This is a genomic window from Mycolicibacterium fallax, assembly GCF_010726955.1.
Classification (GTDB): domain Bacteria; phylum Actinomycetota; class Actinomycetes; order Mycobacteriales; family Mycobacteriaceae; genus Mycobacterium; species Mycobacterium fallax.
Map to the genome: position 1 here is coordinate 1653138 of NZ_AP022603.1, position 113164 is coordinate 1766301.

A 113164-nucleotide genomic window follows, 5' to 3' on the forward strand; every position below is an offset into this window, starting at 1 on the left:
GGCTTGCCTATCCATATTCCCCGGTGAGCGCCCCAGGAGCCGCGATGACCTCCCCCAGGAAGACCGAAAATGCCAGCGGGACATCCGGGTTTGTGCCGTTCCCGGCCGAGCGGGCGCAGCGTTACCGGGCCGCCGGCCATTGGACCACCGGCACCGTCGACGCACTGCTGCGCGACGCCGTCGCCCGCCGGCCCGACGCCACCGCGGTCATCGACGCGCACGGCGCGCTGAGCTACGCCGAGCTCGCCGCCGCCGCCGACCGCGCCGCGCAGGGTTTCACCGCGCTCGGCATCGGCCCCGGCGACCGGGTGCTGCTGCAGCTGCCCAACCGCAACACCTTCGCCGTCGCACTGTTCGGGCTGCTGCGGGCCCGGGCACTGCCGATCATGTGCCTGCCGGGTCACCGGATCGCCGAGCTGTCGCACTTCACCGAGGTGGCCGGGGCCAGCGCCCTGGTGATCGCCGACACCGCCGGCGGCTTCGACTACCGCGCCATGGCCGGCGAGCTGACCGAACGACACCCGGGCCTGCGCCACGTCGTCGTCGACGGCGAGGCCGGCCCGTTCACCCCGTGGGCGACCGTGGCGGCCGGGTCGCCCAGCCCCGCCGGGCTGGCGCCGGCCGATCCGCACGGCCCGGCGCTGCTGCTGGTCTCCGGCGGCACCACCGCCGCCCCCAAGCTGATCCCCCGCACCCACGCCGACTACCTCTACAACGCCACCGCCTCGGCCGCGCTGTGCGGGCTGACCGGCGATGACGTGCTGATGGTGGCGTTGCCGGCCGGCCACAACTTTCCGCTGGCCTGCCCCGGACTGCTGGGCGCGATCGCCGTCGGGGCAACCACGGTGTTCACCGCCGATCCCAGCCCGGAATCGGCGTTCCCCGCCATCGCCCGCCACCAGGTGACCGTCACGGCGCTGGTTCCGGTGCTGGCCCGGCTGTGGGCCCAGGCCACCGACTGGGAGCCGGTGCTGCCGGACAGCCTGCGGCTGCTGCAGGTCGGCGGCGCCAAGCTCGGCAGCGCGGACGCCGCGCAGATCCGGGAGAAGCTCAACGTCACCGTGCAGCAGGTGTTCGGGATGGCCGAGGGGCTGTTGTGCTACACCCGCCCCGACGATCCGGCCGAGGTGGTCGACCACACCCAGGGCCGGCCGCTGTGCGCCGACGACGAGGTACGCGTGGTCGACGAGGACGGCGCCGAGGTCGCCCCCGGCTGCGACGGCGAATTGCTCACCCGCGGCCCGTACACGATCAACGGCTACTACCGGGCGGCAGCGGCCAACCGGACCGCGTTCACCCCGGACGGGTTCTACCGCACCGGGGACCGGGTGCGTCGCCGCCCGGACGGCAATTTCGAGGTCACCGGGCGGGTCAAGGACGTGATCCTGCGCGGCGGCGAATCCATCTCGGCGCTCGATTTCGAGGCGCACCTGCACGCCCATCCGGCGGTCGACACCGCCGCCGCGGTCGGCCTGCCCGACCAGTACCTCGGCGAGCGGGTCTGCGCGGCAATCGTTTTCAAGGGCGCCCCGCTGTCGGTCAGCCAGATCAACGAGCATCTGCGCGAACGCGGGGCGGCCGCGCACCTGCGGATCGATCTGGTCGCCGCGGTCCCGGCGCTGCCGGTCACTCCGGTGGGCAAGATCGACAAGCGCGCACTGGTGGCCACGCTCACCGCCGGCTGACCGGCTCCGCGGGTTCGACGGCCGCAGCGCCCGGTGTCCCGGCGGCGCACACCGGCTCCCGGGGCACCAGGTAGCGGGCGATGCTGGCGAGCTTCTCGCAGGTCTCCTCGAACTCGCGCTCCGGGGTGGATTCGGCGATGACGCCCGCGCCGGCGCGCAGCCAGGTGCGGTCCCGGTCCTGGTAGACCGCCCGCAGCACCAGCGCGGCGTCCAGCCCGCCGTCGGGGGTCAGCATCGTCACCGCGCCGGAATACAGGCCGCGGGGGTGGCCGTCGAGCCGCAGGATGGCGTCCACCGCGGGCCCCTTGGGCACCCCGGAGGCGGTGATCGCGGGGAACAGTGCGGCCAGCGCATCCATCCGGGTCAACGACGGCCGCAGCCGGCCGGTGACCGTCGAGCCGAGGTGCTGCACGCTGCCGCGCTCCCGCACGGACATGAAGTCGGTCACCGCGACGCTGTCCGGCTCGCCCACCGCGCCGACCTCGGCCACCGCGGCGCGGACCGAAAGTGCGTGTTCGACAATCTCTTTCGGGTCGGATTCCAGATCGTCGCGGGCCGCCCGGTCGAGCACCGGGCCGCGACCGAAGGCCCTGGTGCCGGCCAGCGGCCGGGTACTGAAGGTGCCGTCGGATCCGACGACGGTGACCGGCTCCGGGCTGTAGCCCAGCGCCCGCAGCTCGCCCATCCGCAGCAGGAAGGAGCGCTGGGGGGTGTTGTGCCGCCGGCCCAGGCCGTAGCTCGACGGGAAGTCGACGGCGAACCCGACGTCGCGAGACCGCGACAGGATCACCTTCTGGTATCCCCCGGTGCAGATTTCCTCGGTCGCCCGGCGGACCCGGTCCCGAAAGTCGGTGGGATCGCTTCGGGTGTCCACCGCCGCGGGCACCCGCACCGCGGGGACGGCGCCGGCGAGCGCGTCGGCCACCGCGGCGCGGCGGTTCTGGTCGGCGACGGTGACCCCGGCGGTGGTGATGACCACCTCGGTGTCCGGGACGAACAGCCGAGCCAGCGGCGTTGCCGGTGCGAGCCGATGCTGCTGGCCGAAGCGATAGGTGCCGAATTCGAAGGCGATCCAGCCGAACACCCGATGGATGCCGCCGGCGACTGCGTCGACCGCCTCGGCCAGCACCGTTGCGGGGTCCCCGGACCAGGGTCGTCGCCGCCAGCGGCCATCGCGGTGTATCCGGCACTCGTCGGTGTCCAGTTCCACCGCGGCGATCGTCCCCAGCGCCAGGATCCATTCGCCGCCGCGCTCGTAGACCAGGTAGTCCTCGCCGTCGCGTTCGGCGATCTCGCGGGCCAGCACGCCGGCGGCATCTGCCGGCGACAGCCCAGCCGGCAGCGGGATCGGGGCCCGGGTGTCGGGTTCCGGTGCCCCGGCGGGTCGGCGCATCAGCACGAAGTCGCTCCCGTCCGGCCCGCGGCCTCCGATCGGCTCCGGACGAGCGACGCGAGGCCGCTCACGATGAATCCGAGGCAGTAATTATTTAGGCTAGCCTAGCCAATTACTGCCGGGTGCGGGGGTGCCGATCCCGGCGGGTGCAGACATGAGCGTGCCCCGGCCGCGTTGCTGGGGGAACGACGGCGACCGGGGCAGTACTCACGCTAGGCGGCGTTCCTGACGGTTCGCTGTGCGGAACCTGTCGGCACGCGCCGGATCAGCCGGCGTTGCCGGCCTTCCAGGTCTTCCAATCGATGTTCCAGTCCCCCAGTCCGTCGGTGCCCGGCAGGGTCGAACCGACGGTGTTGACCACGTCGACGATGTCGCCACGCTTGGTGTTCTGGTAAAACCACAGCGCGTTGTCGGTGCTGACGTTCAGGCAGCCGTGGCTGGCGTTGGAGTACCCCTGCGCTCCCACCGACCACGGCGCGGCGTGCACGTAGATCCCGCTGTAGGACATCTGGGTGGCATAGGACACCTCGGTCCGATACCCGTCGGCGGAGTTGGTCGGGACGCCGTAGGTCGACGAGTCCATCACCAGCTTGGAGTGCCGATCGCCGACGATGTAGGTGCCGTTGTCGGTCGGCGTGTTGTCCTTGCCCATCGAGATCGGCATGGTCTTGATGACCTCGCCGTTGCGGCGGACGGTCAGCGTCTTGGTGTTGTCGTCGGCGGTGGCGATGACGGCGTCACCGATGCTGAAGGTCGCCGCGGTGTCGTCCTGACCGACCATGCCGCCACCGAGGTCCACCCCGTAGGTGTCGACCTTCACGGTGACCGTGGTGCCGGGAGCCCAGTAGTGCTCCGGGCGCCACCGGACCTCCTGATTGCTCAACCAGTAGAAGGCCCCCTCGACCGGAGGTTCGGTGGTGACGGTGATGGCCTTCTCGGCCGCCTTGCGGTCCGGGATGCGCTCGTCGAAGCGGATCGCCACCGGCTGCCCGATGCCGACCGTGCTGCCGTCGCCGGGCACCAGGTACGGCATGGTCAGGTTGTCCGGCGAGTAGGTCCGGAACGCCAGCTCTCGGTCGCTGACGCCGGCGAGGCCCTCGGCCCGCGCGTTGATGGTGTAGCGCTCACCGAAGCCCAGCTGCGCGGTGCTCTCCCAGTTGCGGCCGTCGGCGCTGAGCGTGCCGTCGATCTCCTCGCCGTTCTGGCCCTCGACGGTGACCTCGTCGAGGACGCCGTCCTCGACCGACACGGTCAGCGGCCGGTTGACCCGGACCCCGGTGTCGCCGTCGGCCACCGATGCGGTGATCTTCGGGGTCAGCAGGTCGGTGTAGGGCAGGCCCTTGTCGGCCAGGGTCGTCGGGCCCGATTCACTCGCGCAGCCGGTGAGCCCGAAGACCACCGCGGGCACCACCGCCATCGCCGCGAGAACGGACCGGAACCGGCGCGGCCGGGTGACCTGCCACATGACGCTGCACACCTCACTGGATCGGATTAAAGAAACTCTGAGAAACAGTCTATGGGATCCCCGGGAGATGCGCCGAACTCGACAATCGGGCCACACGCAGGCACAACCACCCCGATTTCGTACTTCGCCGCGGTGCTGTTAGTCTTTTCCAGGTTCACGCGCCGTTAGCTCAGTTGGTAGAGCAGCTGACTCTTAATCAGCGGGTCCGGGGTTCGAAACCCTGACGGCGCACCACACCCGAAAACCCTGCTTCGGCAGGGTTTTCGGCGTTTCGGAGGCAGCACCGCAGGTCCGGCGCCGGTGGCGACGGACGACGACACCGGCACCGCAGGCACGGCAGCGACACCTACCGAACCGGAGCGCGGATGTGAGGAGATCGACCCGTCGATCGCGACGGGTCGAGGCCGGATCAGGCCGGATCAGGCCGGGTCAGGCCAGCGGGTTGGCGCCGTTGAGCAGGAACCAGATCCCGACGCCCACCCCGATGCCCAGCAGCAGCGCCAAGAACGAGCCGATGAACGGCCGTCGGGCCCAACCGCGACCGGCGTCGAAGCCGTACCGGCCGGGGCCGGTCAGCACGATGGAAGCGGCCAGCACGATCAGGATCAGCAGGTATTCGTGCCCGGCGGGCAGGAAAAACGCCAGGTTGCGGCCCCCGTCGGAGGCCACCGCGGCCAGCAGCGCGTTGACCAGGTAGGCCAGCGCGGCCGCGGCGGCCAGCGGGGTGAACAGGCCCAGCACCAGCAGCACACCGGCGGTGATCTGGGTGCCCGCCGCCACATAGGTCAGGATGTCGGCGTGCTGGTAGCCCATCTCGGTCAGCGAGTCACGCAGCCCGGACAGGCCGTTCCCGCCCCACCAGCCGAAGATCTTGTGCAGACCGTGCACGATCAGCAGGGCGCCGAAACCGGCTCGCAGCAGCAGCAGGCCCAGGTCCTGGGTGCCGCGGCGCCCGGCCGCGCGTACCCGCTCGTCGTCGATGGGCGGGCCGATCTCCACCGGCCCGGTCGACATGTAGCGGCCGGCGGCCGGTTGCACGTAGGGCAGCGGTTCCGGCTCGTGCAGCAGGTCCATCCCAGAACTCGAGGAGCCGGGCGAGCCCTGGTAGGGCGGAATCGCGGTCGTCTCGAAATCCCCGCCGTAGGTGGCCGACGGCAGGTCGTCTTCAGGGTCCACCAGGCTCGGCGAACCGGGTCGCTGCCAGCGTGGGTCATCCGATGAGCTGGTCACAGCAGCCAGGGTAAGGCCCGGATCCCGGTAATTGGGGATTTGAACCGGCGCTGTGGCGCGTCATTATCAGACTGTTATGCAGGCCCGCGGCGGCGTTTGACCAAAGTGCCGTGGCACGGCTCCGCGCGGCATCCGTAACCTTGCTGGCATGAATGTGCGTGATCGGGGTCGTCGGCGGCTGTCCACGGCGGGTCTGGCCGTCGTCCTCACCGTGGTCACCACCGCGGCGATGACCGGTTGCGCCCGGTTCGACAATGCCCAGTCCGAGCCGTTCACCACCCGCGCCGAGGGTGGCGGCGGCGTCGCGACCACCACCACGCCGCCTCCCCCGCTGCCCGGCAAACCGTTCCCCAAGCAGTGCCCGGCGCCCGGGGTGATGCAGGGCTGCCTGGAGACCACCAGCGGCCTGATCATGGACGAGGCCAAATCCGCGTTGGTCGCCGAACGCACCACCGGCGCGGTCAAGCGGGTGTCCCTCACCGCCGAGCCGACGGTGAAGATGGTCATCCCGGTCGACCCGGCCGGCGACGGCGGGCTGCTCGACATCGTCGCCTCGCCGTCCTACGTTCAGGACCGGCTGACCTTCGCTCTGATCAGCACACCCACCGACAATCGGGTGGTGCGGATCGCCGACGGCGACGTGCCCAAGGACATCCTCACCGGAATCCCCAAGGGTGCCAACGGAAATGCCGGGTCGCTGATCTTCAGCAGCCCGACCACGCTGCTGGTCCAGACCGGCGACGCCGGCGACCCGGGCCTGGCGGGCGATCCGAACTCCAAGGCGGGCAAGATCCTGCGGATCGAGCAGCCGACGACGGTGGACCAGGCGCCGATCACCACCGCGCTGTCCGGCCTGGGCGCCGGCGGCGGCATGTGCATCGACCCCAAGGACGAATCGCTGTATGTCACCGACCGCTCCCCCAGCGGCGACCGGATGCAGCGAATCACCAAGGACTCCAAGGTCTCCACGGTCTGGACCTGGCCGGACAAGCCCGGCGTCGCCGGCTGCGTCGCACTCGACGGGACCGTGGTGGTGAACCTGGTCAACACCAAGGAGACCGTTGCCCTGCACCTGGCCCCCGACACCGGCGCGGTCACCGGCGACCCCGAGGTCATCCGCAAGGACCGGCACGGTCACGCCTGGTCGCTGGCGGTCTCCCCGGACGGCAACATCTGGGGCGCCACGGTCAATCGCGCCTTCGGCGATGCCGGCGAGTTCGACGACGTGGTGTTCCCGTTGTCGACCAGCGGCGGCGGCTTCCCGCGCGCCAACGACGAAAAGACGTAGGCCCCAGGACTGTTCGGCGCCGGGCTACTCGGCGCCAGGCCACTCGACGCCGGGCTACTCGGCGCCAGGCCACTCGACGCCGGGCTACTCGGCGCCGGGCTATTCGGCGCCGCAGGCCGCGAGCACCAACTCGCGGACCCGGGCGGCGTCGGCCTGCCCCTTGGTGGCCTTCATGACCGCGCCGACGATGGCGCCCGCGGCCGCCACCTTGCCACCACGGATCTTCTCGGCGACATCGGGATTGGCCGCCAGCGCCTCGTCGACCGCGGACTGGATCAGCGAGTCGTCACGCACCAGCGCCAGGCCGCGCGCGGTCATCACCGCCTCCGGCTCACCCTCACCGGCCAGCACGCCCTCCACCACCTGGCGGGCGAGCTTGTTGGACAGTTTGCCGTCGGCGATCAACGCGATGACCTCGGCCACCTGCCGCGCCGTGATGGCCAGATCGGCCGCCGCGACGCCGGCCTCGTTGGCCTTCTGGACCAGGAAGTTGCCCCACCAGGCGCGGGCCTGCTCGCTGGGTGCGCCCTCGGCGACCGTCTCGGCGACCAGCTCGACAACACCGTTGTTGACCAGGTCACGCATCACCTCGTCGGAAACACCCCAGTCCTGCTGAATCCGCTGCCGGACCAGCCACGGCAACTCGGGGATGGTCTCGCGCAGCCGCTGCACCAACTCACGGCTGGGGGCCACCGGCTCCAGGTCCGGCTCGGGGAAATAGCGGTAGTCCTCGGCGGTCTCCTTGGCGCGTCCGGGGCTCGTGTAGCCGTCCTCGTGGAAGTGCCGGGTCTCCTGGAACACCTCGCCACCGGAGGTCAGCACGGCGGCCTGCCTGCGCATCTCGTAGGTGACCGCCACCTCGACGCTCTTGAGCGAGTTGACGTTCTTGGTCTCGGTGCGGGTGCCGAATTCGGTTGTCCCCTTGGGCATCAGCGAGACATTCGAGTCGCACCGCATCGAACCCTGGTCCATCCGGACATCGGAGACCCCCAGGGACCGCAGCACCTCACGCAGCGCGGTCACGTAGGCGCGGGCGATCTGCGGCGCGCGATCGCCGGCGCCGACGATCGGCTTCGTGACGATCTCGATCAGCGGCACCCCGGCGCGGTTGTAGTCCAGCAGGGATTCGGTCGCCCCGGCGATCCGGCCGGTCTCGCTGCCCAGGTGCAGCGACTTGCCGGTGTCCTCCTCCATGTGGGCGCGCTCGATGTCGACCCGCCAGGTGCTGCCGTCCTCCAGCGGCACGTCCAGGTAGCCGTTGATGGCGATCGGCTCGTCATACTGGCTGATCTGGTAGTTCTTCGGCATGTCCGGGTAGAAGTAGTTCTTCCGAGCGAACCGGCACCACTCGACGATCTCGCAGTTGAGCGCCAGGCCGATCCGGATGGCGGACTCCACCGCCGCGGCATTCAGGGTGGGCAGCGCGCCGGGCATCCCCAGACACGTCGGGCACACCTGGGTGTTGGGTTCGGCGCCGAAAGTGGTCGCGCAGCCGCAGAACATCTTGGTGGCCGTCGACAGCTCGACGTGCACCTCCATGCCCATCACCGGGTCGTAGGTGGCGAGGACGTCGTCGTAGTCCAGCAGATCGGCAGTCGCGGCAGAACTCATGCGTCGATCCTAATTCGGACCCTCCCGACCCCGGCCGAGGCCTCCGCTGCGCTACGGAGCGGCGCTACGGCTTCGTCACCGGGCCCACCCCACCTGCCCGGCTCCTCCGCCTCCGCTGCGCTACGGCTTCGTCACCGGGCCACACCCGACTTGCCCGGCTCCTCCGCCTCCGCTGCGCTACGGCTTCGTCACCGGGCCACACCCGACTTGCCCGGCTCCTCCGCCTCCGCTGCGCTACGGCTTCGTCACCGGGCCACACCCGACTTGCCCGGCTCCTCCGCCTCCGCTGCGCTACGGCTTCGTCACCGGGCCACACCCGACTTGCCCGGCTCCTCCGCCTCCGCTGCGCTACGGCTTCGTCACCGGGCCACGCGCCGCCTCGTAGGCCGCCCCGACCCGGTACAGCCGATCATCGGCCATCGCGGGCGCCATGATCTGCAACCCGACCGGCAGGTTGTCGTCCGGCGCCAGGCCCGACGGCACCGACATGCCGCAGTGCCCCGCCAGGTTCAGCGGCAGCGTGCACAGGTCGAACAGGTACATGGCCAGCGGATCGTCGACCTTCTCGCCCAGCCGGAACGCGGTGGTCGGGGTGGCCGGCGAAACCAGCACGTCGACAGACTGGTAGGCGCGGTCGAGGTCGTCGGCGATCAGCGTGCGGACCTTCTGCGCCTGGTTGTAGTAGGCGTCGTAGTAGCCCGCCGACAGCGCGTAGGTGCCGATCATGATCCGGCGCTTGACCTCCGGACCGAAGCCGGCCGCGCGGGTCAGCGCCATCACCTCGTCGGCGCTGTGGGTGCCGTCGTCACCAACCCGCAGCCCGTACCGCATGGCGTCGAAGCGGGCCAGGTTCGAGGAAACCTCCGAGGGCAGGATCAGGTAGTAGGCCGCCAGCGCGTGGTCGAAGTGCGGGCAGTCCACCTCGGTGATCTCGGCGCCGAGCGCACGCAGCTGCTCGACGGCGGCGTTGAACGACTCCAGCACGCCCGGCTGATAGCCCTCGCCGCGGTGCAGCTGGGACACCACACCCACCCGCACCCCGCGCAGGTCCCCGGCGGCGCCGGCGCGAGCGGCACCGACCACGTCGGGCACCGCGGCGTGCACCGAGGTCGAATCGCGCGGATCGTGACCGGCGATCACCTCGTGCAGCAGCGCGGTGTCCAGCACGGTGCGCGCGCACGGCCCGCCCTGGTCCAGCGACGACGCGCAGGCGATCAGGCCGTACCGGCTGACCGTGCCGTAGGTGGGCTTGACGCCGACGGTGGCCGTCAGCGCGGCGGGCTGCCGGATCGAGCCGCCGGTGTCGGTGCCGATCGCCAGCGGTGCCTGGTGCGCGGCCAGCGCCGCGGCGCTCCCGCCGCCGGAGCCGCCCGGCACCCGCTCGGTGTCCCACGGGTTTCGGGTCGGGCCGTAGGCGGAGTTCTCCGTGGAACTACCCATGGCGAACTCGTCCATGTTGGTCTTGCCGAGGATCGGGATGCCGGCCGCGCGCAGCCGCGCGGTGACGGTGGCGTCGTACGGCGACATCCACCCCTCCAGGATCTTCGATCCGGCGGTGGTCGGCATGTCGGTCGTGGTGAACACGTCCTTGAGCGCCAGCGGCACCCCGGCCAGCGCCGAGGGCAGCGGCTTTCCGTCGGCAACCAGGGCGTCGACCTCGGCGGCCGCGGACAACGCCTGCTCGGCGCCGACGTGCAGGAACGCGTGATAGGTGTCGTCGGTGGCGGCGATGCGGTCCAGGCACGCCTGGGTCGCCGCGACCGAGGAGATCTCCCCGGCGGCGATCCCGGTGGCCAGCGTGGCCGCGTCGAGCTGGGTCAGGTCGGTGCTGGTCACTGGCTCTCTCCGAGAATCTGCGGCACGGCGAAGCGGCCCTCGGCCGCCCGCGGGGCCTGGTCAAGCGCCTGCTCCTGGGTGAGTCCGGGCAGCACGACGTCCGGGCGGGTGACGTTGACGTCGGTGAGCGGGTTGTCGGTCGCCACCACCCCGGTGACGTCGACGGATTGGATGCGGCCGACGTGATCGATGATCGCGTCGAGCTGGCCGGAGAAGCTGTCCAGCTCGGCGTCGGTCAGCGCCAGCCGGGCCAGCCGCGCCAGGTGGGCGACGTCGTCTCGAGAGATTTGTGACACGGGATAAAAGCCTATCGTCCGACCTCGGGCGGCCACGGGTTGGTCCGCTCCGGGCGCGCGGCCTTCGCACTGCCGGGCGCCCGAGGCTGTGCAAAGCTGGAATTCGTGCCTTCGTATCTACTGCGCGTTCAACTCGCCGATCGCCCCGGCAGCCTCGGCTCCCTGGCGGTCGCCCTCGGGTCGGTCGGGGTCGACATCCTTTCCCTCGACGTCGTCGAGCGCGAAGTCGGCTACGCCGTCGACGACCTGGTGGTCGAACTGCCCTCCGGCGGGATGCCGGACGCCGTGATCACCGCGGCCGAGGCACTCAGCGGCATCCGGGTGCAGAGCATCCGGCCGCACACCGGCCTGCTGGAGGCCAATCGCGAGCTGGAACTGATCGCCCACGTCGCGGCCGGCCAGGGCCGGGGCGCCAAGATGCAGATCCTGGTCGACGAGGCACCGCGGGTGCTGCGGGTGGCCTGGACCAGCATCGTCACCCAGACCGACGGACCGCTGCAGCGGGTGGCCGGCAGCGCGGCCGCCCCCGAGACGCTGTGCCAGACCGTGCCGTGGCTGCCGCTGGAGGCGGCCACCGCGCTCGACGGCACCGCCGACTGGGTTCCTCAGCTGTGGCGAGACCTGGACACCGCGCTGGCGGCCGCGCCGCTGGGCAGCTCGGACACCGCGCTGGTGCTCGGCCGGGTCGGCGGCCCGGAGTTTCTGCCCTCCGAGATCGCCCGGCTGGGCTACCTCAGCGGGATCGTCACCTCACTGCTGCGCTGACCGCCCGGCAAACCCAATCGCCGCGCCGGATCTGTCGATCCGGCGCGGCGATTGGGTTTGCTCGGTTCAGCTGAACAGCACCGTCGGCGGCGAGGTGCTCACGTCGATCTTGCCGTAGACGTAGGCGTTGTCGGAGTCCGTCTTGGTGCCACCCCGGGTGCTCTGGTAGCTCACCGGGAACACCAGCGTCCCGGTGAACCGCACCTCGGTGGAGTAGCTGGACAGGCCCTCGATGGTCAGCGGCGACAGGTCCGGCATGCTCCAGGTGGCGGTGTTGTCGACGGCGTCGTAGGCGTACAGATCCTGCGGGCACCCGGTGGGCTTCAGCGCCGTGGACTGCACGCAGGTGGTCAGCGCCGAGCTCAGGGCGCTCTTGACGGCCTGCGCGCCGGTGTCGCTGAGCTCAAACTTGACGTCGGACATGCTCAAGCTGAAGTAGCTCAGCCCCTTGAGCAGGATCGGCTCGGAGCTGACCTGCAGGTTCTCGTTGGTGGTGCCCCAGTCCTGCCAGCCCGGGAAGACATACACCGTCTCCTTGCCGAACGGGCTGCCGAACAGCGTCAGCGTCTCGGCCGCCTTGTCGTTGCTGACGTAGGACGGCTTCTCGATCTTGACGGCCGCGGCGTCCAGCTTCCAGTCGCTGCCGGACTTCTTCATGGAGATGGTCTCGTCGGACACCTTGTCGCCGAACTTGGCCGACACGTGCACCCGCGACATCCCGTACGAGGAATCGTCGTTGAGGATCTTGATGTCGGTGATCGGCGAGTGCTCGATCTGCTGCTTCAGCACCTCGTCGGTGAGGAACTCCTTGTTGCCGGGCTCGTCGTTGCTGTAGGACAGCGCCTCGGCGGCGTCGCCGGCGGCCAGCGCCTCCAGGTAGCCGCGCATGGCGTCACCCGCCGACCCGCCCTTGCCGCCGCCACCGGAGCTGACGACCACGGCAACCACGATGCCGAGCACCAGCAGCACCACCGCACCAATGGACAGCCCGATGATCAGCGGCTTCTTGTTCGACTTCGGCGGGGTGGTGCCGAGCTCGCCCCACTGCTGCGGGTAGCCGCCCGACGCCGGTGCCTGCGCTGCTCCCGGGTAGGGCTGCCAGCTGGACTGCGGCGGCACCGGGGTGCCCCAGGAACCCGAACTCGGGTAATCGACGGGGCCGCCCGCACCGGACGGGTCTGGGCCGCCGGGCTGTCCTCCGGACCAGTTCGTCAATTCGCCACCTCTAACGGTCGGCCGGCGGGGCACCATAACCCCCCGGCGAGCTTCACGATTGCTAGCAGTCTAAACAGGCCTCGGCTGCCCTCAGCACGCCAGTTTGGTGCGGGATCGGCGCTACTCCTCGGGGCCCGCGTCGAGCAGCCGCCGGAAGCCGTCCTCGTCGAGGATCGGGATGCCGAGCTCGACGGCCTTGTCGTACTTGGATCCGGGCGCATCGCCGGCCACGACGTACGCCGTTTTCTTCGACACCGAGCCGGCGGCCTTGCCGCCGCGGACCAGGATCGCCTCCTTGGCCTGATCACGGGAGAATCCGGCCAGCGAGCCGGTCACCACGATGGACAGCCCGTCCAGGGTGCGGGGCACCGATTCGTCGCGTTCATCGGCCATCCGGACCCCGGCCGCGCGCCATTTCGCCACGATGGCGCGATGCCAGTCCACGGTGAACCAGTCGATGACGGCGGCGGCGATGGTCGGGCCAACACCCTCGACCCCGGCCAGCTGCTCCTCCGAGGCGGCCTCGACGGCCTCCAGCGCGCCGAACTGGCCGGCCAGCGCGCGGGCGGCCGTCGGGCCGACGTGCCGGATAGACAACGCGACCAGCACCCGCCACAGCGCCTGCTCCTTGGCCGTGGCCAGGTTCTCCAGCAGCCGCGACCCGTTGGCCGACAGTTCGCCCTTGTTGGTGACGAAGAACTCGGCGCGCATGAGGTCCTCGGCGGTCAGGTCGAACAGGTCACCCTCGTCGGCGATGACGCCCGACTCCAGCAACGCGGCGGCCGCCTTCTCCCCGAGCGCCTCGATGTCGAAGGCACCCCGGCCGGCCAGGTGGAAGACGCGTTCACGCAGTTGCGCCGGGCAGCTGCGCGAGTTCGGGCAGCGGATGTCGGCGTCGCCCTCCTTGGCCGGGGCCAGCTCGCTGCCGCAGTCCGGGCAGTGCGTCGGCATCACGAAGGCGCGCTCGGAGCCGTCGCGCAGATCGACCACCGGGCCGAGCACCTCGGGGATCACGTCACCGGCCTTGCGGATGACGACGGTGTCGCCGATCAGCACGCCCTTGCGCTTGACCTCGGAGGCGTTGTGCAGGGTGGCCAGCGCCACCGTCGAGCCGGCCACCCGCACCGGTTCCATGTAGGCGAACGGGGTGACCCGCCCGGTGCGCCCGACGTTCACCCGGATGTCGAGCAGCCGGGTCTGGGCCTCCTCCGGCGGGTATTTGTAGGCGATGGCCCACCGGGGTGCCCGGGAGGTGGCGCCAAGGCGCCGCTGCAGCGCCATCTCGTCGACCTTGACCACCACGCCGTCGATCTCGTGCGCGACGTCGTGGCGATGCTCGCCCCAGTACCGGATCCGCTCCTCGACCGCGGCCAACCCCTGGACCCGCTGGGTGTGCTGCGACACCGGCAGCCCCCAGGCCGCCATCGCCAGGTAGGCGTCGTGCAGCGACGACGGGTTGAAGCCCTCGGTGTGGCCCAGCCCATGGCAGATCATCCGCAGCGGACGGCGGGCGGTGACCGCCGGGTTCTTCTGCCGCAGCGAGCCGGCCGCGCTGTTGCGCGGGTTGGCGAACGGCGGTTTGCCCTCCTCCACGAGGCTGGCGTTGAGCGCCGCGAAGTCGGCGACCCGGAAGAACACCTCTCCGCGGACCTCCAGGACGGCCGGGACCGGGTAGGCGTCGGTGCCGGTCAGCCGCTCCGGGATGTCGATGATGGTGCGCGCGTTGAGGGTGACGTCCTCGCCGGTGCGGCCGTCGCCGCGGGTGGCCGCGCGCTCCAGCCTGCCGTCGCGGTAGACCAGCGCCAGGGCGGCACCGTCGATCTTGAGCTCGCACAGGAAGTGCTCGTCGCTGCCGATCTCGGCCTGCAGCCGGGAGGTCCAGGCCGCCAGCTCGTCGGCGTTGAACACGTTGTCCAGGCTGAGCATGCGCTCCAGGTGCTCCGCGGCACCGAACTCGGTGTGGAATCCGGCGCCGCCGACCAGCTGGGTCGGCGAGTCCGGGGTGCGCAGCTCGGGGTGGTCGTCCTCCAGCGCCTGCAGCCGGCGCAGCAGCGCGTCGAAGTCGGCATCGGTGATGATCGGCGCGTCCCGCACGTAGTAGCGGAACTGGTGGTCGCGCACCTCTTCGGCCAGCACCTGCCACTGGTGGCGCAGCTCCGATTCGGCGGCGTCGGCTCCCAGGTCGGCTTCGGTTCCGCTCACGCCGCAAGAGTAGTCGGCGGGGCCACCGGCCCGGGCCGCGCAAGTCGGGCACGCTGCTGCGGTGCACCCGCTGGGCACGGCGGCGAGCCCCGCCGCTGCCCGCCGGCGAGGGGCCGCCCGCCGGGTCTGCACAGATGTCCGCTGGGAGAGCCGCCATGTGGATAATCCACATGGACCCCCCGATTTCACCCCATTTGTGCAGAGCCTCTCACGTGCCCCTGCCGGCATGACCTACGGCGCCGCCGCACCCAGGCTCGCCGAAACCACACCGCTATCGCCGGCCACTTTCGTAACAAGTCCGCCGGGTCCGCACTACCGTGGACAGGGTGCCGCACCCGATCATGTTCTCCGACGACGATCCGGGCCTGGCCGAGCTGCGCCGGATCGCCCTGGACCTGCCCGGCGCCTTCGAGAAGATCAGCCACGGCAGGCCGTCCTTCTGCGTCCCGACGATGTTCGCCATCTACGGCGGAAACATCAAGGTGCCCACCGACGCGCAGCGCCGTTGGGCGGACTCCGCCACCACCCGGACCGGCATGATCACGGTCCCGCACTGCGTGCTGATGAAGGTCGACCCCGCCGAACGCCCCGCGCTGGAACAGGATTCGCGGTTCTTCCACCCCGCCTATGTGGGACCGTTCGGCTGGCTGGGCCTGAACTTCGACGCCGCTCCGGTGGACTGGACCGAGGTCGCCGAGCTCGTCGACGCGTCGTATCGGCTGACTGCGGCCAAGCGGCTGATCAAGCAGCTCGACGATCAATCCTCGACGTAGTCGCGCAGCCGGTCGAGCCGCGCGTCCCAGCGCCGGGACAGCACCCTCAACTGGTCGGCGAGCCCGGTCAGCGATTCCGGGCGTACCGCCCAGATCCGCTCGCGACCGCGCCTGGCGCTGGTCACCACCCCCGCCGCGCTCAGCACCTCCAGGTGCTTGGTGGCGGCCTGCCGGGTCGACGGCAGCATTCGGCTCAGCGCCGAGGTCGGGCTGGGTCCGTCTTCACAGAGCGCAATGACCATCCGCAGCCGGTTCGGGTCACCGAGCGCGCCGAACACCGGTGCGTCGGCGACGCTCAGGCCCACGCCGGATCCGTGACGTAGCGACCCACCAGGTCCAGCTGGATGGTCCAGCCCCGGTCGTTGTCGGTCCAGGACGACCGGCGCGGCCCCGCAGGCAGCGCGTCGAAGCCCGACTCCATGACCGTCAGGCGCACCCCGTCGGCGGTCTCGGACAGGGTGAACTCGACCAGGGTGAACAGCTCGGCGAACTCGTTGCCGGGCAATGGATTCCAGCGAAAGGCCAGCTGCTTCCGTGGCTGCACCGAGACGATCTGCAGCGGGAACGGGCCGTGCGGATGGGCGCACTGCTCGGCGGCCACCGCCTCGTCGATCAGGGTTCCGGTCATCTCGGCGTTGACGACCGATCCGGCGACGAAGGGGCCGTCGACCCGCACGCCGAACCAGCGGCCGAATTCGGTGGCATCAGCGATGGCCCGCCAGACCCGGTCCAGCGGCGCGTGCAGCACGACGCTCTTTTCGATGCGATCAATGTTCGCCATAAAAGCAACCTCCTGGTTGCCTGATGCTAACCGTCGATTTCGCTATAGGCAATCTTTTGGTTGCGCATTTTCAGGCCGCGTCCGGGTCGGCGGCGATGCCGTCGGCCACCCGCTGGCACAGTTCGACCGCGGTCCGGGCCCAGTCCAGCCCGGCCTCGGCCAACCCGCAGGCCGGCGTCACCCCGATCTGCTCGGCCAGCACCGCGCGGGCGAACCCGAGACGGTCGGTCACCGCCGCCGCGGCCGCGGCGACCTGTTCGACCCCCGGGCGCGGGGTGACCGGCCGGCCCGGCAGCACACCGAGTTGCACGGTGCGCCCGGATTCGATGAACTCCCCCACCCCGTCCAGGTCGGCGGCGTCGAGCACCGCGACGTCCACCGACACCGCATCGATCTGACTGCGCTGCAAGACATCCCAGGGAATGTCGGGGGCACAGCAGTGCACCGAGAGCGGCGCCGCTATGCGTGCCGCGCAGCCGTCGAGCAGCTCCACCGCGACCGGACCGTCGATCGGATGCACCGCCGACAACGCGGTGACCCCGCCGAGCCGCCCGGCCAGCGCCGCGGGCAACGACGGTTCGTCGAGTTGCGCGACGACCGTCGTCTCCAACCGCCGGGCCACGTTCGCCAGATGCTCGGCGATCCCCTCGGCCAGCGAGGCGGCCAGGTCGCGCACCGCCCCCGGGTCGGTGATCGCCCGATGCCCGTTGGCCAGCTCCAACTGCGCGGCCAGGGTGACCGGCCCGGGCGCGGCGACCTTGACCGGGCGTCCGCTGCCGCGCAGGCCGGCGTTCTCCCACGCCTCCTCCAGCGCGTCGAGGTCCTCGCCGAGCAGGCTGATCGCCCGGCGGCTCACCGCGCCCGGGCGGGCGACCAGCCGGTAGCCGCGGGTGCTGGTGTCGATGGCGATGTCGACCAGCAGTGCCCCGGCCCGCCCGATCAGGTCCGCCCCCACCCCGCGGGCCGGCAACTCCGTCAGCGGGGTCAGGCTGTGCAGTTCACCGACGACGATCTCGGCGGCCTGCCGGGCGGAGGTTCCCGGCCAGGAGCCGATGCCGGTCGCGGTGGCGAAGATGCTCACCGGACCACCGTATGGGATCACCGCGGCCCGGCGAAAACAACCGCGGCGCGGGTCCCGGCACGGCAGCGCTGATGTCCGGATTCGTGCGGACACCGGCCGGCAGCTACGCCACGCCGGGGCGCGATCTCAGCGCGCGGCGCTGATCGTCGCGCTGGCCAGCACCTCGTCGCCGTCGGGATCGGGGCGGTAGAACACCACGGTCTGGCCGGTGGCCACCCCGCGCAGCGGGGAGCTCAGCCGCACCCGCAGATCGCCGTCGACGAACTCGGCGACCGCGTCGGCGATGCCGCCGTGCGCCCGCACCTGAGCCTGTCCCTGCACCGGGCCGGCCAGCGGGCTGCCCGAGGTGAAAATCGGGTCCCGGCCGGTCAATTCGGTGACCTCCAGATCCTCCAGCCGCCCGACCTGCACCGTCGCGGTGGCCGCGTCGATGCCGGTGACGTAGCGGGGCTGACCGTCCGGGCCGGGCCCGGCAATGCCCAGGCCCTTGCGTTGCCCGATGGTGAAGCCGTGCACCCCGTCGTGCTCGGCGAGCACGGTGCCCGCGGCGTCGACGACGCTGCCGCGGCGCACCCCGATCCGCGCGCCCAGGAACGCCTGGGTGTCCCCGGACGGGATGAAGCAGATGTCGTGACTGTCGGGCTTGCCCGCGGTGATCAGACCGCGCTCGGCGGCCTCGGCGCGGATCGCCGACTTCGGGGTGTCGCCGATCGGGAACAGTGCGCGGCGCAGCTGTCCGGCGGTCAGCACCGCCAGCACGTAGGACTGGTCCTTGTCGGGGTCCACGGCGCGGCGCAGCCTGCCGCCGGCGAGCCGGGCGTAGTGGCCGGTGGCCAGCGCGTCGAAGCCCAGCGCCAGCGCGCGGGCGGCCATGGCGGAGAACTTGATTCGCTCATTGCACCGCACGCAGGGGTTCGGCGTTTCCCCGCGGGCGTACGCGTCGACGAAGTCGTCGATCACCTCGGCCTTGAACTGATCGGCGAAATCCCAGACGTAGAAGGGGATTCCGAGCACGTCGGCGACCCGTCGGGCATCACCGGCGTCCTCCCTGGAGCAGCAGCCGCGCGACCCGGTCCGCAGCGTGCCCGGCGCGCTGGACAGCGCCAGATGCACCCCGACCACGTCGTGGCCGGCATCGACCATTCGGGCGGCGGCGACCGACGAGTCCACCCCACCGCTCATCGCAACCAGTACCCGCATGCTCACCACATCCCGGTGCTGGCCAGCGCGGCCTGCCGGGCCCGCTCGACGACCGCGGGCAGCACCTGCAGCGCCGCGTCGATGTCGGCCTCGGTACTGGTGTGCCCCAGGGTCAGCCGGATCGACCCGCGCGCACTTTGCCGGGTGCGGCCCATGGCCAGCAGCACGTGCGAGGGCTGCGCCACCCCGGCCGTGCAGGCCGAACCGGTGGAGCATTCGATTCCGTTGGCATCCAGCAGCATCAGCAGCGAGTCACCCTCGCAGCCGCCGAAGGTGAAGTGCGCATTGCCGGGCAGCCGGTACTCCCGCGACCCGTTGAGCGTCACGTCGTCGATGCCGGCCAGCACGCCGTCGATAAGCCGGTCCCGCAGCCCGGTCAGCCGGTCGGCGTTGCGTTCCAGCGCGCCGACGGCGATCCGGGCGGCCTCGGCCAGGCCCACCGCGCCGGCGACGTCCGGGGTGCCCGACCGCACGTCGCGCTCCTGCCCACCGCCGTGGGTCAGCGGCATGCACGCGGTGTCGCGGCGCAGCAGCAGCACGCCGGTGCCTACCGGGCCGCCGAACTTGTGCCCGGTGACGCTGGCCGCGGCCAGTCCGCTGGCGGCAAAGTCCACCGGCACCTGGCCGACGGCCTGGACGGCGTCGCTGTGCATCGGCACGCCGAACTCGGCGGCGACGGCGGCCAGCTCGGTGACCGGCAGCAGGGTGCCGACCTCGTTGTTGGCCCACATCGCGGTGACCAGGGCGACGTCGTCGTGCCGACTCAGCGCCGCGCGCAGCGCGGCCGGGCTGACCGACCCGTCCGGTTCGGTCGGCAGCACGGTCAGGGTGGCGCCCTGCTGCTCGGTGAGCCATTGCACCGCGTCGAGCACGGCGTGGTGCTCGACCGCGGTGGTGATGATGCGGCGCCGCGCCGGATCGGCGGCGGTGCGCGCCCAGAAGATGCCCTTGACGGCCAGGTTGTCACTCTCGGTACCGCCGGCGGTGAAGATCACCTCGGAGGGCCGGCAGCCGAGCGCCCCGGCGATGGTCTCCCGGGACTCCTCCATCCGGCGCCGAGCGGCCCGGCCCGCGCTGTGCAGCGACGAGGCGTTGCCGACGGTGCCCAGCAGGCCCGTCATCGCCTCGATGGCGCTCGGGTACATCGGGGTGGTGGCGGCGTGGTCGAGATACACCGGAGGGGCGGGGGTCATGGCCTGTCAAGGATACCGGCAGCGCGGATCCGCGCCCCGATGCCGTCAGGCGGCCAACCGGACCTGCCGGCGCGCGGCCGGCCGGTGCGCGCGCACGCTCACCGCGCCCAGGACCTGCGCCTGGGTCCGGGCCGCCAGTGCTCGCCGGTCGCCGCCGGGCAGTTGTAGGGGCCCGACGTGCACCCGCACCACGGTGCGACGGGCGGTCAGCAGCCGGCGCAGCGACGCGCCAAGGGTGTCCTCGCCGATGTAGGCCGCCGCGGTGGACGGCCGACCGTCGCGCTGTCGGTAGCTGACCCGCAGCGGCTGCACCGGGCGGCCGGCGTCGATGGCCGCCTGGAACAGCGCGGGGGCGAACCGGCCGTGCGCCAGCCCGCACCAGGTGGTGCCCTCCGGGAAGGCCACCACGGTCTTGCCGGCGCGCAACCGCTCGGCGACGACGCCGACGACCGCGGGCAGCCGGCGCAGGTTGCCCCGCTCGATCGGGATGACCTGCAGCCAGCGGGCCAGCCGGCCCAGGGCCGGCCAGCCGACCATCTCGGCCTTGGCGACGAAGGTGCCGGGCGCGACCGCCCCGACCACGAACACGTCGGCCCAGGAGACGTGGTTGCTGGCGATCAACACGCCGCTCAGGTTGCGCACCGGGCCGCCGGTGACCCGGACTCGCACCCCCAGCGCGGCCAGCACCAGCCGGCAGTAGCCGCGCCGCAGTGCCGGGCCGGCCGGGCCAAGCAGCCCCGCCAGGGCCAGCATCGGCAGCCCGGGGACCAGCACGGCCAGCGCCGCCGCCCGGCGGGCCTGCCGCCAGGCGACCGCCAGCCGATGCCCGATCGGGTCGGTGCCTGCGGCCAGGCAGTGCTCGTCGCAGCAGGCCCGGGGCAGCCACGGGTTGGCGTTCATCGGCTGGCCGGCGCCGCGGAGCCGGCCGAGCGCAGCCGGTTCAGGTAGCGCACATCGGCCCGGCGCTTGTCCAGCAGCGCCGGGAAGTCGGCGACGCCGAACTCCGGGTCGTGCGCCGGTTCGCCGCAGACCTGTGCGCCCAGCCGCAGGTAGCCGCGCATCAGCGGCGGGATGGTGGGCCGGGCCGGCGCGGGCAGGTCGTCGAGCCCGCGGCCGTCCAGCCGCACCGGCCGGTGCGGCACGACGGTCAGTTCGGCGGGTGCGGCGTGCCGGCGGGCGACGAAGTCGCGGACCCCGCGGACCTGGCCGCCCGGGGCGCCCTCGCCGTGGATCGGGACCGACACACAGCCGGCCACCAGGTCGTAACCGGACCGGTCCAGGTAGGCCAGGATGCCGGTCCACATCAGCAGCACCACCGCGCCGTTGCGGTGATCGGCGCGCACCACCGCCCGGCCCATCTCGACCAGCGAGGGCCGCAGCGGGTCCCAGGCGCGCAGATCGAACTCGGTGGCGCTGTACAGACCGCCGGCGGCGATGGCGCCCGGGGGCGGCAGCATCCGGTAGCAGCCGACGATCTCGTCGCTGCCGTCGTCGCGGACCAGTAGGTGGTCGCAGTGCTCGTCGAACTCGTCGGCGTCGCGGCCGTCCGCCGCGGCCGGCGGGGCGAAGCCCGGTTCGGTGCTGAACACCCGATGGCGCAGCCGCTGGGCGGCGTCGATCAGCTCCGGGTCCCTCGACAGCAGCAGCGAGTAGCGCGGGGTCGGGCCGGCGGTGCCGGCGGCGGCTTCAGTGGCAGGAATGAGTGGGACGGGAATGCGTGGGACGGGAATGCGTGGGACGGGAATGCGTGGGACGGGAATGCGTGGGGCGGGAATGAGTACGGAAGCGGTGCTCATGCCCGTCAGGTTGGCCGGGCCGCGCGGCCCGCGGGCAAGCGCCGTGTGACGGGTTGTTGAGCATCAGGTGACGATTTCTCCCCCCGGCACGCAAAAACCCCGGCACGCCGAGGGCGCGCCGGGGTTTCTTTGCGAGCGTGATCAGCCCTTGCGAGCCTTGACGGCCTCGGTGAGCTGCGGAGCGACGTTGAACAGGTCGCCCACGATGCCCAGGTCGGCGATCTCGAAGATCGGCGCCTCTTCGTCCTTGTTGACCGCGACGATGGTCTTCGAGGTCTGCATGCCGGCCCGGTGCTGGATGGCACCGGAGATGCCCAGAGCGATGTACAGCTGCGGGGCGACGGTCTTGCCGGTCTGGCCGATCTGGAACTGACCCGGGTAGTACCCGGAGTCCACCGCGGCACGCGAGGCACCGACGGCGGCGCCGAGCGAGTCGGCGAGCTCCTCGACCACGGAGAACTTCTCCGCCGAGCCCACCCCGCGGCCGCCGGCCACGACGACCGACGCCTCGGTCAGCTCCGGACGGTCACCGGCGACGGCCGGCTCCCGCGAGGTGATCTTGGTGGCGTTCTCGGCCTGCGCGGGCACCTCGACGGTGACCTGCTCGCCGGCTCCGGCGACCTCTTCGGCCTCCAGGCCGCCCGGGCGCACCGTGTAGATCGGGGTGTCGGTGTTGACCTTGGCCTCCACCACGAACGCACCACCGAAGATGGAGTGCACGCCAACGCCCTCGGAGTTGATGTCGACGACGTCGACCAGCAGCCCGGAGCCGATCCGCGCGGCCAACCGGCCGGCGGTCTCCTTGCCGTCGGCGGTGGCCGCGAGCAGCACGCCGGCCGGGGTGGCGGACTCGACCAGGGCGGCCAGCACGTCCACGTAGGGGGTGACCAGGAAGTTGGCCACGTCGTCGGACTCGGCGACATAGATCTTCGCGGCGCCGGCGGCCTTGAGGCCGTCGACCAGCGGGGCGGCGGCGCCGGGGACACCCACCACGACCGCAGACGGCTCGCCCAGTCGGCGGGCCGCGGTGATGAGCTCGCTGGTGACCTTCTTCAGTGCACCATCGGCGTGCTCGACGAGCACAAGTACTTCAGCCATGAATTTTCAGCCTTCGTCTCGGTGTGAAAGAGGTCTTAGATGAGCTTCTGGGCGACCAGGTACTCGGCGATCTTGGTGCCGCCCTCGCCCTCGTCGGCGATCTTCTCGCCGGCAGCCTTCGGTGGCTTCGGGGTCGACGACACCACCGAGGAACCGGCGTTGGCCAGGCCGACCTCGTCGGCCTCGACGCCCAGATCGGCCAGGCTCAGCTCGACAACTTCCTTCTTCTTGGCGGCCATGATGCCCTTGAAGGAGGGGAAGCGCGGCTCGTTGATCTTCTCGCCGACGCTCACGATGGCGGGCAGGGTGGCCGACAGGCCGAACACGCCGTCGTCGGTCTCCCGCTCGGCGGTGACGGTGTCGCCGTCGACGGCCAGCTTGCGGACGTGGGTCAGCTGCGGCAGGCCCAGGTACTCGGCCACGATGGCCGGCACGGCGCCGCCGGCACCGTCGGAGGACGCGTTACCGGTGATGACCAGCTCGGCGCCCTCGATCTGCCCCAGCGCGCGGGCCAGCACCCACGCGGTCTGCAGGATGTCGGAGCCGTGGATGGCGTCGTCCTTGACGTGGACGGCCTTGTCCGCGCCCATCGACAGCGCCTTGCGGATCGCCTCGGTGGCCTTTTCCGGGCCGACGGTCAGCACGGTGACGACGGTGTCGTCGGCGTTCCTCTCCTTGATCTGCAGCGCTTCCTCGACGGCGCGCTCATTGATCTCGCAGAGCACCGAGTCGGCGGCTTCACGATCGAGCGTGAAATCGCCATCGGAGAGCTTGCGCTCCGATCCGGTGTCCGGGACCTGTTTGATCAGGACCACGATGTTCGTCATGCTCCGGTTCGTCCTCCTCGACGGGCCTTCGCGACCGCACTCGGCGACCCCGAAGGACATTGGCAACGGCCATGGTTCGCACCACCGCGCAATGTTACCGAGCGGTAACTTATGGTGGTCCGCCTGTCCACAATAGCGGGTGGCCCAGCCGGTTCCGACCGCCCGTACCCCTCGGACGTGCTAGCAACGGACCGCGCGGGTTAGCCTGCCATTAATGAGTGCATTCGTAACCGGCGATCCCGTCGCCGAACCTGGAGACCGCGACAGCGCCGCCGCGCTGCCGCTGACCGGCGAGCGCACGGTGCCCGGACTCGACGTCGAGAACTACTGGTTCCGCCGTCACGAGGTCGCCTACCTGCGGCTTGCCGACCGCTGCGCCGGTCGCCAGGTGCTCGAAGCCGGGTTCGGCGAGGGCTACGGCGCCGACCTGTTGGCCGGCGTCGCGACCACCGTGATCGGCGTGGACTACGACGAATCGGCGGTCGCGCACGCCCGGGCCCGCTACCCGCGGGTGCAGGTCCGGCAGGGCAATCTCGCCGCGCTGCCGCTGCCGGACGCCTCGGTCGACGCGGTGGTCAACTTCCAGGTCATCGAGCACCTGTGGGATCAGTCACAGTTCGTCGCCGAGTGCGCCCGGGTGCTGCGTCCGGGTGGCCTGCTGCTGATGTCCACCCCCAACCGGATCACCTTCACCCCCGACAGCGACACCCCGGTCAACCCGTTCCACACCCGCGAGCTGTCCGCCGCCGAGCTGACCGAACTGCTGACCGACGGCGGATTCGAGATCGAGTCGATGAACGGCGTCTATCACGGCGCCCGGCTGCGCGAGCTGGACGCCAAGTGGGACGGCTCGATCATCGACGCCCAGATCCGCCGCGCGCTGGCCGACGAGCCGTGGCCCGACGAGCTGCTCGCCGACGTCGCCGCGCTGACCGCCGACGACTTCGACCTGCTGCCCGACGATGGCACCGGCCCGGACATCGACACCAGCCTGGACCTGCTCGCGATCGCGGTGCGGCGATGACCGTTTCCACCCGCTCGGCGACCTCGGGGACCCCGGTGCCGGGCATGTTCACCCTGGTGCTGCACACCCACCTGCCCTGGCTGGCCCACCACGGCCGCTGGCCGGTCGGCGAGGAATGGCTCTATCAGTCCTGGTCGGCGTGCTATCTGCCGCTGGTGCGGGTGCTGCGCCGGCTGGCCGCCGAGGACCGCCGCAACCTGATCACCCTGGGCATCACCCCGGTGGTGGCCGCCCAGCTCGACGACCCGTACTGCCTCGACGGCATGGAGCACTGGCTGACCAACTGGCGGCTGCGCGCCGCCGAGGCCGCAGGCACCCGCGACGGCGACGCCGCCCCAGGCACCGCCAGCGCACCCGAGGCGATCCGCGCCTTCGGCGCCCGCGAATACGCCGAGGCGCAAACCGAACTCGACGAATTCGCCGCGCTGTGGCGACACGGCGGCAGCCCGCTGCTGCGCGCGCTGGTCGACGCGGGCACCGTCGAGTTGCTCGGCGGCCCGCTGGCGCACCCGTTCCAGCCGCTGCTCAATCCGCGGCTGCGCGACTTCGCGCTGCGCGAGGGCCTCGCCGACGCCGGCGCCCGGTTCGGCCACACCCCCACCGGCATCTGGGCGCCGGAATGCGCCTACGCCCCCGGCATGGAGCGCGGCTACGCCGCCGCCGGGGTCGGGCACTTCATGGTCGACGGCCCGTCGCTGCACGGCGACACCGCGCTCGGTCGCCCCGTCGGCGACACCGACGTGGTGGCCTTCGGCCGCGACCTGCAGGTCAGCTACCGGGTCTGGTCGCCGAAGTCCGGCTATCCCGGGCACGCCGCCTACCGCGATTTCCACACCTATCACCACGGCACCGGGCTCAAGCCGGCCCGGGTGACCGGGCGCAACGTGCCCTCCGAGGACAAGGCGCCGTATGACCCGGAGCGCGCCGACGCCGCCGTCGACACCCACGTCGCCGATTTCGTCGACATGGTCCGGCGCCGGCTGACCGCCGAATCCGAGCGGATCGGCCGGCCCGCGCACGTGGTGGCCGCCTTCGACACCGAACTGTTCGGGCACTGGTGGTACGAGGGTCCGATCTGGCTGGAGCGGGTGCTGCGGGCGCTGCCGGCCGCCGGGGTGCAGGTCGGCACCCTGGCCGACGCGCGGGCCGCCGGCTACGTCGGTACACCGGTGGAACTGCCGCCGAGTTCGTGGGGGTCCGGCAAGGACTGGCAGGTGTGGTCCGGCGAGCAGGTCGCCGACCTGGTCGTCCTCAACGCCGAGGTCGCCGACACCGCGCTGTCGGCGGTGGACAAGGCCATGGAGCAGGCCCGCAGCGCGGTGCCGCTGGGCGCCCCGATCCCCCGCGACCCGGTCGCCGACCAGATCCTGCGCGAGACGCTGCTGACGCTGTCCTCGGACTGGCCGTTCATGGTCAGCAAGGATTCCGCGGCCGACTACGCCCGGTACCGGGCGCACCTGCACGCCCACGCCACCCGGGAGATCGCCGGGGCGCTCGCCTCGGGTCGACGGGAGGTCGCCGAGCGGCTCGCCGCCGGATGGAGCCGCGCCGACGGCCTGTTCGGCGCCCTGGACGCCCGGCGGTTACCGCCACCATGCTGAGGTTGTTGTCGCGATGAAGGTTCTGCTCGTCTCCTGGGAATACCCGCCGGTGGTCATCGGCGGGCTGGGCCGCCACGTCCACCACCTGGCCATCGAACTGGCGGCCGCCGGCCACGACGTCGTCGTGCTGTCGCGGCGCCCGTCGGACACCGACCCGAGCAGCCACCCGAGCACCGATGAGGTCCACGAAGGCGTGCGGGTCGTCGCGGCCGCCCAGGACCCGCACGAATTCGGCTTCGGCACCGACATGATGGCCTGGGTGCTGGCGATGGGGCACTCGATGATCCGCGCCGGCCTGGCGCTCGGCGACTGGCGCCCCGACGTGGTGCACGCGCACGACTGGCTGGTCGCCCACCCGTCCATTGCGCTGGCCGAATTCTTCGATGTGCCACTGGTTTCCACCATCCACGCCACCGAGGCCGGCCGGCACTCCGGCTGGGTGTCCGGGCGGGTCAGCCGCCAGGTGCACGCGCAGGAGTCCTGGCTGGTGCACGACTCCGATTCGCTGATCACCTGCTCGACCTCGATGCGCGAGGAGCTCAGCCGGCTGTTCGGGCCCGGACTGTCCGAGATCAACGTCATCCCGAACGGAATCGACACCGCCGGTTGGCCGTTCGCCGAACGCGAGCCGCACGACGGGCCCGCCGAACTGCTGTTCTTCGGCCGGCTGGAATACGAGAAGGGGGTGCACGACCTGATCGCCGCGCTACCCCGGATCCGTCGCACCCACCCGGGTACCACCCTGACCATCGCCGGTGATGGCACCCAGCAGGATTTCCTGACCGCCCAGGCCCGCAGGCACAAGGTGCTCAAGGCGACGAAATTCATTGGCCGCGTTGACCATCGGCAACTGCTCGATCTGCTGCGGCGCGCCGACGCCGCGGTGCTGCCCAGTCACTACGAACCGTTCGGCATCGTCGCGCTGGAGGCCGCCGCCACCGGCACTCCGCTGGTCACCTCGAACGTCGGCGGCCTCGGCGAGGCCGTCATCGACGGGCAGACCGGGGTGTCCTTCCCGCCGCGCGACGTGGCCGCACTGGCCGACGCGGTCCGCCGCGCCCTCGATGACCCGGCCGCCGCGCAACGCCGCGCGCTGGCCGCCCGCGAGCGCCTGACGTCGGACTTCGCCTGGCACACCGTCGCCGAACACACCGCCGAGGTGTACCTGTCGGCCAAGCGCGGCGAGCGCAACCCGCAGCCGCGCCGGATGATCGTCGAACGCCCGCTGCCCGACTACGGCTGAGGCGTCCGGCGCTACTTGAGGGTCTTCTTCTTGCGCTCGATGTCGGCCAGCGCGGCCTGGTAGGCGGCCCGCTCGGCCGCGGTGGCCTCCCAGTCGGTCAGCCGGTTCTTGACGGCCTTGGCCGGCGCGCCGACCGCGATCGAGAAGTCCGGGATGTCGCCCTTGACCACGGCGTGCGCGCCAAGCACGCAACCGCGCCCGATCCGGGTGTTGCGAAGCACCGTCACCTTCGCCGCGATCCAGGTGTCCGGCCCGATCCGGACCGGGCCCTTGATGATGCCCTGGTCCTTGATCGGCAACTCGATGCTGTCCATCTTGTGGTCGAAGTCGCAGATGTAGCACCAGTCGGCCATCAGCACCGAGTCACCGAACTCGATGTCGATGTAGGTGTTGATGACGTTGTCGCGGCCGAAGACCACCTTGTCGCCGATGCGCAGCGAGCCCTCGTGGCAGCGGATGGTGTTCTTGTCCCCGATGTGGACCCAGCGACCGATCTCCATCTGCGACAGTTCCGGGGTCGACTGGATCTCCACGCCCTTGCCCAGGAACACCATGCCCCGGGTGATGATGTGCGGATTGGCCAGCTTGAACTTCAGCAGCCGCCAGTAGCGGACCAGGTACCACGGCGTGTAAGCGCGATTGTTGAGCACCCACTGCAGCGATTCGCGGGTCAGGAACCTGGCCTGGCGCGGATCGCGCAACCGCTGGCCCCGCCACCGCTTGTGGATCGGGGCGCCCCACATCGTCGTCATGGCGCAAAAGCCTATCCGGCGCTGCCCGCACCGCCGCCACGAGGCCGCGGCGGCGACGCGTTAGTCTCGTGACGCTGGCGAAATCAGGCGATCACGCCGTGCTGAGTAAGGGGACGAGACTGGTGCTTCGGCGATTGGCCGCGTTGGCCGGCACGCTGTCGGTGCTTGCCGCCGCGGGCTGCACGAACACCGACCACTGGGTCGAGGCCGCCCCGTCGCTGGGCTGGTCGGCGCCCTATGCCGACGCCGCCAACAGCAGCTACACCGACCGCGCCGGGGCCCGCGAGCTGACCGCGGACTGGACCCGGTCGGTCAAGGGCACCCTGGGCGCCGGCGTCGCGCTGGGCACCAACAACTACCTGGCGCTCAACGCCCAGACCGAGACCGGCTGCTCGCTGATGGTGTGGGAGATCGACAACAACGCCCGGCAGCGCTGGTGCACCCGGCTGTGGCCGGGCGGCGGTTTCGCCGGACCGCTGATGGACGGCTTCGACAACCTCTACATCGGCCAGCCGGGGGCGATCGTGTCGTTCCCGCCGACCCAGTGGATCCGCTGGCGCCAGCCGGTGATCGGGATGCCGCAGACCCCGCGCCTGCTGGCCGACGGTCAACTGCTGGTGGTCACCCACCTGGGCCAGGTGCTGGTCTTCAACGCCCACCGCGGCACCGTCGAGGGCACCCCGCTGGACCTGGTGTCCGGGCTGGACCCCACCGACTCCGAGCGGGGCCTGGCCGACTGCGCGCCGGCGCGCGCCGAATGCCCGGTGGCCGCCGCCCCGGCGTTCTCGCCGAAGTCGAACGCGATCGTGCTGAGCATCTGGCAGCCCGGCGCCGAGGCCGCCACCCTGGTCGGGCTTCGGTACCGGCCCGGAAACTCTCCGCTGGTCAGCCGGGAATGGACCAGCGACGCCGTCGCCGCCGGAGTGCTGGCCGCCCCGGCGCTGTCGGCCGACGGCCGCACCGTCTACGTCAACGGCCGCGACCGCAAGCTGTGGGCGCTGGACGCCGAGACCGGCGCGGTGAAATGGTCGTCGCCGCTGAAGTTCCTGGCCCAGACCCCGCCGACGGTCGCACCGGACGGCACCCTGATCGTCGGCGGCGGCCCGAAGACCGCGCTGGTGGCGCTGCGCGACGAGGGTGACCGCGCCACCGAACTGTGGCGGCGCACCGAGGTGAACCCGCTGACCACCGCCAGCCAGGCCGGCCCCGAGTTGGCCTACACCGTGGCCGCCGACGGCGACGGGATGGCCCTGCTGGTGTTCGATACGCGCGACGGCAGCACCGTCAACAGCTATCCACTGGAGCGTGCCGCCGGCTTCCCGGTCGGGGTGTCACTCGGCAGCGACCGCTCGGTGATCGCGGCGACCAGCGCCGGCCAGGTCTACGGCTTCCGGGCCGACTGACCGGGCGGTTTCGGGCCGCGGCGCGCGAGCCTCGCCGTCAGGCCAGCATCGCGTCGACGGCGCTGCGCGGGATGGCGACCGAAAAGTTGCCGGCCGCCTCGGGCAGCAGCGCCCCGCGATCGAAGAAGAAGATCAGCGTGTCGTTGGTGATGGCGAAGTTCTGGTAGATCCGTGGATCCAGGCCCGCGTCGTCGTGGACGACGACGGCGTCACCGAACTGTTCGGCGATGCTCGCCCGCACCAGCGGCAGGATCACCGGGAACGGGTCGGTGTCCTCCCGGAACAGGGTGTCGATGGTGATCGCCTTGCGGTAGCCCTGGTCCCAGTTGAACGCCTTGTAGAACGTCGTGGGATGCGCCCCGCCGACCCATTCGTAGCTCTCCAGCACCACCGTCTGGGTGCCCCGCGGCGGCACCGCCGAGTTGTACTCGGTTGCCTTGGTCTCCAGCACGTACGGCGAGACCCGGGCGTCGGAGTTGCGGGCCAGGTTCAGGAACCCGTCGCGGGTCTGCTTGACGTAGTCCAGCAGCGGGCGCTGGTTCGGGTACAACGCCGGGAAGGTGATGTCGACGGAGTAACCCGGGTCGCTGATCTTGACCTCACAGGTGTTGCCGACCTGCACGCCGTCGATGTCGCTGCACTTCGGCGGGGCCGCCGAGGCGGTACCCAGACCGGCGGTGGCGGCCAGGGCGGCGGCCGCCAGCGTCGAGGAAACGGCGGCCGGAATCGAGGTGCGCATTGGTCAGACAATACCGATGACGGCCCGCCGGGGCGAAAACTTGCAGTTCAGGGCGACGCAGCGGGCAAGCCCGGCAATCCCGGCGCGGGCCAACCGGCATCCGGTCGCCGGTTCGACACACATCGCCAACGGCACCCTGCGAGGATCAATCGGCACATCCCTATGCCACACAGCTGGAGGCCGGCACCGGTGACCGAATTTCTCAACACCCTCAACGGATACATCTGGAGCAACGCGCTGATCTTCCTGTGTCTGGGCGCCGGGGTGTACTTCTCCATCCGGTCGCGGTTCGTGCAGGTGCGTCAGGTCCCGGAGATGCTGCGGCTGATGCTCAAGGGCGAGAAGTCGCCGTCGGGGGTGTCGTCGTTCCAGGCCCTGACCATGTCGCTGGCCGGGCGGGTCGGCACCGGCAACATCGCCGGGGTGGCCACCGCCATCGCGTTCGGCGGCCCGGGCGCGATGTTCTGGATGTGGGCGGTGGCGTTCCTCGGGGCCTCCACGTCGTTCGTGGAGTGCACCCTCGGCCAGATCTACAAGGTCCGGGACCGCCTCACCTACGAGTACCGCGGCGGCCCGGCCTACTACCTGAGCCGGGGCCTGGGCCACACCCGCGTCGCGCCGCTGTTCAAGGTGTACGGCGCCGTGTTCGCGTTGGTGACCGTGCTGGCCTGCGGGCTGCTTTTGCCCAGCGTGCAGTCGAACTCGATGGCCGTGGCGATGGAGAACGCCTGGGGCATGTCGACCTGGTGGGTCGGGGTGGGCACGGTGATCCTGCTGGCCTTCATCATCATCGGCGGCGTCAAGCGCATCGCCACCTTCGCCTCGATCGTGGTGCCGTTCATGGCGGTGCTCTACATCGTGCTGGCCCTGATCATCGTGATGGCCAACGCCTCGGCGCTGCCCGGAGTGGTCAAGATGGTGTTCGCCAGCGCCTTCGGCGCCGACGCCGCGTTCGGCGCGATCGTCGGCTCGGCGATCATGTGGGGCGTCAAGCGCGGCATCTACTCCAACGAGGCGGGCCAGGGCACCGGACCGCACGCCGCCGCGGCCGCCGAGGTGTCCCACCCGGCCAAGCAGGGCCTGGTGCAGGCCTTCGCGGTGTACGTCGACACCCTGTTCATCTGCTCGGCGACCGGGTTCCTGATCCTGTCCACCGGCGCCTACCGCGTCTTCGAGGGTGAGAGCGCGACGGGGGCGGTGATCGCCTCGGGCGGGGCGTTGCCGTCCAGCGTGGTGGAGGTCGGCCCGGCCTACGCGCAGATCGGGTTCGACACCCTGTGGTCCGGCGCGGGCGCCAGCTTCATCGCCGTTTCACTGGCGTTCTTCTGCGTGACCACGATCATCGCCTACTACTACATGGCCGAGACCAACCTGCGGTTCCTGATCGGCCGGTTCGCGACCGTCAGCGTCCCGCTGATCCGCGGCACCGTCGGGTCGAACCTGACCATGGTGCTGCAGGCACTGATCCTGGTGTCGGTGATGAGCGGGGCGGTCTCCACCGCCGCCGAAGCGTGGACCCTCGGCGATGTCGGCGTCGGGCTGATGGCCTGGCTGAACATCGTCGGCATCATGATCCTGCAGCAGCCCGCGTTCAAGGCGCTGCGCGACTTCGAACGGCAGAAGAAGGCCGGCCTGGATCCGATGTTCGACCCGATCGCGCTGGGCATCCGAAACGCGAAATTCTGGGAGAACTACGACCCGAAGACCGGCAAGGACAAGGTGCCGGCAACCGCCCTCAGCTGACCGGCGGTGTGGCCAGGCAGATGAAGGCCGTCGCCCGCGCCGCGGCACCCGCACCGATCCGGGTGAGCACCACCGTCAGCGCCCGGGCGCCCCGCGGCTTGAGCCGACGGCGCAGCGCGTCGGGGTCGATGTCCAGACCGCGCACCAGGATCTCCAGCGGACCGCAGTCTCGCGCAGCCAGGGCCGCCTTCAGCCGCCGTTCGCTGTACGGCAACTCGTCGAGCACCTCGAAGCCGCGCACCCCGGCGGGCAGCGCGTCACCGGACAGGTAGGCGATCTGCGGGTCCAGCTGCCACAGACCGTGTCGCGCGGCGTACTGGCGGACCAGCCCGGCCCGCACCACCGCGCCGTCGGGGTCGACGATCCAGCGCCCCGCCGGGGCAACCGGACAATCGTCGGGCTCGGCGTCGGTGAGGGTCTCGGCGCGGTCCAGTACCGACGCCCGCCGGCGCACCCCCGGCTCGGCCAGCCCCGGCGACCACAGGCACGCCTCACGCACCGAGCCCGACCAGGACGTCACCTCGATCTCCCCGGCGAACCCCAGCTCGGCCAGCCCGGCAAAGTCGATGCCGGGCGCACATTTCACCGCCAGATCGCGGCCGGCGTACACCTCGAGCACGCCGTCCAGCGGCGGCAGGTAGGCCGCCGGGTCGAAGCGGCGCCGGCCGCCGCTGCGCCGCGCCGGATCGATGACGACGACGGTGTCACCGGTGATCGGATGCAGCGCGTCGGCGCGGCACCACAGCGCGGCCGCCCCGAGGTTGTGCCGGGCCATCGCCAGCCGCACCTCGTCGAGATCGCTGCCGATCAGTCCCGACGCCACCGGGGCCAACGCGGCGACCTCGGTGCCGATCGAGCAGGTGGCGTCGTGGACCGCGCGCCCGGCCAGCCGGGCCGCCCGATGCGCGGCCACCGGTGCGGCGGTGGCCTGCTGCAACGCCTCGTCGGTGAACAACCAGTCGCCGGTTCCGGGCAGCTTCGCCACGGCCCGGCGGCGCAGCAGGGTGGTTTCCACCAGGACCCCGGTCCGCTCGCCGTACCGGGCGCGCAGCGCACCGATTTCGGCGACCCGGTCGGTCAGCGGCGCCTCGGCCACCTCGGCCAGCGCCGCGACCCCGGCCTCCGATGTCAGATAGCCGACGTCGGAGACCGTGAAGTTCAGGACGGCGTCGCTCCGTCGGCCGGCTTCGTGCCGGTCACGGCGCTGTCCCCGGCCACGGGGGTGGCCGGCTTCGGCCCGTCCTGCGGTTTGGTGCCGGTCACGGCGCTGTCCCCGGCCACGGGGGTGGCCGGGGTCGGCCCGTCCTGCGGTTTGGTGCCGGTCACGGCGCTGTCCCCGGCCACGGGGGTGGCCGGGGTCGGCCCGTCCTGCGGTTTGGTGCCGGTCACCATTACGTTGTAGAACCAGCCCTTGGGCACCACCCGGCGCCACACGTTGGCGTCGACCCAGCTCAGCGTGGTCCAGCTGCCGAAGGCGAATTTCGCCCAGCCCCAGCCCAGCTTGCCGGGCGGCACGGTCGATTCGAAGGTCCGCACCGGCCAGCCCAGCATGGCGGCGGTGAACTCCTCGCTGGCGGTCGCGACCTGCACCGCACCCGCGTTGCGGGCCATCTGCTCCAGCTCGGCGGGGTCGAAGGTGTGCAGGTCGACGATCCATTCCAGCGCCGCGGCGCGGGAGTTCTCGTCAAGCTCGGCCTGCGAACGTCGCCAGCTGGCCAGGCCCGGCAACTTCATCGCCGCCACCGTCGATTTCCAGGTCAGGTCCGCGAGCCGGCGGGCATAGGCGTTGCCGACCGTGGTGGGCTCACCGGCGAAGATGAACCGGCCACCCGGCTTGAGCACCCGAACCACCTCGCGCAGCGACAGCTCGACGTCGGGAATGTGGTGCAGCACCGCGTGCCCGACGACCAGGTCGAAGGTGTTGTCCTCATACGGGATGCCCTCGGCGTCGGCGACCCGGCCGTCGATGTCCAGGCCCAGGCCCTGCCCGTTGCGGGTCGCCACCTTCACCATGCCCGGCGACAGATCGGTGACCGACCCGCGGCGGGCCACCCCGGCCTGGATCAGGTTCAGCAGGAAAAAGCCGGTGCCGCAGCCCAGCTCCAGGGCCCGGTCATAGGGCAGCTCGCGCTGCACCTCGTCGGGGACGATGGCGTCGAAGCGGCCACGCGCGTAGTCGATGCAACGCTGGTCATAGGAGATCGACCACTTGTCGTCGTAGCTCTCGGCCTCCCAGTCGTGATAGAGGACCTGGGCGAGCTTGGTGTCGTGCCTGGCCGCCTCGACCTGTTCCGCGGTGGCGTGCGGGTTGGGGGCGGGCGACTCGTGCGTGCTGGTCATGGGGAAACCTAAATGTCGATCAGCCATCCGCGGATGGCCAGGGTATGGGGATTGAGCCCAGCCTAAACGACGACCGGGCTCGAACTGGAATCCTGTCCGGCCAGCAACGCGGCATAGCGGCGACTGGCCTCCGCCGGGTCGCAGCGGCCGTCGATGATCGCCTTGGCCGCCGCAACCGCCGCCGCGGGGACGTCCAGGAACCGCTGCGCCCGGGCCAGTGCCGCGTCGTACACCCCGTCGGGGGCGACGAGCTCATCGACCAGTCCCAGCTCGAGGGCCTCCTCCGCGCCGACGAATCGTCCGCTGAACACCAGGTCCTTGGCCTGACCCCGGCCGACAACCTCGGTCAGCGCGGCCAGCGCCGGGGCGTCGGGGATCAGCCCGGCCAGGACCTCGGTGGCCCCGACCTTGATGTTGTCGCCGGCCACCCGCCAGTCCGCGGCCAGCGCCAGCGTCAGGCCCGCGCCCAGCGCGTAACCGGTCACCGCTGCGACGGTCGGCTTGCCGATCGCGGCGACGGCCGCGATGGCCTGGGCCCGAACCTCTGCCCCGACCTCCGCGCCTGCGGCGTCCAGGGTCCGCAGCTCGGGCATGTCGTCGCCGGCGCAGAACATTTCATGTCCGCCGAACAGGATCACCACGGTGATGTCATCGCGCCGGTCCACCTCCTGCGCGGCGTCGGTGAGCTCGCGGCACAGCTGGCGGGTCAACGCATTGGTCGGTGGCCGGGACAGCAGCAACACCCCGACGCCCGGGGTACCCGGATCGGTGTGAACGCTGACGAACTCGCGGGGATGGTGCGGGCGGGCGTGGGTCACGGAGCCCGCCCGGCGCGCGCGGCGTTGTAGCGGTCGCTGTCGAAGAACTCGATCTCCCAGTTGCCGTTGCGCTGGGTCAGATGCGGCTGCACCGCGGTGATCCGGCGCTGCACCGCCAGCACCTCGGCAACGGTGCGCCCGGCCAACGAATCCAGCTGTGTCCAGGTCGGCGGCAGCAGGAAGCTGCGGCTGGCGGCGAAGTCCGCCAGGGCCGCCTCCGGGGTGGCCCAGTCAGCGCGATCGGATTCGGTGTTCTCCCCGTCGGCGCGCTGGCCGGCCGGCAATGCGCCGACGAAGAAGTAGGTGTCGTAGCGACGGGTGCGCTCCTCCTTCGGGGTCACCCAGTTCGCCCACGGCCGCAGCAGGTCGGCGCGCAGGGTCAGTCGCTCGTCGCGCAGGAAGTCGCCGAAGGACAGGCTGCCCGCCGCCAGCGCCGCGCGCTGGTCGGCGTACACCCCGGCGTCGTCGACCAGCAGATCGGCATCGTCGGCCGGCCCGGCGAACAGCACCCCGGACTCCTCGAAGGTCTCCCGGGCGGCGGCGCACACCAGGGCGCGCGCCAGCTCATCGTCGATGCCGAACCGTTCGGCCCACCAGGTCGGCTCGGGGCCGTGCCAGGCGATGCCGGGGCGGCCGTCCCGCTCGTCGACCCCGCCGCCGGGGAACACGATCACCCCGCCGGCGAACTCCATCGCCCGGTGCCGGCGCATCAGGAACACGTTGATGCCGGCCGGGGTGTCGCGGACCAGCATCACCGTCGCGGCCGGCCGGACCGGCAACGGCTCGGGGGCCGTCGTCATCGGCCCCGCCCCGTCATCGATTCGTTGGTCACTATTGCCTCCTGTGTGCGGCCCGGGTACGAACCCGGCGCGCGAAGTAACGGCCGTCGATGACGTCGAGGCCGATGGACTGGCCGAACGCCGTGGTCAGGTTCTCCGCGGTGAGCACGTCGCCGAGCAGCCCCGCGGCCACCGGCTTGCCCTCGGCCAGCAGCAGGCCGTGGGTGAATCCCGGCGGGATCTCCTCGACGTGATGGGTGACCAGCACCATCGCCGGCGCGTCCGGGTCCGCGGCCAGATCCGAGAGCCGGGCCACCAGCTCCTCGCGGCCACCGAGGTCCAGGCCCGCGGCGGGCTCATCGAGCAGCAGCAGCTCCGGGTCGGCCATCAGCGCGCGGGCGATCAACACCCGCTTGCGCTCCCCCTCCGACAGGGTGCCGAAACGACGGTCCGCCAGGTGCTCGGCGCCGACGCTTTCCAGCATGTCGATCGCCCGGGCGTAGTCGACCTCGTCGTAGGTCTCCCGCCACCGGCCGAGCACCGCGTACCCGGCCGAAACGACGAGATCCCGGACCACCTCATCGTCGGGTACCCGCTGAGCCAGTGCGGCGCTGGACAGTCCGACCCGGTAGCGCAGCTCGGCGGCGTCGGTGCGGCCCAGCCGCTCCCCCAGCACGTAGGCGACCCCGGTCGACGGGTGCTCCATGGCCGCCGCGATACGCAGCAGCGACGTCTTGCCCGCACCGTTGGGCCCGAGCACCACCCAGCGCTCGTCGAGCTCGACCTGCCAGCTGATCGGACCGACCAGCACCTGCCCGCCGCGGCGCAGCGTGAGATTGCGGAAGTCGATCAGCAGATCGGGATCCGTGGGAGCGTCGTCGGTCGAGTCCGAGCCGGAAGCTGGCACCAGGCCATCGTAATCAACCGCCTTCGCTCCGCTCAGACCGGCGGGAGCTCCACTCGGCTCGAACCAACCGCCGAGCTGTTCGCCCCCGCCTTCGCTCCGCTCAGACCGGCGGGAGCTCCACTCGGCTCGAACCAACCGCCGAGCTGTTCGCCCCCGCCTTCGCTCCGCTCAGACCGGCGGGAGCTCCACTCGGCTCGAACCAACCGCCGAGCTGTTCGCCCCCGCCTTCGCTCCGCTCAGACCGGCGGGAGCTCCACTCGGCGGAACGTCCCGTCCTTGGCGTCAGCGGCCTCGATCTCCGCCCGGGTCACCCCGAGCAGGAACAGCACGGTGTCCAGGTAGGGGTGGCTCAACGACGCGTCCGCGACCTCCCGCAGCGCCGGCTTGGCGTTGAACGCCACCCCGAGGCCCGCCGCGGCGAGCATGTCGATGTCGTTGGCCCCGTCGCCGACGGCCACCGTCTGCTCCATCGGCACCCCGACCTCGGCGGCGAACGCCCGCAGCGCCTTGGCCTTACCCGGGCGGTCGACAATCTCGCCAACCACCCGGCCGGTCAGCTTGCCGTCCTCGACCTCCAGCACATTGGCCGCGACGAAGTCCAGCGCCAGCTCGTGCGCCAGCGGGTCGATGATTTCCCGAAACCCGCCCGAAACGACCCCGCAGCGGTAGCCCAGCCGGCGCAGCGTGCGCAGCGTGGTCCGGGCACCCGGGGTCAGCTCGATCTCGTCGGCCACCTCGTCGAGCACCTCGACCGGCAGCCCGGCCAGGGTGGCGACCCGCTCGCGCAGGGATTCGGCGAAGTCCAGTTCGCCGCGCATGGCGGCCTCGGTGATCGCCGCGACCTTGGCCTCGGCGCCGGCCCGGGCGGCCAGCATCTCGATGACCTCGCCCTGAATCAGCGTCGAGTCGACGTCGAACACGATCAGCCGCTTGGCCCGACGGGACAGCCCGTGCTGCTCGACCGCGACGTCGACGCTCTCGGCGGCCGCCACCCGGGCCAGGGTGCTGCGCAGCGCCTCATCGACATCGTCGGGCACCGACACCCGCAGCTCCAGCCCGGTCACCGGATAGTCCGAAACCCCGCCGATGGTGTCGATGTTGACCCCCAGCGCGGCGATCTCGCGGGCCAGCACGGCGAACGCGGTCGCGGTGATCGGGCGGCCCAGCACCACGATGCAGTGCGTCGAGGGCGCCGCGACCGGGATGCCGTCGCTGCGCTCCATCGTCACGTTCAGGCCGACACCGTGAACGGCGCCCTCCACCCGGATCCGGAATGCCGAGCCGGGGCCGGTGGGGCCGGGATCGTTGATCAGCACCCCGAGCGACAGCTGGCCGTTGATCACGACCTGTTCGACGTTGAGCAGCTGCGCGTCCAGCGCGGCCAGCGCCTCGAACAGCGCCGAGGTGACACCGGGGCGGTCCACGCCGGTGACGGTGATCAGCACCGTGGTGTCCGGTGCGCTCATCGTCGACCGCCGTGGACCGGCGAAACCCCGATCAACTGGTGTGCGTGGGCGTGTGGTCGCGGCCGACGTGCGCCTCGGCACGCATCCGCTCCACCATGTGCGGGTAGTGCAGCTCGAACGCGGGGCGCTCGGACCGGATCCGCGGCAGCTCGGTGAAGTTGTGCCGCGGCGGCGGGCAACTGGTCGCCCACTCCAGCGAGTTGCCGTAGCCCCACGGATCATCGACCGTGACGAGCTCACCGAAGCGCCAGCTCTTGAACACGTTCCACACGAACGGCAGCACCGACAGGCCGAGGATGAACGAACCCACCGTCGAGATGACGTTCAGCTCGGTGAAGCCGTCGGAGGCCAGGTAGTCGGCGTAGCGGCGCGGCATGCCCTCGTTACCGACCCAGTGCTGCACCAGGAAGGTGGTGTGGAAGCCGATGAAGGTCAGCCAGAAGTGCAGCTTGCCCATCCGCTCGTCGAGCATCCGGCCCGTCATCTTCGGGAACCAGAAGTACACGCCGGCGTAGGTGGCGAACACGATGGTGCCGAACAGCACGTAGTGGAAGTGCGCCACCACGAAGTAGGTGTCGGAGACGTGGAAGTCGATCGGCGGGCTGGCCAGCATGACGCCGGACAGGCCACCCAGCAGGAAGGTGAAGAAGAAGCCCAGCGAGAACAGCATTGGTGTCTCGAAGGTCATCTGCCCCTTCCACATGGTGCCCAGCCAGTTGAAGAACTTGATACCGGTCGGCACCGCGATCAGGAAGGTCATGAAAGAGAAGAACGGCAGCAGCACCGCACCGGTGGCGAACATGTGGTGCGCCCACACCGCCACCGACAGCGCGGCGATCGACAGCGTCGCGTAGATCAGCGTGGTGTACCCGAAGATCGGCTTGCGGGAGAACACCGGGAAGATCTCGCTGACGATGCCGAAGAACGGCAGCGCGATGATGTACACCTCTGGGTGTCCGAAGAACCAGAACACGTGTTGCCACAGGATGACGCCGCCGTTGGCTGGGTCATAGACGTGTGCGCCGAAGTGTCGGTCGGCGACCAGCGCCAGCAGCGCGGCGGTCAGGATCGGGAACACCAGCAGCACCAGGATCGAGGTGACCAGGATGTTCCAGGTGAACACCGGCATCCGGAACATCGTCATGCCCGGAGCGCGCATGCAGACCACGGTGGTGATCATGTTGACGCCACCGAGGATGGTGCCCAGACCACCGACGGCCAGGCCGAAGATCCACAGGTCCGCGCCGGCGCCCGGCGAGTGGATCGCGTCGCTCAGCGGCGTGTACGCGGTCCAGCCGAAGTCGGCGGCGCCACCGGGGGTGATGAAGCCACCCAGCGCGATCAGCGCACCGAACAGGAACAGCCAGAACGACAGCGCGTTCAGCCGCGGGAACGCCACGTCGGGGGCGCCGATCTGCAGCGGCAGCACCAGGTTGGCGAAGCCGAACACGACCGGGGTCGCGTAGAACAGCAGCATCGCCGTGCCGTGCATGGTGAACAGCTGGTTGAACTGCTCGTTGGACAGGAACTGCAGGCCGGGCATCGCCAACTCGGTACGCATCAGCAGCGCCATCAGGCCGCCGATGAAGAAGAAGGCGAAGCACACGATGCAGTACATGATGCCGATCAACTTGTGATCGGTCGTCGTGATCATCTTGTAGAGCAGATTGCCCTTGGGGCCGATCCGCTCCCTGTACGGACGGGTGGCCTCAAGTTCTCCCCGAGGGGGCGCTTCGGCGGTCAAGAGCTCCTCCAAACACATCCATACCTGCGGGGAGAACAACCCTCCCCGGGGCGATTTCTGTCTCGATCCTAACCCCCCGCGTGGCATCTGGCGGGGCGGGTCCGACATTGCGTCGTAGATCCGCCGAGAATACTGCCGCAGAACTCCGGATGCGATCCCGGCGGGCGCCACGATTCGCTCGGGAACCACCGTGCCCGACCCGGGTGTTAACGTCGGGCCGTGCAGTTGCCAGCCGTGCGACCGGGCGTCGCGATCGCCGCCGTGGCGGCCTGTTCAGCCGTCGTCCTGACCCTGGCCAACGGCTGCTCGGCGGATCACGACGCGGCCCCGGCCGCGCCCGCCACCAGCATCGCCACCAGCACCACTCAGGTCGCGGGTGCCGGCGTGCTGGGCAACCAGCGCCGGCCCGACGAGTCCTGCGCGGCCGAACCCGCCGCCGCCGACAGCGGTGCCGACTCCATCCGGGTGGATTCCGGCACCGATCGCGGCGAGGTCGACGTGCCCGCCGACCCGCAGCGCATCGTCGCGATGTCGGTCGACCAGCTCGACGCCCTGTGCGCCCTGGGCCTGCAGTCGCGCATCGTCGGCGCGGCCACCGCCAGCCCCGGCGGCGACCAGCCGTCGTACCTGGGCACGGTGGTGCACGACCTGCCGAAACTGGGCCCCCGGGAGGATCCCGATCGCGCCGCCATCGCCGAGGAGCACCCCGACCTGATCCTCGGCTCAACCGCGCAGCCCGGGGCCTCCTACGCGGACCTGGCCGCCATCGCCCCGACGGTGTTCACCGGATCCCCGGGCGCGGACTGGCAGCAGACGCTGCGCACGGTGGGGATTGCCACCGGGCGGGCCGACGCCGCCGAGGCGTTGATCCGGGAGTTCACCGAACAGGCCGCCCAGGCCGGGATCGCCAACGACGCCACCCACTTCCAGGCCTCGATCGTGCAGCTGACCGAGGACGGGGTGCGGGTGTTCGGGACCGACAACTTCCCGGCCACCGTGCTGGCGGCCATCGGCGTCGACCGTCCGGCCGATCAGCGATTCAGCGACACGCCCTACACCGAGATCGGGGTGGGCGGCGGCCAGTTGGCCACCGCCGACCTGTCCGCCGCCGACGGCGACATCGTCTACGTGTCGTTCTCCTCGCGCGCGGCCAAGGATCACGCGCCACAGATCCTCGACAGCGACAGCTGGCGCAAGCTGTCCGCGGCCCGGGACAACCGGGTGTTCATCGTCAACAACGAGGTGTGGCACAGCGGCGCCGGGCTGGTCGCCGCGCGGGGCATGCTCGACGACCTGCGCTGGCTCAACGCTCCGATCAACTGAGGCACCGATCAACTGACGCACCGGAGGAAGGTCCCGCCATGTTCCATGTTCTGACCCTGACCTACACCCAGCCGCTCGACGTCGTCGACCAGACCCGGCCGGCCCACCTGGAGTGGCTGCAGCGCGAGATCGACGCCGGACGGCTGCTGGTGTCCGGGCGCCAGGAGTCCGGCCAGGGCGGGGTGCTGATCACCGCCGACATCGACCCTGCGGCGGTCGACGAGCTGATCGCCAACGATCCGTACCAAATCGCCGGCCTGGTCCGCTACGAGCGGCTCGGCTTCAATCGCGGGCGGTGCGCGCCGGGCCTGTAGCCCGCGAAACGCCCCCGGCACGCCGGGACTGAATCGCCGGGTGAACCGCGTTACACCCACATCGAGTCGGATCGATCCAAGAAAACGCTTTGATAGTCTATATAATTCATCCTATGTACCGAGCCCCGGGAGGCACCCGATGACCCAGACCGTCGCCGCCTACGCCGCCACCTCCGCGACCGCGCCGCTGACCAAGACCACCATCGAACGCCGTGACGTCGGACCGCACGATGTCGCGTTCGACATCAAGTTCGCCGGCATCTGCCATTCCGACATCCACACCGTCCGCGGCGAGTGGGGCCGGGCCAACTATCCGGTCGTTCCCGGGCACGAGATCGCCGGCGTGGTGACCGCGGTCGGCGCCGAGGTGACCCGCTACCAGGTCGGCGACCGCGTCGGCGTCGGCTGCTTCGTCGACTCCTGCCGCGACTGCGAGAACTGCCAGGCCGGCCTGCAGCAGTACTGCACCGGCGCCGGCGGCATGCGCGGCACCTACAACTCCACCGAACGCGACGGCTCCCCCACCCAGGGCGGCTACAGCCAGGCCATCGTCGTCAACGAGAACTACGTGCTGCGCATCCCCGACTCCATCCCGCTGGACAAGGCCGCTCCGCTGCTCTGCGCCGGCGTGACGCTGTACTCGCCGTTGCGGCACTGGAAGGCCGGACCGGGCCGCAAGGTCGCCGTCGTCGGGCTCGGCGGGCTCGGGCACATGGGCGTCAAACTGGCCGCCGCGATGGGCGCCGAGGTGACCGTGCTGAGCCAGTCCCTGAAGAAGATGGAAGACGGATTGCGTTTGGGCGCAAGCCATTACTACGCCACCAGCGACCCGGACACCTTCACCAAACTGGCCGGCAGCTTCGACCTCATCCTCAACACGGTGTCGGCCAATCTGAATCTGGGCGCCTACCTGAACCTGCTCAAGGTCGACGGCACCCTGGTCGAACTCGGCATGCCCGAGCACGCCATGGAGGTGCCGCCGTTCCCGCTGGCCGGGATGCGCCGCAGCCTGTCCGGCTCGATGATCGGCGGCATCCCAGAGACTCAGGAGATGCTGGATTTCTGCGCCGAGCACGACGTCACCCCGGAGATCGAGGTGATCGACGCCTCCTACGTCAACGAGGCCTACGAGCGGGTGCTGGCCTCCGATGTGCGCTACCGGTTCGTCATCGACACGGCAACCATCTGACCGCACCACCAGCTGACCGCACCACCAGCTGACCGAAATACCAGCTGACCGAAATACCGAAAGCGCCGGCCAGGCGAGTGCCTGGCCGGCGCTTTTCGTTCGGTACCGGTCAGTCCTGGTGGCCCACACCGGCCAGCGGCCAACCGGCAGCCGCCAGCCGGGACGCCACCCGCCGCACATCCTCGGGGTCGGGCTCCCGATTGACCACCTCGCGGATGAACTCCTCGATCTCGTCGCGGTCGATCACGCCGTCCTCCAGCGCCGGGGAACCCGACGCGGTCAGCTCGCGGATGACCTGACGGATCTCGTCGTCGGTCAGCGGGGTGTCCCGCAGCAGGGCCAGCAGCGGCACCCGGTCGGCACCCGGCACACCCTCCGGGTAGCCCCCGCGCAGCCAGTCCAGAATCGAATTCAGCGTCGATGCGACAGTCACATCACCAAGTCTGCGGTGCCGCGGGTCCAATGCCAAATGCCGCAGACACCGCTGACCCGCCGTTCATCCGACGTTCACCGCCGCCGAGAAGGCCCCTAGAAGGCCCAGTCCTCGTCCTCGGTGACGACGGCCTTGCCGATGACGTAGGACGAGCCGGACCCGGAGAAGAAGTCGTGGTTCTCGTCGGCGTTGGGGCTCAGCGCGCTCAGGATCGCCGGGTTGACGTCGGTCTCATCGCGCGGGAACAGCGCCTCGTAGCCCAGGTTCATCAGGGCCTTGTTGGCGTTGTAGCGCAGGAACTTCTTCACGTCCTCGGTCAGCCCGACCTCGTCGTAGAGATCCTGGGTGTACTCGACCTCGTTGTCGTACAGCTCGAACAGCAGCTCGTAGGTGTAGTCCTTGAGCTCGGCGCGCTTGGCCTCGTCGACCAGCGCCAGGCCCTTCTGGAACTTGTAGCCGATGTAGTAGCCGTGCACGGCCTCGTCGCGGATGATCAGCCGGATCATGTCGGCGGTGTTGGTGAGCTTGGCCCGGCTGCTCCAGTACATCGGCAGGTAGAAGCCGGAGTAGAACAGGAAGCTCTCCAGCAGGGTGGAGGCCACCTTGCGCTTGAGCGGCTCGTCGCCCTTGTAGTACTGCAGCACGATCTCAGCCTTGCGCTGCAGGTTCGGGTTCTCCTCGGACCAGCGGAACGCCTCGTCGATCTCGGTGGTGGAGCACAGCGTGGAGAAGATCGAGCTGTAGCTCTTGGCGTGCACCGACTCCATGAAGGCGATGTTGGTGTACACCGCCTCCTCGTGCGGGGTCAGCGCATCCGGGATCAGGCTGACCGCGCCGACGGTGCCCTGAATGGTGTCCAGCATGGTCAGGCCGGTGAACACCCGCATGGTCAGCTGCTTCTCGTGGGCGGTCAGGGTGCCCCAGGACGGGATGTCGTTGGACACCGGAACCTTCTCCGGCAGCCAGAAGTTGCCGGTCAACCGGTCCCAGACCTCGGCGTCCTTTTCGTCCTGCAGCCGGTTCCAGTTGATCGCCGAAACACGATCGATGAGCTTCATTCCCTCAGACACCTTGACCCCTTAGAAACTTGGTTCACGCGGCTGCGAACCGACGTGGCTGACGGGCTCGGACTGTGCTGCCGACGCCGTGCCCGCAACACTACAACTAGTGTCCGACAACACGGGCGAACACAACACTTTGTGTCGGGCGTGTTGAGATCAGTCGGCCTTGACGGGCCGTGGCACGGCCTGGTGGATGGGCAGATCCGGGTCGATCCGAATACCCAGCACGGCCGTGGTGGCGGTGACCGTGCCCAGCATGATGGTGCCCAGATGCTCGACGAACTGCTCCCGCGGCATCCTGCGCGAGTCGTCCCCGGTCGGACCCAGCCACCAGTCGGTGGCCGACGCCGCCGCCCCGAACGTCGCGAACGCGGCGAGTTCCAGCGCGTCTTGATCCAACTCGAAGTCGGCCAGCTCGTTGCTGAACAGCTCGGCCAGTGCCAGCGTGATGCCGCGCCCCTCGTTGACCGCCCGCATCGTCGCCTCGGCCTGGTCCGGGAACCTGCCCTGCAGCACGAACCGCACCACGTTGGGGTGCTGGTCGACCAGCGCGACGTAATGCTCCAGTGCCCCGCGAATGACCTCGGCGGCCGGGTCGGTGGCGATGTCGATGACCGGATAGATCTCGGCCCACAGCATGTCGCGCAACCGCTCGCTGATGGCCTGGAACAGGTCGGACTTGTCGGTGAAGTGCCGGTAGATCTTCGGCTTGGCGGTACCGGCCTCCTCGGCGATCTCCCGCACGCTGACGTCCGGCCCGCGCCGGTCGATGGCACGGAACGCGGCGTCGACGATCTCGGCACGCACCTTCAAGCGATGCTCACGCCAGCGTTCGGTGCGGGCGTCGACCCGCACGGGTGCGGCGTCGGAACCCTCGGCGGTGTTCGGCTTCGGCCGCGACCCAATACGCACCCCAGCACTGTACTCGGCACGCCAGTGCGGGTCCGGTCCGCAAGATCGCCTCGGCGGCGGGGGGAGAACGCCCGGGACCGGTCGGCCGCCCATGGTTCCCACCAGCCCGTACCGGCGCAGCGCAAACGGCACCTCGGCACACTCGGCTAGCATTTGATGCCGTCGGTCCACGACAGCCAATCGGGGAGAAAACATTCTGTGAGCAAGCGATACGACCTCATCGTCGCCGGCGCCGGGCCGGCGGGATCCGCCGCCGCCTGGCAGGCGGCCCAAACCGGCGCGAACGTGCTCATCCTGGACAAGGCCGAGTTTCCCCGCGACAAACCCTGCGGCGACGGCCTGACCGCCCGCGCGGTGAGCTATCTGCAGAAGATGGGCCTGAGCCGCGAGTTGGAGAAGTTCCACCGCGTCAACGGTGTGCTGGTACACAGCCCGAGCGACTGGGAACTGAGTTTCCCCCGCCGCCCCGGCATGCCGGACTACGGGCTGGTGGTGCGCCGCCCGGTGCTCGACACCCTGCTGCTGCGGCACGCCGGCGCCGCCGGGGCCGAGGTCCGGGAGTCCGCCGAGGTGGTGGCCCCGCTGCAGGACGCCACCGGCCGGGTCACCGGGGTGAAGCTCAAGGGCGGGGAGACGATCTCGGCCGATGCGGTGATCGCCGCCGACGGCTCCTACTCCCCCATCAAGCGGGCACTGAACCTGGATTCGGAGTACAACGGGTACTCGGCGATCGCGATCCGCGCCGAGATGGCGGCCAACCGTCCGGACTCGGACATGCTGGAGATCTACCTGCAGCTGCTGTTCCGCGGCGACCAGTTGCCCGGCTACGGCTGGATCTTCCCGATGGGCGGCGGCCGGGTGAACATCGGCCTGGGCTACATCAACAGCTACCGCAACTGGCAGCAGATCAACGCCACCAGCTACCTGGGCGAATTCCTCGAATCGCTGCCCGCGGACTGGGAGTTGCCCTCGATCGAGGAGCTCAAGAAGTCCAAGGAGGTCCGGGCCTGGCGACTGCCGATGGGCTTCACCGCCTGGCCGCCGTGGCGGCCCGGGGTGCTGTTCGCCGGCGACGCGCTCGGGGCCGGCAAGCCGGTCTCGGGGGCGGGGATCTCCAAGGCGCTGGAGTCCGGGATGGCCGCCGGGGAGTGCGCGATCGCGGCACTGACCAACGGCGGCCCCGACGACTTCACCAACTACGAGCAGCGGATGCAGGCGGCCTGGGGCAGTGAATACCGCCGCGGCCGGATGTTCCACAAGCTGGTCGGCTATCCGAAGGTCGCCGCGGCCGGGCTGCGGCTGCTGGACAACCACACGTTCCGGGACCGGCTGCTCAAGTCGCTGTACAAGAAGGCCCAGGGCCCGGACCACACCTAAAGCGAGTCGAACAACCCTGGCGGTGTTCGACACGCTTTAAGCTACGGCGATGGGCAGCATCGACCGATGGACGCTGGCCCGGGGGGCGCTCGGGACGCTGGCTGCGGTGGTGCTGGGCTACCTGGCGGTGCTGGCCGTGTGGCCACAGTTGCGCACCGGGTTGCCTGGTTGGATCGGCTGGTTCGGCCGGCCGCATTCGGCGCTGAGCATCGGCATCGCGGTCGCGGTCCTCGCGGCTCTGGCGTTCGCGCTCAACCACGCCGGCCGCGGCCGGCGTTCGGCGGCGCCGATCGCCGTGGTCGCCGGCCTGGCGTCGATCAGCGCGGTGTTGGGGTTGATTTCCTACGCGTCCTGTCACGACGAGACCCACCCACCGTTCTTCACCCCGCTGGTGTGGACCGCCGCGCTGGTCAAGGGCGGTTCGCCGGAACAGGCCCTGGGTGCCGGGCCGTGCCCCGCCCAGGTGCCGGTGGCCCTGGCGGTGGCGCAGTTGTGTGCACTGGCCGCGGTGTTCCTGTCCGTGCTGGGCGTGGCGACCGCCCTGTTCCAGGGCCGACTGGATCGGCTGCGGGTGTATTTCGCCTCGGCTGCCACGGTGATCGTCGACATCGACGACGACGCGGTGCCCATGGTGATCGCGGTCGCTCGGTCCCAGGGTCGAGGCGCGACCCTGGCGGTACTGACCGACAGTCCCGACCGCCCCTGTGTGGCCGAGGCCCGCAACGCCGGCGCCCGGATCGTGACGGTGGACTTCAGTCGGCCGGAGTCGGTGACGGGCCTGCGCGCCTGGCGTGGTCTGCAGCGGCTGTACCTGTTGTCCTCCGATCCGTCGGCCAATCTGAGTAGGCTTGCGACGATCACACCGGCGGTACGGAATGCCGGTGCCGGACAGCGGATCCCGCTGATCGTTCGGATCGACGACCCGTGGCAGGCGGTGTCCTGGCGGGCCCGCCAGTTCGGCGGCACCGACACCAGTTGGGCCGCCGACGCGGTGGGCCGCTATGAGGTCACCGCGACCCGGCTGCTGGACCGGGTGCTGTCCGACGAACGCGTGGGCCGCATCCTGATGGTCGGAACCTCCCAGCTGACCCTGGCGCTGTGTGCCGAGATGTCCCAACGCCAACTGGAGCGCGACTACTACGCGGCGCCCGGGGAGCGATCCCTGCCGGATCTCACCCTGATCGGCTTCGATGCCGAGGAGTACCGCACCGACCACGTGTTCGCCCGCGGCCAGCTCGGCCTGCCTGCCGACCGCCCGCCGATCACCGCGATCGCCGACACCCCGACACCGGCGCTGCTGGCCGAGGCCCTGGGCACCGACCCGGCCGGCACCGCGGTGATCTTCGTCGACGCAGATCCGTTGACCGGCAGCGGAACCCGGCTGGCCGCCCGGTTCCCGGACACCGCGATCTACGCCTGGGATCCCGCGGCGCGCGGGGCCGAGGATCGGATCGCGGTGGTGGGGCGACTGCAGACCTATCGGCTGAGCATGGATCTGCCCGACGGGCTCGCCCAGGACGGTTGGGAACGCGCGGCCCGGCTGATCCATGAACGCTATGTCGCCGAGTCCGGCAGCACCGGGCCGGCCGGGCGGCCGTGGGACGAGCTGGACCCGTTCTATCGGGAGTCCAACCGGCGCCAGGTCCGCAACGCACTGCGGATCGTCGAGCAGTACGGCGGGCACACCTGGAACACCTGGGGCACCCCGGCCGGGGACTGGCCCGATGTGTCCCGGCTGGGCCGGCCGCCGCTGGAACAGCTGGCCCAGTTGGGATTCGACCGCAACGCCGCGCTGGCGATGGCCCGCGCCGAACACGAGGACTGGTGCGGCTACTACCGCGCGCACGGCTGGCGGCACGGTCCGGTCCGCGACAATTCGGCGAAGCTCCACGACAAGCTGGTCGACTGGGACCGCATCGAGGCCGATCCCAGGGCCCTGAACGCCGCGCTGGCCAGCCTGGCCGCGACCCTGACCAAGCTCGTCGAGCTGGGTTACCGCTCCCGGTCGGTGCAGCATGCCGACGCCTGATCGCGATCCGGCCTGGCGGCGATTCGAGCGGGCCGGCGAGGTGATCGCCGAGCAGGTGTTCGAGCCCTGGAGGTGGACGACCGAATCCGGCGAGGTGCTGTCGGCCGAGGCCGGGGACTGGCGGCTGCGGGCGGAGCCGGGCGGCGCGTCCTGGTCGGTGCGCGACGACATCTTCCGGTCCACCCACCGGCACCTAGCCGGAGATCGTTGGCGGCGCACCGGTTCCGTTTCGGCCAGACCCGCCGCACCCGGGGAGATGATCGACACGCTGGAGGGTCCGGTCACCGCCGCCGCGGGCGACTGGGTGATCCGCGGCGACGCCGGCGAGTGCTGGCCGGTGAGCGCGGCGGAATTCTCCCGCCGCTACGCACCGATCGAACCACCCCCGGGCGCGCGGCCCGACTGAGATCCGAACGACTGCGAGCAAAGATGCGCTACGACGGATTCATCTCCTACTCCCACGCCGCGGACGGGCAACTGGCGCCCGCGCTGCAAAGGGGGCTGCAGCGGCTGGCCAAACCGTGGTACCGGCGAAGGTCGTTGGAGATCTTCCGCGACGAGACCGGCCTGTCGGTTGATCCGGACCTGTGGACGGCCATCGTCCGGGCACTCGACGACGCGGAATGGTTCATCCTGCTCACCTCACCCGGGGCCGCCGGCTCCGAGTGGGTCAATCGCGAGATCGAACACTGGAAGGCCAACCGTTCGGTCGACCGGATCCTGCCGGTGGTCACCGACGGAAACTGGGTGTGGGACAACGAGTCCGGTGACCTCAGTGCCGACTCCGATGCCGTTCCACCGGCGCTGCGCGGGGTGTTCACCGACGAGCCCCGTCACCTGGACCTGCGTTGGGCACACCGCGAAGAACACCTGGATCTGCGGGACAGTCGCTTCCGCAACGCGGCGGCCGAGATCGCCGCACCGCTGCACGGCCGGACCAAGGACGAGATCGAGGGTGAGGACGTCCGCCAGCATCGCCGGACCGTACGGATCGCCTGGTCCGCGGCCGCCACCCTGGTCATGCTGACCGTCATCGCCCTGATCGCCGGCGGCGTCGCGGTCCTCAACGCCCACCGGGCCGAACAACGGCGCGTGCTGGCCGAGTCCCAGCGGTTGTCCAACTACAGCCAGAACGAACCCGCCGGTTCCGACCTCGCCTTCCTGCTCGCGGCCCAGGGCTACCGCCTCAACGCCAATCCGCTCACCGAAGCCGCGTTGTTCAGGTCCGTCGCCGGTGCGCCCACCGAGATCAGTGCACGCATCCCGGCCGACGGCACGGTGTCGGCGGTGGCGATCTCCCAGGCGGCCGATCGGATGTGGCTCGGCACCACCGAGGGCACCCTGGCCGTGCACCGCATCTCCGACGGCCGAGAACTCGCCCGGACACCCGACTTCTTCAAGCACGCGACGGTGGCGATGGTCCGACTCGGCAACGATGCGGTGGTGGTCACCGACGGCATCAGCATGGTCACCGTCGACGCAAACCTGAACCGGTCGGCGCTTCGGGTGTCGCCCGCGGCGGCCGGCAGTCTGGCCGCCGAGCCGTCCACCGGCCGGATCGCGGCGGGCGCGGTGGACGGAACGATCTCGGTCTGGGGAGCCGGCGACCTGACCCCCAACCGACAGTTCACCGGGATCCCGGGCGCCGCCGCAGCGGATTTCCTCGGGGTCAGTGCGCTTGCCTGGACCCCCGGCGGCGGGCTGCTGGCGGCCGGCCAGGACGGCGGGCTGCGGCTGTTCGATCCCGCCGCACCCGACCGACCGGTCTGGGAGATCCAGGACACCGCCGGTCCCGGTGCCTGGGTCTCGGCGCTGACGGTGCTCGACGACGGCACCGTCGTGACCGGGGACACCGACGGCATGATCGGGGTTCTCGACGGCGCCACCGGAGCGTCGACCGGCGCTCAACCCGAAGCGCGGCGGGGCGGGGCCGTGCGGGGCCTGGCCTACACCGGCGACAAACCCGGGAACGGTTCGGTGGCAGCGGTCGACGACGACGGGTACCTACGGTTCTACGATCACCTGACCGGAAAGCCGGTGCTGACGCCGCTGCGGATCGCCGACGTGGCCACCGCGGTCGCCTGGGATCCGGCCAATCCCCTACGCGGGATCGTCGGCGGCCAGGGCGGTGCCGCGCTGCTGGACTACGGCACCGATCGGCTCCCCGCCATCGCGCACAAGGTCGACGGGTGGGACAACGTCGTCGACGTCGCCATGCCGGCCTCCGGTGACCGCCTGGCCGTCGTGCGCAGTGATCTGTCCAAGCAGCCGCCGCTCAGCGAACTGGTGATGACCGACCCCCGCCATCCCGATCCGAACGATCCAGTGGTGCGGATCGCCTCCGCGGTGGAGCAACTTGCCTTCACCCCGGACGGCAGTCTGCTGCTGGCGGGTACCAGCGACGGCACCGTCGCGGTGTGGGACGGGCATTCCGGGAAAGCGACCCTCACCGACGTCGCCCCCGGCGATGTGGTTTCGCAGCTGGCGGTGTCTCCCGACGGTCAGACGGTGGCGACCGGTTCGATAAACACCGATGCGGGAACGAAAGCGGATGCACCGGTACGGTTCTGGCGATTCGACGGCAGTACTCTGGTGGCGGCCGGCCAGACCGATCACCCCACGTTCGGCTACGGATTGGCGTTTTCGCCGGACGGTCGGCATCTGGTCGTCGGTGGGGTCAACGAGTTCAGTATCGAACCCCTCGACGGCGGTCCGTCGCTGACGGTGCCGTTGAAGGACGATATGACCCGTTCGCTGACGGTTTCACCGGACAGCAAGACCGTCGCGGTGGGCCTGTGGAGCGGGCCGGTCCGGTTCTTCCGGCTGGACACCGGTGAGGCGACTCTCGACGAGTTGCGCCAGGCCGAGCGCGCCACCGCAATCGCCTTCCGTGACAACAACATTCTCGTCACGGTGTCAGCCAACGGCGGATTCAAACTCTGGGATCTGGTCGGATTGCGTTCGCTTTCCGATCAGAGCCTGTCGAGCGTGGATCCCGGCACCACCGCTGGCCTGCCGCTGACCCCAACCCTGGGACTGGGCACCGACATCGCGGCGACCGCCTCGCTCTTCGACGGCCGGCTCATCCGGTGGTCGCTGAACCCGACGGACTGGATCCGCGAGGGTTGCGCCACGCACCGACACGAACTCAACGATGCGGAGAAGGACCGCTTCAGTCTGCGCGCCGCGCCGACGGTGTGCTCGAGCTGATCCCCGGATCGGCCTCAGGCGGCGTGGAACTGCCCGGCCAACAGGCCGTCGCCGTCAGGGCCTGCCGCGGGCCGGGGGCCGCCGACGCCTAACGACCCCGGCGCGGCTTGCTGGCGACTTTTCCGGCGGCCGCCCGCGCGGCCTGCTTGGCCAGGGTCTTCTCCCGCGCGGTCCGCTTCGGCGCCGGCTCGGCCTGCCCCCGCGAGGAGCCGGGCCGGCGTCCGCGCACGACACCGGCGAACTCCTCGACCCAGGAGTTCGGCGACTCCACCGGGAAGGCCAGCGCCACCGGACAACTCGGCGCGTCGGTGATCGGCCGGTAGGTGAGGTCCTTGCGGTGATGCAGCCGGGCCAGCGACTGCGGCACGATCAGCACGCCGAGCCCCGCGGCGACGAGTTCGATTGCATCCGATGTGGTTTCGGGGCGGTGCTCAACCGGATTGCCCGGGGGATCCGGCCAGTCCACCACGTCGTCGAGGGGCCGCAGCGTCGACTCTTCGACGAGGTCGGCGGCGGTGAGTTCGTCGGCGGCGGCAAGCAAATGGTCGGTGGGCACCACCGCGACCGTCGTCTCCGCATACAGCGCAATGACCGCCAGCCCGGCGGTGTCGCTCGGCGGTCGCAGCAGCGCCAGGTCCACCGCCCCGGAGCGCACCGCCTCGGCCGCGGCGGCCGCGGGCACCGCGTGCAGTCGCAGCGCGACGTCGGGGTGGCGATGCGCCCAGATCCGCGCCCACTTCGCCGGCGTCGCACCGGGTACGTACCCGAGAGTCAGGGAGGCCGGGGTCATCGCCTCAGGCTACCGAAACACCGATCCCAGACGCCGGCCAAAGCCCCGTGCCGACCGGTCAAACCGCCAGCGTGGTGTCGGTCTCCGCTTCGGCGAACGCCACCACCCGGGCCGCGACCTCGTAGTCACACGCCAGCACCGATCGGCCGATCAGGACCGGCCCGCCACGCAGCCCGAACCGGCCGCTGACTCCGACATAGCTGCCCGGCGGGATCGGTTCGCTGATGCAGTACAGGCTCGGACCGGCACCCGCGTCGATGTCATTGGCGAACCGGTTGGCCGCCACCTGAACGACCTTGTGCGCCAAGGCCAGCGGCCCCGCGTCGGAGACCTTCGACAGATTCGACGCCACCCAGCCGGGATGCGTCAGCTGAGTGACCACCGCGGAGCCGGCGGCCCGCAGCCGGCGGTCGAGCTCCAGCCCCCACAGCATCACGGCCAGCTTGGACTGGGCGTAGGAACCCATGGTGGTCCAGTTGTCCCGACGCAGGTGCGGGTCATCGAGGTGCAACTTCGCCGTCCGGTGCGCATCGGAGCCGACATTGATGATCTGCGCGCCGATCCGCGGCAGCAGCAGGTTGGTCAACGCGAACGGCCCGAGCAGGTTGGTGCCCAGCGTCATCTCGAAGCCGTCGACGGTCTCCCGGCGCCGGTCGGTGAGCGCTCCGGCGTTGTTGATCAGGATGTCGATGTCGCCGTCCAGCCGCTCGGGGAATGTGCGCACCGAGGACAGGTCGGCAAGGTCCAACTCGATCACCGAGGTGGCGCCGCCCATCTCGGCGGCGCGCCGGCGCCCCAGTTCGGTGTTGCGCACCGCCAGGATCACCTGCGCGCCGGCCCGCGCGAGCGCGCGGGCCGTGCCCAATCCGACGCCGTTGGTCGCCCCGGTCACCACGATGCGCTTACCGGCCTGGTCGCCGAGGCGGTCCGGGGACCACGGTGCTGACACGACGCACGCCGCAGCGGCGGCGCCGGGCTCGCCGGTCATCCGTACATCGACCCGTGCTGCCCGTGCGCCATCCCCATCCCGGGACCCATCCCGGGACCCATCCCCGGGCCCATTCGGTGGCCCCCCGGGTGCCCGGTTTGCGGGCCGGCCGGGTGGTGATTGGCGCAGTCCGGGTTCCACGTGCCGTCGGGGGCCCGGCAGCGCGTCCCGACCGGCGGGGCCGGATTCACCTCGGTGGACGGCGCCGCCACCGGGGCGAGCGCGGGCCCGGCGGTGTCCGGGACGACACCGCCGCCGAGTCCGAAGGCGGCGGCCAGCGCGACCGCGGCCGCACCGATGAGCGTTGCGCGTCTGATGAACACACCGATCACTTCCCTAGGGCTGACCATCCGGCGCGCGGCACCGTTGCCGGCGCACTCAGCCCAGTTTCCCAGCATTGACCCGCCCGGTCCAGGGTCTGAAGTCCCCGACGGTGCCCGCACCGGACCGAGGAGGAATACGGTTGGCACGGGATTTCCATCGCCGATCGGAAAGGACAGTCCGTGGAGAGTCGGCAGGTACCCGAGACGACCCGCGCCGAGGTGCTCGCGGTGTGCGTGGTCGCTGGACTGCACGCCGACCCCGGCAAGGTCGGGGTGACCGCCATCGACAAACGGCCGGTGGACGGGCCGGTCAAGGCCGGGCCGCTCGGCCTGTACGCCGATGTGCAGGCCGATCGCAAACACCACGGCGGCCCGGACAAGGCGATCTACGTGTACGCCCAGGAGGACGCCGATTTCTGGTCCGCCGAACTCGGCCGCAACCTGCCGCCGGGCTGGTTCGGTGAGAACCTGCGGGTCACCGGGATCGACGTGAACGCGGCGGTGATCGGCGAGCGCTGGCGCATCGGGGACACCGTCGAGGTCGAGGTGACCTCGCCCCGGACGCCGTGCCAGACCTTCGCCCGCTGGGTGGGCGGCCAGGACGAGCCCGGCTGGGTCAAGCGGTTCGCCGCCGCGGGCCGGCTCGGCCCGTACCTGAAGGTGCTGCAGACCGGTGAGGTCCGGGCCGGTGATCGGGTGGCCGTCATCCACCGGCCCGACGGGGCGCCGACCATCCTGGAGAGCTTTCGCCGGTCCCGCGGCTAAAGCACCGGGCGATCCCGCGGTGCGACCGCCGGTTCAGCCGCCGCCGCGCGCGACGGCAACCAGCACGCCGAGGGCGGCGATGCGTTCCTCGACCGTGCCGGACACCTTGGCCAGCAGCGTGCCGATGCCGGCGCCCCGGTACGCGCGCACCCGCCGGGCGATGCGGTCGCGGTCGCCGATGATGTTGGTGAGCTCGCCCAGTTCCCGCGGCACCGCGGCGCGGGCGGCGGCCCGGTCGCCGCGCTGCCACAGTTCGGCGACCTCGGCGATCTGCTCGGCGAAGCCCAGCCGGCCGAAGGCCCGGTTGTAGAAGTTCTCCGCACCGGCGCCCATCGCGCCGATGGTGAACGCGTAGCCGGCCGCATGCTCACCGATCAGCGCTTCGACGCGGGTCTGGTCGTCGGTGACCTCCAGTGCCACCGGGGCCACCAGGTCCAGCGCGGACGGGTCGCGGCCGGCTCGCGCGGCGCCCTCGGCCAGTGGGCCGAGGAACACCTCGGCGAGCTCGGGGATGAACGCGTTGCCCAGCCACCCGTCGGCGAGCTCACCGGTCAGCCGCAGGTTCGCCGGGCCCATCGCGGCGACGTAGACCGGCAGCTCCGCGGGCAGCAGGGCGGGCACCAGCGCGGCGCCGCGGCTGTCCGGCAACGGCAGCCGGTATTCCTCGCCGTCGTACCGCAGGCGCTCGCCGCGGGCGATCATCCGCACGATGTCGATGGTCTCGCGGGTGCGCCGGACCGGGTGCTCAAAGCGCACCCCGTGCCAGCCCTCCATCACCCGCGGACCGGACACCCCGATGCCGAGGGTGAACCGGCCGCCGGAGAGCTGCTGGAGGCTCAGGGCCGACCCGGCCAGCATCGCGGGGGTGCGGGATCCCAGCTGCACGACGAACGTCCCCAGTCCAATCGTGCTGGTTCGCGCCGCGAGGTAGGACAGGCCGGTCAGCGCGTCGTAGCCCCAGATCTCCGGTGCCCACAGCGAGTCGACGCCGATCTCCTCGGCGGCCTGGGCGAACTCGACGGCCCGCGGTTCGTGCGGCTGGATCACGACGCCGACGCGCATAACTCTTCCCTTCGACGACACCGAGGCTAAACTATGTTTCTAACCATAGTTTTACGGAGGAGGTTTCGGATGCGGTATCGCGATGCGCCGACCGTGCAGGAAACCGCGGTGATCGCCGCCGCACCGGAGCGAGTCTGGGAATTGGTGATCGACGTGATGCTGTCGGTCCGCTTCTCCCCCGAACTGACGGCGATCGAGTGGCTCGACGGCGACCGAGTCGCCGTCGGGAACCGGTTCCGTGGCCACAACGCCCATCCCGCCATCGGGCAGTGGACCACCGAGTCGGTGGTCGTCGAGGTCGAGGACGGCCGCCGCTGGGTCTGGGCCGTTCTGGGCACCGATGGCCATCCCGCCGCAACCTGGGGGTTCGAGGTCGAACCCGACCGCAACGGAACCCTGTTGCGTCAGTGGGGGCGCATCGGCCCCGCCCCCTCCGGGCTGAGCCTCGCCATTGAACAGATGCCGGAGAAGGAGGGCCGGATCATCGACAATCGGCTCGCCGAGTGGCGGGCAGGGATCCTGGCGAACCTGCGCGGCATCAGCGAAATCGTTGCCGCAGAGCCCAATTCGCCCATTCCGGACTAGGCGGATGCCACCGCACGGCGAAACGCGTCGCCGCATGCTGGACGCGGCGATTGCGGTGCTGCGGGAACGCGGCGCGGCGGGATTGTCGATCGGTGAGGTGCTCGCCCGCAGCGGTTGCCCGCGCGGCTCGGTGTACCACCATTTCCCCGGCGGACGCACCGAACTGCTGCGCCAGACGCTCGACTACGCCGACCAGTCGTACACCGCCATGATCCAGCGCGCCGCCGACCGCGGCGGCTCCGCGGGGGTGCTCGAGCGGATGCTCTCGTTCTGGACCACCGTGCTGGTCGACAGCGACTTCCGGGCCGGCTGTCCGATCAGCGCCTCTGCGGTGAATCCCGCAGTGGGACAGGAAGAATTGGCGAGCCGCGCGGCGCAGATCCACCTCGGCTGGCGCGACGCCGTGGCCGCCGTGTTCGCCTCCGAGGGCGAGGCCCCCGACGGCGCGCAGGAACGTGCCACCACGGCACTGGCCGTCCTGGACGGCGCGGTCACGCTGTGCCGGATCACCCGCAGCATCGAGCCCCTGCAGACGGTTGCCCAGTCTCTGCGCACGCTCCCCGGCGCGACCCACGCACCAGTGGTCGACGATCGAGCCGCCGGTGTTCGTCAGACCAGGGCCGGTGCGACGGCGTCGCGCTCGGGTAGCTGATCCTTGATGTCGGCCGCGGCGACGGCGATGTCGTCGCCGCGCGCGGGAGCCCCCCGCGCCAGCCAGCCGAGCGCACCCGCCAGAAAGCCCAGGAACACCAGCGGGTACCAGCCGCTCATCAGGTAGCCGACCCAGAATCGCCGTAGGTCCAGGTAGTTCCAGTACACCCCGCTGAAGTAGATGACGGTGTGCCCGGGCCCGGGACGGTGCAGCGTCCAGATGAACGTCAACGCGAACAGCCCGGCGGTGCGCACGCCCCACCAGAGGGCCCCGGACGGGCCTGCGGTCACGGCCTTGGCCACCAGCCAGAAGACCGCGGGCGCGAACCAGACCCAGTGCGCTGCCCAACTGAACGGAGACACCGCGCAGCCGGTCAATCCGACCAGCACCACCGCCAGCGCCGGCTCGGCACGCCGATGAGCCCAGGCCGCGGCGGCCAGTCCGGCTCCCAGCACCGCCAGGCTGACGGCGATCCACAGCCATTCCGGGCGGGCGGCGGGCAGGAAGAACCGGGCGAGAAAGCCGTTGATCGACTGGTTCGCCAGGTGGTCGATGCGGCCGATGTGCGCGGTGTCGCCGAGGTGGCTCCAGAACCAGCCGCTGTCTCGCGGCAGGAACGGCCAGGTCAGCACCACCGTCGCGACGAAGGTCAGTGCGGCGGCCGCCGACGCGCGCCACTGCCGGGTCAGCAGCAGGTACGGCAGGAAAATCAGCGGGGTGAGTTTGATGCCCGCGGCCAGACCCAGCCCAATGCCTCGCCATCGTGACCCGCTGGGCCGCAGCAGATCGAGCAGCACCAGCGCCATCAGCAACACGTTGATCTGACCCCACCACAGGGTGGCCTGCACCGGCTCGATATCGACGACGGTCACCGCCAGCGCCGCGCTGGCCAGCGCCAGGCGCAGATCGCCCCGCAGCCCGGCCAACCGCAGGATCCGCCAGGCGATCAGTGCCAGCACCCCGATCGACAAGGCCAGCAGCGTCCACTTCGCCGGATCGGTCGCCAGCGCGGCCAGCGGCGCGAGTGCCAGCGCGGCGAACGGCGGATACACGAACCAGGCTTTGCCCAGCGCCGGCGTCTCGTACAGCGGTTTCCCGGCCCACAGTTGGTCCACGGCGGCCCGGTAGGTCTCCCGGTCGTAGCCGTTGTCGGTGAGCCCGAAGAACGTCGCCTGGAACGGGACCAGCTCGTTGTGCAGCAGCAATGCGCAAACCGCCACGACCAGTGCCCCGACAACAATGCGACGCGGCAGTTGCCTGTCGTTCACGCAGCTGTGCACCGGCTGAGTTTACGGAGTCCGCGGGTATGCCGATCACGCCAAATAGCCGGGGCGGTGGGTGCCTCACGCTGAAGTTCACCTCCGCTTTTAACTTCACTTCGATGCTTAGGTGAAGTTGAAATGCCGAGGTGACTTCACTTCGTCCCATCACCTACGAGGACGTTCGATGGGACTCGCCGGAGAGGCGACACGCCAATAAACTCCTCGGGACCGGCCAGGAGCTGTCCGAGGTGTGCCGGCATCTGGAGATCACCGAGTCGACCTGACATCGCTGGGTGGCCCAGTACGGCGGCATGAAAGCTAACGACGCCAAACGGCTCAAAGAACTCGAGGCCGAGAACGCCCGACGGTGCACCACATCATCGTGATCGCTGATCACATGCTCTCGGACGACGGCACCGTCATCGGTACCGAGGGCTACTACATCGACATCACCGAGACCGTCGAGTCGGAGATCCGCCAGTACCTCGCGGAGACTGTGCCGGACGTGATCGCGGCCCGGGAGGACATCGACCGGGCCAAGCGCGTACTGATGTTCGTCTACGGCGTCTCCGCCGACCGAGCCTTCGACATCCCGCGCTGGCGCTCCCAGAAGACGAACGTCAAACTACGGCTGCTCGCCGCGCAGCTCGTCGACGATTTCGCCGCGCAGGAGCCGCTGCTCTCCCGCAGTGCCCGGGAGCGCTTCGACCACCTCCTCCTCATCGCCCACCGCCGGGCCCACTGACCCCGACGCGAAGGAGCCTCTCCGGTGTTTGCCGCGCCGAGCGGCGGGGTAGGCCCATACCGCGGGTCACCAGGGCTCGGAGCGGAACGGAAGCTCGAATGCATCGGCAGCACGGATACGGCGGCCGACCCGGCACGGCGCATGAGCGAACTGCACGTCGGCGCACTGCCGATCTGCGGCGAGGACGGCCGCCTGAAGGGAATGATCACGGACCGCGACATCGTGACCAAGGTGGTCGCACGCGGGCACGATCCTGCGAGTGCACGCGCCGGCGAGCTCGCGCAGGGCCAAGCCGTCACGATCGGTGCGGACGATGACACCGGTGACCTCATCGCCGCCGTGTCCTTCGATGGAACCACTCGCTCACGGACCGGGCGTCGACGACGTGACCAATCCCTCCGCCCGGTGTTGAAATCCGTGCGCCGGGTAACCCATCACCGGGGATGAACACGAATCCCCTTCCAACAGAACCACTACGAGGAAGGTATGCACCATGGCAGACCCCAACAACCCCGGACAGTTCGGCAACCGCTCCGACACGGAGGAGCAGGCCCGCAAGGGCGGCGAGGCGAGTCCCGGCCAGTTCGGTTCGACGGAGGGCGCGGACCCGCACGAGGCCGGCCGCAAGGGCGCCGAGGCGCAGCCCAAGGAGGCCAAGGCACGCGGTGGCGAGCACAGCCACTCGGGCCGGTGACGCGCACTCCGCGGGAGGAATCAGCGACCGCGGAACCCTATGGGGCCCCGCGGTCCGCTTCGGCCGACCGCGAACACGCGAGCAGCCACCGTCCGGCACTCCTCCCCGGCTCCGTCGACTCGCACCTGTCGATCTTCGATCGCTTCGCCGATCTCACCGGCCGGTGGGTATCGCAGGCGTGGTTCTTCAGCTTCTGCGTGCTGCTGGTGCTGATCTGGGCCCCGTCGATCCTCGTCCTCCGCGATGTCGACACCTGGCAACTGGTGATCAACACCGCCACCACGATCGTCACGTTTCTCCTGGTGGCCCTGGTTCAGAACCAGTCGACCCGGGCGGACGCGGCGACTCAACAGAAGCTCAACGCCCTGATCGAGGCGACTCTTGATCAGGAGCCGTCGGCGCGGTCAGAGACCGTTCGCCGTCAGCTCCGCGAGGCGATCGGCGTGGAACGCCGGGAATCCTCGTGAGAGGCCCAACGAAGGAGCGCGGAAGCGCCGCAATGTTCGGTCTCACCCCGCGCGGACGTCACGTCATCGCGGTGGAACCCGAACCATTCAGTGTCGTGGAACGCGCGCGTGCGCACAGTCAGGACCACCGGTCGACGTCGAGCACCAGGTCGAGCACCGGCCGACCGAGTATCTCGACGAGATCAGCGAACGGCTCGGTCTCGAAGACGAGGCCTCCGCCGTCCTCGTTCCGCTGGTCGGTGGGCAGATCGGGTGTTGTCGCGTAGGAGGACTTCCCCGCCGCCATGCCCACGCTGGGCGGAGAACTCACGCTGACGGCCCCCGTGGTGCGGGAGGAGTCTCCGGGGCCGATGAGCCCCTCCCTCGGCACACGATCCGCTGATGCCTCAGCGGTACGGCGGGTACGGCGAGCGACTCACGAGAGCGGCGAGGTGCGCCGCGTTGCGTGCCGCGTTGGCCGTGGTCGTGGCGACCGCGTCCGGGGTTCCGTCGAGATCCTTGTAATCGCGGCCGCCCATCGCCTCGTCGTTCCAGTACGTGGCCCCCTGTGCGGGCACGGTGAAGCCGATATCGCCCAGCGCACCGAACACGTCCGCGATGATCTTGTGCGCCCCGTCCTCGTTGCCGACGACGGCGCACATCGCCACCTTGCCGAGCATGGCGGGACGCCCCTCGTCGTCGGTCTCAGACAGTTCCGCATCGAGTCGCTCGAGAACCCGCTGGGCGACACTGGACATGTGCCCGAGCCAGGTGGGCGTCGCGAGGAGCACGATGTCGGCCGCGCGGACCCGCTCGAGCACCTCCGGCCATTGATCGCCCTCACCCATGTCGCGCTGCACCCCGGGCCTGATGTCGTGGTCCACCGCGCGGACGGCCTCACCGGAGACCCCGTGTCGGTCGAGCTCCTCGAGAACCTGCCGGGCGAGGACGTCACTGCTCGACGCGGACGGCGAGGGTCTTAGAGTGCAGATGATCGCGAGTGCTGAAGTCATGCCTTCGGGGTAACCGCCGATCCCTACCGTTCAAACATCGCACCGGCATCCCAGATCACCGCAACCCCCGACGAGACGAGGGCGCCGGTCGAGGTATCCCGCGACCGGCGCCCTCAGTCATGCGGCCGTCACAGCATGCAGCTGACGCAGCCCTCCACCTCGGTGCCCTCCAGCGCCATCTGCCGGAGCCGGATGTAGTAGAGCGTCTTGATGCCCTTGCGCCAGGCGTAGATCTGCGCCTTGTTGACATCCCGGGTGCTGGCGGTGTCCTTGAAGAACAGCGTCAGGCTCAGCCCCTGGTCCACGTGCTGGGTGGCCGCGGCGTAGGTGTCGATGATCTTCTCGTAGCCGATCTCGTAGGCATCCTGGTAGTACTCCAGGTTGTCGTTGGTCAGGTACGGCGCCGGGTAGTAGACCCGGCCGATCTTGCCTTCCTTGCGGATCTCGATCTTCGACGCCACCGGGTGGATCGAGCTGGTGGAGTGGTTGATGTAGGAGATCGATCCGGTCGGCGGGACGGCCTGCAGGTTCTGGTTGTAGATGCCGTGCGCCTGCACCGACTCCTTGAGCCGTCGCCAGTCCTCCTGGGTCGGAATGTGAATCTCGGCGTCGGCGAAGATCTTTCGCACCCGCTCGGTCGCCGGCTCCCAGGCCTGCTCGGTGTACTTGTCGAAGAACTCACCGGAGGCGTACTTGGACTCGTCGAACCCGGCGAACTTGCGGCCGCGCTCGATGGCGATCTTGTTCGACGCCCGCAGCGCGTTGAACAGCACCGTGTAGAAGTAGATGTTGGTGAAGTCCACGCCCTCGTCGGAGCCGTAGAAGATCCGCTCCCGGGCCAGATAGCCGTGCAGGTTCATCTGCCCCAGGCCGATGGCGTGAGATTCGTTGTTGCCCTTCTCAATCGAGGGCACCGACCCGATGTGCGTCTGGTCGCTGACCGCGGTCAGCGCGCGGATCGCCACCTCGATGGTCTGGGCGAAGTCCGGGGAATCCATCGCCTTGGCGATGTTCAGCGAACCGAGGTTGCAGGAGATGTCCTTGCCGATCTTGGCGTAGGACAGATCCTCGTTGAACTCCGACGGAGTGGAGACCTGCAGGATCTCCGAGCACAGGTTGGAGTGGGTGATCTTGCCGGCGACCGGGTTCGCCCGGTTCACCGTGTCCTCGTACATGATGTACGGGTAACCGGACTCGAACTGCAGCTCGGCCAGGGTCTGGAAGAACTCGCGGGCCTTGATCTTGGTCTTGCGGATCCGCGCGTCGTTGACCATCTCGTGGTACTTCTCGGTCACCGAAATGTCGGCGAACGGCAGCCCGTAGACCTTCTCCACGTCGTACGGCGAGAACAGGTACATGTCCTCGTTGCGCTTGGCCAGCTCGAAGGTGATGTCCGGGATCACCACGCCGAGGCTGAGCGTCTTGATCCGGATCTTCTCGTCGGCGTTCTCCCGCTTGGTGTCCAGGAAGCGGTAGATGTCGGGGTGATGCGCGTGCAGGTACACCGCGCCGGCACCCTGGCGCGCGCCGAGCTGATTGGCGTAGGAGAACGAGTCCTCCAGCAGCTTCATGATCGGGATGACGCCCGAGCTCTGGTTCTCGATGTTCTTGATCGGCGCGCCGTGCTCGCGAATGTTGCTCAGCAGCAACGCAACTCCGCCGCCACGCTTGGACAGCTGCAGCGCGGAGTTGATCGAGCGGCCGATCGACTCCATGTTGTCCTCGATGCGCAGCAGGAAGCAGCTCACCGGCTCGCCGCGTTGCTTCTTGCCCGAGTTGAGGAAGGTTGGGGTGGCCGGCTGGAACCGGCCGTCGATGATCTCGTCGACCAGCCTCTCGGCCAGCGCGGTGTCACCGGCGCCCAGCGTCAGCGCCACCATGACCACGCGGTCCTCGAAGCGCTCCAGGTAGCGCTTCCCGTCGAAGGTCTTCAGCGTGTAGGAGGTGTAGTACTTGAACGCGCCCAAAAACGTCGGGAAGCGGAACTTCTTGGCGTACGCCCGGTCCATCAGCGACTTGACGAAGTTGCGGCTGTACTGGTCGAGCACCTCGCGCTCGTAGTACTCCTTGGAGATCAGGTAGTCGAGCTTCTCGTCCTGATTGTGGAAGAAGACGGTGTTTTGGTTGACGTGCTGCAGGAAGTACTCCCGCGCGGCCAGCACATCCTTGTCGAACTGAATCTTGCCCTCGGCGTCGTACAGATTCAGCATCGCGTTGAGCGCGTGGTAGTCGCTCTCGCCCGGCAGCGCGTGCACGCTGGTGGTTACTGGCTCTGCAGCTGTGACGGTTGGTGACACCCGTGTTCCTTCCAGAAGTCTTCCAGTCCCGCACGGACGGCGAAGACGTCGTCCGTGGTTCCCATCAGTTCGAATCGGTAGAGATAGGGGACGCCGGTCTTGCGGGCGACGACGTCGCCGGCGTACCCGAACTCTGCCCCGAAGTTGGTGTTGCCCGCGGCGATGACGCCGCGCAGCAGCGACCGGTTGTGCGCATTGTTGAGAAAAGCGATGACCTGCTTGGGGACGTAGCCCCCGGCCTCGGGATCCGGGCCGTTGGCCCGGCCGCCGCCGTAGGTCGGCAGGATCAGAACGTACGGCTCGTCGACCTCGATGCGGCCATGCAGCGGGATCCGGATGGCCGGCAGTTCGAGCTTCTCGACGAAGCGGTGGGTGTTCTCCGAGACGCTGGAGAAGTAGACGATATGCGCCATTGTTGACTGCCTTCCCTCCGCGAAGTGATCTGCCCAGCGGCGCGGTCCGATGCAACCGCGCCGACGGTGCCGCGGCTAGGCCGTGGCGGCGACGACGGGCGCCAGCGCCTTGATCCGGTCCGGCCGGAAGCCCGACCAGTGCTCGGCGCCGGCGACGACGACGGGCGCCTGCAGGTAGCCCAGCGCCATCACGTAGTCACGGGCCTCGGTGTCCACGGTGATGTCGATGATGTCGTAGGCCACCCCCTGCTTGTCCAGCGCCTTGTAGGTGGCGTTGCACTGCACGCACGCGGGCTTGGTGTACACGGTGATCGACGGCTGACTCATCTTCGACAGGCTCCCCTCAGCGAAAACTCGAAACAGGTATTGGTGTGGCTCGGCTGACCGCCGCGCCACGCGCTTCCCGGCCGTCGAATCCGCTGGCTACCGGTCCGGGATATCCGGTCCCACCAGCGGGTGGAGGGACGGAATCAAGGGTTTTTCCGGTGTTGGATGCTTGTGGCCTGTTGGCGGTTCAAACACTACACCTAGTGGCCGACAAAGCGAAGAGATACAAGATGTTCTGAACAACATTCGTGCAATTCCCTGGTCGTAAGCGCCTCCGGTGGCTGTTTCCAGACCCCGCCCGGCGTGTCGTGGATCACAACACGCCGACGCCCCGGCCCTGGTGCACCCCAGTCTCGCAGCACCCTCCGACAGATCCCGGCCAGCGCCGGCGGGACCCACGGACAGCAAAATCGCCGCGCGGCCGCCTCAGTCGGTCGCGCCCACCTCGGCGGCGAGCCGGTCGATGACCGCGCGCACCTCGGCGACCACCTCGACCAGCTCGCTCGGGTGGCTGCCGTTGAGCTTCTTGGTCGGCAACGACAGCTTCACGTCCTCGACCACCCGGGCGCCGGCCACGCCGAGCGACTTGCGGGTCTCGTCGTGCGCCCAGACACCGCCGTAGCCGCCCAGCGCGGCGCCGATCACCGCGACCGGCGTGCCGGAGATCGCACTGTGGCCATACGGCCGCGACAGCCAGTCGATAGCGTTTTTGACGGTGGCCGGAATGCTGCCGTTGTACTCCGGGGTGATGATCAGCACCGCGTCGGCGACATCGGCGGCCGCGCGCAGATGCTCAGCCCCGTCCGGACGCTCCCCATCGACGTCGATGTCCTCGTTGTAGAACGGCACGTCGCCGAGCCCGCCGCCGGCCGCACCTCGGTAGCAGCTGATGCCGACCCCGGCCGGCGCGTTGGCCTCGCCGACCTCGGCGAGTTGCCGGTTGACCGAGCCCGCCCGCAGGCTGCCGAGCAGGATCAGGATGTTGGTGCTGTTCGCCATCGGGGTTCCTTCACCGGAATCACGGGCCGAGCCAGTCTCGACCCTCACCCCGAAATCAACCGGACCGTGGTCCGCTTTATTTCGGGGTGGACTACACTTTCCTCATGGGGCCGGAACGCGTCGACGCCGCCCGCAACCGCACCCTACTGCTGGAGGCGGCGCGCCGGTTGATCACCGAGCACGGCGCCGCCCGCGTCAGCACCGACGACATCGCCGCCGCCGCCGGGGTCGGCAAGGGCACGCTGTTCCGCCGGTTCGGCAGCCGCGCCGAGTTGATGCTGGTGCTGCTGGACGAGGACGAACAAGCCAGCCAGCAGGCGTTCCTGTTCGGCCCCCCACCGCTGGGCCCGGGCACCCCGCCGCTGCCCCGGCTGCTGGCCTTCGGCGCACACCGCATCCGGTTCGGCCACCGGCACCACGAACTGCTCACCGCCGCAGCCGACGGCGCCGCCGGCCGGGACAATCCGCCGGACTCGGTGGTGCGCGCCCACATCCGGATCCTGCTCGCCGAGGCGGGCAGCACCGGCGACCTGCAGGCCCAGACCGACGCGCTGGCCGCGTTGCTGGACGCCACCTACATCGAGGCCCGCCGCTGCGCCGGGCATGACGTGGACGCGCAGATCGCCGGGTGGCAGTCGGTGGCCGAGAAACTCTGCGGCCGCTGAGCAACCGCTGTCCCCGGCACCAACTAACGTCGGGGCCATGCTGAACACCGTCGCCATCCGGGGTTACCGGTCGCTGCGCGAACTGGTGTTGCCGCTGCGTCGACTGACCGCCATCACCGGCGCAAACGGCGCGGGCAAGTCCAGCACCTATCGGGCCCTGCGACTGCTGGCCGACTGCGGTCGCGGCGAGGTGATCGGCTCGCTGGCCCGCGAGGGCGGGTTGAGCTCGGTGCTGTGGGCGGGCCCGGAGACGCTCGGGGCGGCCCGCGCCGGGGCCCCGGTCCAGGGCACCGTACGCCGCGGGCCGGTCTCGCTGGCCCTGGGTTTCTCCTCCGACGATTTCGGCTACCTGATCGATCTCGGCCTGCCGGTGCAGGCCGGCTTCGAGTCACGTTTTGCCCAGGACCCGCAGATCAAGCGGGAGGCGGTGTTCGCCGGTCCGGTGTTGCGGGCGTCGACGACCCTGGTCCGCCGCGACGGACCGTACGCCGCCGCCGAGGACGACGACGGCGCGGCGGTGACACTCACCCAGGGGCTGCCGAGCTATCGCAGCGTGCTGGCCGAGTACGCCCAGCCGGCCGCCCTACCGGAATTGGCGGCGGTGCGGGATCGGTTGCGCGGCTGGCGATTCTACGACGGCTTTCGGGCCGACCCGCTGGCTCCGGCGCGCTGCCCACAGGTCGGCACCCGCACCCCGGTGCTGGCCGATGACGGCCACGACCTGGCCGCGGCGCTGCAGACCATCATCGAATCGGGAACCGGCGGCGACGATCTGGGCGCGGCGGTCGCCGATGCGTTCGAGGGGTCGACGGTGTCGGTGGACGTGCGCGAGGGCATGTTCGATGTCCAGCTGTCCCAGCCGGGCCTGCTGCGCCCGCTGCGCAGCGCCGAATTGTCCGACGGCACACTGCGTTTCCTGTTGTGGGCGGCCGCATTGCTGAGCCCGGAGCCCCCGTCGCTGATGGTGCTCAACGAGCCCGAGACCAGCCTGCACCCGGAGCTGCTCGCCCCATTGGGCCGGCTGATCGCGGCCGCCGCCCGGACCACCCAGGTCGTCGTGGTGACGCATTCGCAGCGGCTGCGCGACGCCCTTGCGGTGCTACCGATCGCCGACGCGGCGGCCCATGACGACGCGATCGAGATCCCGCTCTACAAGGATCTCGGCGAGACCCGAATCGACGGGCTCGGCCAACTGGAATTGCCGCCCTGGCAATGGGGTTCGCGCTGAGGGCAGGCCCGGTGATTGCGGGCTAACCGCGCGGCCGCAACGCCCGGCTGAACAGCACGTTGACCCGCTTCATGGCGAAGCTGTAGGGCAACCAGGCCACCCGCTTGAAGGTGTACAGCGCCCAGATGTCCGGCGAGGTGTAGATCAGGAACCGGTTGCGCGCGATCCCGGCCAGCATCTTCTCGGCGGCCCGCTCCGGCGAGATCGCGTGACCGCTGAACCGCTCCACCCAACGGTTGACCTTCGGGTCTTCGCGGTCCACGCCGGCGATCTCGACGGACTTGACCAGACCGGTGCGCACCGCGCCCGGCACCACCACCGAGACCCCGATGTTGTGCCGGGCCAGGTCGAACCGCAGCACCTCCGACACCCCGCGCAGCCCGTACTTGCTCGCGCTGTAGGCGGCGTGCCACGGCAGTGCCACCAGGCCGGCGGCCGAGGACACGTTGACCAATTGGCCGCCCCGACCGGCGGCCATCATCGGCGGAATGAACGTTTCGATCACGTGGATCGGGCCCATCAGGTTGATGTCCACCATGGACCGCCACTGCCGGTGGGTGAGCTGGTCGACGGTGCCCCACGCCGAGACCCCGGCGATGTTGAGCACCAGGTCCATCGCCGGATGCCGGCTGTGGATGTCGGCGGCGAAGTCGGCGACGGCGTCGTAGTCGGAGATGTCCAGCGCCCGGTGCTCGGGTACCTCGGCGCCGAGGGCCCGGGCGTCGGCGACGGTGGCGGCGAGCCCGTCCGCGGAGCGGTCGGTCAGGTACAACTCGGCGCCGGCGCGGGCCAACTCCAGTGCCACGGCCCGGCCGATGCCGCTGGCCGCGCCGGTCACGAAGGCGCGCTTGCCGGTGTAGGGACTCGTCATGGCGCCGACGATACCGGCGCGCCGCGACCACCCCACAGCGAATGCAGCCACAGCTGTTCCAGTGCGCGCTGGGCGCGTTCGGCGTCGCCGTCAGCGGTGAGGAAGGCGGTGTCGCCGAACAGCACGTACCACGAGGTCGCCGCGAGCATCCGGATCAGCGCGGGCACATCGACGCTGATCGGGTACGCGGTGCCGGCGTCGACCTCGGCCTGCACCAGGGCGGTGAGCTGGTCGGTCAGATCGTTCATCCGGGCGTCGAGGATCTCCCGGATCTCCGCGTCGGTGTCGCGGGCCCGGTGGCACGCGGCGACGATCGGATCGTTGTGCGAGAACACCAGCGCCGCGCTGGCGACCATCCGTCGGGCGAACTCGGCGGGGGTCTCGGCGGCCCCGCGCGGGGCGAAGGACCGGGTCAGCATCTGCAGTTCGGCGGTCAGCTCGGCCAGGATGTGGGCCAGCACCGCGTATTTCGAGTCGAAGTAGAAGTAGAAGCCGGACCGGGCCACCCCGGCCCGGTCGCTGATGGTGCTCACCGAGAGCTCGGCGAACGGCTTCTCCTCCAGCAGCGCGCGCACCGCGGCGACGATCGCCTGACGTTGCCGGTCCCCCCGGCTCAGCGCGGCGCCGGCATCCCCGGTCACCGCCCTCGGGTCCTGATCTGGTTCCACCCGTTCAACCTTGCCCCACGACCCGCCCCAGAGAAAAACTTGACAGCCGTCAAGTTTGTGCGCGAGTATGACAGCGGAAGTGATCTACGCCACTCGCCGGGTTCGGCCAGCACATGAGGAGCGATGTTGACCACGATCAGCACCCCGCACTATCTGATGGACCAGGCCAAGCGCAGGCTGCGCCCGACCCCGGTCACCCTGCCCGGGATGGGCGCGGTGGAACGCCGACTCAACGCCAAGCGCTGGGACGAATACGTGCTGGCCAGCCCGCCGGCGGGCAGCGACCTCAAGCCGGTGATGGGTGACGCCGGGCTGCCGATCCTCGGGCACATGATCGAGATCTTCCGCAGCGGCCCGGACTTCGTCCTGGACCTCTACCGCAAACACGGTCCGGTCTACCACGCGGACTCCCCCGCGCTGCCCGCGGTGCTGGCCCTGGGGCCCGACGCCACCCAGACGGTGTTCTCCAATCGGAACAAGGATTACTCCCAGCGCGCCTGGGATCCGGTCATCGGGCCGTTCTTCGAAGGCGGGCTGATGCTGCTGGACTTCGACGAGCACATGTTGCACCGCCGGATCATGCAGCAGGCCTTCACCCGACCCCGGCTGGCCGGCTACGTCTCGCATATCGACGCGGTCGCCTCCCAGGTGCTGGCCAACGACTGGCCGGCCAATGACCGCCGGTTCCTGTTCCACCCGTCGGTCAAGGAACTCACCCTCGACATCGCTTCCGAGGTGTTCATGGGCCACCCGGCCGGCACCGACCGGGAGCTCGTCACGACGGTCAACCGGGCCTTCAGCGTCACCACCCGGGCGGGCAACGCCATCGTGCGCAAGCCGGTACCGCCGCTGACCTGGTGGCGCGGCATCCGCGCCCGCAAGACCCTGGAGAGTTACTTCCGCGCCCGGATCGCCGAGAAGCGCGCGGCGCAGAGCACCGACATGTTCAGCGTGCTGTGTCACAGCCGGGACGAAGACGGCGCCAGCTTCACCGATGAGCAGGTCATCGCCCACATGATCTTCGTGATGATGGCCGCCCACGACACCTCGACCTCGACGATGACCACCATGGCGCTGCAGCTGGCCGGCAACCCGGAGTGGCAGGAACGTTGCCGCGAGGACTCCGCCCGGATCGGCGACGGCCCGCTGGACATCGATGCGCTGGAGTCGCTGACCAACTACGACCTGGTGATCAACGAATCGCTGCGGATGATCACCCCGCTGCCGATGAACTTCCGCCAGGCCGTCCGCGACACCGACCTGCTCGGCCACTTCATTCCCGCCGGCACCAATGTCGTGGTGTGGCCGTCGATCAACCACCGACTGCCCGAGCTGTGGACGGACCCGGAGCGCTTCGATCCGGAGCGCTTCAGTGAACCGCGCAGCGAACACAAGCGGCACCGCTACGCGTTCGCGCCGTTCGGCGGCGGCGCGCACAAGTGCATCGGCATGGCGTTCGGCAAGCTGGAGATCAAAACGGTGATGCACCGACTGCTGAGCCGCTACCGGCTGGAGCTGCCGCATCCGGGATACCGCCCGGTCTATGACTGGGGCGGCATGCCGGTTCCGGTCGACGGCCTGCCACTGGTGCTGCGGCCGCTGTAAGGCGACCCCTACAGGTTGTCCAGGGCGGCCTGCAGCAGGGCGCCGACCTCGGTGGCAATCTCGGTCAGCGCCGGCTCGGCGGTGACCTGCACCATCAGCGCGGGGTTCATCGCGTCGATGGTGACCGCCTCGGCGCCCGGTGCCCGGCGCACCACAACGTTGCACGGCAGCAGCACGCCGATCTGCGGGTAGCTGTGCACCGCCTTCCGGGCGAAGCCGGGGTTGCAGGCGCCCAGGATCAGGTAGTCGCCCACCTCGTCGCCGGCGCCGTCGCCGAGCTTGGCGTTCAGCGCGGCCCGCATGTCGATCTCGGTGAGCACCCCGAAGCCCTGGCCGGCCAGCGCCGCGCGGGCGCGGGCGACGGCGTCGTCAAAGTCGGTGGTAACGGTGGTGGTCAGGGCCACCTGCGCCTCGGTCATGTTGTTCTCCTTTGTCTCGGGCCGGCGGTTTCGGGCTGGCGTTCTCAGCTCAGCGGTTGTCTCAGGCCAGGGCCAGGAAGAGCTTCTCCAGCTCGGCCTGGCTCAGCGCCGGCTCGGAACCGCTGTTCTCCGCACCGATCATGCACTCGCGCAGACCGGTGGCCACGATCTTGAATCCGGCCCGATCCAGCGCTTTGGACACCGCGGCGAGCTGGGTCACGATGTCCTTGCAGTCGCGGCCCTGTTCGATCATCGAAATCACTCCGGCGAGCTGCCCCTGCGCCCGGCGCAGCCGGTTGAGCACCTGGGCAATCGCATCGTCGTCGCCAACCATGGCCGTCTCCTTGTCTGAAAAAGATGAACTCAACTGTACCCGCGGGGGTATCTGATCAGGGTGTGGTCGCATCGGCCCCCGCCTGCTCCGAGCGTTTGCGGCGCCACGGACATCGCTCGCTGCGCGCGCACAGGGTTTGCGTCAGGATCGCCAGCACCGTCGTCACGGCCAGCGCAATGCCGACCGCCGGAACCAGTTCCCGGCCCAGCACGAAGGCCGCCATCAGCAGCACGAACCAGCCGAACAGCACCCGCAGCCGGGCCGGCGGAATCCGCGAGGCCAGCAGCCCGCCACCGATGCTGCCCAACACCGCGGCCGCGGTGACCAGGCCCGCGGTTCGCCCGTCGATGGACGCCGACTGCAACTGGCCGGCCAGCCCGGCCATCGACTGCATGCTGATGATCACCAGCGAGGTGCCCACCGCCACCGGCATCGGCAGGCCGGCCAGCAGCACCAGCGCCGGAACCAGCAGGAAGCCCCCGCCGGCGCCGAGCAACCCGCTGATCACGCCCACCGTGGCACCGATCGCGAGCATCGCGGGCATCCGCAGCGGGCGATTGGTGACCTCGTTGTCCGCCCGTGGGCGCAGCATCGCCACCCCCGCGCCCAGCATCACCACCGCGAACATCACCAGCAGCACCGTGCCCGGCACATAGTGCGAGATCCGGCCGCCGGCGTAGGCCCCCACCATCGCCGCGGCACCGAAGATCCCGGCCACCTTCCACCGCACCCGTCCCGCGACGGCATGAGTGGTCGAGGCCACCAGGCTGGTGACGCCGACGACGAGCAGCGAGGTTGCGATGGCCTCGTTGGAGTCCTGGCCGGCGACATAGGCCAGCAGCGGCACCATCAGGATCGCCCCGCCGCCGCCCAGCAGGCCGAGGGCGACACCGACCAGCACCGAGAGCGCGACGGTCAGCGCGATCATGCCCGCACCGACTTTCCGCTCATGGCCAACCCCTCCTCGATGGATACCCCTTAGGGTATTTGGACCCCATCGTATACATACCTGAGGGGGTATGCCAAGGGCGCTGGACACAATACCCACAGGGGTATATTCTCGGCAGGGTCCGCGGCGACGATCACCGCGACCGAAAGCGTTGAGGGGAACGACGATGTGCTATCCGGTGAAATGCCCCAAATGCGGCAAGACCACCTGGGACGGCTGCGGCTCGCACGTGGACGATGTTCGCAAGACCGTGCCGGCCGAGCAGTGGTGCACCTGCCCGCGCTGACCGCGCCGGGCTACACCGCTCGTTGAGCCAGCCCCAACAAACCGGCTGGCCTCCGCCTCGCGGAACTACACCGCTCGTTGAGCCAGCCGAAACTTCACGGCTGGCCTCCGCCTCGCGGAACTACACCGCTCGTTGAGCCAGCCGAAACTTCACGGCTGGCCTCCGCCTCGCGGAACTACACCGCTCGTTGAGCCAGCCGGTGCTTGGCGAACCGCCACAGGTAGGCCGGCACCCCCCACGCCGGGACGGCCTTCGGCCAGGCGTTGGCCCGCAGGTAGGCATCCGACCCACCGTCGACGAAAACGATGCTGCCGCAGACGAAGTCGGCCGCGTCCGAGAGCATGAACATCATCCAGTCGGCCAGCTGGCCCGGATCGCCGAAGTCGCCGACCGGGACCGGGAAGGCGCGGATCGCGCGGGCCTCGCTCGGGGTGGCCAACTGCTTCTCCAGCAGCGGGGTCAGGATCGCGCCCGGGGCGATTGCGTTGAGCCGAATGCCCCGACCCGCCCACTCCGCGGTGACCGCAGACCGACGCACCCACCGCGACACCGCGATCTTCGAGGCGGCGTAGGCCAGCGACGGCGCGGCCGGGCCGCACCATTTCATCACCCGGGCCGCCCGATCCACGTCGCCGCGCAGCAGGGCGCGGATCGCCGCACCCGGCACCACCGGCACCGTGGTCGCGGAGTTGCTGGCGATGACCACCACCTTCGCCCGCCCGCTCACGGCCAGCGCCGGCCGCCAGGCCTGCGCCAGCTCGACCACGCCGAGGTAGTTGATCGCGAAGATCCGCCGCGCACTGTCCGCGCCGGGCAGCGGCCCGACGCCGGCACCGAGCAGCGCGCCGTCCAGCCGACCGTCACAGAGCGCCAGCACCTGTGCGGCGGCACCGTCGCGACCGGCCGGGGTGGACAGGTCGGCGAGAACCTCGGCGTCGCGCAGATCGACACCGATCACGGTGTGACCGGCCGCCCGCAGTTTCGCCGCGACCTGCGCGCCCATCCCCGAAGCCGAACCAGTGACGGCGTAGGTGCCCATCGAAAAACCTCGATTCCCAGTAGGTTCGCCGTCGCCCGCTAGACGATCAGCGGATCACGCGGCATCCCCAGGATACGTTCGGCGATCTGGTTGCGGGTCACCTCGGAGGTACCACCGGCGATCGCCATCGCCCGCGCCCCCATCGCCACCTGCAGTGCAATCGCCGCGGATCCGTCGAGCAGGGTGGCATCCGGGCCCAACAGACCACACCAGATCGCCCCGAACTCTCCCATGTGCTCGGCGAGCTTGAGCTTGGTGATGTTGCCCTCCGGGCCGGGCCCGGCGCCCTCGATGCTCCGCACCGCCCGGCGCAGGTTCAGCAGCCGGATCGCGTGATGCTCGGCGATGAACCCGCCGGTGCGAATCTTGGCCCCGGCCAACCGATCGCCGTACTCGGCAACCAACGGGATCAGCGCCGCCGGATCGACACCGCCGATGCCCGCACCACCGCCGATGCTGACCCGTTCGTTGCCCAGCGTTGCCCGGGCCACCGTCCAGCCGCCGTTGGGCTCGCCCACCACGTCCTCGTCGGGCACGAACACGTCGTTGAAGAAGACCTCGTTGAACTCCGAACCGCCACTGAGCATCCGCAGCGGCCGCACCTGCACCCCGGGGGCCTGCATGTCGACGATCACCGTGGTGATACCGGCGTGCTTGCCGGCATCCGGGTCGGTGCGCACGGTGGCCAGGCCGCGCTGGCAGTAATGCGCGCCGCTGGTCCACACCTTCTGCCCGTTGATCTTCCAGCCGCCGTCCACCCGGACCGCGCGGGTCTTGATGGCCGCGGCGTCCGAGCCCGCCTCCGGCTCGGAGAACAGCTGGCACCAAATCTCTTCCTTGCGCAGCGCCTTCTCGACGAATCGCTCGATCTGCCAAGGAGTTCCGTGCTGGATCAGGGTCAGCACCACCCACCCGGTGATGCCGTAATCGGGCCGTTTGATGCCCGCCGCGCGGAACTCCTCGTCGATCACCAGCTGCTCGACGGCGTCGGCGGCGCGGCCGAACGGCGTCGGCCAGTGCGGCATCAGGTAGCCGGTCCCGATCAGCTTCTCCAGCCGCTGCGCGTCGTCCAGCGCGGCGATCTCCGCCGCGTCGGCGCGCACCGCCACCCGCAGCTCGTCGGCCGAGACCGGCAGGTCCAGGCTGTTGGACCGGGTCACCCCCGCCGCGGTCAGCTCGAACAGGTCGGCCGCCGGCGGGTCCCCGCCCAGCAGCGCCCGCAGCGCCATCGCGCGCCGCCAATGCAGATGCGCGTCGTGCTCCCAGGTGTAGCCGATACCGCCATGCACCTGGATGTTCAGCTCGGCATTTTTGACATAGGCGCCGAAGACCTGGGCCGCCGCGGCGGCAGCCATCAACCGGAACGGTTCACCGCCGTCCTCGGCGGCGCGGGCGGCATCCCACGCCAGCGCGACCCCGGCCTCGGCGGCCACCGCCATGTTCGCGCAGTGGTGCTTGATCGCCTGGAAGGTGGCGATGGTCCGGCCGAACTGCTTGCGCACCTTGGCGTAGTCGACGGCGGTGTCCAGGCAGTCCGACGCCCCGCCGACGGCCTCGGCGGCCAGCAGCGTGCGCGCGTAGGCCAGCGCGGTGTCCCGGCCGCCGGGCAGCAGGTCCGCAGCGGTGACCGCAACGCCGTCGAGCCGGACGCGCCCCGAGCGGCGTGCCTGATCGAGGTTGTTGGCCATCTCGACGGACACCCCGGCGCGATCGCGCTCCAGGATCAGCACGTCGGGTCCGGCGGCCAGCACCAGCAGATCGGCCAGCCCGGCCCCGAGCACCACCCCGGCGTCGCCGGAGGCCACGCCGCCGGAAACGGTGATGCTCCCGCCGAGTCCCACGCCGGCCACGGTGGAGCCGTCGACCAGGCCGGGCAGCAGTCGCCGGCGCTGGGCGTCGTCACCGAGGGCACCGATCGCGGCCGAGGCAGCGACGGTCGGCAAAAACGGGCCGGGCGCCACCGCGCGGCCGAACTCCTCGGCGACGACCACCAGCTCGGGCAGCCCGAAGCCGGAGCCGCCGTAGGCCTCATCGATGTGCAGGCCCAGCCAGCCCAGCTCGGCCAGCTGCGGCCAGAACGGCGGCAGCTCCTCGGCCGGAGCCTCCAGCAGCGCGCGGGCCGCACCGCGGGCACCCTGGCTGCCGAGGAAGTCGCGCACCACGGCGCCGAGTTCGCGGTGATCGTCGGTCAGCGCAATACCCATTGTTCAGCCTCCGCCGTGTCGAGGAACGTCTGCGATGCCCATCGAGCGTCAGCTGCCCGGGGCTCAGAGCTGAACGGAGTGTACTGAAGGACCCGGCCGAGTTGACATCGGCCGGGTCCGCTGTGACGTCAGCGCGGGGCGAACCGCTGACCGGCGTCGAGCCGGATGCACTGACCGTTGAGCATCGGGTTGTCGACGATCGCGGCGGCCAGCTTCGCGAACTCCTCCGGCTTGCCCAGCCGCTTGGGGAATGCGGCGTCCTTGGTCAGCTGGGTGGCGAACTCGTCCGGGATGCCCTTGGTCAGGCCGGTGGCAAAAAGGCTCGGGGCAATCGCCAGCGCCCGGATGCCGACCGAACCGAGGTCACGGGCCATCGTCAGGCACATCCCGGCGATGCCGGCCTTGGCCGCGGTGTAGGCGACCTGACCGATCTGGCCCTCGAATGCGGCGATCGAGGCGGTGTTGATGATGACCCCGCGCTCGTCTTCCTCCGGCTCATTCTTGGCCATGTGAGCTGCGGCGATCCGGCTGATGTTGAAGGACGCGACCAGGTTCAGGTCGATCACGCTGCGGAAGGTGTCCAGGCTGTGCGGGCCGTTCTTGCCCAGCGTCTTCTCCGCGACGCCGCCGCCGGCGGTGGTGATGATGACGTGCAGGCCGCCCAGCTCGGCGACCGCGGCGTCGATGGTCTGCTCGGTGCCGGCAAAGTCGGTGACGTCGACGGCGTAGAACTTGCCGCCCACCCCCTCGGCGACCTCCTTGCCGTCGGAGCCCTCCCGGTCGAGCACCGCGACCGAGGCGCCCCTGGCCGCCAGCAGCTCCGCAGAGGCCCGGCCCATGCCGGACGCGCCGCCGATGACGATGACCTTCTTGCCATTGATATCCATGTGCACCTTCTTCCGAGGATCTGTGTGACTGACAAAATACCGCTTCAGTGTAAAGGTCGGCGATGCCCCCCGGCCGGGGCGCAGTCGCCATCACGGCGAGCGGGTGTTCGCCGCCGCGCCGGTGACAGGCAATCGGCGCTCCGGCACCCGGCGTCGACGGCAGAAGTTCCCCGCCGCCGACCCGCTGGTGACAAGATCAATCCACTTTCGCATCCCGAACCCGGAGGTTCAGACCCGTGGCATCACCGTCGACCGTGCTGCCGGAGCAGCCCGAATCGACTCCCGGCGAGATCACCCATATCCGCACCGACCCCGGGCAGCCGCCGGTGGCGATCATCGACCGCTCCCCCATCACGCTGCGGCATCGGCTGATCTTCGCCGCGATCGCGCTGCTGGCCGCGGTGTCCTGGGCGGTCATCGCGTTCGCCCGCGGCGAGACGGTCAACGCGGTGTGGTTTGTGCTCGCCGCGATCTGCAGCTACGTCATCGGCTACCGGTTCTACGCCCGGCTGGTCGAGCAGAAGATCGTCAAGCCGCGCGACGATCGCGCCACCCCGGCCGAGGAGTACGAGAACGGCACCGACTACATGCCCACCGACCGGCGGGTGATGTTCGGGCACCACTTCGCCGCCATCGCCGGGGCCGGGCCGCTGGTCGGGCCGGTGCTGGCCATGCAGATGGGCTACCTGCCGGGCACCATCTGGATCATCATCGGCGCGGTGTTCGCCGGCTGCGTCCAGGATTTCCTGGTGCTGTCGATCTCGGTGCGACGCCGCGGCCGCTCGCTGGGCCAGATGGCCCGCGACGAGTTCGGCGCGATCGGCGGCGCGGCCGCCATCCTGGCCGTGCTGAGCATCATGGTGATCCTGCTGGCGGTGCTGGCGCTGGTGGTGGTCAATGCGCTGGCGGAGAGCCCGTGGGGGGTGTTCTCCATCGCGATGACCATCCCGATTGCCATGCTGATGGGGTTGTACCTGCGGTTCGCCCGGCCCGGCCGGATCTCCGAGGTGTCCCTGATCGGGGTGGTGCTGCTGCTGCTGGCCGTCGTCGCCGGAGGCTGGGTGGCCGACACCGAATGGGGCGCGAACTGGTTCACCCTGTCCAAGGTCACCCTGAGCTGGTGCATCATCGGCTACGGCCTGGCCGCCTCGGTGCTGCCGGTGTGGTTCCTGCTGGCGCCGCGCGACTACCTGTCGACCTTCATGAAGGTCGGCACCATCGCCCTGCTGGCCGTCGGGATCCTGCTGGCCCGCCCGGTGATGGACGCCCCGGCGATCTCGCAGTTCGCCTCCCGCGGCGACGGGCCGGTGTTCGCCGGCTCGCTGTTCCCGTTCCTGTTCATCACCATCGCCTGCGGTGCGCTGTCGGGCTTCCACGCGCTGATCTCCTCCGGCACCTCCCCGAAGCTGCTGGAGAAGGAAGGCCAGATGCGGCTGATCGGCTACGGCGGCATGCTGATCGAGTCGTTCGTGGCGATCATGGCGCTGATCACCGCGGCCATCCTCAACCAGCACCTGTACTTCGTCCTCAACGCGCCGACCGCGGCCACCGGGACCACCGCCGCCTCGGCCGCCGACTACGTCAACGGCCTGGGACTGTCCGGGGCGCCGATCACGCCCGAGGAGATCACCGCCACGGCCCAGAGCGTCGGCGAGGAATCCATCATCTCCCGCACCGGTGGGGCGCCGACGCTGGCGCTGGGCATGGCCGAGGTACTGCACCAGGTGTTCGGCGGCGCCTCGATGAAGGCGTTCTGGTACCACTTCGCGATCATGTTCGAGGCGCTGTTCATTCTGACCACCGTCGACGCCGGCACCCGGGTGGCCCGGTTCATGCTTTCCGACGGCCTGGGCAATCTTGGTGGCCCGTTCCGCCGGCTGCGCGACCCGAGCTGGCGGATCGGCGCCTGGGTGTGCAGCGTCCTGGTGGTGGCGGCCTGGGGTTCGATCCTGTTGATGGGCGTGACCGATCCGCTCGGCGGGATCAACACGCTGTTCCCGCTGTTCGGCATCGCCAATCAGCTGCTGGCGGCGATCGCGCTGACCGTGGTCACCGTGGTGGTGATCAAACGCGGGCTGCTGCGCTGGGCCTGGATCCCCGGACTGCCGTTGGCCTGGGACCTGGTTGTCACCATGACGGCGTCCTGGCAGAAAATCTTCTCCGCCGACCCGAAACTCGGCTACTGGAAGCAACATTCGCTCTATGTCGCGGCCCGTGATGCCGGCGCCGGCAGCTTCGGCGCGGCCAAGGACCCACACCAGATCGACGCGGTCATCCGCAACACCTTCATCCAGGGTTCGCTGTCGATCGTCTTCGCGGTGTTGGTGCTCGTCGTCGTCGGCGTCGGGGTCGTCGTCGCGGTACGCGCGCTGCGCGGCTCCGGCCCCCCGCTGACCGAAGACCCCCCGGTGCCCTCGCACCTGTTCGCCCCGTCGGGCCTGATCCCGACCGCCGCGGAGAAGGAGGTGGCCAAGCAGTGGGACGACTATTCGCGCGCACCCGCCACGTCGCGCGCCAGATAGCGTGGTATTTCGGGGCCCTGATGGGCGACGACCACTACCGGCGGTACGTCGCGCACCGCCAGCGCAGCCACCCGGGCGAGCCGGTGTGCACCGAGGCCGAATACTGGCGAATGCGCCACGCGGCCGCCGATGCGCAGCCCGGGGCCCGCTGCTGTTAGGTTCGCGGAATGTCCAGCGCGCCTGATATTCTGGACATGTGTCCAGTCTGATGTCCAACTACCGCGACGGGTGCCAATGACCTACGTCATCACGCAAAACTGCTGCAAGGACGCCAGCTGCGTGCCGGTGTGCCCGGTCGACTGCATCCGGCCCGTCGACGGCGCCGGCGACACCGAGATGCTCTACATCGACCCGGAGGCCTGCATCGACTGCGGCGCCTGCGCCGAGGAATGCCCGGTGGAGGCGATCTACTACGAGGACGACCTGCCGGAATCGCAGGTCCGCTACCGCGACATCGCCGCCGACTACTTCCGGGCCCACCCCCTGACCGCCGACAACACCCCCGAACCGCGCCCGCACGCCCCGGTGCAGCCGGGCGCGCTGCGGATCGCCGTCGTCGGCGCCGGCCCGGCGGCCTGCTACGCGGCCGCCGAACTGCTCGAGGTCGACGGCGTCGAGGTGGACCTGTTTGAGCGGCTGCCCACCCCGTTCGGCCTGATCCGCGCCGGCGTCGCACCCGATCACCAGCGCACCAAATCGATCGCCGACATGTTCTCCCTGGCGTTCACCAACCGCCGGTTCGGCTGCCACCTCAACGTGGAGATCGGCGAGCGGTTCGGTCACGCGGATCTGCTGGCCCACCACCACGCGGTCATCTACGCCGTCGGCGCGCCGAGCAGCAGGGACCTCGGGATCCCCGGCGAAGGGCTTCCGGGCAGTCACCCGGCGGCCGACTTCGTCGGCTGGTACAACGGCCATCCCGATCACAGCGACCGCGGATTCGACCTGTCCGGGCAGCGCGCGGTGATCATCGGCAATGGCAACGTGACGCTGGATGCGGCGCGGGCCCTGCTGATGTCCCGGGACGAATTGACCGCCACCGACATCGCCGACCACGCGCTGGAGGCGCTGTCCGACAGCGCGATCGAGGAGGTGGTGGTGCTGGGCCGGCGCGGCCCGCGCGACGCCGCGTTCTCCGTCGGGGAGTTCCTGGCGCTGGGCGACCTGCCCGGGATCGACGTCATCATCGACGCGGACTGCGACCTGTCGCCCGGACCGGACGACGACGTCGAGACCGCGATGAAGCTGACCGTCGCACGCGAATACCGCGACCGCGCACCGGTTCCCGGCAACAAGCGGGTGGTGTTCCGGTTCCACTGCGCGCCGGTCGCCATCGAGGGCGACGATGCGGTCACCGGGATTCGGCTGCGCGACACCAGGACCGACGCCGACGCCGGGGTGCTGCCGGCATCGCTGGTGCTGCGCTCGATCGGCTATCGCGGCACCCCGATGCCCGACCTGCCCTTCGATGAGGCCACCGGCACCATCCCCAACGACGGCGGACGCGTCGTCGCCGACGCCGCGGCGCTGCCCGGGGTCTACGTGACGGGCTGGATCAAGCGCGGGCCGCGCGGGGTGATCGGCACCAACCGGACCTGCGCGGCGCAGACCGTCGCCGCGCTGTGGGCGGACTTCGACGCCGGGGTGCTGACCCGCGACGTCGCGGACCGGGCCGCGCTGACCGCGACGCTGGCCGATCGCGGCCTCGCCGAGGTGGACTGGAGCGGTTGGCGCGCGATCGACAAGGCCGAGCGCGGCCGCGGCGCCGACGGCCGGCGACCGCGGGTGAAGTTCGTGACGGTCGAGGAGTTGCTGGCGGCGTCCCGGCCGTAGCCGCTCAGCCGCGCCCGAACACGATCGTCTGGTTCTCGTGCCGCACGATGCGGTCCTCGCAGTGCCACAGCACCGCCCGGGACAGCACCGCCCGCTCCACGTCGGCGCCGAGGCGGACCAGGTCGCGGACGGTGTGGGTGTGGCTGACCCGCACCACGTCCTGCTCGATGATCGGGCCGTCGTCAAGCACCTCGGTCACGTAGTGCGCGGTCGCGCCGACCAGCTTCACCCCCCGATCCTTGGCCTGCCGGTACGGCGCGGCGCCGATGAAGGCCGGCAGGAACGAGTGGTGGATGTTGATCATCGGGGCGCCCACCCGGCTCAGGAACGACGGCGTGATGATCTGCATGTAGCGGGCCAGCACCACCAGGTCGACGTTGCCGCGCAGCAACTCCAGCTGGCGCTGTTCGGCCTGCTCGCGGATGTCCCGGGTGGCCGGGATGTGCACGAACGGCACGCCGAACGGGCGCACCTGGTCGGCCAGATCCGGGTGGTTGGAGATCACCATCACCACCGACATGTCCAGCTCGCCGCGGCGGTTGCGCCACAGCAGGTCGAGCAGGCAGTGGTCGGTCTTGGAGGCCATGATCGCCACCCGCTTGGGCTTGGCGGCCTCGGTGAACCGGAAGTCGATGTCGAACTCGGCGGCCACCGTGTCGGCGAACTCACGGTTCATCCCGTCCAGCGCGGCCGACAGCCCGGGCAGGTGAAAGATGGTGCGCTGCATGAAGGTCCCGCCCTCGGCCTCGGTCGAGTGCTGGTCCAGCGAGACGATGTTCGCCCCGGCGCGGGTCAGAAAGGTGCTGACCGCGGCGACGATGCCGGGCCGGTCCGGGCAGTGCAGCAGCAGGCGGCCGATATCGGCGTCGGTCACAGTGGTCGACATCGGCGTCGTCGCTTCCTTGCAGGTTGGGCCTTTGCCCCGCGCGGGGCCGACACCATTGTCCCGGCCGCGCACCGGGCCTGCGCGGCAGGGTCCGCCCGGGCGTGTCCCCGGCCGGTGCCGCCGCCGGGAGCCGCCGCCGGGACTCCGCCCAGCGCGCACTTGTGTACACCCGCGCCGGCGTGTCGCGGACACAGCTGCGCGCTCGCCGCACCAGCCCCGGCAGCTACTTCTTGAAGCGCCCGGCGAAGGCCCGCAGCGGCAGGTCGTTGCTGGTGACGATGCCCGGCGGCGCGGCAACCACCGCGGCGATCGAGTGCAGCGCGGGCATCCCGGTGACCGTCATGCCGATGGAGGCGAAGCTGGTCGGATCCGACAGGTCCACCCCCGGCTTCGGGAACACCATGTGCTTGTTGTAGATCATCGGATCGCCGGTGATTCGGGTGATGTAGCAGCCCTTGATGTTCCAGCTCGGGTCGGTGTGCGGGGTCATCTGCCACTCCAGGTGCGTCTCCACCCGCGGCACGCCGTCGACCATGCCCTGGTACTTGAGGTAGTTGCCGCCGAGGGAGCCCTTCGGCAGCGTGTACCAGCCCAGGTCGACGTCGCGGGTGCAAGCGCCCAGCTCGTACTGGAAACGCACCTCGTCGAGTTCCAGCTCGAAGGCGTCGGCCATCATCAGCACACTGTCGGCGAACACCCGGGTGTACTTCTCCAGCTTGCCGGGGATCTCCGGATCGTCGACGGGCTGGCCGTAGCCGACCTCGATCCAGGTGTCGCGGGAGTGATGACACGACACGTCCACCGACTCGATGGTGGTCACGTTCTCGATCTCCGCGACGTCCGCCGAGCAGACGATGCCCAGAATCTGGTTCAGCCCCGGGTTCATCCCGGTCCCGTAGAACGTCGCGCCACCCTTCGCACAGGCCTGTTGCAGCAGCACCGACACCGGCTGCCCGGACGGGTGCGGGTGGTTGTGGTCGCGATGCCAGCCGGTGATCCAGTCGGCGGTGGTCACGATGTTGATGCCGGCCTCCAGCACCCGGACGTAGAGGTCCTCGTCGGGGAACACCCCGTGGAAGGTCAGCACGTCGGGCCGGGCGGCCAGGATCTCCTCGACGGTGCCGGTGGTGGTGACCCCGTTGGGCGCCTGCCCAACCAGTTCTCCGGCGTCGCGCCCGATCTTCTCCGGCGAATAACAGTGCACCCCAACCAATTCCAGGCCCGGCTCGGCGGCGATGCGTTTGATCATCTCGGAGCCAACGTTGCCGGTGGCCACCTGGAATACCCGGATGGGAGCGGTCATGGTGTGCCTTTCTCGAGGTGTCAGGCCGGATCAGCGGCGACGGCCGGTGCGGCCGCATCGGGGTAGAACTGCCGGGCCCAGTCCCGGATCGCGGTGAAACCGGAATGCTCGGATCCGGTCAGCGCCGGCGAAGCGGAATAGCGTTGGTGTGACCAGATCTCGATGTCCTGGCGGAACTGGCGGATGATCTCGAGGCCGAATTCCTCGGCGCGCAGCGCCGCCCGTTCGCCGTCCTTGCCCGGCGTCCGGCCGATGTAGACACTGAACCGGACGTCGGAGGTGGTGTCGTCGACCGGGGTGATGCACGAGATGGTGCGGTTGTCGATCATTCCCCAGCTTTTGGTGACCGCGATGCCGAGTCCGCCGTTGATGGCCTGCACCCCGCTGTTCACATCCTCGATCCGCTGGCCGTCATCGCCCTCGAACGTGATGGTGAAGTCGACGTAGGACACCGGATCGTCGAAGTCGTGGCGGGTGAACACCGGGTTGATCGGGGTCTTGTGCACGAACTTGAAATGCGCGGCGTCGACGCCATTTTCCAGCACGTACTGCGGGTGCATGGCCAGCGCCGGTTCGAAGAGCCGTTGTTGCCGGTAGTAGTCCCCGGCACCGGAACCGTCACCGAACCCGGCGAACACATCGGGTGCCTCGAAGAACGGTTCGCGGCCCGCGGCGTCGTGCCAGATGTAGACCGAGGCGTTGCGTTCCACCGCCGGAAAGGTGCGGATGCGACGGCCACGGTTGGGCCGGTCCTCGTACGGGATGCACACGTTGCGCCCCTCGGCGTTCCACTGCCAGCCGTGAAACGGGCACTGCAGGTTCTCCCCGGTCACGGTGCCACCGTGCCCAAGATGCGCCCCGAGGTGCTCGCAGTAGGCGCCCATCACGGTGATCCGCCCGGACTCGGCGCGCCAGGCAACCAGGTCCTGGCCGAAGTAGGTCATCCGATGGACCGCGCCGACGGCGATCTCGTCGGACCAGGCGACCTGGAACCAGCCGGTCGGCTTCATCGACAACGGCGGACTGGGCATCGCGACCTTCCTCCCGCTCGGCGGCGCTGAATGAAATCGTAGCCGTCAACATGGACAACTGTATGAAATATAGCTTCCCGAACACCCGGCGGCGCGCTTGCCAACGCCGAGCAGCCGCCGCGCAAGGCACAATCACCGCACTTCAAACCTATATTTGGACCTCGCCTTGTCGGACGGACGGCGCCACTCTATTCTGGACTAGTGTCCAGTATGGCCGTTGAATCGGCACCGAGCGGGTCCGATTCCCGCCTCGGCGACGGCCACCGGAGCACGCCCGCGTCGGCGGGCCCGAGCGGATGGAATTGAGCATGGATTTTGGGCTTGTGCTGTTCACCAGCGATCGCGGGATCGCCCCGGCGCGCGCGGCGAAGATCGCCGAGGACAACGGGTTCGCCACCTTCTACGTCCCCGAGCACACCCACATCCCGGTCAAGCGGGAGGCCGCGCACCCCACCACCGGCGACTCCTCGCTGCCCGATGACCGCTACATGCGCACCCTGGATCCGTGGGTGTCGCTGGCGATGGCCGCCGCGGTCACCGAACGCATCCGGCTGTCCACCGCCGTCGCGCTGCCCGTCGAGCACGACCCGATCACCCTGGCCAAGACCATCGCCAGCCTGGACCACCTGTCCGGCGGCCGGGTGAGCCTGGGCGTCGGGTTCGGCTGGAACACCGACGAATTGGCCGACCACCACGTCCCGGCCAACCGTCGGCGCACCGTGCTGCGCGAGTACCTGGAAGCCATGCGTGCGCTGTGGACCCAGGAGGAGGCCGGCTACGACGGCGAGTTCGTCAGCTTCGGCCCGTCCTGGGCCTGGCCCAAGCCCACCCAGCCGAAGATTCCGGTGCTCGTCGGCGCCGGTGCCACCGAGAAGACCTGCGCCTGGATCGCCCGGCACGCCGACGGCTGGATCACCACGCCCCGCGACCTCGACATCGACACCCCGGTCAAGCGACTGCAGGACACCTGGGCCGCGCATGACCGGGAGGGCTCGCCGACGATCGTCGCGCTGGACTACCGCCCCGATCCCGACAAGCTCGCGCACTGGAAGGAGATCGGGGTCACCGAGGTGCTCTACGGCTTCCCGGACAAGCCCGAGGCCGAGATCCCCGGCTACATCGAGCATCTGGCCGGGAAGCTCGCCGCGCTGTCGCTGACATGACCGCCCCGGAGGTCCTCGACCTGACGCTGCCGCACCTGCGGATGACGGCGCTGGCGTGGGGTCCGCCCGACGGCCGACTCGCGCTGTGCCTGCACGGGTTTCCCGACAGCGCCTGGGGCTGGCGGCGACTCGCGCCGCTGCTGGCCGACCGGGGCTTCCGCGTCGTCGCGCCGTTCACCCGCGGTTATGCGCCCACCGAACTGCCCGCCGACGGCGACTACGGGCTCGGCGCGCTGATGTACGACGCGCTGGCGGTGCACCGGCACCTCGGCGCGCCGACCGATGCCGTCCTGCTCGGCCACGATTGGGGTTCGTTCACCGCCAACGGCCTGGCCGCCACCGCGGATTTCCCGTTCGCGGCGACCATTTCGATGGCGGTGCCGCCGATCTCGGCGCTGCGCGCGTTCCGGCACGGCATCTGGCGCGATGTCCGGATGGGGCCGCGGCAGCTCCGGATGAGCTGGTACATCCTGTTCTTTCAGCTGCCCGGGGTCCCCGAACGCAGCCTGGACCGGGTCATCCCGCGGTTGTGGCGGGATTGGTCGCCGTCGGGCAGTCACCCCGACGACGACGATCTCGACATCGCCAACGCCCTGGCCGCGCTGCCCTCGGCGGCGCACCGGCGCGCGGCGGTCGGCTACTACCGCGCGCTGGTGCAGGGTCATCGCCCCGACCCCCGGTACGCGGCGCTGCACGCCCGCCGGTTCGACGCCCCGCGGGGGCCGATCCTGTACCTGCACGGCGCCCGGGACGGGGCGATGCAGGTCGGCTACGCCGAGCACCTGCTGGCGGACCTGCCCGACGGCAGCGCCGTGCGCGTGCTCCCCGACGCCGGGCACTTCCTGACTCTGGACGCCCCGGACGCGGTGTGCGCGGCGGTGCTGGAGCACCTGCAAACGACCACGACATAGGATGCCCTAAGAGTTGGCAGCCCATCAGGAAGCGAGAGCGACGATGACCCAGGACCTCAGCGACGCCAAGGGGCTGCGCGTACTCATCGTCGGGGCCTCCTCCGGGATCGGCCGGGCCGTTGCGGTGGACGCCGCCCGCCGCGGCGCCAAGGTCGCCGTCGCCGCCCGGCGCATCGAGCTGCTCGACGAGCTCGCCGAGGAGATCGGCGGCGTCGCCTTCGAGCTCGACGTCGAGCAGACCGCGGCGATCAACCGGGTCGTGCCGGCCGCCGTCGAGGCGCTCGGCGGCCTGGACGCGGTGGTGTTCACCAGTACCGTCGTCCCGTTCGCGCACATCGAGGACACCGAGTTCGCCACCTGGGTGCATGCCTTCAGCATCAACACCATCGGGGCGAGCAACGTGCTGCGGGCCGCCCGGGAGCACCTCGCCGAGGACGGCGTGGTGCTGATCGCCTCCAGCCAGATGGTCGGTCGCCCGCGGGCCGGGGTCGCCGCCTACGACGCGAGCAAGGCCGCGCTCGATGAGGTGCTGCGGTCCTGGCGCAACGAGCATCCGGACCTGGCGGTGATCCGGGTGGGCATCGGCCCCACCGAGGACACCGAGATTCTGCGCGGCGCCGACCGCGAGCTGCTGACCGAGCTGTTCGACCGGTGGACCACCAACGGGCAGCTGCCCCGCAAGATGTCCGAGCTCGACGACGTCGCCGCGACGCTGTTCTCGCTGGTGTCGATGGCGCACGCCAACCCCAGCGTGGTGCCCGAGTCCGTGCAGCTCACCCCGCGCATCCCCCGCGCGTTGCTGGACGACTGAGTCAGTCCGCGCCGGCTGCCCAGGCGATTGCCTCGGTCTCCTGATCGACGTCGAACACCCGGGTCTGGCCCGGGGTGATCGGCGCGAAGATCGCCATGGCGTGGCGCAGCCAATCGTGGTTGGTGACCACGGCGATGCGGCCCCACTGGCGCGGGTTGCGCATGCCGAACTTGGTGTCCTGCCACAACGCGCCGAGGCTGTAGCGATCAAAGTCGTCGCCGACGATGTAGACCATGTTGATCTTGCCGGTGGCCTGCACCTGCGCGTCGACGGCCGGGTCCAGCACGTTGCGGTAGTCGTCCGGTTCGATGGTGCCCACCGCCCGGAATCCGAGCACCCCGGCGGGCATCGAGGCGAGTTGTTCGATCATGAATCCCTCGCTACGCCCGCGGGCGCGCCGGGGTCAGCCCCGCGACTGCACCGTGGGCGCGCCGGCGGGCCGCCCGGCACGACGCGGGCGACGGCTGCGCGGGGCCGCGCTGCCACCGGCGGTGTTGGCCGTCGGGTTCTGCCGGCCCGGGTTGGGCTTGGCGGCACTCTGCGGCGCCGCACCCTGACGGGCCGTCCCCTGGCGCCCGGCGCCCTGGCGCCCCGAGCCGGAGCGACCGGCACCCTGGCGACCGGAGCCCTGGCGACCGGAGCCCTGGCGTGCCGGCTTCTGCCGGGCGGGGGCGCTGCGAGCCGGGGCGGGCTCGGGCGCCGGCATCCGCAGCGGGGCAACCTCGCCGACCAGCTCGGTGACCGAGTCCGAAGCGGCGGTGACCTGCTGCGGGGCGACCTTGATGCCGGCCTTGCGCAGCAGAACCGAAGTGTCCGAACGCTGTTCGGGCAACACGATGGTGACGACGTCGCCGGCGCTGCCCGCGCGGGCGGTGCGCCCGGACCGGTGCAGGTAGGCCTTGTGCTCGGCCGGCGGATCCACGTGCACGACCAGACCCACGTCGTCGACGTGTACGCCGCGCGCGGCAATGTCGGTGGCCACCAGGACCCGGGCGGTGCCGTCGGAGAAGGCGGCGAGGTTGCGGTCCCGGGCGTTCTGCGACAGGTTGCCGTGCAGATCCACCGACGGGATTCCGGCGGTGGTCAGCTGGCGGGCCAGCTTGCGGGCCTGATGCTTGGTGCGCATGAACAGGATTCGGCGATCGCTGCCCGAGGCCAGCCGCAGCACCAGGTCCTTCTTCACGTCGGCGCCCGCCACGTGGAACACGTGATGGGTCATCGCGGCCACCGGCGAGTTCGCCTCGTCGACGCTGTGCGACACCGGGTTTCGCAGGAATCGCTTGACCAGCTTGTCGACGCCGTTGTCCAGCGTCGCGGAGAACAGCAGCCGCTGACCGTCGGCCGGGGTGGCGGCCAGGATGCGGGTGACGCCGGGCAGGAAGCCCAGATCGGCCATGTGATCGGCCTCGTCGAGCACCGCGATCTGCACGGCGTCCAGGCTGATCAGCTTCTGGCGCATCAGATCTTCCAGCCGCCCCGGGCAGGCCACGACGATGTCGGCGCCGGCGCGCAGCGCGGTCTCCTGCCGGCTCTGGGCGACGCCACCGAAGATGGTGGTCACCTTCAGGCCGCGGGCGGCGGCCAGCGGCTGCAGGGTCGCGGCGATCTGGGTGGCCAGCTCCCGGGTGGGCGCCAGCACCAGGCCGGTCGGCCGGGACGGGCGGCGGGTCGCCGGATCCAGCCGGGTGGCCAGCGGGATCGAGAAGGCCAGCGTCTTACCGCTGCCGGTCTTGCCGCGGCCGAGCACATCGCGGCCGGCCAGCGAGTCGGGCAGGGTGGAGACCTGGATGGGGAACGGGCTGGTGATGCCGCGTTCGGTGAGCGAGTCGATCAGCGGGGTGGGCACCCCAAGGTCGGCAAAGCTGGGTTGGGCAGTCATGTTTTCGGTGCCTTTCTGGCATCGGATGTGCCAGGCGGCCGCGATTTTCCGCGCGGTGGCCGACACAAGGTGGCGAGATTGCCGGTGGGCAAAATCGATCGCCGCAAAAAAGCCTGTGCTCCGGGCACGGATCATCGGTTTCCGGCGGCCGGTGAGGCCGTTCGGGACCGGTGGATGATGAAGCATTCCACGACGTATTGGCGCGATGGTCGCGCCAACATCGGGTTCAGCGTATCCGATCGGCGCCCCGGTGCCCCGTCGGCGCGGCGATCTGTGAGCAAACGCACGCACGTGCGTTCGACGGGCAGCCGGCGGCCGTCACTCCTCGGTGACGCGGCCCTCGGCGACCCGCCAGCACCGGTCCACCCGGACGTTCGCCAGCATCCGGCGGTCGTGGGTGACCAACAGCAGCGCGCCCTGGTAGGACTCCAGCGCGGATTCGAGCTGTTCGATCGCGGGCAGGTCGAGGTGGTTGGTCGGCTCGTCGAGGACCAGCACATTGGTGCCGCGGGCCTGCAGCAGCGCCAGCGCGGCGCGGGTGCGCTCCCCCGGCGACAGCGCGTCCACCGGGCGGTCCACATGGTCGGCGCGCAGTCCGAACTTGGCCAGCAGGGTCCGCACCTGTTCGGTGGTGTAGTCCGGCATCAGCGCCTCGAAGCGGTCGGCGAGCCGCTGCGATCCGGTGAACAGCCGCCGGGACTGATCCACCTCGCCGATCGCCACGTTGCTGCCCAGCTGCGCGGTCCCGGATTCCGGTTCGAGCTGGCCGAGCAGCAGCCGCAGCAGCGTCGACTTCCCGGCCCCGTTGGGTCCGGTGATGCCGATCCGCTCACCGGCGTTCACCTGGATCGACACCGGCCCGAGGGTGAAGTCGCCGCGGCGCACCACGGCGTCGTTGAGGGTGGAGACGACGGTGCTGGATCGGGGTGCGGCGCCGATGGTGAACTGCAGCACCCATTCCTTGCGCGGCTCGACGACCTCCTCGAGTCGGGCGATCCGGCTCTCCATCTGGCGCACCTTCTGCGCCTGCTTCTCGCTGGATTCGCTGGCGGCCCGGCGACGGATCTTGTCGTTGTCGGGCGCCTTGCGGATCGCGTTGCGCACGCCCTGACTCGACCATTCGCGCTGGGTTCGCGCGCGGGCAACGAGGTCGGCCTTGCGTTCGGCGTACTCGTCGTACTCCTGGCGGCGGTGTCGACGCGCGACCTCCCGCTCCTGCAGGTAGCTGTCATAGCCGCCGCCGTAGATGGTGTTGGTGTGCTGGGCCAGGTCGAGTTCCAGGACGCGAGTCACGCTGCGGGACAGGAATTCCCGGTCGTGGCTGACCAGCACGACACCGCCGCGCATGCCGGCCACCACCTCCTCCAGCCGGTCCAGGCCGTCCAGGTCCAGGTCGTTGGTCGGCTCGTCGAGCAGGACGATGTCGAACCGCGAACACAGCAGCGCGGCCAGCCCGACGCGCGCGGCCTGCCCGCCCGACAGGCTGGTCATCAGCGCGTCCTCGGGTGCCATCGCGCTCTGGTCGAGGCCGAGTTCGGTGAGCACCGCGCCCAGTCGTTCGTCCAGGTCCGGCGCGCCGGTGGCCAGCCAGTGGTCCAGCGCCGCGGCGTAGACGTCGGCGGCGGCGGCCGGGGCGTCGGGGTCGGCGAGCGCCTCCGCGGCGGCGTCCATGGCCGCGGTGGCCGCGGCGCAACCGGTGCGTCGGGCGACGTACCCGCCGACCGTCTCGCCGGCGACCCGCTCGTGTTCCTGGGGCAGCCAGCCGACGAAGGCGTCCGGCGGGGTGCGCGAGACGGTGCCCGACAGCGGGGCCAGGTCGCCGGCCAGCACCCGCAGCAGGGTGGTCTTGCCGGCACCGTTGGCGCCGACGACGCCGACGACGTCCCCCGCGGCGACGGTGAGATCCAGGTGCTCGAACAGCACCCGGTGCGCATAGCCGCCTGCCACATCCTTGGCGACCAGGGTGGCGCTCATCGGGCGGCCCCCGCATCGGCCGGCAGCCGCCCGGTGCCCGTCGTAGCTCGAATCATCAGCATCGACGGCAATGTTAGAGGGCGGCGCAGTCAGCGGTGGGCGAGGCAGCGCCGGGCACGGCCCGCACCAGATCAGCCGGGCGCAACAACGAAAACCCGCCCCGACCGAGGTCGGAGCGGGTTTCAAACGTGGAGCTAAGGGGATTCGAACCCCTGACCCCCACACTGCCAGTGTGGTGCGCTACCAACTGCGCCATAGCCCCAAGAACGTGCCCCACGAAGTTACACCACAATCGCCCCCGGCATCAAAACGGCTGGTCAGGGCAGTTCTCCACCGGCCTCCGGCCCCAGCGGCCGGGCCGGGGTGTGCTCCACGCCGGACATCCCCCGGGTTTCCGGGGCGAACATCCAGCCGACGGCGGCGATCACCAGGATGGCGCCGCTGATGCCGAACGCCAGCGGGAACGAGGTGTGCTGCGCGATCATCCCGACGGCGGTGGAGCCGATGATCGAGCCCAGGTCGGCGGTCATCTGGAAGGTCGCGACGGCGGTGCCGCCGCGGGCCTTGTTGCCGATCACGTCGGCCACCGCGGCCTGCTGGGGTGAGCTGAACATGCCGGTGGCGAAGCCGGCCAGCAGCGCGGCCACCAGGAAGAAGGTGAAGTCCTCGGACATCCCGACGATCGCCGTCGCCACCCCGGCCACCGACAGCCCGACGATCAGCAGCAGCCGCCGGCCGATTCGGTCGGACAGGTGGCCGCTGGGGATCACCGCGGCGACGTTGCCGATGGCGTAGGCCGCCAACGCGATGCCCGCGGCGCTGGTGTCGCGGTCCAGCACGTCGACGACGAACAGCGGCACCAGCGCGATCCGCAGCCCGAACGCCGACCAGCCGGTGGCGAAGTTGGACAGCAGCGAGGCCCGGTAGGCGCCGTGGTGCAGCACATCGCGGATGCTGACCTTCGTATCAGCCTGGGCGTCCGGGGAGGCCAGGGTGGAGTGCCGCAGCGCGATGAACACCACCATTGCCGCGACGAACAGCGCCGCGCCATAGATGAGGAACGGCGCGGCCAACCCGAACCCGGCGGTCAGGCTGCCCAGGATCGGCCCGCCGACCGAGCCGATCAGAAACGCCGAGGAGAACATCCCGGCGATCCGGCCGCGGGCCCGCGGTGGGCTGATCCGGATCATCAGCCCCAGCGCGGAGATGAAGAACATCGTCGAGCCGATCCCACCGAGCGCCCGGAAAGCCAGCAGCTGCCAATAGGTTTGGGCGAACGCGCAGGCCGCGGTGGAGGCGGCGACGATCAGCAACCCGGCGACGTAGACCCGGCGCTCCCCCAGCCGCTGCACCAGCAGCCCGGCCGCCGGCGCGAAGACCAGCCGCATCAGCGCGAAGGCGGTGATGACGAAGGTCGCCGCGCTGATCGACACACCGAAATGTCGGGCGTAGTCCGGCAGCACCGGCGCCAGCACCCCGTAGCCCAGCGCGATCACCGCGTTCGCCGCGATGAGCACCCAGACCTCGGCGGGCAGTCGTGCGTCGTCTCCCGCCTCGACCGGGGCGACGTTGGAGTTGGCGGTCACGCGATGACGGAGTTCACCACCTCGCGGGCGGCCTGCTGAACCTGCGCGAGATGCTCGGGGCCCTTGAAGGACTCGGCGTAGATCTTGTAGACGTCCTCGGTGCCCGACGGGCGCGCGGCGAACCAGGCGTTCTCGGTGGTCACCTTCAGCCCGCCCAGCGCCGCACCGTTGCCCGGCGCGGCGGTCAGCTTGGCGGTGATCGGCTCACCGGCCAGCTCGGTGGCACTGACCTGCTCCGCGGACAGCTTGGCCAGCCGGGCCTTCTGCTCCCGGTCGGCCGGCGCGTCGATGCGGGCATAGGTCGACGCGCCGTACTGCTGGGCCAGTTCGGCGTAGCGCTGCGACGGCGACTTGCCGGTCACCGCCAGGATCTCCGCGGCCAGCAGCGCCAGGATGATGCCGTCCTTGTCGGTGGTCCAGGTGCTGCCGTCGGTGCGCAGGAACGACGCGCCGGCGGACTCCTCGCCGCCGAACCCGATTGTGCCGCTGATCAGTCCGGGCACGAACCATTTGAAACCGACCGGTACCTCGATCAGCTCGCGGCCGATGCCGGCGGCCACCCGGTCGATGATCGAGCTGCTGACCGCGGTCTTACCGACCGCGACGGTGCCCGGCCAGTTGGGCCGGTGGGTGTAGAGGTAGTCGATCGCCACCGCCAGATAGTGATTGGGGTTCATCAGGCCGCCGTCGGGGGTGACGATGCCGTGCCGGTCGGAGTCGGCGTCGTTGCCGGTGGCGATCTGGTAGTCGGCGCCGCCGTCGAGGCTGCGGATCAGCCCCGCCATCGCGTTCGGCGAACTGCAGTCCATCCGGATCTTGCCGTCGGTGTCCAGGGTCATGAACCGCCACGTCGCGTCCACCAGCGGGTTGACCACGGTCAGGTTCAGGTTGTGCCGCTCGGCGATCGCGCCCCAGTAGTCGACGCTGGCGCCGCCGAGCGGGTCGGCGCCGATCCGGATGCCCTCGGCCCGGATCGCATGCAGATCAACCACATTCGGCAGGTCGGCAACATAGCTGTCGAGGTAGTCGTGGCGCTGCGCGGTGCCCCGCGCGCGGGCCAGCGGCATCCGCCGCACGTCCGTGAGTCCGCCGCGCAGGATCTCGTTGGCGCGGCGGGCAATCGCCGAGGTCGCGTCGGTGTCGGCCGGCCCGCCGTTGGGCGGGTTGTATTTGAATCCGCCGTCGCGCGGCGGATTGTGCGACGGGGTGACGACGATCCCGTCGGCGAGGTCGGCGTCGCGCCCGCGGTTGAAGGTCAGGATGGCGTGGCTGACCGCCGGCGTCGGGGTGTAGCGGTCGGCCGAGTCGATCATCGCGACGACGCCGTTGCCGGCCAGCACCTCCAGCGCGGTGGTCCAGGCCGGCTCGGACAGCCCGTGGGTGTCGCGGCCGAGGAACAACGGCCCGGTGGTGCCCGCGGCGGCCCGGTACTCCACGATCGCCTGGGTGGTGGCCAGTATGTGCGCCTCGTTGAACGCCCCGTCCAGGCTCGATCCGCGGTGCCCGGAGGTACCGAAGGCGACCTGCTGGTCGACGTCCTCCGGGTCGGGCGCCACGGCGTAGTACGACGTCACCAGATGCGGCAGGTCGATGAGGTCTTCGGGCTGAGCCGGCTGTCCGGCGCGGGGGTTGGCGGCCATGGCCACGATTGTGCTCTCCCCGGCCCGGTTGCACCCCAGTGAGGGCGGGGTTCGTCATACTTTGCCCGTGCTCGGCCATGACCACCGCGAGTTGGCCGCCGTTTTCGTCGGCGGCGCGATCGGCACCCTCGCGCGCGCCGCCGTCGCCACGCTCGCCGTGCCCGACCCGACCCGCTGGCCGTGGCCGACGTTCATGGTCAACATCCTGGGCGCATTTCTGCTCGGCTACTTCAGCACCCGGTTGCTGGAGCGACTGCCGCAGTCCAGCTACCGGCGGCCGCTGCTGGGCACCGGGCTGTGCGGCGGGCTCACCACGTTCTCCACCATGCAGGTCGAGACGGTGCGGATGCTCGAGCATCACGCCTACCTGCTGGCCCTGGCCTACGTGCTGGCCAGCGTCGTCACCGGTTTCCTGGCCGTGCACCTGGCGACCGGCCTGGTCCGCGGGGGCTTCGCGCGGAGTGGCGCATGACCATGTCCGGGGTGCTGGTGTGGGCGCTGGTCGCGGTGATCGGCGGGTTCGGGGCGGTGGCCCGGTTCCTGGTCGACCGGGCGGTCTCACAGCGCACCCCCCGGCCCTTCCCGTACGGGACGCTGGCGGTCAACATCTCCGGTGCGGCACTGCTCGGCTTCGTCGGCGGCCTGACGCTCGGCCAGCACGCCGCGCTGCTGGCCGGCACCGCCTTCGTCGGCGCCTACACCACGTTCTCCACCTGGATGTTCGAGACGCACCGGCTGGCCGAGGAGCGTCAGCTCCGTCCGGCGCTGGCCAACATCGTGGTCAGCGTGCTGCTCGGCGTGCCGGCCGCGTGGGCGGGCAGCATGGCGGCGGGAGCACTGCAATGACCGAGATCCTCAAGTTGACCGGCTATCTCGCCGAACGTGAGCGGTACCGCGGCCGGTTCCTGACCGACGCGATGCTGGAACTGTTCGCCCGGCGCGAGGTCGCCACCAGCATCGTGCTGCGCGGCATCGCCAGCTTCGGCCCCCGCAACGTCGCGCGCACCGACGAGCTGCTGAGCATGTCCGAGGACCTGCCGGCCGTCGTCGTCGCCGCCGACACCGCCGAGCGGATCGCCGGACTCGCCGAGGAGGTCGCGGCCATCATCGGGCGGGGTCTGCTCACCGTCGAGCGGGCCCGGCTGATCGATCAGTCCGGCCTGCCCGACCCGCACGACGACGAGGCGGTGCGGATGACGCTGTTCCTGGGCCGACGGCAACGGGTCGGCGGGGCCCCGGCCCACGTCGCGGCCACCGCCGTGCTGCACCGGCTGGGCTTCGCCGGGGCGATCGGCTGCCTCGGGGTCGACGGCACCGTCGGCGGCAGGCGCCGGCGGGCCGGGTTCCTCAGCCGCAACGTCGAGGTGCCGATGCTGCTGCTGGCCGTCGGCACCCGGCGGCAAGCCCGCGCCGCCGCCGCCGAGCTGCGGGACCTGCTCGGCGAGGTGTTCCTGACCGTCGAACGCCTGCAGATCTGCAAGCACAATTCGGTGCTGCACGCTCGGCCGCACCCGCTGCCGGCCACCGACGCCGCCGGTCTGCCGCTGTTCCAGAAGGTGACGGTGTTCACCGACGAGGACGCCCGGCACGACGGGCAGCCGATTCACCGCGCGCTGGTGGCGCGGCTGCGGGAATCCCACGCCGCCGGCGCGACCGCCGTGCGCGGGGTGTGGGGATTCACCGCCCCGGACGCCCCGCACGGCGACCGGATGTCACGGCTGAGCCGCCGCGTGCCGGTGGCGACCGTCCTGATCGACACCCCCGCGGGCATCGCCGCGAGCTTCGGCATCGTCGACGAGCTGACCGCCGAGCACGGTCTGGTCACCAGCGAGTTGGTGCCGGCGGCGCTGAGCATCGATGGCGCGCACCGCCACGGCGGGATCCGGTTGGCCCGGCACGACTGCTGACTACGGGGCCGGCCGGTGCAGCGCGTAGAGGGCCATCCGGCGGTTGGCCATCTGGTGCTCGCCGAGGAATTCACCGCCGGCCCGCTCACACAGCCGGCGGGCCGCGGTGTTGCGGTGATCGGGGTCGAACATGATGCGCCCGCACCGCGGTTCCAGGGCGAACAGCCCCGCGGCAAGGGTCGGCAGCAGCAGCGGCCCGTAGCCGCGCTTCATCATGCCCAGGTCCGCGATGGCGGCGTGCATGCCGAGGTCGTGGGGGTCCGCGTCGTACCGCGGGGCGATGGAATCCTTTGCCGCGCGGTAAATCTCAATGTAGCCGTGCGACTCACCGTGCAACGATGCGATGAACGGCCGGGAGTAGTCGCCGGCCAGTTGCGCGCGCAGGTAGCCGTGCCAGCGGACCGCGGGCCAGGCCGATTCCCAGGTCTGCACCAGGTGCGGCCGGCTCATCCAGTCCGCCACCATCGCGGCGTCGGTGTCGGGGTCGGCCAGGCGCAGCCCAAAGGGGTCGGGCATGGGCGGGGTCGGGGGCGCCGGGACGGCCCGGACCGCAGCGCTGAGCTCGGTCAGTTCGCGCGGCAGGACCGGCAGCGTGGCGCCGGAGGCAGGCTCGTTCATCGTGAGGAACGAGCCTACCCGACGGCTAAGGCTAGGGTTACCTTCCCTATCCGGTGCGGACGGTCAGCAGGACCGCCGAATCCTCCAGCGCATCCAGCGCGTGCCGGGCGTCCGGGACGACCAGCAGATCCCCGGTGACGCCCTCGGCGGCGTCGTCCCCGGCACTCAGCCGCACCCGGCCGCGCAGCACCTGCAGGGTGGCCTCGCCGGGGCTCTCGTGCTCGGCCAGTCCGTGGCCGGCGGCCAGCGCGACGAGGGTCTGGCGCAGGTGCTTGTCGTGGCCCCCGTGCACCGTGTGCGCCGACCGGCCGCTGTGGGCGGTCTTCGCGGCGGCGAGATGCTCGTCGACGAGCGTCGTCAGCGACACCGAATCCATGGCTATGTCTCCTCACATCAGCGGACCGCAGCCGCGGCCTCAGCTCGACTCTATGACGGCGGAGTTGGCCGCAGTCGGGGTGCCCACGGGTCATGATGGACGCCATGGTGGCGGATCCGGTCGATGTGCTGCGGCGGTGGGAGGACAACGGCGCGCACTGGCGGGTCGCCGCCCGCTGGCAGGACACCGTAACGATCGCGCTGTTGCGCTGCGACGGCGGCGAGGAGGTCGAGCACTTCACCTCCAGCGATCCCCGGCTGCTGGACTTTCTCCGCGAGCGCGGCCAATGACGATCCGCGGCACACCGGCGGCGCGGCTGGCCGTGCTGGCCGGAGCGGCGGCGGTCGCGGTGACGGTTGCCGGGTGCGGGCCGGGCGCCACCGAGACGCCAGACGCCACCGGGTCCGCGCCGTCCCCCGCCGCGCCGTCCCCGCCCGCACCGGCCCCAGCCGGACCGCCGGCCCCAGCCGCACCGCCCCCGTCGGCGCCGCCGGCCCCGGCCACCAGCACCCGCTGGGTGGATCTGCGGCCCGGGCAGTGCCTGGCCGACCCGCCGCCGGTGGACCCGGCCGTGGTGATGGTCACCGTGGTGGATTGCGCGGGCCCGCACGCCGGGGAGGTGTTCCACCGCACCGGGCTGGCGGTCAACACCGCGCTGGCCGACGTCGCCGGCAGCGCGTGCGCCGCCGGGTTCCCCGACTACGCGGGCCGTCCACTGGCCGGCGCCGGCTACGCGGTGAGCTATCTGATCGATTCCGACCAGAACCGCACCTCGGCGGTGGCCGAGCCCAGCACGCTGATCTGCGTGCTGACCGACCCGGGCGGTGCCACGCTGACCGGGTCGGTGGCCGGCCGCTGACCCGCCGCGGCGGCCCGCCGCCGGCTATCCGGCGTTGACCACCCCGCGCGGCAGGATCAGCGGCAGGTCGGTGTAGGTGACGATGCCCGGTGCGGCGGCGACCACGGCCGGGATCGCGTTGAGCGGCGGCGTCGCGGTCATGATGTGGCCGAGCACCATGAACTCCTCCAGCGTGGTGGCCTCGAAGTCCGGCGGCGGCAGGAAGCCAACCTTCATGGTGACCGTGGGGCGACCGCTCACCTCGATGACCCAACCGTCCTGATCGATCTGCCAGTCCGGTTCCAGCGTCTGCCCCTTGCGCCAGCGCAGGTTGATCTCGACGACCGGTTTGCCGCCGACGATGCCCTGCCAGCTGGCGTACACGCCGGCCACACAGCCCGCCGGAATCGTCCAGGAACCCAGGTCGAGATCCTCGGTGGTCTGGGCGTATTCGGCCTCGCAGCGGACCTCGTCGAGGTCGACGCCCAGCGCGTCGGCGACCATCCGCACCGCCTCACCGAACACCCCGGTGCCGTGGGCGGTCATGGCGGGCAGCTCGGGATCGTCGATCGGCCGGCCGAAGCCGACCGGCTTTTCGGTGGCCGGCGAGTCGTAGAAGGTGGTGTCGGCGGCCTCGTTGACGGTGATCTTGTCGACCCGGTCGCAGATGCCGGCCGCCACGATCGACAGCTGGTTGACGTAGCCGGGGCTGATGCCCGAACCGAACATCGAGGAGTTTCCGCGCCGACACGCCTCGGCGATCCGGTCCCGGCCCTCGCCCTGATTGTGGCCGGTGATGAACGACGCCGTGGCCACCACGTTCGCCCCGGACTCCAGGATGCGGACCAGCTCGTCGACATCGATCCACATCGGGTTGTACACCACCACATCGGGTTTCAGCGCCAGCAGCGCATCGACGTCGTTGCTGGCGGCCACCCCCAGCGGGGCGATCCCGGCGAGTTCCCCGGCGTCGCGGCCGACCTTGTCCGCCGACCAGGCGTAGCAGCCGACGAGCTGCAGGGTGGGGTTGGCGGCGATGGCGGCGACTGAACTCTTGCCGACGTTCCCAGTGGTCCACTGGACGACGCGATAGGGGGTGCTGCGTGGCATTGCTGTCCTCTCGGTGCGATATTTTTCACCTGCGTGAGAAAATTAGCATCCGGCGCCGCCGCCCGCACCGATATCGTTGCGGGATGGCCGGCGAGGGAACCCAGCGCAAGCGCCCGGCACCGGGCCGGCGCGGCCGCCCGCCGCGCATCGATCAGCAGCAGATCATCGCCGCCGCCAAGACCCTGGCCCCCGGGCAGCTGACCATGCAGGCCGTCGCCGACGCCCTCGGCGTGGATCGCAGCGCGCTGAACTACTACGTCGGCGACCGCGACGGGCTGGTGCAGTTGCTGGTGGCCGACCTGTTCGATTCCGAACTCGCCACCGTCGAACTGCCCGGCACCGACTGGCAGGACATCCTGCGGGTCTACGGCCACGCCATCCGCGACGGCGTGGTGCGCATCGGTGTGGTCGGCACGCATTTCACCCTGCGCGGCCTGGGCGGCTCGGCCAGCCTGGAGCTCGCCGAGCGGATCACCCAGACGTTGCTGACGGCCGGTTTCACCGTCGCGCAGGCGACCGGCATCCTCACCCTGGTCGCCGCGCTGGCGTTCTCCGATGCCCGCGACACCCTGGCGATGACCGAGCACCGCGAGCACGCCCAGCTGCCCGAGGTCGCCGACGCCCTGGCCCGACGGCCGGCCGAGCAGTACCCGGCGATGCGCCGGGTGCTCGCCGAGATCGACCACTACGCCCGGGACTTCGACTTCGAACTCGACGTCGTCATCCTGGGCCTGGAACGGCTGCTGCCGCCCGGCCGCCGGTAGGGTCAGCCAGATGTCGTATTTCCGCCGGGTGTCGGCCCACAGCTACCGGGCCACCGCGCACACCGGCGGGGCGTGGAACACCGCCGAACAGCACATCGCGCCGTCCTTCGGGCTGCTGGCGCATGCCATCGAGACCGACCGTGATACCCGCGGGCAGGGGCATCTGGTGATCGGCCGGCTCGGCTACGACATCCTGGGCACCGTGCCGGTGGACGTCGACGTCGACATCGAGGTGCGGGTGCTGCGACTGGGGCGCACCATCGAACTCGTCGAGGCAACCCTGGCGCATCGGGGCCGCGCGGTGGTGCTGGCGCGGGCCTGGCTGATGCAGGCCTACGACACCGCGGCGCTGCGCGGCAGCACGCTGCCCCCGATCCCGCCGCCGCAGCAGCTGGCGGACTGGGACCCGTCCGCGGTGTGGCCGGGCGGCTTCATCGCCTCGGCGCAGGTGCGCCGCGCCGAGGTCGAGCCGGGGCGCGCGGCCTACTGGGTGCGCACCGCGTTGCCCCTGCTCGACTGCGAACCGGTGAGCCCGCTGGCCCGCGCCGCCGGGCTGCTGGACATCGCCAACGGCATGACGGTGCGGGCCGATCCGCAGGCGGTGGCCTTCCCGAACCTCGACCTGACCGCGCACTTCTTCGCCGCCCCAACCGGCGAGTGGCTCGGGTTCGACACCGCGGTGTCCTTCGGCCCGGCCGGAATCGGTTTGACGCACAGCATCATTCACGACCAGACCGGCCCGATCGGCGCGGTCTCGCAGGCCCTGACCGTGCGCCCGTCGGCGCCCTGACGAGCGGGGCGGCCGGCAAGCTACATGGATTTACGTGGAGCGAACTGTGCAAACGGCGCGAATCATCGACGGTGCCAATGAGGCGCCACGCGGGCTAAGGACAATAGTCCTTGGTAGTCGCCAAGATCCCTCGTCCAGACAGCGCGGCGTTAATGGTGCCGAGGTCGGCGTTGTGGTCAGTGGCGATAGTCCAGACACCGTCGGTGAGGAGCTGGAAGGCGTCGTTGATCCATCCGCCGTCGCAGGCTTGCCGACGGGCGTCGGCCTGCCTGGTCCATCCGTCGGCGGCGAACTGGAAACTGATGCCGTCGAGGGTGCAGGCCTGCTCTCCGCGAGCCGCTTCGGTTCCGCAGGTTCCACCGGCAGCGGTGATCGCATCGACAACGCGCGGCAGAGCGACCGGTGTCGGGGCCGCCGCGATAGTCGAGTTGATGTCCCGCGCGGAGGCGACCGACGGTCCGGTTTCGCCGCTCGAGCACGCCGTAGCCAGCACCGCGACCGTGAGTGCGGCCAACAACCCAGTGATCTTCACGGCGGTCAGCCTAGGATCAGTCCACTGAGCCGAGGGGGATGGTGATTGTGGCGTGTCAGTTGATGATCCGGGCCGGTGTGGCCACGCTGGTGCTAGCGGCAGCCGCGGCAATAGGCACGGGGCCTGCGGTTGCCGATCCGATTACCCCGGATGAATGGGGAATGGATGACGGAATCGGCGTCGGCCTTCGCCAGGTCGGGACGCCTTGCTTGGCCGCTGAGTCTCACCAATGGGCCAAGAATGCCGCTGGTGGCAGGTACGCGTTGTGGTGCCCGCCGCCCGATTTCGTCTGGGTGCCAGTGAAGTAGACCTGCACTAGTCCCCGACGGGCGGCTGCAGCGAACGCGTGCTCGCACTCTCGGGCCTGCTGCACGATTGAGTGACAAGTTTCGGCCAGACGCTCGTGCAGCAGTCCCGGAAAACAATGCAGGTCAGGACTTATCTGGACTGCACCGACTCTGATTCGCGACCGAAAAGCGGCCGGCAAGCTACTTGACCGACTCCGCGTCCATGCCCGAGCCGTAGTGAATCGGGACCCGCAGGCCGGTGACCTGCTCGACCAGATCGGCGCCCAGCGGCTTCAGTTCGTAGTACCGGTGGATGTTGCCCCGCGCGTCGGGTGCTGTGCTGCAGGGGCCGTTCGGACAGGTCACCTTGACCGGCACAAAGAGCAAAGCGCACAGCAGCGCAACGCCGACGCCGGCGATGATCACGATTTTCTTCACGTCAGCCTCAGCCATCCCCGGGGTCGGGTGAGATCGCTCGCTGCGGCCGCGGCGCCCACCCGCGCACCCACACCTCGCGGACGGCGACACCGACAAGCACCAGCACGAACACGACGGTGAGGTTCAGCCACAGATCCAACCCGTGCCGGTAGTGCAGCGTGGCGAGAATGATGCCGGCACCCGCGACCGGCGCGAGAATGCCTGCCACCCCAACCGGCCAGCGGCCCACCGCGACCGCCTCGACCACGGCGGCGATCATCGTCAGCACCAAGGCGAAGGCCGCAGCGGAGGCCACCGCGTTCGCGCTGTAGAAGAAGTCGATGACCGGCGACGGTTGGTCGGTCAGCGGCTGGTAGGCCGTCCAGCCGAAATCACTCTGGCCCAGGCCGACCCCGAAGATCGACTCCTCGTAGTCCGCATAGCGGCGGGGCAGGCCGAACGAGTAGATCTCCGCAATCAGCACGCCGACCACGAACACCCACCATGAGGCGTCCCCGGTGACGCGAGCGGCCCGCGCAACGAGGTATCGCCTACCGGCCAGTTCGACAAGGCTCACCCGAACATCGTATTGGCGAAGCCGCCGCTCGGTGTGCAGGTCATTTTCCCGATGTCGGGGAACCCCGGGAAACAAAGCAGGTCAGGGCTTATAGCCGCTGACCTGCTTTGATACCGGTGGAGCTAACTGTCATATTTAGAGTGTCTTCCGTGTCGTCTGTATGCCGTCGCATCCGGCGCGGTCGAGGAAGAGTGTCTTCCACCATTACAGCAGAGCGGTCGCCAAAGTCCGCTTTGCCACGTCGCCCGCCGGCGACGCCGCGACCGAAGTTCCGCTACAGCACACGGGGTCCTTAATCCGATCTGCTACTGGCGGGCCAGGGCGATCCGCACGGCCTCGGCGGGGTCCACCTGATGGCCGGCGGCGTCAGATTCCTCGGCGATCGCCAGTTGCACGCCGCGCACCCGGCCGGTGAAGCGGTTGTCACCTGGCCGGTAGTCGGGTGAGACCGCCGAACCGGTGTCCGCACCGACGTCGAGCCCGTCGTCGGCGGAGTACACGTTGGTCAGCGTTGCCGCCACCTGCCCGGTACCCACCGCGGCGCCGTCGACGAACAGGGTCACCGTGCCGCCCTTAGCCAGACCCGGCCCGTCGTAGGCGAATTCCATGCGCACCTGATGCGCACCGGAAGGCAGCGGTTCGGCGGATTCGGCGAAGAAATGCTGCAGGCCACCGAGGTTGTAGCAGTACTTGAGCTTGCCTCCGTGGGCGTACAGCGACCAGCCGCCGATGTTGGCGCCCTGCGCGACGATCACGCCTTCGGCGCCGCCCTCGGGCACGTCGATCTCGGCGGTCACCGAGTGCGACTTGTTCTTGAGGTTGAGCACGCAGTTCTCCGAGAGCCGCCCCATCCCCGCGAACAGCACCTGCGTGTTCCCCTTGATCAGCGTCGGGCGTCCGGCCAGGTCGGGATTCATCCTGACCGTGAGGTTGTCGTCCAGCGGCAGGACGTTGAATCGCGTCGCCTCGATCAGCCACAGTCGCTGCAATTGGTGCAGACGCTGCGGCTGCTCCTTCGACAGATCCTTCGCCTGGGTCCAGTCGACCGTGGTGTCATAGAGTTCCCACACGTCGTCATCGAATGCGACGGTGTCCTCGCCCATGAGCACCCACGGTGTCTTGTGCTTGGTCACCGCGGTCCAGCCCTTGTGGTAGATGCCGCGGTTGCCGAACATTTCGAAGTACTGGGTCTCGTGCCGGTCGGCGGACCCGCCGTCGTTGAACGAGTACAGCATGCTGGTGCCCTCGATCGGCGCCTGCTGCACCCCGTTGACGAACAGCGGCTCCGGGATCCCGGCGGCCTCCAGCAAAGTGGGCGCCACGTCGATCACGTGATGGAACTGATCACGATGCTCGCCGCGGGACTGGAAACCGTTGGGCCAGTGCACCACCGTGCCGTTGCGGGTGCCACCCCAGTGCGAGGCGACCTGCTTGGTCCACTGGTATGGGGTGCACATGGCGTGCGCCCAGCCCACCGCGTAGTGGTTGTAGGAGTCCGGGCCGCCGAACTCGTCGAGGCGTTCCATCAGGAACTCGGGTGTCTCCAGCGCGGCCATCCCGTTGAAGTTCAGCATCTCGTTGAACGTGCCGTTGAAGGTGCCCTCGGCGGAGGCGCCGTTGTCCCCGACGATGTAGTAGACCAAGGTGTCGTCGAGTATTCCGAGCTTGTCCAGCGCGTCGATGACCCGGCCGACGTGGTGGTCGGTGTGCTCGAGGAACCCTGCGTAGACCTCCATCTGCCGGCGCAGCACGGGCTTGAGCTCCTCGGGCATGTCGTCCCAGGCCGGGATCTGCTCGGGCCGCGGCGTCAGCTCGGCGTCCTGCGGGATCACCCCGAGTTCCTTCTGCCGGGCGAAGGTCTGCTCCCGCAATGCATCCCAGCCGGCGTCGAACTTGCCGCGGTACTTGTCGATCCAGTCCTTGGGTGCGTGGTGCGGGGCGTGGGTGGCGCCTGGCGCGAAGTAGGTGAAGAACGGCTTGTCCGGTGCGAGGGCCTTCTGCTGACCGATCCAGGCGATCGCCTTGTCCGCCAGGTCCTCGGTGAGGTGGTAGCCCTGCTCGGGGGTGCGGTCCACCTCGATCGGGGTGGTCCCCTCGTACAGCGAGGGGTACCACTGGTTGGCTTCGCCGCCGATGAAGCCGTAGAAGTGCTCGAAACCCCCACCGGCGCTGGGCCAGGCGTCGAACGGCCCCACCTGGCTGGTCTGCCACACCGGCACTTCATGGCATTTGCCGAACTGCGCGGTGTTGTACCCGTTGAGCTTGAGGGTCCGCGCGATCGGCGACATGGTGTTGGGCAGCACCGAGTTGTAGCCGGGCTGGCCGGTGGCGATCTCGGTGATCCCACCCATCCCCGCCGAGTGATGGTTACGCCCGGTCAGCAGGGCCTGCCGCGTGGGTGAACACAAGGCGGTGGTGTGGAACCGGTTGTACTTCAGACCGCCGGCCGCGAGCCGTTCGGCGGTCGGGGTGGCGCACGGCCCGCCGAACGCGCTGGCCGCACCGAACCCGACATCGTCGAGCAGGACCACCAGGATGTTCGGGGCGCCCTCCGGGGGCCGGATGTCGCGGATCAGCGGATGCGGGGTGTCCGGATCCTTCGCGTCGTAGGTGACCAGTCCCGTTCGCGGCGCGCTCGGAATCGGCAGATGGGTTCTGGAAACCTGTGGGCCCGTTGTCATTTGCTGGTGTCCTCTCCGCGGCCCCGGCGGGCCGTGTTCCACGCGTCGGTGTTCTCCGGCGCGTCTCTATCCTTCACGATCTGGCCGCCTCCCACTCCCGGCTCGCCCGAATCCGGCCGGGCCACTGTGGGTTTCGGTCGGTTAGCTCTTCGATACCTTCGGTGGCGTCCAGCTGCCGTCGCTGATCGCCTGCTCGGGCCAGTAGGTCCGCAGGATCATCTCGAAGTCGCCGGCCGGGGTGGGCAGCCAGTTGGATTCCTTCTCCGGTCCCGGCGAGGTGTGCTGCAGGTAGAGGGTGATCCCGCCGTCGGGGTTGCGCACCAGGTCCGGCAGCATCGGCGAGTTGATCAGGTACCTGTTGATCGGGTTCTCGACCAGCAGGATCTCCGGCAGTTTGTACATGGTGACCGACCAGAACGCCTTCACCGGCGGGAGCTGCCCAGCGGGGAAGGTCAGCGTGTAGGTGTTCGCGCCGTTGAGTTTGGCGCCGGCCGAGTCGTTGGTCAGCGGGATATACATGGCTTCGGCGCCCGGCAGTCCCAGGATGCCCATCACCGCTCCGGCGAACCGGTACAGGTAGTTGCCGCCCAACTGCTCGGCGGACCCGAACAACTGACCGGAGGTCACCTTGCCGGTCTGCATCTGCTCGGTCTGGAAGGTGTGCAGCTCGGCCCACGCATCAGCCATGCCGCCCTCGATGGCATTGCGCTGCTCGTCGCTGAGCGTGGCGAGATCGAAATCCCCGTCGGGTCCGATCCCGATCTTGGCGAACCGATCCCGCAGCTCCTTCTCCTCCGGCTTCACCGGTGCGTATTTCAGCGTGAAGCCCAGGACCTTGAAGAAGTCCAGCGACGTCTTCTCCTCGTCCGGTGTCAGCGGCGTGATGAAGTCGACCGCGGGCGCAGGGGCTGGGGCCGGCGCCTTCTGGAACGTCGAGAGCGGCTCGACCTTGTACTGGGCCTGGATCTTCTTGACGTTGTCGAGGTCGGCCGGGTTGAACAGCTGCGTGCGGTACAGGACCAGCCCGAAGTCAGTGTCGGTGCGGATCACCTTGTCGACGCCGGCGGGTTTCTCGCCCTGCCAGCCGGGGCCGGCCAGCAGGTAGGTGCCACCACCATTGCCGGTCGTGCGGCTGCCGATTAGGTCGTAGACGTAGGTGTAGCTGTCGATGAACTGCAGCGAGAAGTACCGGCCCTGCTCGATCGGCGGCACCGTCAGCACCAGCGGCTCGGTCCGCAGGTCGGTTGCCAGGAACGAGTACGGCGTATCGGAGTTGGGTGTCTGCACCGTGGTGTCGGCCGGGGTGAAAACGCGGGCGATGCTGTGGATCTGGTTCCAGTCGCCCAGGTACTGGCCGCTGTCCTTGCTGACCGCGTAGGCGTTCTCGATGCGGTACATGTCCACCATCGGGAAGCCGTACACGTATGCCTCTTTGGCGATCGTGCGCATCTCCTGCGGCGTCACCGCCGAGCTGCCCGTGGGCGCTTCGGATTTGCCGCCACAGCCCGCGATCGCTGCGACCACCGCCGCGGCGATACCAATCGCCATGGCCTTGCCGAACCTCATTCGTTCTCCTCTGATTGTCAGTTGGCACCGCGGGTCCGCTCGCGGGGCCGCTCGGGTGCAGGTTAGCTGGTGTGGCGCCGCGGTGTGTGCAGTCGCCGCTGGTCAGCAGGGTTGGCCGGGCGGGGTGAAGTACGGAACGCCTTCGACGGTGTAGCAGGGGATCTCGCCGGGCACGTACGGGACATGCTGGGCCGCGATCGCCGCACCCACGGCGACGTCGCCGGCGATGTTGGTGCAGCCGCCTGCGGAGAAGTGCCGGCCCCCGGCGCTTGCGCAGACATCCGCCGACGCCGTGGCCGCGTTGATGATCGGTGCGATGGTCAGCGGAGCGGCGGCGAGTGCCGCGGCGGCCAGCAGCGTTGTGATACGTCGGTTCACGGGGTTCCCCTGGTTCATCTCCGTTGTGGCCCACCCTTATCGGGTCGGCCACAACACGTCACGGTTCCCCGACCCGGGCAACCACTTTGCACGACCCGGCACCCGCTTGTCTTGACTTTGCTGGACCTCTTCTTGACTATCATGGACATGCATCTGGTCCGTGGATCGTCGCTCACCGGGTTCGCTCCGCTTGTCAGCACTCACGGGGGAGATCCGGACGCGCTGCTGGCGTCGGCCGGGATCGATCCCGCCGACGCGGGAAACGATGACCGCTTCATTCCGCTGCGCAGCGCCATCGCCGCGGTCGAAGACGCGGCCACGGTCCTGGATGTGCCCGACTTAGGACTCCAGCTCGCTCAGCACCAGAGCATCGACATCCTCGGCCCGGTCGCGCTCGCGGCCCGCACCACGGCCACCGTCGCCGAGGCGTTCACCATCCTGGACACCTACATGAGCTCCCACAGCCCCGGTATCATCGCACGCATCACCGACCATGCCGATCCGGCGCTGCGGCGGTTCGAATACGACTTCCTGCTGCAGCCGTCGCCCCCGCAATCCCAGGCGATCGAACTAGCATTGGGCCTCACCCTGCAGGTGCTGCGCCTGTTCCTGGGCGCCGCGTACCGACCCGTCGCCGTGCACGTGCCGCACCCGCCGCTGGGAACCGATTCCGACTACCGCGGCTACTTCGGATGCACAGCCCACTTCAACGATCCGATCGCGGGATTCACCCTGCGCGCCAAGGATTTACAGCGCCCGCTCACCCACGATCCGCTGGCACACCGACTCGCCATGCACTACCTGACAGAAGCCCACGGTCAGCGCACACGCGACATCGCCGACACGGTGCGCAGCATGGTGCGCCAACTGCTACCCACCGGCGAACTCACGGCGGGGTTGGTGGCCCATCAGTTCGGCATCCACCCCAAGACCCTGCAGCGACGCCTCGTCGCGGAAGGGACCACCTTCCCCGAACTGGTCGACCAGACCCGCCGTGAACTGGCCCACCGCCTGCTCGTCGGCACCGACCTACCCGTGTCCCACGTGTCGCGCCAGCTCGGCTACGCCGAGCACAGCGTGTTCACCCGCGCCTGCAAACGCTGGTTCGGGGTGACCCCCACCGCGTACCGGAACCGGTACCATCCCGGTGAGGGACGACTTGCCTTCTGTATGGGGTAGACCAACGCCGCGTTTTGACGGTGCGTTTTGGTGACGGTCTGTCGATCCCGGCGGGGCGTCGCCCGAGCGGCGATCGGATCACGCCGACGATGCGTCCGGTGTAGCTTCTGCGGACTTGGGCCGGGCGATCATTGTGCTCGATTCGCTCATCGAACCGATCCGCACAGATCCGCGTGGGCGAAACTCGTTACTCCCCCCGCTGGCCTCGCCGGATTCGCGTGACGAGTTCGATCTCCGCCCGCTCGTTCTCGGCATCAAGCTGCCGCGCGAACAGTGCGGTGGCGAAGCGGTCGAGTTGGTCGTGTAGGTCACGGTTCTTCTGGCGTAGTTCGGCGATGGTCTGCCGGTCGTTACGGATCGCAGCGGCATTCAGGCTGTCACCCCTAGTCAGGTTCGCGGTGAGTTGCTCGAAGCGGCTGTTGAGACGGTACGAGCTGTTCTCGATTCGGTCCTGAACGAAGGCGCGAGCGACGGCGTCGTGATGAGGGGGACCCGTTTTGTGGTCCAGTCGTTATGCGACTTTCGGTTGATGGGTCGTGGCCCACTGTAGGGCAAACTCGGCCGGGGTGAGGTCGCCGTGGGCGGTGTGGGGCCGATTGGCGTTGTAGTCACGACGCCAGTCCTCGATGAGCACCCTGGCTTCCAGCAGGGAGTCGAACCGCCACGAGTTGAGCAGTTCATCACGAAGCCGGCCGTTGAACGACTCGATGAAGGCGTTTTGCCACGGCGAGCCGGGATCGATGAAAAGTGAACCAGCACTGTTGAACCGGCACCAATCGGCGACGGCGTGCGCGACGAACTCCGGGCCGTTGTCAAAGCGCACGTAGTGCGGTGCACCGTGTACCAGGGCGAGGCGGTCCAGCACGGCGACCACGCCGTCGGCGTCGATGCTGCGGTCGACCTCGATCGCCAGGGCCTCGCGGGTGAACTCGTCGATGACGTTCAACAACTTCAGCGTGCGACCGTCGGCGGTGGTGTCGAACTGAAAGTCCATCGCCCAGATGACATTCGGACGGATAGGCGACATCGCGCCCACGGCCACACCGATACCAGTCAGCCGCTTCTTGCGGCGCCGCTGCGGCACCCGAAGCCCCTCCTCGCGCCACAGCCGGCGGATCCGCTTGTTGTTGACTTGCCAACCGGCGCGGCGGGCCATCTTGGCAGCGCGACGCCACCCCCAACGCGGCCGGTCGGTGGAGAACCGGCGCAGCCACCCCCGCAGCTGGGCCTCCTTGGTGCTGATCGACGGCGGGGTCAGGCGCATCGTGGAGCGGTGCAGACCCACCACGGTGCACGCGCGGCGCTCAGAGACCCCGAACCGCTCACGCAGCATCGCTGCTGCGCGGCGCTTGCGGTTCGGGGTCAGAAGTTTCCCGCCGAAATCTCCTTGAGCATGTCGATGTCGAGGGCCTGGTTGGCGACCAGCTTCTTGAGCCGGGCGTTCTCGGCCTCGAGCTCCTTGAGCCGCTTGGCGTCGTTGGCCTTCATGCCGCCGTACTGGGCCACCCAGCGATGCCACGTCGATTCCGCGACCTCCACATGCCGACACACCTCGGCCAACTCCTGGCCGGTCGCCAGCAGCTTGTTGCCCTCAGCGAGCTTGCGGATGATCTGATCCGGCGTATGCCGCCGGCGCTTGTTCGATGCCATGTCGTCGTCGATTCTTCCTGCCCAAACACTCGGGCAACAGAGTCCCACAACGACTGGACCACTACAGCGGGCTCACCTCAAAAGCTCCGCAGGCTGTCGAGGTCGTAGGCGCGTTGACGCCATGCGGTCAGCAGGTAGGTGTTGAGTCGGTCGCAGCCGGTCAGTGAGCCGTCGTCATCGACGATGAACGGAAGGCCGTCCGGGATGTCCTGCCGGTCGAGCGCCTGCACAACCGACGACCATGGGAGCGTTGTCACGCCATCGGGAGCCTGCAGAACTTCGCCCTCGCGAGCGCTTCTCCGGACCATGACTATCCGCATGCAGAGACCTCCTTACCGCCTGTGCATCCAGTCGTACCGCAGGGGTATGACACTTTTGCTCGTCGGCAAGGAGGTCTCGAATATGAAGTTATCTGTGTTCTATCGGTGGAGCTGCCGGGAATCGAACCCGGGTCCTACGGCATTCCCTCAAGACTTCTCCGTGCGCAGTTCACCCTGTCTCTACTCGGATCTCCCGGTCACGTGAACAAGCCGAGATGACGATCCCAGTCGCTGTGGTTTGTCCCGAGGAGTCCCGCGACCGGACTCTTCGGTGCATCCCTCTAGCTGATGCCAGGAACCGGGCCGAGGGCTTTCCCGGGCTGACAGACTAGCTTCGCTTAGGCAGCGAGAGCGTAGTCGCGCTGATTGGAATCGGCGCTTAATTGGTTGCAACGACGCTTACGGTGGTCTCTTGCCTGCACCGGCACGCTTCCCTTGATTCGATGCGCGAAGTCGAAACCGTTCAGCCCCTCGCACATTCCCGCCGACCTTCGGCGGAACACTTGATGCTACCGGAATCCTCAACCGCGGCCCACCCACGTTTGTTCCCGGCCGGCCGGACGCTGTTGCCATACCGCAACCGGATCGTCTCCGCGACAGCCGGGTTGAGCTGCCAGCATCAACACCCGTGGAGGTCGGACTGCACGCCCTGGGCATCGGCACGGGCGCCGAACGGACCGTGGTCGACGCGGTGGCGGCCGCGGCCGAGCGGGCCGGCTTCGCCACGCTGTGGGTCGGCGAGCATCCCGAGGTCACCGACGCCAACCATCCCGACGTCCCGGTCGCCGACTGGCTCGACCCGTTCGTCACGCTGAGTTTCGCCGCGGCCGCCACCAACACCATCGAACTCGCGACCGGTGTGCTCGCGCTGCCCGAACGCAATCCCGCCGTCGTCGCCCGCCAGGCCGCCTCGCTGCACAAGCTGTCCGGCGGGCGGCTGAGCCTGGGCGTCGGGGCATCCGGCGCCCGCACCGACTACGCCGAGCTGGACGCGCCCTTCGAGCGGCGCGGGGCCTGGCTCACCGAATACGTGGCCGCCCTGCGCCGACGCTGGAACGCCGGTGTCGGCGCCGGGTTCGCCCGGCTGCACAGCGGACCCTATCCGTCGGACCGGTCCATCCCGGTGGTCCTGGGCTGCAGCAACGAGGGCACGCTGCGGCTGGTCGCCGAATGGGGCGACGGCTGGTACGGCCACGGGCTGCGCGACGTCGAGGACGCCGCGGTCTGCTCCTCAACGCTGCGGCGGCTGTGCCGGGAGGCCGGGCGGGACCGCGGCGACCTGCGCCTGGCGGTCTCGCTGCGCGATCCGCAGCCCGGTGATCTGCGCCGGCTCGCCGACGCCGGGATCGACCAGCTGGTGCTGGCCGCCACCCCGCCGGCCGACCCGATCGCCGCGGAGTCCTGGGTGTCCGAGCTGGCCCGACGCTGGCTGAGCGCGGCGACCTAATCCAGCGTGATGGCGGCGACGGCGGCCAGCGCCAGCACCATCCCGACCACCTGCCAGCGGGTGACCCGCTCCTTGAGCACCACCATGGCCAGCCCGACGGTAGCCGCCGGATACAGCGAGATCAGCACGCTGGCCAGCGACAGCATGGCGCCGTGCAGGGCCGCCAGCATCGCCACATTGGCGACGGTGTCCAGGACCGCGATCAGCAGGGCCAGCTTCACCGTCCGCGGTTCCGGCTTGACGAAGTCCCCCAGCAGCACCGCGGCCACCATCACCAGCAGCGTCGCCGAGATCCGGGCGAACACCAGCGGCCACAGCCCGGCGTCGGTCGGGGTGCGGGCGATCAGCACGAACGACAGCCCGAACGCCACCCCGCAGCCGACGGTCAGCCAACCCACCGTCTTGGTGAACCGGTGCGGGGTGACGTCCTCGTCGGTGACGCCGCGGCTGACCATCGCCACCGCGACCAGCGCGACCGCGATGCCGATCAGCGCCAGCAGCCCGGGCCGGTCCCCCATCACCATGCCCGCGACCACCGGCACCCCGGCGACCAGGATCGCCGTCAGCGGCGACACGATCGAGATCGGGCCGGTGGCCAGCGCCGCGTAGAACCACCACACCCCGAGGGCGGCGCCGATCCCGCTGAGCGCGCCCCACAGCACCGCGGGCCCGGAGATGTGACCGCCGACCAGCGCCGCGAGCACCGCCAGCATCAGCATCGACATCGGGTAGGACACCAACACGATGCGCAGCGCGGCGACCCGCCGGGCGGCGATCCCGCCGACGAAGTCGCTGACCCCGTATCCGAGCGCCGAAACCAGCGCCCAGATCATCGCGATCAGTGCTTGCCCTTCGCGCGCCGTCCCATTTCCCGGGAAATCTCCCGCTGCGCGTCGCGCTTGGCGATGTCCTGACGCTTGTCGTGAGCGGCCTTGCCGCGGGCCAACGCCAACTCGACCTTCACCCGGCCGTCGGAGAAGTACAGCGACAGCGGCACCAGGGTGAGGTTGCCGTCCCGGACCTTGCCGGCCAGCGCATCGATCTGCTTGCGGTGCAGCAGCAGCTTGCGGTTACGCCGCGGCGCGTGGTTGGTCCAGGTACCCAGGTGGTATTCGGGGATGTGCAGGCTGCGCAGCCAGATCTCGCCGTCGTCGACGGTGGCGAACGCGTCGGCCAGCGACGCCTGCCCCTCCCGCAACGCCTTGACCTCGGTGCCCTGCAGCACGATGCCGGCCTCGTAGGTGTCCAGGATGGTGTAGTTGTGCCGGGCCTTGCGGTTGGTCGACACCACCCGGCGCCCGCCGCTGCGGTCGCCGGCCTTCAGCGCTGCGGCCTTGCGCAGCTCCTTGCTCTTGACCACCGTTACCTTCGTACGTACAGGCGCAACGTCACATACCCGGTGAGGGCGGCCATTACGACGCCGACACCCAGCATGGGCAATGAGATGTAGAAGATGTCAGCGTAGTCCACCGGGGCTATCAGCCTGGAGAACTGCTCCAGGACCCTGCCGAGGAAGGCCGCTCGCACCAC

110 protein-coding genes, 2 tRNA genes, 1 other RNA gene and 3 pseudogenes (1 of these 116 running past the window's edge) are annotated in these 113164 nt (G+C 70.0%); 44 read left to right on the forward strand and 72 right to left on the reverse strand.

Translation table 11 applies throughout. The annotated features are described in order from the left end of the window. Positions 1-44: 44 nt before the first annotated feature. Positions 45-1685, forward strand: a complete 1641-nt coding sequence (locus tag G6N10_RS07790; RefSeq protein ID WP_085097079.1) for a (2,3-dihydroxybenzoyl)adenylate synthase — start codon at positions 45-47, stop codon at positions 1683-1685. A gap of 55 nt (positions 1686-1740) precedes the next feature. Here G6N10_RS07790 and G6N10_RS07795 read toward each other — a convergent pair. Beyond that, positions 1741-3078: pseudogene (locus G6N10_RS07795) on the reverse strand (salicylate synthase); the annotation flags it as partial. 265 nt (positions 3079-3343) lie between these two features. Continuing rightward, positions 3344-4543, reverse strand: a complete 1200-nt coding sequence (locus G6N10_RS07800) for a L,D-transpeptidase (RefSeq protein WP_085097076.1) — start codon at positions 4541-4543, stop codon at positions 3344-3346. A 158-nt stretch (positions 4544-4701) separates the two neighbouring features. On the opposite strand from G6N10_RS07800, the gene G6N10_RS07805 reads away from it, so the two are divergent. After that, positions 4702-4777, forward strand: a tRNA-Lys gene (locus G6N10_RS07805). A 195-nt stretch (positions 4778-4972) separates the two neighbouring features. Here G6N10_RS07805 and G6N10_RS07810 read toward each other — a convergent pair. Next, on the reverse strand, positions 4973-5773 hold the full coding sequence (locus tag G6N10_RS07810) for a DoxX family protein (protein ID WP_085097073.1): 801 nt from the start codon (positions 5771-5773) through the stop codon (positions 4973-4975). Between the two features lie 148 nt (positions 5774-5921). On the opposite strand from G6N10_RS07810, the gene G6N10_RS07815 reads away from it, so the two are divergent. Beyond that, complete coding sequence (locus tag G6N10_RS07815; protein ID WP_085097070.1) at positions 5922-7061, forward strand: PQQ-dependent sugar dehydrogenase; 1140 nt, start codon at positions 5922-5924, stop codon at positions 7059-7061. 99 nt (positions 7062-7160) lie between these two features. Here the strand turns inward: G6N10_RS07815 and gatB are convergent, their stop codons facing one another. From gatB to gatC, 3 genes are all read right to left on the reverse strand, one after another. Continuing rightward, positions 7161-8672: an Asp-tRNA(Asn)/Glu-tRNA(Gln) amidotransferase subunit GatB gene (gene gatB / locus G6N10_RS07820; protein WP_085097067.1), complete on the reverse strand. Its 1512-nt coding sequence runs from the start codon at positions 8670-8672 to the stop codon at positions 7161-7163. Between the two features lie 348 nt (positions 8673-9020). Then, on the reverse strand, positions 9021-10508 hold the full coding sequence (gatA, locus tag G6N10_RS07825) for an Asp-tRNA(Asn)/Glu-tRNA(Gln) amidotransferase subunit GatA (protein WP_085097064.1): 1488 nt from the start codon (positions 10506-10508) through the stop codon (positions 9021-9023). After that, positions 10505-10804: an Asp-tRNA(Asn)/Glu-tRNA(Gln) amidotransferase subunit GatC gene (gene gatC / locus G6N10_RS07830; RefSeq protein ID WP_085097061.1), complete on the reverse strand. Its 300-nt coding sequence runs from the start codon at positions 10802-10804 to the stop codon at positions 10505-10507. The genes gatA and gatC overlap by 4 nt, the downstream gene beginning before the upstream one ends. A 105-nt stretch (positions 10805-10909) precedes the next feature. On the opposite strand from gatC, the gene G6N10_RS07835 reads away from it, so the two are divergent. Next, entirely contained in the window at positions 10910-11569 is a 660-nt protein-coding gene (locus G6N10_RS07835) for an ACT domain-containing protein (RefSeq protein WP_085097209.1), read from the forward strand. Between the two features lie 66 nt (positions 11570-11635). Here the strand turns inward: G6N10_RS07835 and G6N10_RS07840 are convergent, their stop codons facing one another. Beyond that, positions 11636-12784, reverse strand: a complete 1149-nt coding sequence (locus tag G6N10_RS07840) for a DUF4878 domain-containing protein (RefSeq protein ID WP_163742325.1) — start codon at positions 12782-12784, stop codon at positions 11636-11638. Positions 12785-12904: 120 nt separating this feature from the next. Beyond that, entirely contained in the window at positions 12905-14986 is a 2082-nt protein-coding gene (gene ligA / locus G6N10_RS07845) for an NAD-dependent DNA ligase LigA (RefSeq protein ID WP_085097055.1), read from the reverse strand. 326 nt (positions 14987-15312) lie between these two features. Between ligA and G6N10_RS07850 the strand changes: the two genes are divergently transcribed. After that, positions 15313-15759 carry an MmcQ/YjbR family DNA-binding protein gene (locus tag G6N10_RS07850; protein ID WP_085097052.1) on the forward strand — a complete coding sequence of 149 codons (447 nt, stop codon included), beginning with the start codon at positions 15313-15315 and terminating at the stop codon, positions 15757-15759. Here G6N10_RS07850 and G6N10_RS07855 read toward each other — a convergent pair. The 9 genes from G6N10_RS07855 to G6N10_RS07895 form a co-directional block, all read right to left on the reverse strand. Further along, positions 15744-16058: an ArsR/SmtB family transcription factor gene (locus G6N10_RS07855; RefSeq protein ID WP_085097206.1), complete on the reverse strand. Its 315-nt coding sequence runs from the start codon at positions 16056-16058 to the stop codon at positions 15744-15746. The genes G6N10_RS07850 and G6N10_RS07855 overlap by 16 nt on opposite strands. Further along, entirely contained in the window at positions 16055-16540 is a 486-nt protein-coding gene (locus G6N10_RS07860; RefSeq protein ID WP_085097049.1) for an SRPBCC family protein, read from the reverse strand. Before G6N10_RS07860 ends, G6N10_RS07855 begins: the two co-directional genes overlap by 4 nt. A gap of 70 nt (positions 16541-16610) precedes the next feature. Then, on the reverse strand, positions 16611-17621 hold the full coding sequence (locus G6N10_RS07865) for a methionine synthase (protein WP_085097046.1): 1011 nt from the start codon (positions 17619-17621) through the stop codon (positions 16611-16613). A 126-nt stretch (positions 17622-17747) separates the two neighbouring features. Beyond that, positions 17748-18821 carry a tRNA 2-thiouridine(34) synthase MnmA gene (mnmA, locus tag G6N10_RS07870; protein WP_085097043.1) on the reverse strand — a complete coding sequence of 358 codons (1074 nt, stop codon included), beginning with the start codon at positions 18819-18821 and terminating at the stop codon, positions 17748-17750. Between the two features lie 2 nt (positions 18822-18823). Beyond that, positions 18824-20014, reverse strand: a complete 1191-nt coding sequence (locus G6N10_RS07875) for a cysteine desulfurase family protein (RefSeq protein ID WP_085097040.1) — start codon at positions 20012-20014, stop codon at positions 18824-18826. Between the two features lie 45 nt (positions 20015-20059). Then, positions 20060-20914, reverse strand: coding sequence for a lysophospholipid acyltransferase family protein (locus tag G6N10_RS07880; protein ID WP_085097037.1), 855 nt, complete (start codon positions 20912-20914; stop codon positions 20060-20062). Beyond that, positions 20911-21810: a GNAT family N-acetyltransferase gene (locus G6N10_RS07885; RefSeq protein WP_085097034.1), complete on the reverse strand. Its 900-nt coding sequence runs from the start codon at positions 21808-21810 to the stop codon at positions 20911-20913. Before G6N10_RS07885 ends, G6N10_RS07880 begins: the two co-directional genes overlap by 4 nt. 141 nt (positions 21811-21951) lie before the next feature. After that, positions 21952-22908 (reverse strand): electron transfer flavoprotein subunit alpha/FixB family protein, encoded by a 957-nt coding sequence (locus tag G6N10_RS07890; protein WP_085097031.1) that lies wholly within the window; start codon positions 22906-22908, stop codon positions 21952-21954. Between the two features lie 35 nt (positions 22909-22943). After that, on the reverse strand, positions 22944-23735 hold the full coding sequence (locus G6N10_RS07895) for an electron transfer flavoprotein subunit beta/FixA family protein (RefSeq protein WP_085097029.1): 792 nt from the start codon (positions 23733-23735) through the stop codon (positions 22944-22946). Positions 23736-23949: 214 nt separating this feature from the next. Here G6N10_RS07895 and G6N10_RS07900 point away from each other — a divergent pair, with 214 nt between their 5' ends. Genes G6N10_RS07900 through G6N10_RS07910 form a run of 3 tightly spaced genes read left to right on the forward strand, consistent with a single transcriptional unit; the run spans position 23950 to position 27603 of the window. After that, on the forward strand, positions 23950-24759 hold the full coding sequence (locus G6N10_RS07900; RefSeq protein WP_085097026.1) for a class I SAM-dependent methyltransferase: 810 nt from the start codon (positions 23950-23952) through the stop codon (positions 24757-24759). Beyond that, the gene (locus G6N10_RS07905; RefSeq protein ID WP_085097023.1) at positions 24756-26360 is read left to right on the forward strand and encodes a 1,4-alpha-glucan branching protein domain-containing protein; all 1605 of its coding nucleotides are present in this window, start codon (positions 24756-24758) and stop codon (positions 26358-26360) included. The genes G6N10_RS07900 and G6N10_RS07905 overlap by 4 nt, the downstream gene beginning before the upstream one ends. A gap of 13 nt (positions 26361-26373) precedes the next feature. Further along, on the forward strand, positions 26374-27603 hold the full coding sequence (locus G6N10_RS07910; protein WP_085097019.1) for a glycosyltransferase family 4 protein: 1230 nt from the start codon (positions 26374-26376) through the stop codon (positions 27601-27603). Positions 27604-27614: 11 nt separating this feature from the next. Here G6N10_RS07910 and G6N10_RS07915 read toward each other — a convergent pair whose 3' ends face one another. Further along, positions 27615-28355 (reverse strand): acyltransferase, encoded by a 741-nt coding sequence (locus G6N10_RS07915; protein ID WP_085097016.1) that lies wholly within the window; start codon positions 28353-28355, stop codon positions 27615-27617. A gap of 122 nt (positions 28356-28477) precedes the next feature. On the opposite strand from G6N10_RS07915, the gene G6N10_RS07920 reads away from it, so the two are divergent. After that, complete coding sequence (locus G6N10_RS07920; protein ID WP_085097011.1) at positions 28478-29758, forward strand: outer membrane protein assembly factor BamB; 1281 nt, start codon at positions 28478-28480, stop codon at positions 29756-29758. A 37-nt stretch (positions 29759-29795) separates the two neighbouring features. Here the strand turns inward: G6N10_RS07920 and G6N10_RS07925 are convergent, their stop codons facing one another. After that, positions 29796-30497: an esterase gene (locus G6N10_RS07925; protein ID WP_085097008.1), complete on the reverse strand. Its 702-nt coding sequence runs from the start codon at positions 30495-30497 to the stop codon at positions 29796-29798. Positions 30498-30686: 189 nt separating this feature from the next. Between G6N10_RS07925 and G6N10_RS07930 the strand changes: the two genes are divergently transcribed. Beyond that, the gene (locus G6N10_RS07930) at positions 30687-32240 is read left to right on the forward strand and encodes an alanine/glycine:cation symporter family protein (protein WP_085097004.1); all 1554 of its coding nucleotides are present in this window, start codon (positions 30687-30689) and stop codon (positions 32238-32240) included. Here G6N10_RS07930 and G6N10_RS07935 read toward each other — a convergent pair. The 7 genes and pseudogenes from G6N10_RS07935 to ctaD all read right to left on the reverse strand — a co-directional run bounded on the left by G6N10_RS07935 (position 32233) and on the right by ctaD (position 40294). Beyond that, a complete protein-coding gene (locus tag G6N10_RS07935) occupies positions 32233-33402 on the reverse strand; it encodes a THUMP-like domain-containing protein (RefSeq protein WP_085097203.1) in 1170 nt (389 codons plus the stop codon). The genes G6N10_RS07930 and G6N10_RS07935 overlap by 8 nt on opposite strands. A gap of 209 nt (positions 33403-33611) precedes the next feature. Then, positions 33612-34580, reverse strand: a pseudogene (locus G6N10_RS07940) (class I SAM-dependent methyltransferase); the annotation flags it as partial. Between the two features lie 62 nt (positions 34581-34642). Further along, positions 34643-35398 (reverse strand): enoyl-CoA hydratase, encoded by a 756-nt coding sequence (locus G6N10_RS07945; RefSeq protein ID WP_085097001.1) that lies wholly within the window; start codon positions 35396-35398, stop codon positions 34643-34645. Then, on the reverse strand, positions 35395-36198 hold the full coding sequence (locus G6N10_RS07950; RefSeq protein WP_085096998.1) for an NUDIX hydrolase: 804 nt from the start codon (positions 36196-36198) through the stop codon (positions 35395-35397). The genes G6N10_RS07945 and G6N10_RS07950 overlap by 4 nt, the downstream gene beginning before the upstream one ends. Positions 36199-36229: 31 nt before the next feature. Then, on the reverse strand, positions 36230-37084 hold the full coding sequence (locus G6N10_RS07955; protein ID WP_085096995.1) for an ABC transporter ATP-binding protein: 855 nt from the start codon (positions 37082-37084) through the stop codon (positions 36230-36232). A gap of 236 nt (positions 37085-37320) precedes the next feature. After that, positions 37321-38550, reverse strand: a complete 1230-nt coding sequence (gene serB / locus G6N10_RS07960; RefSeq protein WP_085096993.1) for a phosphoserine phosphatase SerB — start codon at positions 38548-38550, stop codon at positions 37321-37323. A 31-nt stretch (positions 38551-38581) separates the two neighbouring features. Beyond that, entirely contained in the window at positions 38582-40294 is a 1713-nt protein-coding gene (ctaD, locus tag G6N10_RS07965; protein ID WP_085096990.1) for an aa3-type cytochrome oxidase subunit I, read from the reverse strand. A 219-nt stretch (positions 40295-40513) separates the two neighbouring features. On the opposite strand from ctaD, the gene G6N10_RS07970 reads away from it, so the two are divergent. The 3 genes from G6N10_RS07970 to G6N10_RS07980 all read left to right on the forward strand — a co-directional run bounded on the left by G6N10_RS07970 (position 40514) and on the right by G6N10_RS07980 (position 43120). Continuing rightward, positions 40514-41617, forward strand: coding sequence for an iron-siderophore ABC transporter substrate-binding protein (locus G6N10_RS07970; protein ID WP_407663974.1), 1104 nt, complete (start codon positions 40514-40516; stop codon positions 41615-41617). Between the two features lie 38 nt (positions 41618-41655). After that, positions 41656-41931, forward strand: a complete 276-nt coding sequence (locus tag G6N10_RS07975; RefSeq protein ID WP_085096987.1) for a YciI family protein — start codon at positions 41656-41658, stop codon at positions 41929-41931. Between the two features lie 139 nt (positions 41932-42070). Further along, the gene (locus tag G6N10_RS07980) at positions 42071-43120 is read left to right on the forward strand and encodes an NAD(P)-dependent alcohol dehydrogenase (protein WP_085096985.1); all 1050 of its coding nucleotides are present in this window, start codon (positions 42071-42073) and stop codon (positions 43118-43120) included. 109 nt (positions 43121-43229) lie between these two features. On the opposite strand, the gene G6N10_RS07985 is transcribed toward G6N10_RS07980, so the two are convergent. The 3 genes from G6N10_RS07985 to G6N10_RS07995 form a co-directional block, all read right to left on the reverse strand. Further along, complete coding sequence (locus G6N10_RS07985) at positions 43230-43553, reverse strand: DUF3349 domain-containing protein (protein ID WP_234810584.1); 324 nt, start codon at positions 43551-43553, stop codon at positions 43230-43232. 95 nt (positions 43554-43648) lie between these two features. Beyond that, the gene (gene nrdF, locus G6N10_RS07990; protein ID WP_085096982.1) at positions 43649-44611 is read right to left on the reverse strand and encodes a class 1b ribonucleoside-diphosphate reductase subunit beta; all 963 of its coding nucleotides are present in this window, start codon (positions 44609-44611) and stop codon (positions 43649-43651) included. 159 nt (positions 44612-44770) lie between these two features. Next, entirely contained in the window at positions 44771-45526 is a 756-nt protein-coding gene (locus tag G6N10_RS07995) for a TetR/AcrR family transcriptional regulator (RefSeq protein ID WP_407663975.1), read from the reverse strand. Between the two features lie 198 nt (positions 45527-45724). On the opposite strand from G6N10_RS07995, the gene G6N10_RS08000 reads away from it, so the two are divergent. The 4 genes from G6N10_RS08000 to G6N10_RS08010 are packed head-to-tail and all read left to right on the forward strand — an operon-like array spanning position 45725 to position 52142. Continuing rightward, a complete protein-coding gene (locus G6N10_RS08000; protein ID WP_085096980.1) occupies positions 45725-46903 on the forward strand; it encodes an NAD(P)/FAD-dependent oxidoreductase in 1179 nt (392 codons plus the stop codon). Positions 46904-46952: 49 nt separating this feature from the next. After that, complete coding sequence (locus tag G6N10_RS08005) at positions 46953-48932, forward strand: hypothetical protein (protein WP_234810583.1); 1980 nt, start codon at positions 46953-46955, stop codon at positions 48930-48932. Then, positions 48919-49338, forward strand: coding sequence for a PGDYG domain-containing protein (locus tag G6N10_RS20355; RefSeq protein WP_234810582.1), 420 nt, complete (start codon positions 48919-48921; stop codon positions 49336-49338). Before G6N10_RS08005 ends, G6N10_RS20355 begins: the two co-directional genes overlap by 14 nt. Positions 49339-49361: 23 nt before the next feature. Next, complete coding sequence (locus G6N10_RS08010; protein ID WP_085096976.1) at positions 49362-52142, forward strand: TIR domain-containing protein; 2781 nt, start codon at positions 49362-49364, stop codon at positions 52140-52142. An 88-nt stretch (positions 52143-52230) separates the two neighbouring features. Here the strand turns inward: G6N10_RS08010 and G6N10_RS08015 are convergent, their stop codons facing one another. Genes G6N10_RS08015 through G6N10_RS08025 form a run of 3 tightly spaced genes read right to left on the reverse strand, consistent with a single transcriptional unit; the run spans position 52231 to position 54243 of the window. Continuing rightward, positions 52231-52932 (reverse strand): LysR family substrate-binding domain-containing protein, encoded by a 702-nt coding sequence (locus tag G6N10_RS08015; protein ID WP_085096972.1) that lies wholly within the window; start codon positions 52930-52932, stop codon positions 52231-52233. A 58-nt stretch (positions 52933-52990) separates the two neighbouring features. Continuing rightward, complete coding sequence (locus G6N10_RS08020; RefSeq protein WP_085097191.1) at positions 52991-53881, reverse strand: SDR family NAD(P)-dependent oxidoreductase; 891 nt, start codon at positions 53879-53881, stop codon at positions 52991-52993. Positions 53882-53916: 35 nt separating this feature from the next. Next, positions 53917-54243 (reverse strand): hypothetical protein, encoded by a 327-nt coding sequence (locus G6N10_RS08025; protein WP_133055148.1) that lies wholly within the window; start codon positions 54241-54243, stop codon positions 53917-53919. 180 nt (positions 54244-54423) lie between these two features. Between G6N10_RS08025 and G6N10_RS08030 the strand changes: the two genes are divergently transcribed. Then, positions 54424-55008 (forward strand): MOSC domain-containing protein, encoded by a 585-nt coding sequence (locus G6N10_RS08030; RefSeq protein ID WP_085096966.1) that lies wholly within the window; start codon positions 54424-54426, stop codon positions 55006-55008. Positions 55009-55041: 33 nt separating this feature from the next. Here the strand turns inward: G6N10_RS08030 and G6N10_RS08035 are convergent, their stop codons facing one another. Then, on the reverse strand, positions 55042-56070 hold the full coding sequence (locus tag G6N10_RS08035; RefSeq protein WP_085096963.1) for an LLM class flavin-dependent oxidoreductase: 1029 nt from the start codon (positions 56068-56070) through the stop codon (positions 55042-55044). 93 nt (positions 56071-56163) lie between these two features. Between G6N10_RS08035 and G6N10_RS08040 the strand changes: the two genes are divergently transcribed. Together G6N10_RS08040 and G6N10_RS08045 are read left to right on the forward strand one after the other, a co-directional pair. Next, positions 56164-56655 (forward strand): SRPBCC family protein, encoded by a 492-nt coding sequence (locus G6N10_RS08040; RefSeq protein ID WP_308206147.1) that lies wholly within the window; start codon positions 56164-56166, stop codon positions 56653-56655. Between the two features lie 34 nt (positions 56656-56689). Beyond that, entirely contained in the window at positions 56690-57307 is a 618-nt protein-coding gene (locus G6N10_RS08045; protein WP_197745636.1) for a TetR/AcrR family transcriptional regulator, read from the forward strand. On the opposite strand, the gene G6N10_RS08050 is transcribed toward G6N10_RS08045, so the two are convergent. Continuing rightward, on the reverse strand, positions 57265-58587 hold the full coding sequence (locus tag G6N10_RS08050) for a glycosyltransferase 87 family protein (protein WP_085096952.1): 1323 nt from the start codon (positions 58585-58587) through the stop codon (positions 57265-57267). The two genes, G6N10_RS08045 and G6N10_RS08050, sit on opposite strands and share 43 nt — an antisense overlap. A gap of 146 nt (positions 58588-58733) precedes the next feature. Here G6N10_RS08050 and G6N10_RS08055 point away from each other — a divergent pair. The 5 genes and pseudogenes from G6N10_RS08055 to G6N10_RS08075 all read left to right on the forward strand — a co-directional run. Next, positions 58734-58934, forward strand: a pseudogene (locus tag G6N10_RS08055) (transposase); the annotation flags it as partial. Positions 58935-58951: 17 nt separating this feature from the next. Then, entirely contained in the window at positions 58952-59314 is a 363-nt protein-coding gene (locus tag G6N10_RS08060; RefSeq protein WP_133055147.1) for an ANTAR domain-containing protein, read from the forward strand. Between the two features lie 24 nt (positions 59315-59338). Continuing rightward, positions 59339-59761 (forward strand): CBS domain-containing protein, encoded by a 423-nt coding sequence (locus G6N10_RS20715; protein WP_085096947.1) that lies wholly within the window; start codon positions 59339-59341, stop codon positions 59759-59761. A gap of 46 nt (positions 59762-59807) precedes the next feature. Continuing rightward, positions 59808-60008 (forward strand): hypothetical protein, encoded by a 201-nt coding sequence (locus G6N10_RS08070; protein WP_085096943.1) that lies wholly within the window; start codon positions 59808-59810, stop codon positions 60006-60008. Positions 60009-60133: 125 nt separating this feature from the next. Continuing rightward, positions 60134-60475: a low affinity iron permease family protein gene (locus G6N10_RS08075; protein ID WP_109750538.1), complete on the forward strand. Its 342-nt coding sequence runs from the start codon at positions 60134-60136 to the stop codon at positions 60473-60475. 118 nt (positions 60476-60593) lie between these two features. Here the strand turns inward: G6N10_RS08075 and G6N10_RS08080 are convergent, their stop codons facing one another. The 6 genes from G6N10_RS08080 to G6N10_RS08105 form a co-directional block, all read right to left on the reverse strand. After that, entirely contained in the window at positions 60594-60785 is a 192-nt protein-coding gene (locus tag G6N10_RS08080; protein ID WP_197745637.1) for a CocE/NonD family hydrolase C-terminal non-catalytic domain-containing protein, read from the reverse strand. A gap of 76 nt (positions 60786-60861) precedes the next feature. Beyond that, positions 60862-61467: a flavodoxin family protein gene (locus tag G6N10_RS08085; RefSeq protein WP_085096935.1), complete on the reverse strand. Its 606-nt coding sequence runs from the start codon at positions 61465-61467 to the stop codon at positions 60862-60864. A 128-nt stretch (positions 61468-61595) separates the two neighbouring features. Continuing rightward, entirely contained in the window at positions 61596-63713 is a 2118-nt protein-coding gene (gene nrdE, locus G6N10_RS08090) for a class 1b ribonucleoside-diphosphate reductase subunit alpha (RefSeq protein WP_179962882.1), read from the reverse strand. A gap of 17 nt (positions 63714-63730) precedes the next feature. Beyond that, positions 63731-64177: a class Ib ribonucleoside-diphosphate reductase assembly flavoprotein NrdI gene (gene nrdI, locus G6N10_RS08095; protein ID WP_085096930.1), complete on the reverse strand. Its 447-nt coding sequence runs from the start codon at positions 64175-64177 to the stop codon at positions 63731-63733. Between the two features lie 75 nt (positions 64178-64252). Continuing rightward, a complete protein-coding gene (gene nrdH, locus G6N10_RS08100; protein ID WP_085096926.1) occupies positions 64253-64504 on the reverse strand; it encodes a glutaredoxin-like protein NrdH in 252 nt (83 codons plus the stop codon). Between the two features lie 426 nt (positions 64505-64930). Beyond that, positions 64931-65503 (reverse strand): NAD(P)H-dependent oxidoreductase, encoded by a 573-nt coding sequence (locus G6N10_RS08105; RefSeq protein ID WP_085096923.1) that lies wholly within the window; start codon positions 65501-65503, stop codon positions 64931-64933. 104 nt (positions 65504-65607) lie between these two features. Between G6N10_RS08105 and G6N10_RS08110 the strand changes: the two genes are divergently transcribed. Together G6N10_RS08110 and G6N10_RS08115 are read left to right on the forward strand one after the other, a co-directional pair. Beyond that, positions 65608-66168, forward strand: a complete 561-nt coding sequence (locus G6N10_RS08110; protein ID WP_085097188.1) for a TetR/AcrR family transcriptional regulator — start codon at positions 65608-65610, stop codon at positions 66166-66168. A 37-nt stretch (positions 66169-66205) separates the two neighbouring features. Beyond that, positions 66206-67396 carry an AAA family ATPase gene (locus G6N10_RS08115; RefSeq protein ID WP_085096920.1) on the forward strand — a complete coding sequence of 397 codons (1191 nt, stop codon included), beginning with the start codon at positions 66206-66208 and terminating at the stop codon, positions 67394-67396. A 22-nt stretch (positions 67397-67418) separates the two neighbouring features. Here G6N10_RS08115 and G6N10_RS08120 read toward each other — a convergent pair whose 3' ends face one another. Together G6N10_RS08120 and G6N10_RS08125 are read right to left on the reverse strand one after the other, a co-directional pair. Continuing rightward, complete coding sequence (locus G6N10_RS08120) at positions 67419-68267, reverse strand: SDR family oxidoreductase (RefSeq protein WP_085097185.1); 849 nt, start codon at positions 68265-68267, stop codon at positions 67419-67421. Then, on the reverse strand, positions 68264-68935 hold the full coding sequence (locus G6N10_RS08125; protein WP_234810581.1) for a TetR/AcrR family transcriptional regulator: 672 nt from the start codon (positions 68933-68935) through the stop codon (positions 68264-68266). Before G6N10_RS08125 ends, G6N10_RS08120 begins: the two co-directional genes overlap by 4 nt. 126 nt (positions 68936-69061) lie before the next feature. On the opposite strand from G6N10_RS08125, the gene G6N10_RS08130 reads away from it, so the two are divergent. Further along, the gene (locus G6N10_RS08130) at positions 69062-70540 is read left to right on the forward strand and encodes a cytochrome P450 (RefSeq protein WP_179962884.1); all 1479 of its coding nucleotides are present in this window, start codon (positions 69062-69064) and stop codon (positions 70538-70540) included. 8 nt (positions 70541-70548) lie between these two features. Here G6N10_RS08130 and G6N10_RS08135 read toward each other — a convergent pair whose 3' ends face one another. The 6 genes from G6N10_RS08135 to G6N10_RS08160 all read right to left on the reverse strand — a co-directional run bounded on the left by G6N10_RS08135 (position 70549) and on the right by G6N10_RS08160 (position 76658). Beyond that, positions 70549-70959 carry a DUF302 domain-containing protein gene (locus G6N10_RS08135; protein ID WP_085096914.1) on the reverse strand — a complete coding sequence of 137 codons (411 nt, stop codon included), beginning with the start codon at positions 70957-70959 and terminating at the stop codon, positions 70549-70551. 61 nt (positions 70960-71020) lie between these two features. Then, positions 71021-71293: a metal-sensitive transcriptional regulator gene (locus G6N10_RS08140; protein ID WP_085096910.1), complete on the reverse strand. Its 273-nt coding sequence runs from the start codon at positions 71291-71293 to the stop codon at positions 71021-71023. Positions 71294-71348: 55 nt separating this feature from the next. Continuing rightward, positions 71349-72221 carry a sulfite exporter TauE/SafE family protein gene (locus G6N10_RS08145; protein ID WP_085096907.1) on the reverse strand — a complete coding sequence of 291 codons (873 nt, stop codon included), beginning with the start codon at positions 72219-72221 and terminating at the stop codon, positions 71349-71351. A 482-nt stretch (positions 72222-72703) separates the two neighbouring features. Then, entirely contained in the window at positions 72704-73567 is an 864-nt protein-coding gene (locus tag G6N10_RS08150; protein ID WP_085096904.1) for an SDR family oxidoreductase, read from the reverse strand. Between the two features lie 38 nt (positions 73568-73605). Beyond that, positions 73606-75771 (reverse strand): acyl-CoA dehydrogenase family protein, encoded by a 2166-nt coding sequence (locus tag G6N10_RS08155; RefSeq protein WP_085096901.1) that lies wholly within the window; start codon positions 75769-75771, stop codon positions 73606-73608. A 128-nt stretch (positions 75772-75899) separates the two neighbouring features. Further along, entirely contained in the window at positions 75900-76658 is a 759-nt protein-coding gene (locus tag G6N10_RS08160) for an SDR family NAD(P)-dependent oxidoreductase (protein ID WP_085096898.1), read from the reverse strand. Between the two features lie 236 nt (positions 76659-76894). On the opposite strand from G6N10_RS08160, the gene G6N10_RS08165 reads away from it, so the two are divergent. The 3 genes from G6N10_RS08165 to G6N10_RS08175 all read left to right on the forward strand — a co-directional run bounded on the left by G6N10_RS08165 (position 76895) and on the right by G6N10_RS08175 (position 81013). Continuing rightward, entirely contained in the window at positions 76895-79180 is a 2286-nt protein-coding gene (locus G6N10_RS08165) for a carbon starvation CstA family protein (RefSeq protein WP_085096895.1), read from the forward strand. Between the two features lie 20 nt (positions 79181-79200). Next, the gene (locus G6N10_RS08170) at positions 79201-79338 is read left to right on the forward strand and encodes a CstA-like transporter-associated (seleno)protein (RefSeq protein ID WP_275995160.1); all 138 of its coding nucleotides are present in this window, start codon (positions 79201-79203) and stop codon (positions 79336-79338) included. 76 nt (positions 79339-79414) lie between these two features. Further along, entirely contained in the window at positions 79415-81013 is a 1599-nt protein-coding gene (locus G6N10_RS08175; RefSeq protein ID WP_085096889.1) for an FAD-dependent oxidoreductase, read from the forward strand. 4 nt (positions 81014-81017) lie between these two features. Here the strand turns inward: G6N10_RS08175 and purU are convergent, their stop codons facing one another. The 3 genes from purU to G6N10_RS08190 all read right to left on the reverse strand — a co-directional run bounded on the left by purU (position 81018) and on the right by G6N10_RS08190 (position 84233). Continuing rightward, positions 81018-81899 (reverse strand): formyltetrahydrofolate deformylase, encoded by an 882-nt coding sequence (gene purU / locus G6N10_RS08180; protein ID WP_085096886.1) that lies wholly within the window; start codon positions 81897-81899, stop codon positions 81018-81020. Positions 81900-82122: 223 nt separating this feature from the next. Beyond that, a complete protein-coding gene (locus G6N10_RS08185) occupies positions 82123-83202 on the reverse strand; it encodes an NAD(P)H-dependent amine dehydrogenase family protein (RefSeq protein ID WP_085096883.1) in 1080 nt (359 codons plus the stop codon). A 20-nt stretch (positions 83203-83222) separates the two neighbouring features. Then, positions 83223-84233 carry a 3-ketosteroid-9-alpha-monooxygenase, oxygenase component gene (locus tag G6N10_RS08190; RefSeq protein WP_085096880.1) on the reverse strand — a complete coding sequence of 337 codons (1011 nt, stop codon included), beginning with the start codon at positions 84231-84233 and terminating at the stop codon, positions 83223-83225. A 308-nt stretch (positions 84234-84541) separates the two neighbouring features. Between G6N10_RS08190 and G6N10_RS08195 the strand changes: the two genes are divergently transcribed. Genes G6N10_RS08195 through G6N10_RS08205 form a run of 3 tightly spaced genes read left to right on the forward strand, consistent with a single transcriptional unit; the run spans position 84542 to position 87118 of the window. Further along, on the forward strand, positions 84542-85396 hold the full coding sequence (locus G6N10_RS08195) for an LLM class F420-dependent oxidoreductase (RefSeq protein WP_085097177.1): 855 nt from the start codon (positions 84542-84544) through the stop codon (positions 85394-85396). Beyond that, entirely contained in the window at positions 85393-86307 is a 915-nt protein-coding gene (locus tag G6N10_RS08200; protein WP_085096877.1) for an alpha/beta fold hydrolase, read from the forward strand. The genes G6N10_RS08195 and G6N10_RS08200 overlap by 4 nt, the downstream gene beginning before the upstream one ends. A 43-nt stretch (positions 86308-86350) precedes the next feature. Then, a complete protein-coding gene (locus G6N10_RS08205; RefSeq protein ID WP_085096874.1) occupies positions 86351-87118 on the forward strand; it encodes an SDR family oxidoreductase in 768 nt (255 codons plus the stop codon). Position 87119: 1 nt separating this feature from the next. Here G6N10_RS08205 and G6N10_RS08210 read toward each other — a convergent pair whose 3' ends face one another. The 6 genes from G6N10_RS08210 to pgm all read right to left on the reverse strand — a co-directional run bounded on the left by G6N10_RS08210 (position 87120) and on the right by pgm (position 94197). After that, positions 87120-87488, reverse strand: a complete 369-nt coding sequence (locus tag G6N10_RS08210; protein ID WP_085096871.1) for a SpoIIAA family protein — start codon at positions 87486-87488, stop codon at positions 87120-87122. Between the two features lie 33 nt (positions 87489-87521). Then, positions 87522-88997, reverse strand: a complete 1476-nt coding sequence (locus G6N10_RS08215) for a DEAD/DEAH box helicase (RefSeq protein ID WP_085097174.1) — start codon at positions 88995-88997, stop codon at positions 87522-87524. Between the two features lie 318 nt (positions 88998-89315). Next, a complete protein-coding gene (abc-f, locus tag G6N10_RS08220) occupies positions 89316-90971 on the reverse strand; it encodes a ribosomal protection-like ABC-F family protein (protein WP_085096868.1) in 1656 nt (551 codons plus the stop codon). Positions 90972-91160: 189 nt separating this feature from the next. Then, a tRNA-Ala gene (locus G6N10_RS08225) sits at positions 91161-91233 on the reverse strand. A gap of 55 nt (positions 91234-91288) precedes the next feature. Beyond that, positions 91289-92557, reverse strand: coding sequence for an MFS transporter (locus tag G6N10_RS08230; RefSeq protein WP_085096865.1), 1269 nt, complete (start codon positions 92555-92557; stop codon positions 91289-91291). After that, on the reverse strand, positions 92554-94197 hold the full coding sequence (gene pgm, locus G6N10_RS20365; RefSeq protein ID WP_085096862.1) for a phosphoglucomutase (alpha-D-glucose-1,6-bisphosphate-dependent): 1644 nt from the start codon (positions 94195-94197) through the stop codon (positions 92554-92556). The genes G6N10_RS08230 and pgm overlap by 4 nt, the downstream gene beginning before the upstream one ends. A 67-nt stretch (positions 94198-94264) precedes the next feature. Between pgm and crcB (G6N10_RS08240) the strand changes: the two genes are divergently transcribed. From crcB (G6N10_RS08240) to G6N10_RS08250, 3 genes are read left to right on the forward strand one after another with little or no spacing between them, the layout of a single operon-like run. Beyond that, positions 94265-94669 carry a fluoride efflux transporter CrcB gene (crcB, locus tag G6N10_RS08240; protein WP_109750535.1) on the forward strand — a complete coding sequence of 135 codons (405 nt, stop codon included), beginning with the start codon at positions 94265-94267 and terminating at the stop codon, positions 94667-94669. 2 nt (positions 94670-94671) lie between these two features. Then, complete coding sequence (gene crcB, locus G6N10_RS08245) at positions 94672-95043, forward strand: fluoride efflux transporter CrcB (RefSeq protein ID WP_085097171.1); 372 nt, start codon at positions 94672-94674, stop codon at positions 95041-95043. Then, a complete protein-coding gene (locus G6N10_RS08250; RefSeq protein ID WP_085096856.1) occupies positions 95040-96104 on the forward strand; it encodes a DUF190 domain-containing protein in 1065 nt (354 codons plus the stop codon). Before crcB (G6N10_RS08245) ends, G6N10_RS08250 begins: the two co-directional genes overlap by 4 nt. Here the strand turns inward: G6N10_RS08250 and G6N10_RS08255 are convergent, their stop codons facing one another. Next, positions 96105-96722 carry a GNAT family N-acetyltransferase gene (locus tag G6N10_RS08255; RefSeq protein WP_085096853.1) on the reverse strand — a complete coding sequence of 206 codons (618 nt, stop codon included), beginning with the start codon at positions 96720-96722 and terminating at the stop codon, positions 96105-96107. 46 nt (positions 96723-96768) lie between these two features. Further along, positions 96769-97098 carry a cupin domain-containing protein gene (locus tag G6N10_RS08260; protein WP_085096850.1) on the reverse strand — a complete coding sequence of 110 codons (330 nt, stop codon included), beginning with the start codon at positions 97096-97098 and terminating at the stop codon, positions 96769-96771. A gap of 104 nt (positions 97099-97202) precedes the next feature. Between G6N10_RS08260 and G6N10_RS08265 the strand changes: the two genes are divergently transcribed. After that, complete coding sequence (locus tag G6N10_RS08265) at positions 97203-97388, forward strand: hypothetical protein (protein ID WP_085097168.1); 186 nt, start codon at positions 97203-97205, stop codon at positions 97386-97388. Next, entirely contained in the window at positions 97385-97957 is a 573-nt protein-coding gene (locus tag G6N10_RS08270; protein WP_085096847.1) for a hypothetical protein, read from the forward strand. The genes G6N10_RS08265 and G6N10_RS08270 overlap by 4 nt, the downstream gene beginning before the upstream one ends. A gap of 24 nt (positions 97958-97981) precedes the next feature. Here the strand turns inward: G6N10_RS08270 and G6N10_RS08275 are convergent, their stop codons facing one another. After that, the gene (locus G6N10_RS08275) at positions 97982-99046 is read right to left on the reverse strand and encodes an NAD(P)H-dependent amine dehydrogenase family protein (RefSeq protein WP_085096843.1); all 1065 of its coding nucleotides are present in this window, start codon (positions 99044-99046) and stop codon (positions 97982-97984) included. An 83-nt stretch (positions 99047-99129) separates the two neighbouring features. On the opposite strand from G6N10_RS08275, the gene G6N10_RS08280 reads away from it, so the two are divergent. Both G6N10_RS08280 and G6N10_RS08285 read left to right on the forward strand, forming a co-directional pair. Further along, positions 99130-99810 (forward strand): TetR/AcrR family transcriptional regulator C-terminal domain-containing protein, encoded by a 681-nt coding sequence (locus G6N10_RS08280; protein ID WP_085096840.1) that lies wholly within the window; start codon positions 99130-99132, stop codon positions 99808-99810. Between the two features lie 10 nt (positions 99811-99820). Further along, positions 99821-100600, forward strand: coding sequence for a thioesterase family protein (locus tag G6N10_RS08285; RefSeq protein WP_085096837.1), 780 nt, complete (start codon positions 99821-99823; stop codon positions 100598-100600). A 94-nt stretch (positions 100601-100694) separates the two neighbouring features. Here G6N10_RS08285 and G6N10_RS08290 read toward each other — a convergent pair whose 3' ends face one another. The 6 genes from G6N10_RS08290 to G6N10_RS08315 all read right to left on the reverse strand — a co-directional run bounded on the left by G6N10_RS08290 (position 100695) and on the right by G6N10_RS08315 (position 107038). Further along, positions 100695-101132 (reverse strand): hypothetical protein, encoded by a 438-nt coding sequence (locus G6N10_RS08290; protein WP_085096834.1) that lies wholly within the window; start codon positions 101130-101132, stop codon positions 100695-100697. A gap of 488 nt (positions 101133-101620) precedes the next feature. Further along, positions 101621-101872 carry a hypothetical protein gene (locus tag G6N10_RS08295; protein ID WP_234810580.1) on the reverse strand — a complete coding sequence of 84 codons (252 nt, stop codon included), beginning with the start codon at positions 101870-101872 and terminating at the stop codon, positions 101621-101623. Continuing rightward, positions 101865-102329, reverse strand: coding sequence for a hypothetical protein (locus G6N10_RS08300; RefSeq protein WP_234810579.1), 465 nt, complete (start codon positions 102327-102329; stop codon positions 101865-101867). Before G6N10_RS08300 ends, G6N10_RS08295 begins: the two co-directional genes overlap by 8 nt. Before the next feature lie 389 nt (positions 102330-102718). Further along, positions 102719-105094 (reverse strand): arylsulfatase, encoded by a 2376-nt coding sequence (locus G6N10_RS08305; protein WP_052615836.1) that lies wholly within the window; start codon positions 105092-105094, stop codon positions 102719-102721. Positions 105095-105235: 141 nt separating this feature from the next. Beyond that, a complete protein-coding gene (locus G6N10_RS08310) occupies positions 105236-106660 on the reverse strand; it encodes a DUF1254 domain-containing protein (RefSeq protein ID WP_078313701.1) in 1425 nt (474 codons plus the stop codon). A gap of 102 nt (positions 106661-106762) precedes the next feature. Then, entirely contained in the window at positions 106763-107038 is a 276-nt protein-coding gene (locus G6N10_RS08315; protein ID WP_052615986.1) for a hypothetical protein, read from the reverse strand. 147 nt (positions 107039-107185) lie between these two features. Here G6N10_RS08315 and G6N10_RS08320 point away from each other — a divergent pair, with 147 nt between their 5' ends. Both G6N10_RS08320 and G6N10_RS08325 read left to right on the forward strand, forming a co-directional pair. After that, positions 107186-108217, forward strand: coding sequence for an AraC family transcriptional regulator (locus G6N10_RS08320; RefSeq protein WP_085097165.1), 1032 nt, complete (start codon positions 107186-107188; stop codon positions 108215-108217). A gap of 115 nt (positions 108218-108332) precedes the next feature. Further along, positions 108333-108524 (forward strand): hypothetical protein, encoded by a 192-nt coding sequence (locus G6N10_RS08325; RefSeq protein ID WP_163742330.1) that lies wholly within the window; start codon positions 108333-108335, stop codon positions 108522-108524. Between the two features lie 204 nt (positions 108525-108728). Here G6N10_RS08325 and G6N10_RS08330 read toward each other — a convergent pair. The 3 genes from G6N10_RS08330 to ssrA form a co-directional block, all read right to left on the reverse strand. Beyond that, a protein-coding gene (locus G6N10_RS08330) for an IS3 family transposase (protein WP_163742332.1) occupies positions 108729-109867 on the reverse strand; the annotation gives its coding sequence in 2 pieces (ribosomal slippage) (positions 108729-109597 and positions 109597-109867; 1140 coding nt in all). Positions 109868-109944: 77 nt separating this feature from the next. Continuing rightward, on the reverse strand, positions 109945-110097 hold the full coding sequence (locus tag G6N10_RS08335; RefSeq protein ID WP_234810602.1) for a hypothetical protein: 153 nt from the start codon (positions 110095-110097) through the stop codon (positions 109945-109947). Between the two features lie 193 nt (positions 110098-110290). Further along, positions 110291-110658, reverse strand: a transfer-messenger RNA (tmRNA) gene (gene ssrA, locus G6N10_RS08340). Between the two features lie 157 nt (positions 110659-110815). Here ssrA and G6N10_RS08345 point away from each other — a divergent pair. Beyond that, positions 110816-111634, forward strand: a complete 819-nt coding sequence (locus tag G6N10_RS08345) for a TIGR03619 family F420-dependent LLM class oxidoreductase (protein ID WP_085097868.1) — start codon at positions 110816-110818, stop codon at positions 111632-111634. On the opposite strand, the gene G6N10_RS08350 is transcribed toward G6N10_RS08345, so the two are convergent. The 3 genes in view from G6N10_RS08350 to ftsX are tightly spaced (at most 38 nt apart) and all read right to left on the reverse strand, a layout consistent with a single transcriptional unit that may run on beyond the window. Beyond that, on the reverse strand, positions 111631-112467 hold the full coding sequence (locus G6N10_RS08350; RefSeq protein WP_109750556.1) for an EamA family transporter: 837 nt from the start codon (positions 112465-112467) through the stop codon (positions 111631-111633). The two genes, G6N10_RS08345 and G6N10_RS08350, sit on opposite strands and share 4 nt — an antisense overlap. A 5-nt stretch (positions 112468-112472) precedes the next feature. Next, a complete protein-coding gene (gene smpB / locus G6N10_RS08355) occupies positions 112473-112958 on the reverse strand; it encodes an SsrA-binding protein SmpB (protein WP_179962885.1) in 486 nt (161 codons plus the stop codon). A 38-nt stretch (positions 112959-112996) separates the two neighbouring features. Beyond that, positions 112997-113164, reverse strand: the end of a protein-coding gene (gene ftsX, locus G6N10_RS08360) for a permease-like cell division protein FtsX (RefSeq protein ID WP_085097863.1). Its footprint extends 720 nt past the window's final position; the window shows 168 of its 888 coding nt (coding positions 721-888); its start codon lies off the right edge, out of view; its stop codon occupies positions 112997-112999.

Bases quoted from the DNA above. Each gene is read 5' to 3' on its own strand.
- G6N10_RS07790 (WP_085097079.1), top strand. From the start codon at position 45: ATGACCTCCCCCAGGAAGACCGAAAATGCCAGCGGGACATCCGGGTTT.
- G6N10_RS07800 (WP_085097076.1), bottom strand. From the start codon at position 4,543: ATGTGGCAGGTCACCCGGCCGCGCCGGTTCCGGTCCGTTCTCGCGGCG.
- G6N10_RS07815 (WP_085097070.1), top strand. From the start codon at position 5,922: ATGAATGTGCGTGATCGGGGTCGTCGGCGGCTGTCCACGGCGGGTCTG.
- gatB (WP_085097067.1), bottom strand. From the start codon at position 8,672: ATGAGTTCTGCCGCGACTGCCGATCTGCTGGACTACGACGACGTCCTC.
- G6N10_RS07860 (WP_085097049.1), bottom strand. From the start codon at position 16,540: ATGGCGAACATTGATCGCATCGAAAAGAGCGTCGTGCTGCACGCGCCG.
- mnmA (WP_085097043.1), bottom strand. From the start codon at position 18,821: ATGCGGGTACTGGTTGCGATGAGCGGTGGGGTGGACTCGTCGGTCGCC.
- G6N10_RS07875 (WP_085097040.1), bottom strand. From the start codon at position 20,014: ATGACCCCCGCCCCTCCGGTGTATCTCGACCACGCCGCCACCACCCCG.
- G6N10_RS07880 (WP_085097037.1), bottom strand. From the start codon at position 20,914: ATGAACGCCAACCCGTGGCTGCCCCGGGCCTGCTGCGACGAGCACTGC.
- G6N10_RS07885 (WP_085097034.1), bottom strand. From the start codon at position 21,810: ATGAGCACCGCTTCCGTACTCATTCCCGCCCCACGCATTCCCGTCCCA.
- G6N10_RS07890 (WP_085097031.1), bottom strand. From the start codon at position 22,908: ATGGCTGAAGTACTTGTGCTCGTCGAGCACGCCGATGGTGCACTGAAG.
- G6N10_RS07895 (WP_085097029.1), bottom strand. From the start codon at position 23,735: ATGACGAACATCGTGGTCCTGATCAAACAGGTCCCGGACACCGGATCG.
- G6N10_RS07900 (WP_085097026.1), top strand. From the start codon at position 23,950: ATGAGTGCATTCGTAACCGGCGATCCCGTCGCCGAACCTGGAGACCGC.
- G6N10_RS07905 (WP_085097023.1), top strand. From the start codon at position 24,756: ATGACCGTTTCCACCCGCTCGGCGACCTCGGGGACCCCGGTGCCGGGC.
- G6N10_RS07910 (WP_085097019.1), top strand. From the start codon at position 26,374: ATGAAGGTTCTGCTCGTCTCCTGGGAATACCCGCCGGTGGTCATCGGC.
- G6N10_RS07915 (WP_085097016.1), bottom strand. From the start codon at position 28,355: ATGACGACGATGTGGGGCGCCCCGATCCACAAGCGGTGGCGGGGCCAG.
- G6N10_RS07925 (WP_085097008.1), bottom strand. From the start codon at position 30,497: ATGCGCACCTCGATTCCGGCCGCCGTTTCCTCGACGCTGGCGGCCGCC.
- G6N10_RS07950 (WP_085096998.1), bottom strand. From the start codon at position 36,198: ATGACGACGGCCCCCGAGCCGTTGCCGGTCCGGCCGGCCGCGACGGTG.
- serB (WP_085096993.1), bottom strand. From the start codon at position 38,550: ATGAGCGCACCGGACACCACGGTGCTGATCACCGTCACCGGCGTGGAC.
- G6N10_RS07975 (WP_085096987.1), top strand. From the start codon at position 41,656: ATGTTCCATGTTCTGACCCTGACCTACACCCAGCCGCTCGACGTCGTC.
- G6N10_RS07980 (WP_085096985.1), top strand. From the start codon at position 42,071: ATGACCCAGACCGTCGCCGCCTACGCCGCCACCTCCGCGACCGCGCCG.
- nrdF (WP_085096982.1), bottom strand. From the start codon at position 44,611: ATGAAGCTCATCGATCGTGTTTCGGCGATCAACTGGAACCGGCTGCAG.
- G6N10_RS08005 (WP_234810583.1), top strand. From the start codon at position 46,953: ATGGGCAGCATCGACCGATGGACGCTGGCCCGGGGGGCGCTCGGGACG.
- G6N10_RS20355 (WP_234810582.1), top strand. From the start codon at position 48,919: ATGCCGACGCCTGATCGCGATCCGGCCTGGCGGCGATTCGAGCGGGCC.
- G6N10_RS08010 (WP_085096976.1), top strand. From the start codon at position 49,362: ATGCGCTACGACGGATTCATCTCCTACTCCCACGCCGCGGACGGGCAA.
- G6N10_RS08015 (WP_085096972.1), bottom strand. From the start codon at position 52,932: ATGACCCCGGCCTCCCTGACTCTCGGGTACGTACCCGGTGCGACGCCG.
- G6N10_RS08035 (WP_085096963.1), bottom strand. From the start codon at position 56,070: ATGCGCGTCGGCGTCGTGATCCAGCCGCACGAACCGCGGGCCGTCGAG.
- G6N10_RS08045 (WP_197745636.1), top strand. From the start codon at position 56,690: ATGCTGGACGCGGCGATTGCGGTGCTGCGGGAACGCGGCGCGGCGGGA.
- G6N10_RS08070 (WP_085096943.1), top strand. From the start codon at position 59,808: ATGGCAGACCCCAACAACCCCGGACAGTTCGGCAACCGCTCCGACACG.
- G6N10_RS08085 (WP_085096935.1), bottom strand. From the start codon at position 61,467: ATGACTTCAGCACTCGCGATCATCTGCACTCTAAGACCCTCGCCGTCC.
- nrdI (WP_085096930.1), bottom strand. From the start codon at position 64,177: ATGGCGCATATCGTCTACTTCTCCAGCGTCTCGGAGAACACCCACCGC.
- nrdH (WP_085096926.1), bottom strand. From the start codon at position 64,504: ATGAGTCAGCCGTCGATCACCGTGTACACCAAGCCCGCGTGCGTGCAG.
- G6N10_RS08105 (WP_085096923.1), bottom strand. From the start codon at position 65,503: ATGGCGAACAGCACCAACATCCTGATCCTGCTCGGCAGCCTGCGGGCG.
- G6N10_RS08110 (WP_085097188.1), top strand. From the start codon at position 65,608: ATGGGGCCGGAACGCGTCGACGCCGCCCGCAACCGCACCCTACTGCTG.
- G6N10_RS08115 (WP_085096920.1), top strand. From the start codon at position 66,206: ATGCTGAACACCGTCGCCATCCGGGGTTACCGGTCGCTGCGCGAACTG.
- G6N10_RS08120 (WP_085097185.1), bottom strand. From the start codon at position 68,267: ATGACGAGTCCCTACACCGGCAAGCGCGCCTTCGTGACCGGCGCGGCC.
- G6N10_RS08135 (WP_085096914.1), bottom strand. From the start codon at position 70,959: ATGACCGAGGCGCAGGTGGCCCTGACCACCACCGTTACCACCGACTTT.
- G6N10_RS08140 (WP_085096910.1), bottom strand. From the start codon at position 71,293: ATGGTTGGCGACGACGATGCGATTGCCCAGGTGCTCAACCGGCTGCGC.
- G6N10_RS08145 (WP_085096907.1), bottom strand. From the start codon at position 72,221: ATGATCGCGCTGACCGTCGCGCTCTCGGTGCTGGTCGGTGTCGCCCTC.
- G6N10_RS08150 (WP_085096904.1), bottom strand. From the start codon at position 73,567: ATGGGCACCTACGCCGTCACTGGTTCGGCTTCGGGGATGGGCGCGCAG.
- G6N10_RS08155 (WP_085096901.1), bottom strand. From the start codon at position 75,771: ATGGGTATTGCGCTGACCGACGATCACCGCGAACTCGGCGCCGTGGTG.
- G6N10_RS08160 (WP_085096898.1), bottom strand. From the start codon at position 76,658: ATGGATATCAATGGCAAGAAGGTCATCGTCATCGGCGGCGCGTCCGGC.
- G6N10_RS08170 (WP_275995160.1), top strand. From the start codon at position 79,201: ATGGGCGACGACCACTACCGGCGGTACGTCGCGCACCGCCAGCGCAGC.
- G6N10_RS08175 (WP_085096889.1), top strand. From the start codon at position 79,415: ATGACCTACGTCATCACGCAAAACTGCTGCAAGGACGCCAGCTGCGTG.
- purU (WP_085096886.1), bottom strand. From the start codon at position 81,899: ATGTCGACCACTGTGACCGACGCCGATATCGGCCGCCTGCTGCTGCAC.
- G6N10_RS08185 (WP_085096883.1), bottom strand. From the start codon at position 83,202: ATGACCGCTCCCATCCGGGTATTCCAGGTGGCCACCGGCAACGTTGGC.
- G6N10_RS08190 (WP_085096880.1), bottom strand. From the start codon at position 84,233: ATGCCCAGTCCGCCGTTGTCGATGAAGCCGACCGGCTGGTTCCAGGTC.
- G6N10_RS08195 (WP_085097177.1), top strand. From the start codon at position 84,542: ATGGATTTTGGGCTTGTGCTGTTCACCAGCGATCGCGGGATCGCCCCG.
- G6N10_RS08200 (WP_085096877.1), top strand. From the start codon at position 85,393: ATGACCGCCCCGGAGGTCCTCGACCTGACGCTGCCGCACCTGCGGATG.
- G6N10_RS08205 (WP_085096874.1), top strand. From the start codon at position 86,351: ATGACCCAGGACCTCAGCGACGCCAAGGGGCTGCGCGTACTCATCGTC.
- G6N10_RS08210 (WP_085096871.1), bottom strand. From the start codon at position 87,488: ATGATCGAACAACTCGCCTCGATGCCCGCCGGGGTGCTCGGATTCCGG.
- G6N10_RS08215 (WP_085097174.1), bottom strand. From the start codon at position 88,997: ATGACTGCCCAACCCAGCTTTGCCGACCTTGGGGTGCCCACCCCGCTG.
- abc-f (WP_085096868.1), bottom strand. From the start codon at position 90,971: ATGAGCGCCACCCTGGTCGCCAAGGATGTGGCAGGCGGCTATGCGCAC.
- pgm (WP_085096862.1), bottom strand. From the start codon at position 94,197: ATGGCCGCCAACCCCCGCGCCGGACAGCCGGCTCAGCCCGAAGACCTC.
- crcB (WP_085097171.1), top strand. From the start codon at position 94,672: ATGTCCGGGGTGCTGGTGTGGGCGCTGGTCGCGGTGATCGGCGGGTTC.
- G6N10_RS08250 (WP_085096856.1), top strand. From the start codon at position 95,040: ATGACCGAGATCCTCAAGTTGACCGGCTATCTCGCCGAACGTGAGCGG.
- G6N10_RS08255 (WP_085096853.1), bottom strand. From the start codon at position 96,722: ATGAACGAGCCTGCCTCCGGCGCCACGCTGCCGGTCCTGCCGCGCGAA.
- G6N10_RS08260 (WP_085096850.1), bottom strand. From the start codon at position 97,098: ATGGATTCGGTGTCGCTGACGACGCTCGTCGACGAGCATCTCGCCGCC.
- G6N10_RS08265 (WP_085097168.1), top strand. From the start codon at position 97,203: ATGGTGGCGGATCCGGTCGATGTGCTGCGGCGGTGGGAGGACAACGGC.
- G6N10_RS08270 (WP_085096847.1), top strand. From the start codon at position 97,385: ATGACGATCCGCGGCACACCGGCGGCGCGGCTGGCCGTGCTGGCCGGA.
- G6N10_RS08275 (WP_085096843.1), bottom strand. From the start codon at position 99,046: ATGCCACGCAGCACCCCCTATCGCGTCGTCCAGTGGACCACTGGGAAC.
- G6N10_RS08280 (WP_085096840.1), top strand. From the start codon at position 99,130: ATGGCCGGCGAGGGAACCCAGCGCAAGCGCCCGGCACCGGGCCGGCGC.
- G6N10_RS08285 (WP_085096837.1), top strand. From the start codon at position 99,821: ATGTCGTATTTCCGCCGGGTGTCGGCCCACAGCTACCGGGCCACCGCG.
- G6N10_RS08295 (WP_234810580.1), bottom strand. From the start codon at position 101,872: ATGGCTGAGGCTGACGTGAAGAAAATCGTGATCATCGCCGGCGTCGGC.
- G6N10_RS08305 (WP_052615836.1), bottom strand. From the start codon at position 105,094: ATGACAACGGGCCCACAGGTTTCCAGAACCCATCTGCCGATTCCGAGC.
- G6N10_RS08310 (WP_078313701.1), bottom strand. From the start codon at position 106,660: ATGAGGTTCGGCAAGGCCATGGCGATTGGTATCGCCGCGGCGGTGGTC.
- G6N10_RS08320 (WP_085097165.1), top strand. From the start codon at position 107,186: ATGCATCTGGTCCGTGGATCGTCGCTCACCGGGTTCGCTCCGCTTGTC.
- G6N10_RS08350 (WP_109750556.1), bottom strand. From the start codon at position 112,467: ATGATCTGGGCGCTGGTTTCGGCGCTCGGATACGGGGTCAGCGACTTC.